At 62.4% G+C, this 115343-nt stretch carries 102 protein-coding genes (1 of these 102 running past the window's edge); 76 read left to right on the plus strand and 26 right to left on the minus strand.

Features of this window, described 5'->3' with window-relative positions; genetic code table 11:
- Positions 1-334 precede the first annotated feature (334 nt).
- Positions 335-841, plus strand: a complete 507-nt coding sequence (locus tag FFS45_RS42135) for a hypothetical protein (protein ID WP_249362862.1) — start codon at positions 335-337, stop codon at positions 839-841.
- A 161-nt stretch (positions 842-1002) separates the two neighbouring features.
- Here FFS45_RS42135 and FFS45_RS20070 read toward each other — a convergent pair whose 3' ends face one another.
- From FFS45_RS20070 to FFS45_RS20085, 4 genes are all read right to left on the minus strand, one after another.
- Complete coding sequence (locus FFS45_RS20070) at positions 1003-1926, minus strand: dihydrodipicolinate synthase family protein (protein ID WP_249362858.1); 924 nt, start codon at positions 1924-1926, stop codon at positions 1003-1005.
- 32 nt (positions 1927-1958) lie between these two features.
- Positions 1959-3686, minus strand: coding sequence for an IlvD/Edd family dehydratase (locus tag FFS45_RS20075; protein ID WP_137956377.1), 1728 nt, complete (start codon positions 3684-3686; stop codon positions 1959-1961).
- Positions 3687-4101: 415 nt separating this feature from the next.
- Entirely contained in the window at positions 4102-4857 is a 756-nt protein-coding gene (locus FFS45_RS20080; protein ID WP_137956378.1) for an SDR family oxidoreductase, read from the minus strand.
- A gap of 75 nt (positions 4858-4932) precedes the next feature.
- Positions 4933-5892 (minus strand): GlxA family transcriptional regulator, encoded by a 960-nt coding sequence (locus FFS45_RS20085; RefSeq protein WP_137956379.1) that lies wholly within the window; start codon positions 5890-5892, stop codon positions 4933-4935.
- A gap of 238 nt (positions 5893-6130) precedes the next feature.
- On the opposite strand from FFS45_RS20085, the gene FFS45_RS20090 reads away from it, so the two are divergent.
- The gene (locus FFS45_RS20090; protein WP_137956380.1) at positions 6131-6769 is read left to right on the plus strand and encodes an HD domain-containing protein; all 639 of its coding nucleotides are present in this window, start codon (positions 6131-6133) and stop codon (positions 6767-6769) included.
- Between the two features lie 392 nt (positions 6770-7161).
- On the plus strand, positions 7162-7455 hold the full coding sequence (locus FFS45_RS20095) for a hypothetical protein (RefSeq protein ID WP_137956381.1): 294 nt from the start codon (positions 7162-7164) through the stop codon (positions 7453-7455).
- A 140-nt stretch (positions 7456-7595) separates the two neighbouring features.
- On the opposite strand, the gene FFS45_RS20100 is transcribed toward FFS45_RS20095, so the two are convergent.
- Entirely contained in the window at positions 7596-9179 is a 1584-nt protein-coding gene (locus FFS45_RS20100; RefSeq protein WP_137956382.1) for a Na+/H+ antiporter, read from the minus strand.
- Positions 9180-9422: 243 nt separating this feature from the next.
- Between FFS45_RS20100 and FFS45_RS20105 the strand changes: the two genes are divergently transcribed.
- Positions 9423-9731 carry a HigA family addiction module antitoxin gene (locus FFS45_RS20105; protein WP_137956383.1) on the plus strand — a complete coding sequence of 103 codons (309 nt, stop codon included), beginning with the start codon at positions 9423-9425 and terminating at the stop codon, positions 9729-9731.
- A gap of 11 nt (positions 9732-9742) precedes the next feature.
- On the opposite strand, the gene FFS45_RS20110 is transcribed toward FFS45_RS20105, so the two are convergent.
- Positions 9743-10468, minus strand: a complete 726-nt coding sequence (locus FFS45_RS20110) for a GntR family transcriptional regulator (protein WP_137956384.1) — start codon at positions 10466-10468, stop codon at positions 9743-9745.
- Between the two features lie 160 nt (positions 10469-10628).
- On the opposite strand from FFS45_RS20110, the gene FFS45_RS20115 reads away from it, so the two are divergent.
- The 4 genes from FFS45_RS20115 (at position 10629) to FFS45_RS20130 (ending at position 17164) form a co-directional block, all read left to right on the plus strand.
- Positions 10629-11849: an aminotransferase class V-fold PLP-dependent enzyme gene (locus tag FFS45_RS20115; RefSeq protein ID WP_137956385.1), complete on the plus strand. Its 1221-nt coding sequence runs from the start codon at positions 10629-10631 to the stop codon at positions 11847-11849.
- A gap of 162 nt (positions 11850-12011) precedes the next feature.
- On the plus strand, positions 12012-13298 hold the full coding sequence (locus tag FFS45_RS20120) for an MFS transporter (RefSeq protein WP_137956386.1): 1287 nt from the start codon (positions 12012-12014) through the stop codon (positions 13296-13298).
- 50 nt (positions 13299-13348) lie between these two features.
- Complete coding sequence (locus FFS45_RS20125; RefSeq protein ID WP_171029692.1) at positions 13349-14113, plus strand: 2-keto-4-pentenoate hydratase; 765 nt, start codon at positions 13349-13351, stop codon at positions 14111-14113.
- Positions 14114-14134: 21 nt separating this feature from the next.
- Positions 14135-17164 (plus strand): FAD-binding and (Fe-S)-binding domain-containing protein, encoded by a 3030-nt coding sequence (locus FFS45_RS20130; protein WP_137956387.1) that lies wholly within the window; start codon positions 14135-14137, stop codon positions 17162-17164.
- A 6-nt stretch (positions 17165-17170) separates the two neighbouring features.
- Here FFS45_RS20130 and FFS45_RS20135 read toward each other — a convergent pair whose 3' ends face one another.
- A complete protein-coding gene (locus tag FFS45_RS20135; RefSeq protein ID WP_249362863.1) occupies positions 17171-18064 on the minus strand; it encodes an AraC family transcriptional regulator in 894 nt (297 codons plus the stop codon).
- A gap of 188 nt (positions 18065-18252) precedes the next feature.
- Here FFS45_RS20135 and FFS45_RS20140 point away from each other — a divergent pair, with 188 nt between their 5' ends.
- Positions 18253-19149, plus strand: a complete 897-nt coding sequence (locus tag FFS45_RS20140) for an EamA family transporter (protein WP_137956388.1) — start codon at positions 18253-18255, stop codon at positions 19147-19149.
- Positions 19150-19163: 14 nt separating this feature from the next.
- On the opposite strand, the gene FFS45_RS20145 is transcribed toward FFS45_RS20140, so the two are convergent.
- Positions 19164-20081 carry a LysR substrate-binding domain-containing protein gene (locus tag FFS45_RS20145; protein ID WP_137956389.1) on the minus strand — a complete coding sequence of 306 codons (918 nt, stop codon included), beginning with the start codon at positions 20079-20081 and terminating at the stop codon, positions 19164-19166.
- Between the two features lie 178 nt (positions 20082-20259).
- On the opposite strand from FFS45_RS20145, the gene FFS45_RS20150 reads away from it, so the two are divergent.
- The 5 genes from FFS45_RS20150 (at position 20260) to FFS45_RS20170 (ending at position 26662) form a co-directional block, all read left to right on the plus strand.
- Positions 20260-21588 (plus strand): MFS transporter, encoded by a 1329-nt coding sequence (locus FFS45_RS20150; protein ID WP_137956390.1) that lies wholly within the window; start codon positions 20260-20262, stop codon positions 21586-21588.
- A gap of 66 nt (positions 21589-21654) precedes the next feature.
- Positions 21655-22926, plus strand: coding sequence for a CaiB/BaiF CoA-transferase family protein (locus FFS45_RS20155; RefSeq protein WP_137956391.1), 1272 nt, complete (start codon positions 21655-21657; stop codon positions 22924-22926).
- Positions 22923-23723, plus strand: a complete 801-nt coding sequence (gene scpB, locus FFS45_RS20160; protein WP_137956392.1) for a methylmalonyl-CoA decarboxylase — start codon at positions 22923-22925, stop codon at positions 23721-23723. The genes FFS45_RS20155 and scpB overlap by 4 nt, the downstream gene beginning before the upstream one ends.
- Positions 23724-24120: 397 nt before the next feature.
- On the plus strand, positions 24121-26274 hold the full coding sequence (locus FFS45_RS20165; protein ID WP_249362864.1) for a hypothetical protein: 2154 nt from the start codon (positions 24121-24123) through the stop codon (positions 26272-26274).
- Between the two features lie 121 nt (positions 26275-26395).
- On the plus strand, positions 26396-26662 hold the full coding sequence (locus tag FFS45_RS20170) for a hypothetical protein (protein WP_137956393.1): 267 nt from the start codon (positions 26396-26398) through the stop codon (positions 26660-26662).
- A gap of 15 nt (positions 26663-26677) precedes the next feature.
- Here FFS45_RS20170 and FFS45_RS20175 read toward each other — a convergent pair whose 3' ends face one another.
- The 5 genes from FFS45_RS20175 to FFS45_RS20195 all read right to left on the minus strand — a co-directional run bounded on the left by FFS45_RS20175 (position 26678) and on the right by FFS45_RS20195 (position 33569).
- On the minus strand, positions 26678-27901 hold the full coding sequence (locus tag FFS45_RS20175; protein ID WP_137956394.1) for a crosslink repair DNA glycosylase YcaQ family protein: 1224 nt from the start codon (positions 27899-27901) through the stop codon (positions 26678-26680).
- Between the two features lie 104 nt (positions 27902-28005).
- Positions 28006-29718 (minus strand): FAD-dependent oxidoreductase, encoded by a 1713-nt coding sequence (locus tag FFS45_RS20180; protein WP_137956395.1) that lies wholly within the window; start codon positions 29716-29718, stop codon positions 28006-28008.
- Positions 29719-29814: 96 nt separating this feature from the next.
- Complete coding sequence (locus tag FFS45_RS20185; RefSeq protein ID WP_137956396.1) at positions 29815-30801, minus strand: DedA family protein/thiosulfate sulfurtransferase GlpE; 987 nt, start codon at positions 30799-30801, stop codon at positions 29815-29817.
- 256 nt (positions 30802-31057) lie between these two features.
- Complete coding sequence (locus FFS45_RS20190; RefSeq protein WP_074266701.1) at positions 31058-31309, minus strand: hypothetical protein; 252 nt, start codon at positions 31307-31309, stop codon at positions 31058-31060.
- 619 nt (positions 31310-31928) lie between these two features.
- The gene (locus FFS45_RS20195; protein ID WP_137956397.1) at positions 31929-33569 is read right to left on the minus strand and encodes a PAS domain-containing methyl-accepting chemotaxis protein; all 1641 of its coding nucleotides are present in this window, start codon (positions 33567-33569) and stop codon (positions 31929-31931) included.
- A gap of 511 nt (positions 33570-34080) precedes the next feature.
- Here FFS45_RS20195 and FFS45_RS20200 point away from each other — a divergent pair.
- The 3 genes from FFS45_RS20200 to FFS45_RS20210 all read left to right on the plus strand — a co-directional run bounded on the left by FFS45_RS20200 (position 34081) and on the right by FFS45_RS20210 (position 35938).
- Positions 34081-34734: a hypothetical protein gene (locus tag FFS45_RS20200; RefSeq protein WP_137956398.1), complete on the plus strand. Its 654-nt coding sequence runs from the start codon at positions 34081-34083 to the stop codon at positions 34732-34734.
- Positions 34735-34877: 143 nt separating this feature from the next.
- Positions 34878-35477, plus strand: coding sequence for a J domain-containing protein (locus tag FFS45_RS20205; protein ID WP_137956399.1), 600 nt, complete (start codon positions 34878-34880; stop codon positions 35475-35477).
- 122 nt (positions 35478-35599) lie between these two features.
- Complete coding sequence (locus tag FFS45_RS20210) at positions 35600-35938, plus strand: hypothetical protein (RefSeq protein WP_137956400.1); 339 nt, start codon at positions 35600-35602, stop codon at positions 35936-35938.
- A 123-nt stretch (positions 35939-36061) separates the two neighbouring features.
- On the opposite strand, the gene phaP is transcribed toward FFS45_RS20210, so the two are convergent.
- Positions 36062-36556: a TIGR01841 family phasin gene (gene phaP, locus FFS45_RS20215; protein ID WP_137956401.1), complete on the minus strand. Its 495-nt coding sequence runs from the start codon at positions 36554-36556 to the stop codon at positions 36062-36064.
- A gap of 253 nt (positions 36557-36809) precedes the next feature.
- Between phaP and FFS45_RS20220 the strand changes: the two genes are divergently transcribed.
- The 7 genes from FFS45_RS20220 to FFS45_RS20255 all read left to right on the plus strand — a co-directional run bounded on the left by FFS45_RS20220 (position 36810) and on the right by FFS45_RS20255 (position 47223).
- A complete protein-coding gene (locus tag FFS45_RS20220) occupies positions 36810-37883 on the plus strand; it encodes a DUF6765 family protein (RefSeq protein WP_137956402.1) in 1074 nt (357 codons plus the stop codon).
- A 133-nt stretch (positions 37884-38016) separates the two neighbouring features.
- Positions 38017-38499 carry a hypothetical protein gene (locus tag FFS45_RS20225; protein ID WP_137956403.1) on the plus strand — a complete coding sequence of 161 codons (483 nt, stop codon included), beginning with the start codon at positions 38017-38019 and terminating at the stop codon, positions 38497-38499.
- Between the two features lie 1051 nt (positions 38500-39550).
- Positions 39551-40342: an EAL domain-containing protein gene (locus tag FFS45_RS20235; protein WP_171029693.1), complete on the plus strand. Its 792-nt coding sequence runs from the start codon at positions 39551-39553 to the stop codon at positions 40340-40342.
- A gap of 429 nt (positions 40343-40771) precedes the next feature.
- Positions 40772-43033, plus strand: coding sequence for a YjbH domain-containing protein (locus tag FFS45_RS20240; protein WP_137956406.1), 2262 nt, complete (start codon positions 40772-40774; stop codon positions 43031-43033).
- A 137-nt stretch (positions 43034-43170) separates the two neighbouring features.
- The gene (locus FFS45_RS20245; protein ID WP_137956407.1) at positions 43171-43896 is read left to right on the plus strand and encodes a carboxypeptidase regulatory-like domain-containing protein; all 726 of its coding nucleotides are present in this window, start codon (positions 43171-43173) and stop codon (positions 43894-43896) included.
- Between the two features lie 349 nt (positions 43897-44245).
- On the plus strand, positions 44246-45811 hold the full coding sequence (locus tag FFS45_RS20250; protein WP_283204763.1) for a mannose-1-phosphate guanylyltransferase/mannose-6-phosphate isomerase: 1566 nt from the start codon (positions 44246-44248) through the stop codon (positions 45809-45811).
- Between the two features lie 332 nt (positions 45812-46143).
- Positions 46144-47223: a sugar transferase gene (locus FFS45_RS20255; protein WP_137956408.1), complete on the plus strand. Its 1080-nt coding sequence runs from the start codon at positions 46144-46146 to the stop codon at positions 47221-47223.
- A gap of 85 nt (positions 47224-47308) precedes the next feature.
- Here FFS45_RS20255 and FFS45_RS20260 read toward each other — a convergent pair whose 3' ends face one another.
- Positions 47309-47695: a hypothetical protein gene (locus FFS45_RS20260; RefSeq protein WP_137956409.1), complete on the minus strand. Its 387-nt coding sequence runs from the start codon at positions 47693-47695 to the stop codon at positions 47309-47311.
- A 132-nt stretch (positions 47696-47827) separates the two neighbouring features.
- On the opposite strand from FFS45_RS20260, the gene FFS45_RS20265 reads away from it, so the two are divergent.
- From FFS45_RS20265 to FFS45_RS20320, 12 genes are all read left to right on the plus strand, one after another.
- Positions 47828-49021, plus strand: a complete 1194-nt coding sequence (locus FFS45_RS20265) for a polysaccharide biosynthesis/export family protein (RefSeq protein ID WP_137956410.1) — start codon at positions 47828-47830, stop codon at positions 49019-49021.
- Positions 49021-49476 carry a protein-tyrosine-phosphatase gene (locus FFS45_RS20270; protein WP_137956411.1) on the plus strand — a complete coding sequence of 152 codons (456 nt, stop codon included), beginning with the start codon at positions 49021-49023 and terminating at the stop codon, positions 49474-49476. The genes FFS45_RS20265 and FFS45_RS20270 overlap by 1 nt, the downstream gene beginning before the upstream one ends.
- Positions 49473-51689, plus strand: coding sequence for a GNVR domain-containing protein (locus FFS45_RS20275; RefSeq protein WP_137956412.1), 2217 nt, complete (start codon positions 49473-49475; stop codon positions 51687-51689). Before FFS45_RS20270 ends, FFS45_RS20275 begins: the two co-directional genes overlap by 4 nt.
- Positions 51690-51695: 6 nt before the next feature.
- Entirely contained in the window at positions 51696-52793 is a 1098-nt protein-coding gene (locus tag FFS45_RS20280; RefSeq protein WP_137956413.1) for a glycosyltransferase family A protein, read from the plus strand.
- Complete coding sequence (locus tag FFS45_RS20285) at positions 52790-53905, plus strand: glycosyltransferase family 1 protein (protein WP_137956414.1); 1116 nt, start codon at positions 52790-52792, stop codon at positions 53903-53905. Before FFS45_RS20280 ends, FFS45_RS20285 begins: the two co-directional genes overlap by 4 nt.
- Positions 53887-55077, plus strand: a complete 1191-nt coding sequence (locus FFS45_RS20290; RefSeq protein ID WP_137956415.1) for a glycosyltransferase family 4 protein — start codon at positions 53887-53889, stop codon at positions 55075-55077. Before FFS45_RS20285 ends, FFS45_RS20290 begins: the two co-directional genes overlap by 19 nt.
- Entirely contained in the window at positions 55049-56056 is a 1008-nt protein-coding gene (locus FFS45_RS20295) for a glycosyltransferase family A protein (protein ID WP_137956416.1), read from the plus strand. Before FFS45_RS20290 ends, FFS45_RS20295 begins: the two co-directional genes overlap by 29 nt.
- 52 nt (positions 56057-56108) lie before the next feature.
- Positions 56109-57503: an O-antigen ligase family protein gene (locus FFS45_RS20300; RefSeq protein ID WP_137956417.1), complete on the plus strand. Its 1395-nt coding sequence runs from the start codon at positions 56109-56111 to the stop codon at positions 57501-57503.
- 84 nt (positions 57504-57587) lie between these two features.
- Positions 57588-58892, plus strand: a complete 1305-nt coding sequence (locus FFS45_RS20305; RefSeq protein ID WP_137956418.1) for an oligosaccharide flippase family protein — start codon at positions 57588-57590, stop codon at positions 58890-58892.
- Between the two features lie 13 nt (positions 58893-58905).
- The gene (locus FFS45_RS20310) at positions 58906-60087 is read left to right on the plus strand and encodes a glycosyltransferase (RefSeq protein WP_137956419.1); all 1182 of its coding nucleotides are present in this window, start codon (positions 58906-58908) and stop codon (positions 60085-60087) included.
- Entirely contained in the window at positions 60084-61163 is a 1080-nt protein-coding gene (locus FFS45_RS20315) for a hypothetical protein (RefSeq protein ID WP_137956420.1), read from the plus strand. The genes FFS45_RS20310 and FFS45_RS20315 overlap by 4 nt, the downstream gene beginning before the upstream one ends.
- A 13-nt stretch (positions 61164-61176) precedes the next feature.
- Entirely contained in the window at positions 61177-62454 is a 1278-nt protein-coding gene (locus FFS45_RS20320) for a calcium-binding protein (protein ID WP_249362859.1), read from the plus strand.
- A gap of 140 nt (positions 62455-62594) precedes the next feature.
- Here FFS45_RS20320 and FFS45_RS20325 read toward each other — a convergent pair whose 3' ends face one another.
- Complete coding sequence (locus FFS45_RS20325; protein WP_137956422.1) at positions 62595-63995, minus strand: GntP family permease; 1401 nt, start codon at positions 63993-63995, stop codon at positions 62595-62597.
- Positions 63996-64308: 313 nt separating this feature from the next.
- On the opposite strand from FFS45_RS20325, the gene FFS45_RS20330 reads away from it, so the two are divergent.
- The 11 genes from FFS45_RS20330 (at position 64309) to FFS45_RS20380 (ending at position 76444) form a co-directional block, all read left to right on the plus strand.
- Positions 64309-65820 (plus strand): sigma 54-interacting transcriptional regulator, encoded by a 1512-nt coding sequence (locus FFS45_RS20330; RefSeq protein ID WP_137956423.1) that lies wholly within the window; start codon positions 64309-64311, stop codon positions 65818-65820.
- A 78-nt stretch (positions 65821-65898) separates the two neighbouring features.
- A complete protein-coding gene (locus FFS45_RS20335; protein WP_171029694.1) occupies positions 65899-66456 on the plus strand; it encodes a BON domain-containing protein in 558 nt (185 codons plus the stop codon).
- A 161-nt stretch (positions 66457-66617) separates the two neighbouring features.
- Positions 66618-66833, plus strand: a complete 216-nt coding sequence (locus FFS45_RS20340; protein ID WP_137956474.1) for a hypothetical protein — start codon at positions 66618-66620, stop codon at positions 66831-66833.
- A 579-nt stretch (positions 66834-67412) separates the two neighbouring features.
- Positions 67413-67640, plus strand: a complete 228-nt coding sequence (locus tag FFS45_RS20345) for a hypothetical protein (protein WP_137956425.1) — start codon at positions 67413-67415, stop codon at positions 67638-67640.
- Positions 67641-67796: 156 nt separating this feature from the next.
- Positions 67797-68996: a serine hydrolase domain-containing protein gene (locus FFS45_RS20350; protein WP_137956426.1), complete on the plus strand. Its 1200-nt coding sequence runs from the start codon at positions 67797-67799 to the stop codon at positions 68994-68996.
- A 117-nt stretch (positions 68997-69113) separates the two neighbouring features.
- Positions 69114-69410: an H-NS histone family protein gene (locus FFS45_RS20355; RefSeq protein ID WP_137956427.1), complete on the plus strand. Its 297-nt coding sequence runs from the start codon at positions 69114-69116 to the stop codon at positions 69408-69410.
- A 615-nt stretch (positions 69411-70025) separates the two neighbouring features.
- Positions 70026-70550, plus strand: a complete 525-nt coding sequence (gene fae, locus FFS45_RS20360; protein ID WP_137956428.1) for a formaldehyde-activating enzyme — start codon at positions 70026-70028, stop codon at positions 70548-70550.
- Positions 70551-70567: 17 nt separating this feature from the next.
- Positions 70568-71605 (plus strand): aldo/keto reductase, encoded by a 1038-nt coding sequence (locus FFS45_RS20365; RefSeq protein WP_137956429.1) that lies wholly within the window; start codon positions 70568-70570, stop codon positions 71603-71605.
- Complete coding sequence (locus FFS45_RS20370; RefSeq protein ID WP_137956430.1) at positions 71602-73041, plus strand: NAD-dependent succinate-semialdehyde dehydrogenase; 1440 nt, start codon at positions 71602-71604, stop codon at positions 73039-73041. Before FFS45_RS20365 ends, FFS45_RS20370 begins: the two co-directional genes overlap by 4 nt.
- 126 nt (positions 73042-73167) lie before the next feature.
- Entirely contained in the window at positions 73168-74559 is a 1392-nt protein-coding gene (locus tag FFS45_RS20375; protein WP_137956431.1) for an MFS transporter, read from the plus strand.
- A gap of 283 nt (positions 74560-74842) precedes the next feature.
- The gene (locus FFS45_RS20380) at positions 74843-76444 is read left to right on the plus strand and encodes a peptide chain release factor 3 (protein ID WP_137956432.1); all 1602 of its coding nucleotides are present in this window, start codon (positions 74843-74845) and stop codon (positions 76442-76444) included.
- A 19-nt stretch (positions 76445-76463) separates the two neighbouring features.
- Here the strand turns inward: FFS45_RS20380 and FFS45_RS20385 are convergent, their stop codons facing one another.
- Together FFS45_RS20385 and FFS45_RS20390 are read right to left on the minus strand one after the other, a co-directional pair.
- On the minus strand, positions 76464-77012 hold the full coding sequence (locus FFS45_RS20385) for a hypothetical protein (protein ID WP_137956433.1): 549 nt from the start codon (positions 77010-77012) through the stop codon (positions 76464-76466).
- Between the two features lie 6 nt (positions 77013-77018).
- Positions 77019-77888 (minus strand): LysR family transcriptional regulator, encoded by an 870-nt coding sequence (locus tag FFS45_RS20390; RefSeq protein WP_137956434.1) that lies wholly within the window; start codon positions 77886-77888, stop codon positions 77019-77021.
- Between the two features lie 446 nt (positions 77889-78334).
- Between FFS45_RS20390 and FFS45_RS20395 the strand changes: the two genes are divergently transcribed.
- Positions 78335-80701 (plus strand): GNAT family N-acetyltransferase, encoded by a 2367-nt coding sequence (locus FFS45_RS20395; protein ID WP_137956435.1) that lies wholly within the window; start codon positions 78335-78337, stop codon positions 80699-80701.
- Here FFS45_RS20395 and FFS45_RS20400 read toward each other — a convergent pair.
- Entirely contained in the window at positions 80698-82272 is a 1575-nt protein-coding gene (locus FFS45_RS20400) for a tetratricopeptide repeat protein (protein ID WP_137956436.1), read from the minus strand. The genes FFS45_RS20395 and FFS45_RS20400 overlap by 4 nt on opposite strands.
- Positions 82273-82533: 261 nt before the next feature.
- Between FFS45_RS20400 and FFS45_RS20405 the strand changes: the two genes are divergently transcribed.
- The 4 genes from FFS45_RS20405 to FFS45_RS20420 all read left to right on the plus strand — a co-directional run bounded on the left by FFS45_RS20405 (position 82534) and on the right by FFS45_RS20420 (position 84645).
- A complete protein-coding gene (locus FFS45_RS20405; RefSeq protein ID WP_137956437.1) occupies positions 82534-82848 on the plus strand; it encodes a hypothetical protein in 315 nt (104 codons plus the stop codon).
- Positions 82849-82996: 148 nt separating this feature from the next.
- Positions 82997-83194 (plus strand): hypothetical protein, encoded by a 198-nt coding sequence (locus tag FFS45_RS20410; protein WP_137956438.1) that lies wholly within the window; start codon positions 82997-82999, stop codon positions 83192-83194.
- A gap of 45 nt (positions 83195-83239) precedes the next feature.
- On the plus strand, positions 83240-84010 hold the full coding sequence (locus tag FFS45_RS20415) for a peptidoglycan DD-metalloendopeptidase family protein (RefSeq protein WP_137956439.1): 771 nt from the start codon (positions 83240-83242) through the stop codon (positions 84008-84010).
- Between the two features lie 140 nt (positions 84011-84150).
- Complete coding sequence (locus FFS45_RS20420) at positions 84151-84645, plus strand: septal ring lytic transglycosylase RlpA family protein (RefSeq protein ID WP_249362860.1); 495 nt, start codon at positions 84151-84153, stop codon at positions 84643-84645.
- Between the two features lie 43 nt (positions 84646-84688).
- On the opposite strand, the gene FFS45_RS20425 is transcribed toward FFS45_RS20420, so the two are convergent.
- From FFS45_RS20425 to FFS45_RS20435, 3 genes are all read right to left on the minus strand, one after another.
- Positions 84689-85231: a hypothetical protein gene (locus FFS45_RS20425; RefSeq protein WP_137956440.1), complete on the minus strand. Its 543-nt coding sequence runs from the start codon at positions 85229-85231 to the stop codon at positions 84689-84691.
- Between the two features lie 185 nt (positions 85232-85416).
- Positions 85417-85887: a hypothetical protein gene (locus FFS45_RS20430; RefSeq protein WP_137956441.1), complete on the minus strand. Its 471-nt coding sequence runs from the start codon at positions 85885-85887 to the stop codon at positions 85417-85419.
- Positions 85888-86095: 208 nt separating this feature from the next.
- On the minus strand, positions 86096-86884 hold the full coding sequence (locus FFS45_RS20435) for an IclR family transcriptional regulator (protein WP_137956476.1): 789 nt from the start codon (positions 86882-86884) through the stop codon (positions 86096-86098).
- 311 nt (positions 86885-87195) lie between these two features.
- On the opposite strand from FFS45_RS20435, the gene FFS45_RS20440 reads away from it, so the two are divergent.
- The 9 genes from FFS45_RS20440 to FFS45_RS20480 all read left to right on the plus strand — a co-directional run bounded on the left by FFS45_RS20440 (position 87196) and on the right by FFS45_RS20480 (position 96174).
- Positions 87196-88245 (plus strand): sugar ABC transporter substrate-binding protein, encoded by a 1050-nt coding sequence (locus FFS45_RS20440; protein ID WP_137956442.1) that lies wholly within the window; start codon positions 87196-87198, stop codon positions 88243-88245.
- Positions 88242-89780: a sugar ABC transporter ATP-binding protein gene (locus FFS45_RS20445; RefSeq protein ID WP_137956443.1), complete on the plus strand. Its 1539-nt coding sequence runs from the start codon at positions 88242-88244 to the stop codon at positions 89778-89780. The genes FFS45_RS20440 and FFS45_RS20445 overlap by 4 nt, the downstream gene beginning before the upstream one ends.
- On the plus strand, positions 89770-90813 hold the full coding sequence (locus tag FFS45_RS20450) for an ABC transporter permease (RefSeq protein ID WP_137956444.1): 1044 nt from the start codon (positions 89770-89772) through the stop codon (positions 90811-90813). The genes FFS45_RS20445 and FFS45_RS20450 overlap by 11 nt, the downstream gene beginning before the upstream one ends.
- A gap of 24 nt (positions 90814-90837) precedes the next feature.
- The gene (locus FFS45_RS20455) at positions 90838-91161 is read left to right on the plus strand and encodes a UxaA family hydrolase (protein WP_137956445.1); all 324 of its coding nucleotides are present in this window, start codon (positions 90838-90840) and stop codon (positions 91159-91161) included.
- A 28-nt stretch (positions 91162-91189) separates the two neighbouring features.
- Positions 91190-92497 carry a UxaA family hydrolase gene (locus FFS45_RS20460; RefSeq protein ID WP_137956446.1) on the plus strand — a complete coding sequence of 436 codons (1308 nt, stop codon included), beginning with the start codon at positions 91190-91192 and terminating at the stop codon, positions 92495-92497.
- A gap of 74 nt (positions 92498-92571) precedes the next feature.
- A complete protein-coding gene (locus FFS45_RS20465; RefSeq protein ID WP_137956447.1) occupies positions 92572-93612 on the plus strand; it encodes an aldo/keto reductase in 1041 nt (346 codons plus the stop codon).
- Positions 93613-93618: 6 nt separating this feature from the next.
- On the plus strand, positions 93619-94449 hold the full coding sequence (locus FFS45_RS20470) for an amidohydrolase family protein (protein ID WP_137956448.1): 831 nt from the start codon (positions 93619-93621) through the stop codon (positions 94447-94449).
- A 37-nt stretch (positions 94450-94486) separates the two neighbouring features.
- Complete coding sequence (locus tag FFS45_RS20475; protein ID WP_137956449.1) at positions 94487-95230, plus strand: SDR family oxidoreductase; 744 nt, start codon at positions 94487-94489, stop codon at positions 95228-95230.
- 95 nt (positions 95231-95325) lie between these two features.
- Positions 95326-96174 carry an ureidoglycolate lyase gene (locus tag FFS45_RS20480; protein WP_137956450.1) on the plus strand — a complete coding sequence of 283 codons (849 nt, stop codon included), beginning with the start codon at positions 95326-95328 and terminating at the stop codon, positions 96172-96174.
- Positions 96175-96190: 16 nt separating this feature from the next.
- Here the strand turns inward: FFS45_RS20480 and FFS45_RS20485 are convergent, their stop codons facing one another.
- Positions 96191-96625 carry a PaaI family thioesterase gene (locus FFS45_RS20485; RefSeq protein ID WP_137956451.1) on the minus strand — a complete coding sequence of 145 codons (435 nt, stop codon included), beginning with the start codon at positions 96623-96625 and terminating at the stop codon, positions 96191-96193.
- A 438-nt stretch (positions 96626-97063) separates the two neighbouring features.
- Between FFS45_RS20485 and FFS45_RS20490 the strand changes: the two genes are divergently transcribed.
- The 3 genes from FFS45_RS20490 (at position 97064) to FFS45_RS20500 (ending at position 101645) form a co-directional block, all read left to right on the plus strand.
- Complete coding sequence (locus tag FFS45_RS20490; RefSeq protein ID WP_137956452.1) at positions 97064-97858, plus strand: alpha/beta hydrolase; 795 nt, start codon at positions 97064-97066, stop codon at positions 97856-97858.
- Positions 97859-97987: 129 nt separating this feature from the next.
- Positions 97988-98416 (plus strand): nuclear transport factor 2 family protein, encoded by a 429-nt coding sequence (locus tag FFS45_RS20495; RefSeq protein WP_137956453.1) that lies wholly within the window; start codon positions 97988-97990, stop codon positions 98414-98416.
- Between the two features lie 382 nt (positions 98417-98798).
- Positions 98799-101645, plus strand: coding sequence for a winged helix-turn-helix domain-containing protein (locus FFS45_RS20500; RefSeq protein ID WP_137956454.1), 2847 nt, complete (start codon positions 98799-98801; stop codon positions 101643-101645).
- Here the strand turns inward: FFS45_RS20500 and FFS45_RS20505 are convergent.
- Positions 101633-102358 carry a response regulator transcription factor gene (locus FFS45_RS20505; protein ID WP_137956455.1) on the minus strand — a complete coding sequence of 242 codons (726 nt, stop codon included), beginning with the start codon at positions 102356-102358 and terminating at the stop codon, positions 101633-101635. The two genes, FFS45_RS20500 and FFS45_RS20505, sit on opposite strands and share 13 nt — an antisense overlap.
- A 362-nt stretch (positions 102359-102720) precedes the next feature.
- On the opposite strand from FFS45_RS20505, the gene FFS45_RS20510 reads away from it, so the two are divergent.
- On the plus strand, positions 102721-104343 hold the full coding sequence (locus tag FFS45_RS20510; RefSeq protein ID WP_137956456.1) for a methyl-accepting chemotaxis protein: 1623 nt from the start codon (positions 102721-102723) through the stop codon (positions 104341-104343).
- Between the two features lie 99 nt (positions 104344-104442).
- Here FFS45_RS20510 and FFS45_RS20515 read toward each other — a convergent pair whose 3' ends face one another.
- Positions 104443-105540: an AGE family epimerase/isomerase gene (locus tag FFS45_RS20515; protein WP_137956457.1), complete on the minus strand. Its 1098-nt coding sequence runs from the start codon at positions 105538-105540 to the stop codon at positions 104443-104445.
- Positions 105541-105717: 177 nt separating this feature from the next.
- Between FFS45_RS20515 and FFS45_RS20520 the strand changes: the two genes are divergently transcribed.
- The 10 genes from FFS45_RS20520 (at position 105718) to FFS45_RS20560 (ending at position 113230) form a co-directional block, all read left to right on the plus strand.
- Complete coding sequence (locus FFS45_RS20520; RefSeq protein ID WP_137956458.1) at positions 105718-106404, plus strand: MgtC/SapB family protein; 687 nt, start codon at positions 105718-105720, stop codon at positions 106402-106404.
- A 120-nt stretch (positions 106405-106524) separates the two neighbouring features.
- The gene (locus FFS45_RS20525; RefSeq protein ID WP_137956459.1) at positions 106525-108207 is read left to right on the plus strand and encodes a hypothetical protein; all 1683 of its coding nucleotides are present in this window, start codon (positions 106525-106527) and stop codon (positions 108205-108207) included.
- A gap of 261 nt (positions 108208-108468) precedes the next feature.
- A complete protein-coding gene (locus FFS45_RS20530) occupies positions 108469-108780 on the plus strand; it encodes a hypothetical protein (RefSeq protein ID WP_249362861.1) in 312 nt (103 codons plus the stop codon).
- A gap of 211 nt (positions 108781-108991) precedes the next feature.
- Entirely contained in the window at positions 108992-109150 is a 159-nt protein-coding gene (locus FFS45_RS41785) for a hypothetical protein (RefSeq protein ID WP_171029696.1), read from the plus strand.
- A 458-nt stretch (positions 109151-109608) separates the two neighbouring features.
- Complete coding sequence (locus FFS45_RS20535; RefSeq protein WP_137956460.1) at positions 109609-109923, plus strand: hypothetical protein; 315 nt, start codon at positions 109609-109611, stop codon at positions 109921-109923.
- Positions 109924-110102: 179 nt separating this feature from the next.
- Positions 110103-110447: a toxin gene (locus FFS45_RS20540; RefSeq protein WP_137956461.1), complete on the plus strand. Its 345-nt coding sequence runs from the start codon at positions 110103-110105 to the stop codon at positions 110445-110447.
- Positions 110444-110755, plus strand: a complete 312-nt coding sequence (locus tag FFS45_RS20545; protein ID WP_137956462.1) for a type II toxin-antitoxin system MqsA family antitoxin — start codon at positions 110444-110446, stop codon at positions 110753-110755. The genes FFS45_RS20540 and FFS45_RS20545 overlap by 4 nt, the downstream gene beginning before the upstream one ends.
- A gap of 213 nt (positions 110756-110968) precedes the next feature.
- Entirely contained in the window at positions 110969-111883 is a 915-nt protein-coding gene (locus FFS45_RS20550) for a 3-hydroxyacyl-CoA dehydrogenase family protein (RefSeq protein WP_137956463.1), read from the plus strand.
- A 153-nt stretch (positions 111884-112036) separates the two neighbouring features.
- Positions 112037-112651 carry a flavin reductase family protein gene (locus FFS45_RS20555; protein ID WP_137956464.1) on the plus strand — a complete coding sequence of 205 codons (615 nt, stop codon included), beginning with the start codon at positions 112037-112039 and terminating at the stop codon, positions 112649-112651.
- A gap of 144 nt (positions 112652-112795) precedes the next feature.
- Positions 112796-113230 (plus strand): cupin domain-containing protein, encoded by a 435-nt coding sequence (locus FFS45_RS20560; RefSeq protein WP_137956465.1) that lies wholly within the window; start codon positions 112796-112798, stop codon positions 113228-113230.
- A 21-nt stretch (positions 113231-113251) separates the two neighbouring features.
- Here FFS45_RS20560 and phaZ read toward each other — a convergent pair whose 3' ends face one another.
- On the minus strand, positions 113252-114649 hold the full coding sequence (phaZ, locus tag FFS45_RS20565; RefSeq protein ID WP_137956466.1) for a polyhydroxyalkanoate depolymerase: 1398 nt from the start codon (positions 114647-114649) through the stop codon (positions 113252-113254).
- Between the two features lie 226 nt (positions 114650-114875).
- On the opposite strand from phaZ, the gene FFS45_RS20570 reads away from it, so the two are divergent.
- Positions 114876-115343, plus strand: partial view of a glutathione S-transferase family protein gene (locus FFS45_RS20570; RefSeq protein WP_137956467.1) — the 5' portion only. The gene runs 186 nt beyond the window's last position; the window shows 468 of its 654 coding nt (coding positions 1-468); it begins with the start codon at positions 114876-114878; its stop codon lies off the right edge, out of view.

The following is a 115343-nucleotide window of genomic DNA, read 5'->3' on the forward strand; positions in this document are numbered from 1 at the left end:
CGGGGACGGAGTCGAAGATCACCGGCCATTCTTCTACACTACTGGTCTATATACCAAGGTAAGAATAGAAGGGAACCAGCCACAATCAAGCACTACGTGTCGACTGGTATGTGGACAACTAGCTAACGTCTCCGAGTCTTTCGTCGGTGCCGGGAAATTCGGAATAAACGGTATATACTGTTTTTGCACTTTCCACACGGAGATGACCATGGCCACACCCAGCACCCGAAAATCGACCAGCAAAGCTGTTCAGCCAGCAGTCGGCGCGGATGGCAGTGCCGCGGCCGTTCACGTCCCGGCGCGAGTTCCAGCTAAGAAGACCGCGGCGGCTAAAGTGGCCAGAGCGGCGAGAGTGCCCAAAGCGGCCGGAGCCACCAAAACCGCCAAGGCCAGCAAAACCGCCAAAGCCAGCAAAACCGCCAAAGCGGCCAAAACTGCCAAAGCGGCCAAAACTGCCAAAGCGGCCAAAACTGCCAATGCGGCCAAAACGGCCAAGGCGGCCTCGGTGGGCAAGCCCCCTGTCAAGCCGCACTCCCCGGCAAAAGCAGAACCGCCTGGCACCGCAGCGGAACAAAAGACCAAGCGCGCAAAGAAGGAGAAGGTTGTCCGCGACAGCTTCACCATGCCGAAGTCGGATTACGACAAGATCGCCGCGTTGAAGCAGAAATGCCTGGATGCGGGCGTGGCCGTGAAGAAGAGTGAGTTGCTGCGTGCTGGTTTGCTGTTGCTTGAGGGAATCCCTGTTGACCGCCTCCTTGATGCAATAGCGGCGGTGGAGACCGTCAAGACGGGGAGGCCGGCGAAGCGTTCGGAGCACGACGCGGTACAGCAGACGCACTAGGCCCGTAATGAGCGCTTGCGACACGCGTCGTCGCCGCGCTCGCGCATGTCTGTCCGGAATCGAATGGTGAGATTTTTCGGGAGCGTGCTCGACGTATGCCGGTGAAGCGCCAGCTCCCCAGGACTTACCGTGGCCTTACGCTTCTTTTCAACCGCACGCGATCAGGACAACGGCCCCAGCAGTTCAGCAAACCTGCGAGCCGCTTCGAGCCCGAAGCGGCTCGGCAGCAACGTCGGCTCGCGATCGTGCAGCACCTCGAAACCCATGCGCCACGCGGCGATGCGCTTGCCGTAGCAGATCAGCGTGTCGAGCGATTGCATCACGAACACGATGGCCGGCAAGACCTCCCGGTACAACGCTTCGGCGCGTGCAAGCTCGCCGGCTGTGAAAGCCTGATAGACGCGTTGTTGCCAGTCGAAGCAGTCAGGTGCGACGATCATGCCGCTGCAACCGGCACGCAGATTGTCGATTAGCTCAAGGCCGCCACGCCCGTTCAACACCGGCATCAGATGACCAATACGCGCAACGGTCTCCGCGAGCACGATTGCCGGTCCCTCTCCCTTGAGCAGGCGGAAATTCGAACAGCGTGCCGCGAGCCGTTCGAGGCCGTCCGGCGAGAGTCCTACGCCAAGATATTCGGGGGCGTTCTGAATGCCGATCGGCACGTCGAAACCTTCCATGACGGCAGCGAAGAAATCGGCGTAGAAACTCTCTGGCCGGGGCGCGGTACCTGGCGGCAAGACCGGCGGCTGCAAGATCAGCCAGCTAGCCCCATGTTCAACCGCGTAACGGGCCAGGTCGCGTTGGGCCTCTACCGATGTGCCGCTTACGGTCACCGCAAGCGGCAACGCTCCAGCGCTGTCCTCACGCGCCCACTGAATTACCTGCTCGCGTTCCGCCAGCGAAAGCTTATTGACCTCGGTCGCGAGACCGAGCATCGCCACACCGGGCGCGCCGGCGCGGACAATCGTCTGCATCTGCCTGCGCATCGCTTCCCGGTCGAGCCGATTGTCGCGGTCGAAGAACGCGTAGAGGATCGGATAGATTCCCGCGATTTCAGGCGGGTTTGCGTTTGGCGGAGTCACGGCTGCGAATGCCAATGGTCAATGCGAGTCGATCAATGCGAGTCGCGCGGCACCGCTGCGCCGCTGGAGCCCACGAGGAATTCCAGATCCGCGCCCAGGTTGGCCTGCTGAACGCTGTCCACATACAGCTTGTACCAGCCACGCTGAGGTGTGGGCGGAGCTTGCCATGCCGCGCGACGGCGCGCCAGCTCCGCATCGTCCACGTCGAGATGAAGCCGCCGCCCCGCCACGTCGAGCTCGATCATGTCGCCATCCTGCACGAGCGCCAGCGTGCCACCGGCAGCCGCCTCCGGGGCCACGTGCAAGACTACGGCACCGTAAGCTGTGCCGCTCATGCGGCCATCGGAGATGCGCACCATATCCGTAATGCCCTGCTTCAACACCTTGGGCGGCAAGGGCATGTTGCCGACTTCGGCAAAGCCGGGGTAGCCCTTCGGTCCGGCGCCCTTGAGCACCATCACGCAATCGGCGTCGATATCCAGGCTGTCGTCGTTGATTCGCGCATGCAGGTCTTCCACGCTTTCGAACACCACCGCACGGCCACGGTGCTGCAAAAGCGCCGCGGTCGCGGCCGACGGTTTGATGACGGCGCCATCCGGCGCGAGATTGCCTTTCAGCACGGCAATGCCGGCATGGGCCTTGAACGGCGCTTCAAAGGGGAAAATCACCTTGCGGTCGAAGCACTCGGCCTCGCTGACGTTGTCCCAGATCGTGCGGCCGTTCACCGTCAACGCATCGCGATGAAGCAACTGCGCCTGGCCCAGTTCGCGCAGCACTGCGGGCAAGCCGCCGGCGTAATAGAAGTCCTCCATCAGGAATTCGCCGGACGGTTGCAGGTTCACCAGACACGGCACTTCGGAGCCGCGCTCCCAGTCTTCCAGCTTCAGGTCTACGCCGATGCGTCCGGCAATCGCCAACAGGTGCACCACGGCATTGGTCGAGCCGCCGATGGCGGCATTCGCGCGGATCGCGTTCTCGAAGGCTTGCCGCGTCAGGATCTTGTCCATTGTGAGGTCTTCGTTGACCATCTCGACAATGCGCCGCCCCGCCATGTGAGCGAGCACCTGGCGGCGCGCATCGACGGCGGGAATGGCGGCGTTGTGGGGCAGTCCCATGCCGAGCGCTTCAACCATGCTGGCCATCGTCGAGGCGGTGCCCATGGTCATGCAGTGCCCGCGTGAACGGTTCATGCAGCTTTCCGCCTCGATGAACTGCTCCATGTTCATCGTGCCGGCCCGCACCTGCTCGGACATTTGCCACACGCCGGTGCCCGAGCCGAGCGTCTGACCACGATAGCGGCCGTTCAGCATCGGGCCGCCCGAGACGGCAAGCGTCGGCAGATTGCATGACGCCGCGCCCATCAGCAGCGCTGGCGTGGTTTTGTCGCAGCCGCACAGCAGGATCACGCCGTCGATCGGGTTGCCGCGAATCGATTCCTCGACATCCATCGACGCGAGGTTGCGAAACAGCATGGCCGTGGGCCGCAAATTCGATTCACCGAGCGACATGACCGGGAATTCCACCGGAAATCCCCCCGCCTCGTACACGCCCTTCTTAACGTACTCGGCTAGTTCTCGAAAGTGCGCGTTGCACGGCGTGAGTTCCGACCACGTATTGCAGATGCCGATTACCGGACGGCCATCGAACAGGTGATGCGGCAGCCCCTGGTTCTTCATCCACGAGCGGTGAATGAAGCCATCCTTGTCGGCTTTGCCGAACCAGGCCTGACTACGCAACGGTTTCTTGGCGGGGCTGTTCACGGGCGTCTCCTTTCGTGTGCTTTATGGGCCAAATCGAGGGATGCGGGGGTGATCAATTTGAATGAAGTCCGCACGATTCGGTCAAGGTGGCGGTGCGGCCACGCTTGCTGTCTGTAATGCACTGTACGAGCGGCTTAGATGCCCGTCAACAGATGGGCGGGCGTCCCCCTATCTGAGGCATTTTGCTTTGGGATTGGGCAGCGCACGTCGCGCTAAAAGTGTAGGTCCGCGCGGGCGGGAACGGGAAAGGTGAGGTTTTCCGGGAGTGCCGGAGCCGGATGAGCAAGTTCCGGAATTTGGCGCGCGGCGCCCAACAGAACCTGATAAGAACGTCCCGCTTGGGACTCGAGCCTGCGGGCCGGCAACCGATAGGTGAGAATATTCGGGAGCCGGCCCGGGCAGCGCGTCAGGTGCGTTAGCCGCGCTGCGCCAGCTCACGGATATCGGCGACCGGCGTCTCGCCGAACGCGTCGCTCAACACGAAATCGATCAATTGGGTCGCGCACTGCTCGGGTGAAGTCAGTTGACCATTGCGCTTCAGATCTTCGAATTTTTCGCGCAGCGGGAACTGCTCTTTGCCGCTGCTGCGAATCTCCGCCTGCATGCCGGTGTCGACCACCCCGGGCGCCACGCTGCAAATCCGCAGCGCGCGGTTGGCGTCGAGCACAACCGCACGCGCGTGATGATCCAGCGCGGCCTTCGTGGCGCAATAGATGCTCCAGCCCGGATAGGCATTGCGGGCGGCGCCGCTCGAAATATGCGCGATGCGCCGGTCGGTGGCCGTCACGCTCGCTGCCGCGACGGCGCTTGCCAGCATCAGCGGCGTCGCCACGTTCAGGCCAACTGCGCCGGCAATCGCGGCGGCGTCCTGCGCTTCGATCGGGCCGACCGGCTGGACCGTGCCGGCGTTGTTGAACAGCAGCACGCTCTGCGCGCCATCGACGAAGCGGCGTAACGCGTCGCTCGCGATCCACTGCGCGACGCTCGCGGGATCGGCGAGGTTGAGCTCGGCTTCTTCAAGCGTCTGCGGATAACGCCCGGCGAGTCCGGCGTGACGCGAACGCGAGAGCCCCAGCACGGCAATGCCGCGCGACAGCAGTTGTTCCGCGAGCGCAGCGCCGAGGCCGCGGGTATGGCCGGTGACGATGGCGCGGGTGATGTGTGTGGTCATGTTGGTTGACGGGGAGGGCAGATAAGAGCGGCGATTTTCTCACGATGTCCTGCGAGCCTGCAGCGCCGCGCGCACTCACGTCGAGCGGAAGCGCTCCCGATACTGCATGGGCGTCGTGCCGATACGCCGCACGAACACAATGCGCATGCGGTCGGCGGTGCCGAACCCGCAGTCGTAGGCAACCGCCTTGAGTGCCGCGGGGCTGCTCTCGAGCAGCTTGCGCGCCGTATCGACGCGTGCCCGCTCGACAAACTCGTGCGGCGTGACGCCGGTCTCCTGAACGAAGACGCGGGCGAAATTGCGTGCGCTCATACCGGCGACGTCCGCGAGTTGCGCCACCGTGAAGCGTTCGCGGATATGTTCCATCACATGCGCCTGCACCTTGGCCACCGCGGATGTTTCGTCCGCGGGCGCCGTCAGATAAGGACTGAACTGGGACTGGCCACCCTGGCGCTGCGCAAACACGACGAGGCGCTTGGCGACCGACAGTGCAGTGCGCGGCCCGTGATCCTCGGCAACGAGCGCAAGCGAAAGATCGATGCCGGCCGTCACCCCCGCCGAGGTGACAAGCCGCTCGTCACGCAGATAGATGCGGTCGAAGTCGACCCGTGCGTGCGGAAATTGCGCGGCCAGTTGTGCCGCGTGTTGCCAATGGGTCGTCACGCTGCGCTCGTCGAGCAGGCCCGCATGACCGAGTGCGAATGCGCCGGTACAGATCGACCCGTAGCGCTTGCAACGCTCGGCGGCGCCCGTGAGCCAGCGAAGCAGCCGCGCATCGGGTTTGCTCTCCGGCAACCCGGGTCCTCCTGCCACCAGCGCCAGGTCGAAGGGTCGAGATGCCTGTTCGAACGTCTGATCGGCGACCAGGGTCATGCCATTGGAGGCACGCAACGCGCCCGGTTCGGCGCTCAGCAAGGTCACTGTGTAGTGAGCCTCGGGAGGAAGAAACTGATTGGCTTCCGAAAACACGTCCACCGGTCCTGCGACGTCGAGCGCTTGCACTCCGGGAAAGATCGCGACGGCAACGGTTGGCATTCAATGACCTCGTTAGGAACAGGCGTGGCCCGCATCTGCCGGGCGGCTTGCGCGGCGACGGCAGAAAGCGCGGTGCGTTTGGCAGGGTTGAGCGGTCCGCGTTCGTTGCTCGCGCGAGGCCGCTGACCAATACTGAGTCTCATCAGCCCGGCCCGGTGAGCCGATCTCGGAACAGCATAGCAAACCCTCGCCAGGCACGGCTGGGCTCATTCAACCGCACCCCTTTGGAGACTCTTCAATGACCACAATCGCAGGCATCAAGATCCCCGACAGTCTGATGGCGCGCGAAGCCACGCAGCTCGTCCGGGATACCGAAACCGAGCTGCTGTATCACCACTCGCGGCGCGTGTTCCTGTTCGGCTCGCTCGCGGGTCAGCGCAAGGGACTCAAATACGACCCGGAGTTGCTGTACATCGGCGCGATGTTTCATGACATGGGTCTCGTCGAGCCGTACAGCAGCGCGCATGACCGCTTCGAAGTGGACGGTGCGAACGCGGCACGCGACTTCCTGCAACGTCATGGGATTGGCGAGGACGACATCGAGCAGGTCTGGAATTCGATCGCGTTGCACACCACGCCGGGCATTCCCCAGTATATGAAGCCGGTTGTGGCGCTGGTGACGGCGGGCGTCGAGATGGACGTGCTGGGTCTCGCCTACGACGAGTTCACCGAGGAGCAACGCCATGATGTCGTGCATCACCACCCGCGCGGCGATCATTTCAAGCAAGGCATTATTGATGCCTTCGCGCACGGCACGATCCACAAGCCTGAAACGACTTTCGGCAACGTCAAGGCCGATGTGCTGGCGCTGAAGGACCCGCATTATCACCGCGAAAACTTCTGCACGATGATTTTGAATTCGTCGTGGAAGAGCTGAGCTCGCTGGCCTGAATGTATGTTCGCCCGCGCCGGGTCACCGCGCGGGCGATTTTTTTATACAGTGGGTGCCTCGAAAAGGTGAGGATTTCCAGGGAGTTGATCCTCACGCGTGCCGTGATCCCGAATAGTCTCACCTTTGATTCTTCCAGGTTTCTTGCGGGTCCACACGTGCCCTGCAAGTATTTTCAGGCCCTCTGTCATTTCCAGTGCGTGACTGCGACTAAGCCCATGAAACACCTCGCCAGCCGCTTGCGATCCGCCGGCCAGGTGTTGTGTTTGCAGACGCGGCGTGTGTGACGGCAAGACCGGCCGCGCCGCTCTGCGCGGTGGGTTGTCCTTCTTGCTGCCGTGCCTTCAGCGCGGCTCATCACGTGAAAACTGGAGATTCTCATGAAATCGATTCGAAGCATTATCGTGTGCGGCCTGCTGCCGTTGGCGCTCGTAGCGGGCTCAGTCCACGCCCAGGGCATCGGCCGCAGCGGCACCTACACCATGCCGCCGAACTGGGGGATGATGATGGACAAGCTGACCCCCGAGCAGCGCACCCAGGCTATCGGCATTCAGGAAAAGATGATGCAGATGGAGACGGACTATCAGGACACGATGGCCCAGATGGAGATGAAGCATGCGCACGAGATGATGCAGATGCAGGCGCAATTGCTCGATCTGTTCAAGGGGCACTGAGCTTCGTGCACGCTCTGCAATAGAACATGCGGCGCCAAAGGTGAGGTTTTTCGGGAGCTGAATGGCTTGCCGATCGCCTCGCCGTCCGAGGCGCCGCTGTCGGCAAACCGGCAAGCGCGGATCGAACGCGCTCGCTCGATCTAGCCGCGTCCGTGCCGCGCAGCGATCTCCTGGAGATCGAGATCGTGCTCGAGGACGGTGAGCATTTCATCGTCGATCAACTCCGAGCGATGCATGCGCAACAATTCCACCCGCCCCGCGGCGACGGCGGCTAACACCACGTCATAGTGGGCGGTGCGTTCGTCGGTGGGGAAGGCCGTCTCGAACTGATAGGTCTCGGTGATGCGGGCCCGGTAGCTGTATTGCTCGAGCAGGCGTGGATGGATGACGTTGCCTTCGGCGTCGTGCACGAGCGGCTGGATCGCGGCGAGTTGTGCGGCTTCGAGGCGAGCCCATGCTTGCGGCTCGCTCAGGAGCCGTTCGTCGCGCGCCACATGAGCCGGCTTGACCCAGCGGATGAGCGGGCCGATGGTGGTGCCCTGGCCGAGCACCGTCACCAGAATCACGGCGAACGCAGCCACCAGAATAAGATCGCGGCCAGGCATCGTGTCGGGCAACGACAAGGCGATAGCCAGCGTGACAACCCCGCGCATGCCAGCCCAGCTCGTGACGGCAGCCGAGCGCCAGTCGGGCGCGGTGTCGTCGCGTCGCAGGAGTTTGCAAAGCGGGCGCTTCAATGCTTCGGTGCCGAACACCCAGACGAATCGTGCGAGCACGACGGCGGCGAGTATCGCGGTCACTGTCGGGGTAAAGGCGGCCAGCGCGTCGCGCACGCCACCCAGGCGGACGATCACGCCGCGCAGCGACAAGCCGATCAGGATGAACACCAGCGCTTCCATCAGGAAGACGACGACTTGCCAGAAGGCCGTGCCACGCATGCGTACGGCGGCGGAGAAAACGTCGTGCTGATACCAGCCGAGCATCATCCCGCAACTGACGGTTGCGATGACGCCAGAGACATCGAGCATTTCGCCGGCGATATAGCTGATCCACGCGCACAGGCACGACGCCGTGATGATCAGGTAGTCGTCGTCGAGATAGACCAGCAGGTTCACGACGAGAAAGCCGACTGCAACGCCCACGGCAATGCCGCCGAGCGCGAGGATCGCGAAGCTGCCGAGCGCATGACTCGTGCTGAACATGCCGGTCAATGCGGCCGCGACCGCGAAGCGGAACAGCACGAGGCCAGCGGCGTCGTTTAGCAGGCTCTCGCCTTCGAGCAGCACCATCAGGCGGCGCGGCAGTGCGACGCGCTCGAGTACGGCCTTGGCGGCAACGGCATCGGGCGGCGAGACGATCGCGCCGAGTGCAAAACATGCGCCCCACGGCAGGCCGGGCACGATCTGATGCGCGACCACGCCGACCACCAGCGTCGTGAAGGCGACCGCGCCGATCGCTAACGAGAGGATGCCGCCGAGATGGCGTTTGAATTCGACCCACACGGAGAAGTAGGCGCCGTCCATCAACAGGGGCGGCAGGAAGACGATCAGCACGAGAGCCGGATCGAGCGTGACGGTGGGCAGGCCGGGGATGAAGGCCATCGCGGCGCCGCCTATAAGGAGGGCAGCGGCTGGCGGCAAGCGCAGCCGTTTTGCGAGCAACTGCAGCCCGATCATGGCGATGAGCGAAAGCAGGACCAGCTTGAAGGCCACAACGGAGGACATAGGGTGGTCTCAGTGAGTTCGCGCTTACTGGGGGAACTCACTTTCTACCATAGGCGGGTAGGTTGCAATACGGTTTCGCCGAATCGTCAAATTGTGTGGAATCGATCCAGTCGCCACAGCTGTGTGATGAAATAGTTGTTGATTGGCTGGCTACGATAAGGATGGTATGGATTCCATACTAAACTGCGTGACTTTGCGTCACTTGGCTATCCGCCCACACGCAAAGATGTGGTGAAAAAAGCTATGTCCAACATGTTCAATCCGCCACATCCGGCAGCAATCCTGCGTGAAGACGTGCTGCCTGCACTGAACCTGACGGTCACCGAGGCTGCGGAGCAACTCGGAGTATCGCGGGTGACGTTGTCTCGTCTGCTTAATGAACGAGGCGGCATCACGCCAGAAATGGCGCTGCGCATCGAGCAATGGCTCGGAGTCGAGCGTGGTGGGCGGGCCGATCTGTGGCTCGGCATGCAGCTAGATTACGATCTATGGCAGGCGCGCAAACACGCACCCAAGAAAATCAAGCGCGCGCCAACGGTGGCAGCCGTATAGTCGGCGCCCCCTCAAGCCTTCAACGTCCCCCCCGCCACATCCTCCCGCGACTGCACCTGCAGCACCGCATCGCGCTTATCCAGCAAGTGCTGCCGCAAGATCGCGCTAAGCCGCTTGCCGTCGCGCGCTTCCAGCGCCTCCAGCATCTCGCCGTGGTCATGAACCGCGCGGTCCCACTTCGGAATCTGGAAGTTCGACCTGAAGCGTAGCGCCTGCAACCGTCGGTTCACCGAAATATAAGTCTGCCGCAACGCGGAGTTGCGCGCGGCTTCATTGATCTTGTCGTGAATCGCCTGATTGCGGCTGTAGTACCCCGCCAGATCGTTCTGCGCGCGGCACGCCAGCATCGCGTAGTGCAACGCCTTGATCTCGGCCAGCTCGACCGCTGTGATCCTCTCGGCCGCCAGTTCACCCGAAAACGCCTCGAGCCCGCTCATCAGCTCGAAGGTCTCGCGCAACTCCGCCTCCGACATCTTCGACACCGACGCGCCGCGGTTCGGCCAGATCTCGATCAGCCCCTCCGCCGCCAGCACCTTCAGCGCTTCGCGCAGCGGCGTGCGGGAAATGCCAAGCGTCTCGCACAACTCGCGCTCGTTGAGTTTCTTGCCCGGCTCCAGTACGCCCTCGACGATAAAGCGCCGAATGTGCTCGACCACGGTGTCGTGCAGCCGCTGCCGCTCAACCTTCGGCATCAGCGGGGTGCTGCCGGTGTCCGCTTCAAATTCCGAATTTTGCATACAAAACCCCTAACTATCACTGGAAGCGATTTTATAGCAAGCTGACCTATTAGTTAAGATAGCGGGTAAACACCTGTGGCAACTGGCAATTTTTGCCTTGGGTCCGTCATCGAACGTCTGATATAGTTTTTTGCATGCAAAATTCAATCGGAGAAGACCCATGCTGAAACTCGACTTTCATCCCGCTGGCCGTCACTTCCTGCAGATTCCGGGGCCGAGCCCCGTGCCGGACCGCATTCTGCGGGCGATGAGCTATCCCACCATCGATCACCGCGGCCCTGAATTCGGTGCGCTCGGCTTGCAGGTGCTGGACGGCATCAAGAAGATCTTCAAGACGCAGCAACCCGTGGTGATCTACCCGGCCTCGGGCACCGGCGCATGGGAAGCGGCGCTCTCGAATACGTTGAGCCCCGGCGACCATGTGCTGATGTTCGAGACGGGTCACTTCGCCACGCTGTGGAAGAAGATGGCGGAAAGCCTTGGGCTCAAGCCGGAGTTTCTCGGTCTGCCGGGCATCGAAGGCTGGCGCCGTGGCGTGCAGCCGCAGATGATCGAGGCGCGTCTGCGCGAAGATACCCAGCATGCGATCAAGGCGGTCTGCGTGGTGCACAACGAGACCTCGACGGGTGTCACCTCGGATATTGCCGCGGTGCGCCGCGCGATCGACGCAGCCGGCCACCCGGCCCTGCTGCTGGTCGACACGATTTCGGGCCTGGCCTGCGCCGACTATCGCCACGACGAGTGGGGCGTCGACGTCACGGTGTCGGGTTCGCAGAAGGGTTTGATGTTGCCGCCGGGCATCAGCTTCAACGCGGTCTCGCCGAAGGCCATCGCCGCGAGCAAGACGGCGAAGCTGCCGCGCAGCTTCTGGGACTGGACCGAGATCATCGAGATGAACAAGTCCGGTTACTGGCCGTACACGCCGAACACGAACCTGCTGTACGGATTGTCAGAAGCGCTCGATATGATTCTTGGCGAAGGGCTCGACAACGTCTTCGCGCGTCACGAGCGTCTTGCCGAGGCCTGCCGCCGCGCGGTGCGGGCGTGGGGCCTGGAGATCCAGTGTGCGGACCCCGCGGTGTATAGCCCGGTGCTGACGGGCGTGATGATGCCCGAGGGTATCGACGCCGACGCGGTGCGCAAGACCATCTACGAACGCTTCGACATGTCGCTCGGCACGGGCCTCGGCAAGATGAAGGGCCGCATGTTCCGGATCGGCCATCTGGGCGACTGCAACGACCTCACGTTGCTGGCGACGCTGGCTGGCTGCGAGATGGGCTTGCAACTGGCGGGCGTGCCGGTCGCGGCGAGCGGTTTGCCGGCTGCAATGGAATGGTTGACGGCCCAGGCGCAAGGGGCCGGTCTGAAAGCCGCCGCCTGAGCAGCGCGCGGTCAGCAGTAAAGGGGAAGGTGGGGAGCCTTCCCCGGCGGTAACGGGCCGTGGCGGTTCACAAAACGCGAGGTCCATGCAGCGCACGTTAGGGGAACAACGACGCAGCGCGCCGTTCCAGGCACGCGGTCGATCCAGCAACGGAGACAGACGATGAAGCGGTTTCGTGTGACCAGTGCGAGCAGTATCGTTTTAGTGATGCTATGCATCATGTATTTCATTACCTATCTGGACCGCGTCAACGTCAGCACGGCCGCAGCCGGTTTTGGCAAGGAGTTCCAGCTTTCGCATACGCAGATCGGCCTCGTCTTCTCGGCCTTTGCCTATCCCTACCTGGTGTTTCAGATTATTGGCGGCTGGGTGAGCGACCGCTTCGGCGCGAGGCGCACGCTGATCTGTTGCGGCGCGGTGTGGGCGGTAGCCACTATCCTTACCGGGCTTGCGGGCGGGCTGACTTCGCTGCTTGCCGCGCGCCTGCTGCTCGGCTTTGGTGAGGGCGCAACGTTTCCTGCCGCGACCGCCGCCATGGCGCGCTGGGTTGCAAAAGAAAAGCGCGGTTTCGCGCAAGGCATTACGCATGCCGCCTCGCGCATCGGCAACGCGGTGGCGCCCGGCGCGATCGTGCTGGTGATGGCCACCTGGGGCTGGCGCGAGTCGTTCTATATCTGCGGCGTGTTCAGCTTGCTGTGGGTGATCGTGTGGGCGATGACGTTCACCGAACATCCAAAAGACCATCGGCGCATCACGCCGGAAGAACTCGAAGTGCTGCCCGTGCCCAAGCCGAAGGCCGCCAATGTGCCGTGGAAAGCGCTGTTCCGTCGCATGGCGCCAGTCACGATTGTCTACTTTTGCTACGGCTGGACGCTGTGGCTGTTCCTGAGCTGGATTCCCCAATACTTCCTGCATAGCTATCACCTCGATCTGCAGAAGTCGGCCATTTTCGCCTCGACGGTATTTTTCGCGGGTGTGCTCGGCGATACGCTTGGCGGCATCGTCACGGACAGGATCTACACGTACACCGGCAGCCTGAAACGGGCGCGTAGCTGGATGGTGTCCATCTGCATGTTGCTGACGCTGGCCGTGCTGGTGCCGTTGATGTTCGCCCACAACCTGTACATCTCGATGGCTTGCCTCTCCGCTGGCTTTTTCTTTGCGGAAATGACGATTGGCCCCATGTGGGCGATTCCAATGGACATTGCCCCGGAATACTCCGGCACGGCCAGCGGCATGATGAACACGGGTTCGGCGCTGGCCGCGATCATCTCGCCGGTTGTCGGCGGCTTTCTGATTGACCGCTTCGGTAGCTGGGAACTGCCGTTTGTCGGCAGCATGGTGTTGATGGCGATCGGCGTGGTGCTCGCTTTCCGCATGCAACCGGAAAGCAGGTTCGAACTGAATGCTGCACCGGATGGGCATGCGGCGCCGGGCCTCAACGTCTGAGCGCGCATCCGATCGCCCGAGTTCATTTTCGATCAATCACCCCACACACGATGAACCAGACCGACATCTCCTTCCTGAGCGTGCGCCTCGCCGATGCGCGAGCACGCCACCAGACACTCGACAGCGTGCCGCCCGAGCAGATACCGGCCGATGCCGACGCCGCCTACGCGATCCAGCACGAGATCCTGCGCAGTTCAGGCGCACATATCGGCGGCTGGAAAATCGGCGCGAAGTCGGACACCGGACCGATCCAGGGCGCGCCGCTGCCGGCAGCCGATGTGCATGACGACGGCGCGAGACTGCCGCGCGAAGCGTTCACGCCGCTCGCCCTCGAACTGGAAATTGCCTTTCGGTTTGGCCGCCGCTTCGAACCGGCCGAGCAACCGTATAGCGAAGCCGAAGTGCTCGCCGGTATCGGATCGATGGGCAGCACGATAGAAATCGTCGCAAGCCGTTACGCGGCCTGGCCGAATGTGGACAAGCTGGCGCAACTCGCCGACCTGCAGAACAACGGCGCGCTCGTGGTGGGCGAATTCGCACCGTATCGCGACGACTTCCCGTTTGTTGCGCCGTCGCTGCGCTTCAGTTTCGCGGGGCGCGATGTCGCGCTGGAGGCTGCGGCAAACCCGGCCGGCGATCCACGTCGGCTGCTCACCTGGCTCGTGAATCACTGTGCGGTGAAGCGCGGCCTGGCTGTGACTCCCGAGATGGTGATCACGACCGGCTCATACACCGGCATGTTTTTCCCGCAGAGCGCAGGCACGGCCAGCGGCCGCATTGAAGGGCTCGCGCCCGTCAGCGTGACGCTGTTCTAGAGATCTCTTCAGGCCGACGCCATGACGAATGCCGCCTCCCCCATCCTCGTCAAACCGATTCATCTGGTTCCCTCCAGCGCACGGATGGCGACGCCGCTCGCGAGGCGCTTGCGTGACGCCTTGCGCGGCGATGTGCTATTCGATGCCGCGAGCCGCGGCCGTTACGCCACCGACGCGTCGATCTACCAGATCACGCCGATTGGCGTCGTGGTGCCGCGCGATCAGGACGATCTGCGCATCGCGCTCGAAGTCGCGCGCAGCGAGAAGGTGCCGTTGCTTGCACGTGGGGCCGGCACGAGCCAGTGCGGCCAGACCGTCGGCGAGGCGCTGGTGGTCGACACCAGCAAGTGGCTGAACAACGTCGTCGCGTTCGATGCCGATGCGCGCACCGTGACGGTCGAACCCGGCGTCGTGCTGGATCATCTGAACGCCTGGCTCAAGCCGCACGGCCTGTGGTTTCCAGTGGATGTTTCGACGGCGGCGCAATGCACGATCGGCGGCATGGCCGGCAACAACTCGTGCGGCTCGCGCTCCATCGAATACGGCAACATGGTGCACAACGTCGAGGCCATCGAAGCGATCCTCGCCGACGGCAGCGAGGCCCGCTTCGGGTCGCTGCGTGAGGCGCCGCAGGGTGCGCGCCTGCAGGCAATCGTCGAAGGCGTGAAGCGCATCGCCGTGCGCGAGCGCGACGAGATCGTGGCGCGCGTGCCGAAGGTGCTGCGGCGCGTTGCCGGCTACAACATCGATGTGTTTGATTGCCAGAATCCGCGCGCCTATACCGATGACGGCATCGCCAACCTCGCGCATCTGCTGGTCGGCTCGGAGGGCACGCTGGCGTTTAGCCGCCAGTTGACGCTGAAGCTCGCGCCGTTGCCCGCGCACAAGACGCTCGGCGTGGTCAACTTTCCGACCTTCTGGCAGGCAATGGACCTGACGCAGCACATCGTCAAGCTCAAGCCCGTGGCGGTCGAACTGGTGGACCGCACGATGATCGAGCTGGCGATCGGCAATCCGGCGTTTCGGCCGATCATCGAGAAGGCGCTGGTGGGCCGTCCGGAAGCGATCCTGCTGGTCGAGTTCGCCGGCGAAGACCGCGACGCGCAGCTCGCGAGTCTCAAGCAACTGACCGAGCTGATGGCCGACCTCGGCCTGCCCGATTCGGTCGTGCAGATGCCGGACGCCAACGAGCAGAAAGCCTTGTGGGAGGTTCGCAAGGCGGGGCTCAACATCATGATGAGCATGAAGGGCGACGGCAAGCCGGTGTCCTTCATCGAAGACTGCGCGGTCCCGCTCGAACACCTGGCCGAATACACCAGCAAGCTGACCGAGGTGTTCCACCGGCACGGCACGGAAGGCACGTGGTACGCGCATGCGAGCGTCGGCACGCTGCACGTGCGGCCGATTCTCGACATGCGGCGCGACGGCGCGCTGAAGATGCGGGCGATTGCGGAAGAAGCCGCGGCGCTGGTACAGGAATACAAGGGCGCTTACTCGGGCGAGCACGGCGACGGACTGTGCCGCGGCGAATGGGTGGCATGGCAGTATGGGCCGCGTCTGAATCAGGCGTTCAGCGAGATCAAGGCGCTCTTCGATCCCGACAATCGCTTCAATCCGGACAAGATCGTGCGTCCGCCGAAGATGGACGACGCGCGCCATTTCCGCTTCGCGCCGGGCTATCGGGAACGTGCGCTTGAGACTGCGCTCGACTGGTCCGCATGGAACGTGGAGCGCGATCCGCTCACCGGTGCAGAGACGCTGCCGGGCACCGGCAAGGACCTCTCCGGCGGCCTCGCCAAGGCCGTCGAGATGTGCAACAACAACGGCCATTGCCGCAAGTTCGACGCGGGTACGATGTGCCCGAGCTACCGTGTGACGAAGGACGAGCAACACGTGACGCGTGGCCGGGCCAATACGCTGCGTCTCGCGATTTCGGGCCAGCTCGGTGAGGAAGGGCTGGCGAGCGACGACGTCAAGGACACACTCGACCTGTGTGTCTCATGCAAGGGCTGCAAGCGCGATTGCCCGACCGGCGTGGATATGGCGAAGTTCAAGATCGAGGCGCGGGCGGCGCGCGTCAAGCGGCACGGCTTGAGCGTGCGCGACCGGCTGGTGGCGTTCATGCCGCGCTATGCGCCATTCGCGAGCAAAGTGCCGGGCGTGATGGCGCTTGCCGAGAGCGTGCCGGTGCTGTCCGACTGGTTCAAGCGTGCAGTGGGCTTTGCGCCGCAACGCACGCTGCCGCGCTTTCGCAAGCCGTTTCTGGCGAGTGCTGTAGCGGCTGGATCGTCAGCCGCCGTTGTATCGGCGCAGATTAAGGAAGTCCTGTTGTTCGTGGATACCTTCAACAACAACATGGAACCGGAGAATGCGCGCGCCGCGCAGCAGGTGCTGGAGGCGGCCGGCTATACGGTGCACTTCAACACGCGCGAAGGCGAGCGGCCGGTGTGTTGTGGCCGTACTTTCCTTGCAGCCGGTCTGGTGGATGAAGCGAAACAGGAAGCGCGGCGCATGCTGGACACGTTCCGGCCGTTTGTCGAACGCGGTGTGCCGATTGTCGGACTCGAGCCGTCATGCCTGCTGTCGCTGCGCGACGAATTTCTGCACTACGGCTTTGGCGAAGAAGCACAGCGGCTGTCAAAGTTCGCGTTCCTGTTCGAAGAGTTTCTGGTGCGCGAGCAGAAGGCCGGGCGTCTCGCGCTGAAACTCAAGCCGTTGCCCACGGCGAACGCCCTGGTGCACGGACACTGCCATCAGAAGGCCTTCGATGCCTTCACGCCGGTGCAAGCCGTGCTGAAGTGGATTCCGGAGCTGAATGTGTCGACGGTCGAATCGTCGTGCTGCGGTATGGCGGGCAGCTTCGGCTATGAGGCCGAGCACTACGCGACCTCGCAGGCAATGGCGGAACTGTCGCTGCTGCCGGCGGTGCGCAAGATCGGCGCCGACACGGTGATGGTGGCTGACGGCACCAGCTGCCGGCATCAGATTCACGATGGCGCCGGCGTCGACGCAGTGCATGTAGCCCGCGTGCTGGCGATGGCGCTGAAGTAGCCGCTGTTACGCGGCCTGAATGGCTTGCCGGTACAGCATAGGCGCCACGCCCACTGCTTCGCGGAAGCGGTGGCTGAAGTGACTGGCGTTGGCGTAACCGCAGCGCGCCGCGACCTGCGTGAGCGGCAGCGCAGTGGTGCGCAATAGCACACGCGCCCGTTCGACCCGCTGCTGGGCAATCCACGCAGCCGGCGGCAAGCCGAACGAGGCGCGGAACATGCGCGCCAGGTGGTACTCCGATAGGTGGGCCACTTCGGCCAGATCGCCGAGCGTCAGCGGCTGGGTCAGATGTTCGTCAATGTAATCGCGCAGCCGCCGGCGCGTTGCCACCGAGAGTCCGCCCGTGAGCCTCGCGTCCGCGCGGCTCACACCCTGCGAGCGCAGCAGCAGGCTCAATATTTCGTGTGCCGTTTCGTTGGTCCGCAGCAGGCCGTCGGCATCGTCCCAGCTTTCGTCGGTCAGCGACTGGCATAGCGTGGCAATCCGCGCGTCCTCGAAATAGGTGCGGTCAGCCAGCGTGACTTCGCGCGGCTCGCGATCCAGTTCCCGCACGGCGCGCTGCGTGAAGTGCTCGGGCAGGAAGTACAGGTGCATGAAATGCATCTGGCCGCGTACCCACCAGCGCGATTCGTGGTCGCCTGGCAGGGCGCAAAGCCTTGTCGGCGCGCCGTACAGCCCCGGCATTTTCTGCCGCTCGGTGCGATAGCCGCCGTCGAGGTAGCACGACAGCGTGTGATGCCCCGGATTGTCGTAGACGGTCTCGTCTTCCTTGGTCTCGCGGGTCCATTCGGCGACCGCCAACTGGTCGCCGAGCCACGCGAAGCGCTGCAGCTTGGCGTTGGCATCGCGCAGCGTGTGACACACCGACTGGAGGCCAAAGGGCGTCTCGGCAGGGTCCATCGCGGAGTCGGGCAGACAGGTGTTCACGGCGGAAAGAATGGCGGATTGCATGGCTTGCAGTATAGAACGTACGCCGGGCTTGCCGCTGGCCACGGCAAACAAGTGCGCAATCCTGGACAAGTGCCGGGCGCCGGGCGGGAGCATAGTCGGGTAGACGAATCCCCCGAATTTCACCTGCAAGCCTTGCCATGAATCTGTTCCTTTACGCCCTGACCGTCCTGATCTGGGGCACCACCTGGATCGCCATCAAATGGCAACTCGGCGTAGTGCCACCGCCGGTGTCGATTGCCTGGCGCTTCGGGTTCGCCGCGCTGATCCTGTTCGCGTTGCTGCGCATCATGCGCCGGCCGCTCTGGCCGCCGCGCGCGGCCTGGCGGTATCTGGCGGCGCAGGGCCTGGCGCTCTTCTGCTGCAACTTTCTGTGCTTCTACTACGCCGAGCAGGTTGTGCCGAGCGGCCTGGTCGCGGTGATTTTCTCGATCGCGCCGCTGCTGAATTCGATCAATGGCCGCCTTTTCATGGGGCGGCCGCTGCAACCCACGGTGATCGTGGGCGCGCTGCTAGGGCTCACCGGCATCCTGTGCCTGTTCGTGCCGCAAATGGCCGGACACCTCGGCGACCGTGCCGCGTGGCTGGGGATGGGCGTCGCGCTGCTCGGCACTCTGTGCTTTTCGACCGGCAGCCTGCTGTCGAGCCGGATGCAATCGATGGGCCTGCATCCACTGGTCACCAATAGCTGGGCCATGCTGATTGGCGCCAGCATTCTGACGGTGGGGAGCGCGCTGGCGGGCCTGCCGTTCGCCATCGAACCGGACGCACGATACATTGGCGCGCTCGCTTATCTGGCGGTGTTCGGCTCGGTGGTCGGGTTTACGGCCTACCTGATGCTGGTCGGACGCATGGGGCCGGAGCGTGCCGCTTACTGCACCGTGCTGTTTCCGATCGTGGCGCTGGCGGTCTCGACGGTGTTCGAGGGCTATCACTGGACCGTGTTGGCGGTCGTCGGTCTGGTGCTGGTGGTGGCAGGCAACCTGGTGGCGTTCGATCTGACGCGGCGCCTGTTCGTGCGGCGCGCGGCGACCTGAGCACCCTTAAGCGTTCAATCCGCCGCCGCCCATTGCGGCCACCGTCCCAACTCGGCGAACAGTTCGAGCATGGTGGCCCGCACCTTCTGCACGGCGTTGCTGAGCAAGGCCGTGTCATGCCAGCACAGCGACAGCGTGCGCGAGAACAAGCGGTGATCGACCTTGGCGAGCTTCAGTTTGTGTTCGTCCAGTTCGACGTGCGCGGCGCTCCACGGCAGGATCGTCACGCCTAGCTTCGCCATCACGGCCGCGAACAGTAGCGAGGTGGAGCTCGCCTCGAACAGGATCTCGCATGGAAGGCCGGCTTCCCGCAGCGCCCAGTCGACCCGGCTGCGAATCGTGTTCGGTGCGCTCGGCAGGATGAGCGGCATGCGCGCCAGTTCGGCAAGCGTGACCGGTTCCGCCGGCATGGGAAATTCCGGCCATGCGATCAGATACAGCGCTTCGCTGAGAAGCCGCTGCGCGACCACACCGCGCGTCTCGACGGCATCCACGACCACCGCCAGTTCCACCCGTCCGCCGCCGATCAGTCCGCCGAGATCGGCGCTCGGCGCTTCGATCAATTCCAGCGCGATGCCCGGATAGCGGTCGCGGACGGTCCGCGCGAGCGGAATCGCCAGCACGCGCGCTGTACTCGACGGCATGCCCACCGACACCTTGCCTTGCGGCAGCTCGGCATCCTGACGCAACAGATCGCGCGTGCCGTCGGCTTGCCGCAGCAGTTCGAGCGCGTGACGGTACAGCGTCTGCCCCGCGGCGGTGGGCGCAACGCCATGCACGCTGCGCTCGAGCAGTTGCATTCCCAGATCGGTTTCGAGATTGCGCATCTGCTGGCTGATTGCCGGCTGCGCGATATGCAGCGCTTCGCTCGCCCGGGTGACGTTGCCGCATTCCACCACCTTGACGAAATACCGCAGTTGCCGCAGGTCCATCCGTGTCTCCTCGCTTCACCGATCCCATAAGTAAATCCGATCGAGTTAGAGAAATATCATATTTTTCGGCGATTGAGCGCGTTCTTATACTGGGTTCACAAAAAACCGGAGCGTGCCCAGGCTGATCCGCCTCGCGCCGCTTCAGAACGGCTGGCGTCGACCGGCCAAGGAGACACGGATGTCCAAAGCGATCGCTGCATCGGCGCAGGGGATCAAGCCCCGGCGCACACCCCTCACCCGCGAGCAGATCGGCGGCTTCTGGGCGGTCTACTCGGGTTGGGTGCTCGACGGCGTGGACTCGGTGATCTACGCGCTGGTGCTGATTCCCGCGCTCACCGAGTTGCTGCCCGCCTCGGGCATTGCCGCGACGCCGGGCAACCTCGGCATGTACGGCTCCATTCTGTTTGCGCTGTTTCTGATCGGCTGGGGGCTGTCGTTCATCTGGGGGCCACTCGCCGACCGCTTTGGCCGGGTCAAGACGCTGGCCGCGAGCATCCTGATTTATTCGGTGTTCACCGGCGCCGCCGCGTTTGCACACAACGTCTGGGAGCTGGCGGCGTTCCGCCTGATCGCGGGGATTGGCGTCGGTGGGGAATGGGCGCTGGCCGGCACCTACGTGGCCGAGAGCTGGCCCGAGGATCGCCGCAAGATGGGCGCGGGTTATCTGCAGACCGGGTACTACCTCGGCTTTTTTCTCGCTGCGCTTCTGAACTATACGGTCGGCGCGACTTATGGCTGGCGCGCGATGTTCCTGTGCGGCCTGGCGCCGGCACTGCTGGCAATCTTCACCGTGATGAAGGTGAAGGAGCCGGGCCAGTGGCGCAAGTCCTCGCACGGCCTCGACGCGGCGAACGCGCCTGCGGTTGCGCCGCGCCGCCCGCTGCTGGAGATCTTCGCGCCGGCTTATCGGCGCCGCACCCTGACGAGCGCGAGTCTGGTCGGTGTCGCGATCATCGGCTTGTGGGCCGGGTCGGTCTACGAAGCGAGTGCGGTGGTGACGTTGGCGGCGCGTGCCGGCATCGATCGCATCGGCAGCGTGCATCTGGCGTCCATCGGCGCGGCGGCGCTGTCGTTCGCCACGATTCTCGGCTGTCTCGCCGCGCCGTGGCTGGCCGAACGGCTCGGCCGTCGCGGGGCGCTTGGCGTGTACTTCGCCGGCATGGCGGTGTCGATCGTGTTCGCCTTTGGCTGGGTGTTCTATCTGCCGAACGGGCTCAACCTGTTCATGGTGTCGCTGCTGTTCCTCGGCTTCTTCGGCGGCAATTTCGCGATCTTCTCGTTGTGGCTGCCCGAGCAATATCCGACCCGGATGCGCGCCACGGCGTTTGCCTTCAACGCCTCGATCGGCCGCCTGATGGGCGCGGGCGTCAACTTCCTGCTGGCGGCTGCGATTCATTGGCAAGGCTCGCTGGGCTTGCCGGTCGCGTGGACCGCCGCGGCCTTTGTGGTGGGTTTGCTGATTTTGCCGTTTGCCGTTGAAACCCGTTATCAGACGTTGCCGGAATAGCGCGGCGGCCCGCACCTGCGCGGCCCCGCTCGGGCCCCACCCGTCATCAATCCGCTGGAGAACTGGATGCAAGCGTTACAAGGAATCACGGTTGTCGAACTGAGCCGCGCGTTATCAGGGCCGTTCTGCTCGATGGTGCTGGCCGATCTCGGTGCGGATGTGGTCAAGGTCGAACCGGGTCCGGGCGGCGATATGAGCCGCACCTGGGGGCCTTTCGACCGCGGCGTGAGCACCTACTATCTGTCCTGCAACCGCAACAAGCGCGGCATATGCATCGACTTTAGAAATCCGCAGGGGCTGGCCGCGATTCATCGGCTGGTCGACGGCGCGGACGTGGTGATCGAGAACTTCAAACCCGGCACGATGGACAGCATGGGACTCGGCTATGACGTGCTCAGCGCGCGCAATCCGCGCCTCGTGATGGGCAGCATCAACGCGTTCGGCGCCGACGGTCCGATGAGCGGCTGGCCCGGCTTCGATCAGATTGCCCAAGGTTATTCGGGGCTAATGAGCCTGACCGGTTTTGCCGAAGGTGACCCTACGCGCACCGGCACCGCAATCGGCGATCTAAGTTCGGGCATGTGGCTCGCCATGGCGATTCTCGCCGCACTGCTGGAGCGTGAGCGGACCGGACGCGGCCAGCATGTGAGCACTTCGTTGCTGGCGAGTCTGGTGGGGCTTCTGAGCGTGCACGGTCAGCGCTACCTGAGCCTGGGCGACATTCCACGCCGCACGGGCAATGCGCATTCGGTGATCGCGCCATACGGTGTGTTCGAAACCGCCGATGGCCCGCTCAATCTGGCTCCCATCACCTCCGATATGTGGCTGCGCCTGTGTCAGTTGCTCGATCTCCCCGCACTGCCCGACGATCCGCGTTTTGCCACCAACGAGGCGCGCGTGGCGCACCGCGAGGAACTGAAGGCTGCGCTCGAAGCGCGCCTGAAGACGCGCAGCAAACGCGAGTGGACCGAACTGTTTGTTGGCGCGGGATTGCCGGCCGGCCCGATCCACACGCTCGACGAGGTGTTCGACGATCCGCAGGTACAGCACTGCCAACTGGTCGAGACGCTTGCGCATCCGACGCTCGGTGCACTGCGTCAGGTGGTGACGCCGGTGTCCGGTTCCGACGCGGCGGCGGGCGGCGCTGCGCCGCACGTTAGCCGGCATGCGCCGCCGGGGCTGGGCGAACATACCGTCGAGGTATTGCGCGAGGCGGGCTTCGATGCGGCGTCTATCGAGGCCTTGCTTGCCGCAAAGGCCGTGCATCAGCAAGAGCTGCCGGGCGTCTACAATTCGCAGACAAAGGTCCTGGAACCCGCTGCGGGAGTAACGCAATGAACAGCACGCAAACATCGCCGGCCACGGTGACGGTTGATATTGTCGATGAACGGATCGCTCAGGTAACGTTTAGCAATCCTGCGCGAAGAAATGCCCTCAGCGCGGATTTGCTCCATGCACTCGATGCACGCCTCGCTGAGCTGGCGGCCCAACGCATTGCGGTCGTGATACTGGGCAGCGGTGTCGGGCAGGACGTCTGGAGCGCGGGCCACGACATCGCCGAACTGGAGCACGACCGCGACCCGATCGCATACGGCAAGCCGCTTGAACGGGCGTTGCGCCGTGTGCGGGCGTTCCCGGGCGTGGTGATCGCGATGGTGTCCGGCTCAGCCTGGGGCGGTGCGGTCGATCTGGCAATGAGCTGCGATCTCGTGGTTGCAGACGGCAGTGCGCGCTTCGCGATGACGCCGGCGAACCTCGGCTTGCCTTATACGACGAGCGGCCTGCTGCGCTTCTTCCACAACCTGCCTATCCATGTGCTGAAGGAAATGTTCTTCTGTGCGCAACCGTTGGACGCGCAGCGCGCCGAACGCTTCGGCGTGGTTAACCGTCTGGTGGAGAGCGATAAGCTCGAAGCCACCGCGCTCGAACTGGCGCGCGGGATTGCCGTTAAAGCCCCGTTGGCGATTCAGGCGGTGAAAGAGCAGTTGCGCATTCTCGAAGACCTGCAACCGGTGCCGGTTCAGGCGATGGAGCAGATTGCGGAACTGCGTCGGCAGGCGTGCGAAGGCAGCGACTTCAGCGAAGGGCTGGCCGCGTTTGCGGCACGGCGGCCGGCGGTGTTCAGCGGCAATTGAGCGAGACAGTGTGCCTTGCTGCATCGTCTCACACGTCAGCAGCGGTGAGGGTCGGCGAGGCGCCATTCGCACCCTCACGCCGTTATGGTGAGTCTTTTCGGGAGTCGATCAAGCTGGAACAGCATGGCTGATCACCAAAGGTGAGAATTTTCGGGAGCAAATTCGGGGAACGCCTTTACCAATGCAAACGGCATTAGTCAATTTAGTCATGCCGTAAAGAGAATTTTTGTCGATTAATTTTCTGCAAAAGTATGCGAGGATAAATCGCCGTGGCCGAATGGATGCGCGATATCGGATTATCCGCATGATGCCCGGCGTATGCGTGGCGCTTCATCCGTGGCGCCGCGCTTCTCGCAAGGAAATGATCGTGAAATTCTCTTCTGGCATAGGCGCAGCCATGCTCGTTGTACAGAGCATGGCGCCGTGCGTTGCGCTGGCTCAGTCGCAACTTACCTACACCACGTCCTGGATCGGCAATAGTTTCGGTTTTGGCGACGGAAAATGGGTTCAGCAGGATATTCAGGCTATTAATGTTGCCCCGAATGGAACCGTATATACCGATTCACCATGGGATGAAAGCGGCAGTGAAATCGCTGCTTATCAGAATGGCAATAAACTCGCCGTGGCCGGCAATACGCATGGATGGGGTGCGGCCGGCGGCGATGCGGTGGCCGTCAACAGCACGTACCTGTACGCGGCGATGTCCATCGGCAATCAGAGCAACACGCTGGTGGGCGCCGACTACCCTCCGCAGAACCAGACCTGGTTCGGCATCACGCGGCGCCAGTTGTCGAACATCGCATTGGGTGCACCGTTTTCGTCCGGCATCGGTAATAGCGCCAACTCGACCAAGAACAGTTTTCTGCGCGTGCAGGCGGCAACGGCCGGCGTCGATGCAGGCATTCGCGGACTCGCCGCCACCGATAGCGAAGTGTACGTGGCCGACACATACGGCAACCGCATCGTCGTGCTCGACGCACAAACCATGCGTCAGTTGCGTTCATGGAACGTGCCGGCGCCGGGACGCATTGTTATCGACACCGACACGACGCTCTGGGTCATCAGCGGCTTCGATTCGACGAGCGCGAAGGTCGTGCACTATTCGAACACCGGTGCGCCGCTGCCGGGCACTGCAACGCTGCCGGCAGGAGCGATACCCACCGCGCTCGCGTTGGCGCCCTCAGGGCAGCTGCTGGTGGCGGACAATGGACCGTCGCAGCAGATTCTCGTCTACAACAAGGTCGCTGGCGGCCAGACACAACTTGGTGACGCGCTCGGCACGCGTAACGGCATCTTCCATACGATCGCCGGGGCGCCCGGCAACTGGCGCTTCAATGGCATCACCGGCATCGGCTTCGATCAGAGCGGCAACCTATACGTCGGGCAGAACGGCGAAGGGCCGCGACCGATCGGCTCGGCGACGGTCGGCCAGGGGGCGGTGCTGGAAAGCTACGAGCTCGAGTTACGGCAACTGAACTGGCGGCTATACGGGCTCACGTTTGTCGACAGCGGCGCCTTCGACCCCGCCAATCCCGCTACCGTGTATAGCGGCTCGAAACGCTTCTCGCTCGACTACAGCCGCCCCACCGGCGAGGAGTGGTCGTATACCGGCTTTACGCTGGACCGCTTCGCTTACCCCGACGACTCCGCATTTCATCTGACACGCGGCGTGCGCGGCGAGCCGATGGTCAGACGCATCAATGGCCAGCCGTATCTCTACGCGCTCGACCAGGACTCGCACTATCTGAGCGTGTATCGCTTCGACAACGCCCACGGCGAAGTCGCGATTCCCTCCGGTCTGCTGGCGGAGAATCCGATTCCCGGTAGCTGGCCGGCCGGGCAGCCGACGTATGGCGAGTGGATGTGGCGCGACAGCAATGGCGACGGCGTGGTTCAGGCGAGCGAGATCACCAGCAACCCGTCTACCGGCAGCACGGTCGGCAACGGTTTCTGGTGGGTGGACAGTGCCAGCAACGTCTGGCTTGCGACGCCGGTGAGCGGGATTCGCGAAATGCCGCTGCAGGGTCTGGATTCCTTCGGTAACCCGATCTATCAATACACCGGCGCGAAGACGTTCGCGATGCCCAGGCAGTTCACCCGGCTCGGACGCATCGTCTATATCAAACAGACCGATACGATGTACGTGACCGGCTTTACGGCGGCCAATCCATGGAACGCAACGCTCTGGAAAGAGGCCGGCCCGCTGCTGGCACGCTACGACAACTGGAGCAGCGGCAATCCGCAGCTGGTCTATACGATCGCATTGCCGTGGAATACCCAAAGCAATCCGCAGGTGACGACAGTGGGCGTGGCGGTGGCAGGCAACTACATCTTCGTCGCCGAACTGTTTACGCAGAAGATCGATGTGTACGACACGCGTAGCGGTCAGGCGGTCGGCTATATGACGCCGGGCGCGAGCGTCGGTAATACGAGCGGCTGGGTGGATGTGTATCTCGGCATCAGCGCCGTGGAGCGCGCCAATGGCGAATACGACGTGCTGGTGGAGGACGATGCGCGCGCCAAGATCCTGTTGTACCGATGGAAGCCTTAGCACACCGCGTGGCGGGCAGGCATGCGGCATCTGGACGAATAGACGGCTGATCGCGATCGGTATATAACAACATTAGAGATTCGTTCACACACCGCTGCCACCTTGGGAGAGGCGCTCCATCATGACGCGTGATGTTTCGCAACAGCAGGAACCGGATGAAAGGGATGAACGGCCTGAGCTCGAACACCTCGACGCGGCCGTCAGCCATGTCGACCAGTTGGTGAGTTCGGGCGGCATTGCATCGGGCGCGGCCAAAGGTCTGCTGTACAGCCTGATCGAGACGCTCGGCACGCTGGTGGGCGACCCGGATTTGCCGGAGCACGCCCGTTCCGGCTATGAAGGTCTGCTGGAAACGGCGCGTGAATTGCGGGTCAAACTCGAACGCTGAGATTGGCCGGTAGGTTCACGCTTGCGCACTTTCCTGCGCGGCCAGCGCCTCGAGCAATTCCGGCGGCGCTGAGGCGATCTGTACCTCAGGCGTGCCATGCCAGTCCGCGCAACGCAGGAAGGCACGCCGCAAGTCTGCGGCAAGACGGCCGCTGACGCGCACCCCCGCTTCCAGATGAACCGCCTTCAGCTCGAAGATCCCGCTCGTGCGGTGCGCCTTCGCGTCGGCGCGGCCGATCAGCTTGCCGCGGCTCAGAATCGGCAGCACGAAATAGCCGTATTTGCGCTTGGCGGCAGGCGTATAGCACTCGATCGCGTAGTCGAAATCGAATAACGCCGCAGCGCGCTTGCGATCCCACACCACCGGATCGAACGGCGATAGCAAGGTCGTGACGGTCGAGGCGAGTTTGCCGTTTGCCGCATCGTCGATTAACGGCGCAAAGTCTCGATGGACGAACGTGTCCTGCTTCCAGCCGTCGACACGGACCGGCATCAGTTCACCTTCGTCCGCCAGTGCGTGCAGCGCCTCGACATAGGGCCGCCGCGCCAGCCGGTAGTAATCAGCGACCCAATCGGCGCGCGCAACGCCCAAGGCGCGGCAAGTGCGTCGCAACACCTCCTGTTCCACCGCTGCCGCCGGTTGCAGATCCCGCGCATCGCTCCAGTCCGGCAGCACCCGTTCGGTCAGATCGTAGACGCGATGAAAATTGCGCCGTTCAGCCACCATCAATTCGCCGATGGCGAACAGCACCTCAAGGTGGCGCTTCTCCGGCTTCCAGTCCCACCAGCCGTTGCTTTTGCCGGCTTCGCGGACGAAGTCCGCCGAACGCACCGGTCCGTTCGCGCGAATCTGCTCGAGCAGGCGCGCGATGTCCTTGCGGTATTTCTTGTGCCATTCGGCGGCGTATTTCCAGCCCATGCCGCTCGGGTCGAGCATGCGATGGCGCAGCAGGCCATAGTCCTCGATCGGCACAAAACAGGCTTCATGCGACCAGTATTCGAACAGTTTGCCTTCCGCGAGATGCTCATCGAGCCATTGCGGCGAGTAGGCGCCGAGGCGGCTGAACAGAACGAGGTAGGGGCTGCGCGCGACGACGTGGATCGTGTCGATCTGCAACTGCGCCATGCGGCGAATCGCGTCGAGGACGTCGGCTTTGCTGGCTTTGCGCCGCGGCGGCGTGAGCAGGCCTTGTGCGGCGAGGTGGAGGGTGCGGGCGGCGGATAACGGCAGTATCTTCACGCGGTCGATTGCTGGGTGCTCATCGGATTGGCGGCAACGAGGGGCGCACCGAAGCTGCGCCGCCTCGCCGGACAACCGTTACTTTAGCGCGAATCCGTCATACCTTATGCGCCTAGCGCCACTGCCTCGCCCTCGCTCACCGCGAGCATCTGATGGATCTGCGACACGACAGCGGCGCCTTCACCCACGGCAGCCGCGACCCGCTTGGTCGAGCCGGCACGCGCGTCGCCAATTGCGAACACGCCGTCGACCGAGGTGCCCAGGTCGCAGGTGGAGTTCAGGCCTTTCGAGCCGGTGAGCACGAAACCCTTCGGATCGAGCCCCACGCCGCAGGTCCGCAGCCAGTCGGTGTTCGGATCGGCGCCGGTGAAGAGGAACAGATGGCGCGACGCGAAACGATCCGTGCCGTCGGGCAGCGGCCGCTTGAGAACGACCGACGACAGACCGGTGTCGTCCGCTTCGAGGCTATCGATTTCCGAATGAGGATGTACGAACACGTTCGGCAGCGAGCGAATCCGGTCGATCAGGTAGCGCGACATGGTCGCTTCGAAACCGCTGCGGCGAATCAGGACATGCACCTTCGCCGCGTGCGTGGCCAGATAGACGATGGCCTGCCCCGCGGAATTGCCACCACCCACCAGCACGATCTCTTCGCGCTTGCATAGCTTCGCCTCGACCGGCGAGGCCCAGTAGTAAACGCCACGTCCGTCGAAACGCTCGAGTCCTTCGATGTCGGGCCGCCGGTACACCGCACCGCTCGCAATCACAATGCTGCGTGCTTTCACACTGCCGCCGCACTTGAGTTCGAGCCGGTGCGGCGACTCTTCGCAATGCAGGGCCTTAACCTTGACCGGAATCGCAACGTGGGCGCCGAACTTCTGTGCCTGTACAAAGGCGCGGCCGGCCAGCGCCTGGCCGCTGATGCCGGTCGGAAAACCCAGATAGTTTTCGATCCGCGAACTCGCGCCTGCCTGGCCGCCGGGGGCGCGGCTATCGAGCACGATCACCGAGAGGCCTTCCGAGGCCGCATACACCGCAGTCGCCAGTCCAGCCGGGCCGGCGCCGACGATTGCCACGTCATAGATAAACGAAGCGTCGAGTTCAGGCAGCATGCCCAGACAGGTCGCGAGATGGGGATCGCTCGGGTGACGCAGCACGGAACCGTCCGGACAGATCACCAGCGGCAGGTCTTCCGGTTGCGCGCCGAACTGTTCGATCAGGCTCAGCGCGTCGTCGTCGCGTTCGTCGATGACCTGATGCGGATGGCCGTTGCGCGACAAAAACCCCTGCAGCGAGACGAGCCGCGCGTCGTTGCTCTTGCCTATCAGGATCGGGCCACCCGCGCCTTTTTCGATCAGCGAAACGCGCCGCAGGATCAGCGCGCGCATGATGCGCTCGCCCAGCTCGGCCTCCGCCACGATCAGCGCGCGCAGCCGGACCGGCGGAATCAGCAGCGCTTCGACGGGTTCAAGCGCCACGCCGCTGACGAGACAGACACGCCCGGACAACTGGCCCACTTCGGCAAGAAACTGCCTTTCGCCGCGCTCGGAGACAAGGCGCTCGCGCCCGAGTCCATCGCGCTGGAAAATCTTCACGCGCCCTGCCAGCAAGACGAACATCCCCGGGCCGATATGACCGGTCTCGAACAGCAGTTCGCCGGGTTCCCAGTGAGTGATCTCGCCGAATTTGCGCAGCCGGTTGACTTCTTCCCAGGTCAGTAAGGGGAACATCTGATGCTCCCGCGTCGCCAGCGAGGAGAAGGGCGCGTCGGCAACCACAGCTTGTTGTTGTGCTTCGGGTTCTTGAGTCTCAACCATTAAACCGCTCCTTCTGTCTTCGGGTGCAGCAGGGCAGGCGTCGACGCGCAAGAGGCGCAGGAGGCATCTCGCGCGGCGCGAGCGGTGAAGGATGTGTTACACCGCCGGCGCCACGCCGGGGTGGACCTCGTCCACCGGCTCGTCCTCGAGCGGCTCGAGTTGCCGCCCCGCGTCACGCCACGCGTCGAGGCCGCCGCGCAGCGGCAGCACGTCGCTGAAACCTGCTTCGTTGAGTTGCTTGGCCATCCACGCCGCCGAAATCTCATTCGGGCATGAACAGTAGATAACCAGTTTCTGCTCCGGCGAGTACTTGGCGATGATCTCGTTGAGCTGACGCTCGTCGGCAAACTGGGTGCCGGGAATCACGAACGGATCGAGCTTGCGCTTCTCGCGCGAACGGATGTCGAACAACACCGGCGGCTGGCCGGCTACGATCAGCTTGTACAGCTCGTCCACATCCATGCGGGCGGTCGCGAGCTTCTTGATGAGCTGACGCCGGCGGATCCAGCGGTAGCTCGCATAGAGCAGCAGCAACGCGCCGATCACGACAATCGCCATCTTGCCGAGTCGCCCGGCGCCGGCCAGCACCATGTCGATCTGCGGTGCGAACAGGGCGCCGATGATGAGACCGGTTCCAGACCACAGGGCCGCGCCCACGCTGTCGTAGGTCAGGAAGGTGCGGTACGTGGTGCCCATTGCACCTGCCATCGGGATGGAGACAATCGACAGGCCCGGCACGAACTTCGCCACGGCGAGCACGCGCACGCCCCAGCGGCCAAAGAAGCGCTCGGTTTTCTTCACGCAGGTGTCGCGCGACAGCGACAGCTTGCACAGCGTCTTGAGCGTGTTGCCGCCGTAGATGCGGCCCGCGAGGTACCACACGCTGTCGCCGATCAGCGTGGCGAAGATCGCCAGGATCAACACCGAGGCGAGCTGCGAGCCGACGGTGGCCGGATGCATGGCGGCCATCGCGCCGAACAGGACAAGACACGGCATCGCGGGCACGGGCAACCCGAGCGATGCGGCAAGCACGTTGGCAAAGACAAGTGCAGGCCCGTACTGCTCCACGAGGTCATGTAGCATCGGCTTACTTCCGCGCCGTTTCCGGGCGAAAGGGAAGAGGTAACTTATCGATTATGGACGCATTTCCAAGACGTGCAAGCGTCTGGAAACGTGACGGATGGATGATGCGGGAGAAGCGTTGCTGGGTCAGGCGCCGCGGGCGGTTGCGACGGCCTGGTTGATGCGCCGGCCAATGGGGAACGCGGGGGAACGCGGTGCGCCGCTTGCCCGGTGGCCAGGGAGCGGCATTCGCGTGAGCCAATGCCGCTGCCGGTTTTTACGTACGATGATTGTGCTGTTCGCCCGGCAGTTCGGCACCGTGCGCGCGAATGGCCGCGATCAGTTCCGCCGGCGTGATTTCATAACGCACTTCGCGGTGGATGCCCGGCTTGCGTTCGTCCACTTCGATCAGAAGAATACCCTTGCCGTCTTCTGTCGACTCGAGGCGCAGTGAGCGAAGTTCGCGTGCCGTTGCGTCGTCGAATTCCGTGAGCAGGGCCATTGACCCGGAAGACCCGGTAGTGCGCATCGAAGTTGTCCTCGTTCCGTTGTTGATCGAACCACTGCATTGTACGGGCACCCGGCGCACCGCGTGTCGCGCGCGGTTGACACCGTGGCATTGAGCGCGCCGCCGAGAGCCGCGCCACGCTTTGCGATGCGCGATGTGACGGCGTCGCGTCAGCCAGTTTAACGCGACTCATTGTGCCACCGAACGCATTTTTCATGCCCCGCGCCGGTGCAACCCTTCCTGTTGATTGTCACGGCCCTGACGTGTAACCGGGTTAGTGCTCCGTGCTACCCATGCGCGCCGCGTGGCGCGGTTGCATGCGGGAGTGACGTTCCCTCGCTGTAAACGTTTTGCCCCCTGCTGACGTTGACCGGCTTTCGACGGTGATCGTTGCCCGCCGGCTTTTCGGGGGTGGAGACGTGCGCAGGTATTTATTACTGCCTCATCTGCCTGGTGTGGGCACCGGAGTTCGTTTTTACGCACCTCGTTGCACCCACAAAAAAATAGCCCGTCCTGTGAAGGACGGGCTGCTAAAACGCCGTTTTTACTCGGGTCAGCCGACCCCGCACAACCGGGGCGCTGACGCAGTCATGCTGAGCCGCGGACGACCCTTTGTCGAGGTGGGAGTAACGCCGATCTATCAGACCAAAGCTGGTTCGCGGGGCTCGGCGTGACGGGCCGGCGCTGCGCCTTTCGCGGAGCGGATTGCCGGGCCTGGCGCCGCTTCGGCGACCGTGAACAGCCGCACGGCCTCATCCAGCACGTCGGCCTGCTCGGCAAGACGTTGCGCCGTCGCGGCGGCCTGTTCGACGAGCGTGGCATTCTGCTGGGTCGCGCCATCGAGATGTGTGACCGCCTGGTTCACCTGGCGGATGCCCTCCGCCTGCTCGCTGCTCGCGTTCGCCACCTCGACGATGATCGACGAGACGCGGCTGACGGCTTCATCGATCGCGCGCATCTGCGAGGTGGTGCGCGCCACCAGTTCCGTGCCTTGCGCGATTTCGGTGACGCTCGCCTCCACGACCGACTTGATTTCCTTCGACGAAGCCGCGCAGCGCTGCGCGAGCGTGCGCACCTCGCCGGCGACCACCGCGAACGAGCGGCCCGCTTCGCCCGCGCGGGCGGCTTCGACGGCTGCGTTGAGCGCAAGAATGTTGGTCTGAAACGCAATGCCGTCGATCACGCCGGTGATGTCGGCAATGCGCCTGGAAGCCGCCGTGATGCCCGCCATGGTCTGTTCCACCTGGCCGGCGATCTTGCCGCCCACGGCGGCTGCCGCCTGCGCATCCTTGGCCAGATCGAGCGCACGTACGCTGGCGTCGGCATTTGCCTGCACGGTGGTGGTGAGCTGGTCCATGGTGGCGGCGGTTTCTTCGAGCGAGGCCGCCTGCAACTCGGTGCGGCGCGCCAGATCGACATTGCCGCTCGAGATTTCGCGGGCCGCGTCGAGCATGCCGGTGATCTGCGAACGCACGTCGGAGACGATGGCGGCGAGATTGGCCTTTAACTGGTTGAGCGCCTGCAGCACCTCACCGAGGTCGTCATGACGACCGATCACGAGATCCGTGGTCAGATCGCCGGCGGCGAGGCGGGTCGCGAATCCCGACATGTCGCGCATCGGCTCGGCCAGATGGCGGGCCAGCAACTGCCATGAGACCACGCTGATCAGCGTGGTCGCGCCGAAGGCGATCCAGAATGCCAGCGGCGGTGTTGCTCTCCACGCAGCGAGACCGGTCAGCAGCAGCGCGAGCGGCGCCAGTGCATAGCCGATGGCCGCACGGGTTGCCACCGGCAGGCGCATCATCGCTTGCAGGCGGCCGGCGAATCCGGTTCGCACGACAATGCCGCGATGCAGCTTGTGCGAGCGCGACTTGCCCTCGCGAATCCTTGCATAGAGCGCGTCGGCGGCTCGCACCGCCTCGCGCGACGGCTTGACCCGCACGCTCAGATAGCCGACCACAGTGCCTTTTTCCACCACCGGTGTGACGCTCGCCTGTACCCAATAGTGGTCGCCGTTCTTGCGCCGGTTCTTGACGAGGGCGGTCCACGGGCGGCCGCTGCGAATGGTTGCCCACATGTCGGCAAAGGCCTCGCGCGGCATGTCCGGATGGCGGATCAGATTGTGCGGCTGGCCGATCAACTCGTCTTTCGCATAGCCGGATACGGCAATGAAGGCGGGGTTGCAGTACTCGATGCGGCCGGTCAGGTCGGTCGCGGACACAAGCATCTGGGACGAGGGGAATTCGTACTCTTGTTGGGTCACAGGCTGGTTATTACGCATGGCTTTCCTTGCAGGGTGGGCGCGCGCACGGCGCAGTCCTTTCGTCGCTGCAAGCTTTAACGGCATTAACCTCGTTAGCTTTAGGGTTTTCCTGGTGTTCCACTCAAGTTTTGAGGGCATCTGGTCGTTATTATTTGCCCTCGCCAATGCCGTATGCATGGTATTTGTATAGCAATGCTAAGTAATTGACCTGAGGCCAATCTGATCAGATGCACGGCTGTCGCCAGGCGCCGCGACCGCGTTTTCATGGATTCACTAACACGCTTGCGCGTCATCTGCAATCGCACCCTGCATCTGGCGCGACGACCGCCGGGTGCCCGCCTGCCGCCGCTTAGCGCTCTTTAACGTCGCCCACACCAGTTTCGTTGAAACCGTTCTCAAGATTCCCGTGCATGGGTCGTAAACGAGCTTGTCCGGGGTGTATGCGTCATACATACAGCCCTGTCCATTGGGTAGCCATACCCGCCTCAGCCACCTCGTCACACCTATAAACGCCACAGGAATTTATCCGATGAAACGCTTGGTTGTCGCTTTGTTTGCAGGCCTGACCGCTCTATATGGACCGCTCGCGATGGCGGACGAAGTGTACGGGCAGGTCGGCACTGAAGGTGTCGGTATTGGCTACGGGCATCCGTTCGGCTCGCTTGCCAATGTGCGCGCCGAATTCAACGGCTTCAGTTTCTCGCATAGCTTCAACTCGGGCGGCCTGCACTATGACGGGACGGCGACACTCGTGCACGCCGGTCTTTACGGCGACTTCTTCCCCGCGCCGAGCGTGGTGCCGTTTCGCTTCACCGCCGGCCTGCTGATTGGCGGCGACAATGTCGATGCGGACGCAACCAGCATGTCCGGCACCTACACCATCAACGGCGTGCAGTACTCGACGCTGGGCGAAAGCATCCACGCAAAGGCCACGTTCCCGGCCGTGCGTCCGTACCTTGGGATCGGCTTTGGCCACTCGCCCCTCGCGACCAAGGGCTTTTCGATGTTCTTCGATGCGGGCGTGGCTTACGGCAAACCGCATGTGGACTTCGACGTGCCGGCCGACATCGTCGCGGAAGCGGGTCAGGCGAACGTCGATGCCGAGAAGCAGTCTTTGCAGAACACCGCCGACCGCTTGCGTTTTTATCCGATTGTGAAGATTGGCGTCACTTATCGGTTTTAAACCCACGGTTTTAACGGCACAGTTTTAACCGCGCGGTTCTGACTGCGCGGTTTTAAGGGGGCGGCCGTCCTGCGCAATGTCACGCGGACGGCATTTTTCGCATGCTACGATGGCTCGCGATGTGACCGATGGTCGAGCGAGCGATGGCAACCCTTTACGACAAGCTTGGCGTTCAGCCGAACGCCACCGGCGAAGAGATCAAGCGGGCGTACCGAAAGGCCGCGATGCGCTGGCATCCCGACCGCAATGCGGGTGCCGAAGAGGCGGCGCGCACCGCGTTTCAGGACATCAAGGACGCGTACAACATTCTGTCCGATGCGGCGCAGCGCAAGGTTTACGACGCGGTGTACGCCGAGCAGATGCGCTCATGGGAAGCCCGCCGCCAGCGCATGGAGCGGGAACGGGCCGAGCGCGAAGAAGCGGCGCGCGCGGCCGAGCAGGCCGCTTACGCCAAGATGGTGGCACTCGCGATGCGCTTTGCGGACGAAGGCTATAACCGCGACGTGGTGTTCGGTGCGCTGCTCGGGCAGCAATGCGAAGCCAGCCTCGCGGGACGCATCGCGGACAGCGCGCTGGCGCTGCACGCCTCCCGCCAGCAGCAAAGCGTGCCTGCGGAACCGGTCGTCGACGAACCCGTGCCGCCCAGTGAACCTGCTGCGGCGCGCAAGGATCATGAGCCGGCCACGCACGGCAGCACGCTTGGCGGGCTGTGGTATCAATTCCTGAACGGTCTGCGATTCTGAGCCCTTCAGGCGATGCTGGCCGTTGCAAAAAGAGCGTCGCCAATGCGCTTTGATTGCTTATAGTAGAAGTGTGCCGAAGCAGCGCGACTCTGAACGGGCACATTTGACGGGGGAACGGTGCGATGACAACGGCAACCGGTTCAGCCTACGCGATGCAAACGAGCACGCCCGCATCGCTGCGGGAGCTTGCCAACTATCTCGAACAGGCGCTCGATGCCGGTCAAGCCGTGGTTGTGATGCGATACGGCGAGAAGCATCGTTCGGTCTACATTGGCGACCCCGCTGACTCGCTGGACACCTTGTCGAGCAGCGAGGCGCTCGCGGCCCACCTCGCCGACGAGATGCTGGCTTTGACCGCGGTCGGCATGAACCGGATCACCGCTGACGGCCAGATATACCGGTTCACGCGAACGCATCGATATATCGAGGACCAGCAGGCTGTGATTTTTGCGCCGGCGTGAACGGTGCGACGCGACGGTTGCGCCAACCGGCTCCCACAAAATCAAAAAGCGAACCGGAGTTCGCTTTTTGCCATGCTGCACCGCCTGTTCGCCGCTTGCGGCAGCGAACCGGAGCGCTACCTGTTACGCGCTCGCCGTGATGGTTGCCACGAATTGCTTGGCAGCCTTGCTAGCCGATTCGTACGTGGCGTTGGCTGCCGAAAACGCCGAGTTCCATGCTGCTACCGCGCCTTCGCTGCCGGCCGGTGCATTCTTTGCCAGGCTTTCGATAAAGCCTTGTGCGTCTTTCTGGGCTTTCTGGAACTGCGTGGTGGCCGCGCTCGAAAATTCGGCTTGGGCAGCCGAGAGGATTTCATGCACGTGACGGCCGTATGCCGCGGCCTTTTCCGATGCCGGCTGCGACAGGCTAGCCGAGAGGGCCAGCAGTTCGCTCGGATCTTTCACCGTGATTGCCTTGCTCAGGACTTCCTGCGTTTCGGCCAGCGTGGTCTTGCCGACCTGCAGATTCAGGGCAACCAGCTTTTCTACGCTTGCGAACGCCTGGTTCGCAAAGCCGAACAGGGTTTCCAGGCTGGCTTGCTGTGCGGCGATCAATTGTTGGGGGGTAGGCGTGCTCATCACTGCTCCAAAGGTAAGGCGGCGAGTGCGAGAGGGCTCTAGGTGACACAAGATCCGCGCGCCGCAACGGCTGAAAGTGGTTTGTTGCACTGCAACAAAAACGGATTGTACGGCGTAATTTCGAAAAGTCAACGGATTTCGCAAGGGGCGCGGGCAGCGCGCTCCGGCTCGCCCGCGGCCCGGTCTTTGAAGACTGGGCCTGCTCGGTCGTTTCACTCACAGAGATTTTCTCGTGCTTGTGGAGAGCTATTAAATGAATATCGACTTTCACTACGGCGTGGTCTACGCCGTCGCCCGTGTCGGCGGGTTGTCGCGGGACGAAGCCCAGACGGTGGCGCACGCGTGCCAGTACGTGGATGACGCCACCACGCCCGGAATCCTGCGCTTCGCCGGTGGCGAGACGTTCGAGCGCTTTGCGACCGCGCACAAGATGATCGACTATTCCAACACGGAGAACGACAAAAACAGCCTGGTCTGGACGCCCTTCCATTTTCTCCCTGCCGGCCAGGGGGAAACGTTGCAGGAGAAGGCGGTATGCCGCCCGGACAGCGAGGTTGCGCGAGAGGTGATGCGGCGGGCGATCCGTCAAAGGAGCACGGACAACGCCCTGCACCGGCTGGGCGTGACGCTACATACCTACGTGGATACCTGGGCGCATCAAGGATTTGCCGGGATTGAATGCAAGTTCAACCGGGTGTCCCGGCTCGAGGCCGCGGATTGCACGGCGGAGAGCTGGCTGGCGCGTCTCGCGCATGCGACCGGGCATCTGATCGAGCAGATGGAGTCGGCACTGCTCTCGGAGAGTCTGCCCGTCGGGCACGGTGCCGCCCTGCATTATCCCGACCTGCCCTGGATGCAGTGGCGCTATATCGATGGCGCCGGCATGCCTGTCCACCGGCAGAATCTCGGCGAGTTCGTCTGCGCGGCCGAGATGGCTTGCCGGGCCGTGCAGGCGTTTGTCGCGGGGAGCGAGGCATTTGAGTCGCAGCCCGGGCTGCCGGTCAATGTGAAGCAGGCGTTGAGGGACCTCCTGAGTACAAACACAAGTTCCGACGATCAGCAGCGACTGGCGGGAATTTGCGCTGCGGTGAGCGCGGGACGCATCCCCGGTCTCGCGGAGACGATACCTGGCTATGTCGCGAAGGGACTGGGCTCGTGGAAATACAACGCGACCGGTTTGTTATCGGACGACGACAGCGGCGAGCGCCCACAGTGGAGCGCGGCCTTCGAGCGAAGCGACTACCGCCGCTTTCATGACGCGGTGAAGGAGCATCGCTTTGTGGTCACGCAGGAAATTCTGCCGGCGCATGGGTTGCGGATCGCCTGAAACAGGCGTGAAATGCGCAGGCGGCAGGGCCGCGGCCACGCGTGAGCGGGACACGACCGTAGCCGTCACCGGTCGCCCGTGGCATAGTGCGGCCCATTCATGAGCGATTGCGTAGAGGAGTAAAGCGAAGCAGATGACCAGCCCCCTCGATTCTTACCAGCAGGACCAGGTCGTCCTGTTGGACGACGTGCCCAGCCCGGCCGCCGATGCTCCCGAACCGTTCGTGGTGGCGAATGAACGGCGCGTGGTGATTGTCTATCGGATCGCCGAGGCCGATTTTGAACGCTTCGGCCCGTTCGACGAAGACGATGATCCGTTTTGCGCGGTCGAGTTTTCAGCGGCGGCGTTTCATCAGTTCGGGCCACCCGGCGATGAGGGCCTGCACGCGCATCCGCTAGCGCCGCAGGGTTTGCGGAGCTATTCAGCGCATGAGATCGTGAACTCGTCCCTGGTGACGGATTCATGGGGAGCGGATTCGGCGCACGACGGCCGGCGTCACTACGTCCTGACGTTTCAGGACAGCACGTATGAATGCGTGGCGGCCGATTGCACCGTTGTTGGCATCTACGGGAACGGCGATATTGCCAGCCGCGAGGCGTTCTCGCTGTGTAAGTAAGTCAGGGCAGGTCCACGGGCAGGCGGCCACAGCGTGCCCGTGTTTCCACGCGACGGTCTATCTGTTCAGATCAAAAACGCATTTTGCCTTGCAGCCACGCCAATTGAATAGATATGGAGTGCGAAGGATTTGATCGAATCAGATCGCAGACCATGCCGGCGCATATTTTTGAAAATTTCTTGAATTGCGAATCTCAGGATGGTATGCGTCGCGCGGATGATCCGCTTTTCACGCGACGGCGTGCAGGACAAATCCGCTGCGGCGACTGGCTGCATTCGGTGCGAAGAATGCCGTAAGCAAAGAAAGCCTTTTGATCCAGCGGTGCATTTGAATGTTTGAATTTTGCTGGCTTTAGAAATCGGGCTGCGATATTTATAGGGGAGCAGTGAGTCTGTCTCACCTCATCAATTCGTAGAATCCCGTGATTGAAATACCTTTGTCCGATGACGACTGGATGCACGTCGAGCATCTATTTCACGAGTCCCCATCGCCGCGAGGAAGGCCACGTCGCGCGGCGCGTGAGATCCTGAACGCGATTCTCTGGATTCATCAAACGGGAGAAAAGTGGCACCGGCTCCCAGCAAATTTTCCGCCGCAACAGACTTGCTACGCAAAATATATTGTGTGGCGCCGCTCGGGCGAATTGCAGCGCGCCATCGAGCTTCTCGCTGCGCGCCAGTGCGGCGACGTTGGAGTGTGAAGAGGCATTCGCCACACGCGACCTGACAAGCCCTGGAGGCTTGGCGTCTCGCATGTATTCGCTCCGCTTGGGCGTAACGCCGTAACGTGGGCGCCGTTACACCATGGCTAAAACAGCGTTTGAATGCTCACTCCGGGCACTCGAAGCTTAGTCGCGCTTTCTGACTAAGATATTGTTTCGAAACGCTTTTGCTAGGAATTTTCCGTCCTTTGAGGCGCCTTGGCCTGGCGTTGGCACGCAATGTGCAATCAGTCGTCCGGTTAGCGTTCTGAGAGAAACGGCGATATGCACCTTGTTCAAACTAATGACCAGTCGGCGCGTCAGCGCCCTACCGTCTATGCAGCCAATGTCATGGATAAGCAGAAGAGTCGAATGTCCGATGAGCGCATAGGGGAGGGTCTGGCCAATCGGATCTCGCAAGGGTTGCGCGCCGGCGAGTTTCACTTGATGTTTCAAGGCGCCTATCAGGTTCGCACCGGACGGTTGTCGCGGGCTGAAGCGCAAGTGCGCTGGATGCATCCGCAGTATGGGCTGTTACTACCAGGTGTTTTCATGTCGCAGCTCGAGCAGTCGGACGTTGCGTATCAAATGAGCTGCTTCATGGTTGAGCGTGCTTGCCACGAACTGAGTGTTTGCCTTGGGCAGGCACGGGAGCCGTGTCCGGTTTCGATCAGCGTCCTTCCTTCTGTGGCGATGTCTGAGGGTTTCGTGCAGCACATCCGGGAGACCGCGCGGTCTTACGGCGTTGCACCGAATCTGCTTGAGATCGAGCTGCCCGAAAGCGAAGATGCGGCACGTGTTCTTTCGGTTCGGGTGCTCACTCAGGATCTCAGGGATTTGGGCGTGGGAATCTCGTATGGCGAGTTTGGCGCGGGATGGGCTCCGTTTGCGAGCCTGGGCGCACTCGATATCGATACGGTGAAACTGGCGCGGGACTTGATGGCGACCGTGCCAGGCGACTCGCGTTCGTGCAAGGTCGTCGAGAGTCTGCTTGCGTTGTTTGAGACGCTGGATGTGAGAGTGGTGGTAAGCGGGGTTGAGACGAAGGAGCAGGCGGCGTGGCTGGGCCAGTGGGACGGGGTGCTGGCGCAGGGAGGATTCTATTCGCGGGCGGTGCGGCAACTGGCGGGAATGCCTGGATGACACGTGCCCCTGGAAATGCATCGGCAAGCGGGCCACGTGCTACGTAGAGTGTCGTCGAAGTATTTGTCTGTTACGCACGGCGTTACGTAACGGGACAGCCCAATGTTTGCTTGAGCGGGCCTGGATCGACCAGCCGGGTGGCCGTACGCGCCGTTTTCATGGGGCTTTTAAAGCGCTGAGCGTGCTTTGAGCGGAGGTGTGTTGGTTGGCACACTTACTGCTTTGAAAAATGGCGCACCGCACAATCTGTTTAAAAAGGACAACTAACGAAGAAACTCTCCAATCGACCAGGCCGCTCCGGGGAAGAATGGCGGCGTGGTGGGTCATTGCGCTTCGCGTGCTCAAGCGGGGATGTTTGCGGCTTCGCGAAGGTCAATAAAAGAAGCTTGTTTTACGGCAACGCGCCACAGCGCGCTCAAGATTAAACAAATGCTCAGAAGACTGCCTGTACAACAACCACAAATAACACCGAAGGCGGCTGCACTTGGCGCGGCCCTGGTGTTCTCCGTCTCGGCGCATGCAGTTGACCCGGCGCTCAACGCGCTCGGTCAGGCGGGCGGTCTGGTCATTCCGTACGGCTTCACGTTGCCATCAGGGGTCGGGGAGGCGCAGTACAACGACTATCTCGATCCCCGTTATGGCAAGGAGGCGACAGGCTCGCAGATCTATTGGGGCGCGTTTGGCCTGTTTCCCTACGTGGAAGTGTCGGGTGGGCTCGCGAACTACCCAGGCAATGTGCCAGCGCCATTTTCCGGCGCCGATCACTTCATCTTTCGCCACCTGATGGCCGACGTCAAAGTCGAGGTGCCGCAGTTTTTCAGGTACCAGCCGGATATTGCGTTCGGCGTGACGGACGTGGGCGGGCAATCGCATTTCTTTCGTTCGAAGTATGGCGTGGTGTCGCAGGCGGTGGGGCCGGCCACCCTGACGGTGGGTTACGGGCAAGGTGACCGGCTCGATGGGGTGTTTGGCGGCGTGCAATTGTCCCTCTGGAAGACGGGGTTGTCGCTGCTGGCCGAAGACGATGCGAAGACACCTTATGCCGGCGTTCGCTACCAGTCTCCGGCCATCAGCTGGCTCGCCGACGCGAGCTTTGTGGGCACCTTGATGGGATCGGTTCGGAAGACCGACGGCGTTGCACCGCGCGCAGCGGTTTCGATTGGCGTGCAAATCCCGTTGGGCAAACGGTTTACCTCGCAGCGCTGTGCGGAACCTCTGTGTAAGGACAATCCGGGCGCCACCGCGGCTACCGCAGACAATGAGACAGACGTTCACGCCATCGCGCTACGCAATCTGCCGCCGCTTGACGCGACGAGCGCCACGGCCAATGGCGACGGCCTGGCGGGCGAAGCGATCTCCTATGTCCCGCCGCTGCAATCGTATGCCTCTGTGGTTGTCAGCGAGACGCCGTCTGTTGTGCCGGGTGCGTTCGCGACGGCTGTTCCCCAGGCGTTGGACACCTCTGCGCTGGAGACCATTGCGCACCAACTTGTTGCAGCCGGGCTCGAGCGCGTTCGTGTCGGCATCAGTGGGCGCGATCTGATCGTCGAATACGAAAACCACCGCTATAACCAGAACGAAGCCGACGCCCTTGGCATTGTGTTGGGCGTGGCAGCCGCTCATGCGCCGCATGGCATCGAGCGGATTCGTGCGGTCATCAAGAAGGCGAATGAGCCGATCGCCGAAGTCAGCGTCGATCGTGATGCTTACGCGCAGTTCGTCGCGGGTGGCGCACCCGGACCCGCAAGTGCATCGTTGACGATGAGCGTGCGTCCAAGGTACGACGCCGATTCGATCACCTGGGTTGGTGACGGGCGCAGCCATGGGCTCACGCGTATTCAGGTCAGGCCGGTAACGAGCTACCTGTACGGCACTGAGTACGGCAACTTCGATTTCTCTCTAGGGGCCGCTGTGGAAGCATTCGTGCCGCTTTGGCGGGGCGCGGAATTGTACGGCAGTTATATAGCACCGGTTTACAACACCAAAAATATGGACGACGGCCGCGTCTTTAGCGAATACCGTCTGCGCGGCGGCCTCTCGAACGCAGCACTGGCCCAGAGCTTCTGGCTCATGCCGCAGGTCTTCAACGTGGCAGCAGTCGGGAAGTTCGATTATGACTACCTCGGTGCTGAGAACGAAACCACCGTCTTTGTGCCGGGACGGCCTGACCTCGTGCTGTTGAAGCTCGCCTATCTGCATCAGGAGCCGGGTCACGACACGTTGCCCAATGAGAAGAACGCGGTGCTCACATACCGATGGGTTCAGCCTGCCTGGAACATGTGGATTGAGGCGGGCGTCGCCAGGTATGTCGGCGGAGACAAGGGGCCGCTCATCACGTTGACGCGCTGGTTCGACGATGTGTCGGTCAGCGTGTCGGCCGAGCACAGCGGGCAAGGCAGCTTCGTCGGCGCGGCAATCAGCTTCCCGCTTACACCGCGGCAAGGCATGAAGCCAGGTATCAGCCAGCTGGACGGCACGGCACAGTTCGCGCTCGATTTCCGCACACGAGTCAACTCACGGAACTATCTGAATACCGTGGCGGCGGAGAACCTCGACTTCCCGTATAGCACACAACAGTATCTGCTGAACCAGGGGCGCTTTAGCGCGGAGTACTTCGCCACGCAGCTGTACAGGATGCGGGACGCCTATGTGCGTTATGCGCGGCCCGATGATGATGCGGCGACACCATAACCGAGTGCGCCGATGCTCGAACCCCCAGCATTGATGCCGCGCGTGCTGGGTACGCGCGGCAACAGGTCATAAGAAGTAAGCGAGGGACAGGCGTTTCTGCCTGTCAATTGTCAGTGACGTCCTCCAGGAGAAAATCGATGAACCTTCTTAACGCTGTTACGTTGCGCAGCTTGCAGTTCGGATCAGCCGCTTTCGCAGTCAGCGCGCTTGTCGCGTGTGGCGGAGGCGGCGCGTCGCCGACAGGCACCGTAAGCGGCACCGCTGCGGTGGGCGCCGCGCTGGCCAACGCGGCCATTCAGTTGAGCTGCAAGAATGGCTCGGGCAGCACGACTGCAAATGCAAACGGTGCTTATTCGGCCGCCTTCCAGTTTGACGGGCCCTGTTCGATTACCGCGACGAGCGGTGCGATCACGATCCATTCATTCGCCTCGGGTTCGGGGACCTTCAATGTGACGCCGCTGACGCAGTTGCTGTTGAGCTATCTGGCTGGCGAACTGGGTACCACGGTGGACGGCCTGCTCGCTGGAATCGCCACCAACTCGACATATCAGAACGCGTTGACGAACAGCACGTTAATCGCCAACGCTGAGAACGGCGTAGCCAAGCTGCTGCAGAGCATGTATGGCGTGACACTTTCGAGCAACGCATTCCTGACGGTTTCGTTTACGCCTGGGCAGCCTGGCGCCGACGCGGATCTGGACGCGCTGCAGACGGCTGGGGCAATCGGCAGCGACGGTCAACCGGCCGCTGCACTGACCAGCGCGGCCAACGCGGCGGGTGCTGTGGTGGGCGGTCAATCCAGCGGCGGCTCGAGCCAGACAGGTACGGCAACCGGTGGTACCGGCGGCACGGGCGGCACCTGATCGGGTTTGCGCAGCCAATGGCGGTTCCTTTTGGGGAAGTGGCGAGCGTCGCGCCACGGCCCGGTATGCACTCGTCCATGCGCGGCATACGCTGGCTGCGGCAAGCGCGCTTTCGGCGTTCCCATGCTGCGTAACAACATGCGTCACGCTACGTAACATGCCGGCTTCTCAAGGCGCAATCCAAGGCTATCTGCGTCTGTCACAAGACTCGTGGAATAGCGGAGACCCTTGTTTGAAAAGGCTTTTCTGTTGCGCCGCGAAAAGGTGCTGTTTCGACGATCCGATTGGCACGGGATGTGCAAATACGTTGCACATACAACGAGCGGCATAAGAACGGGGAAGCGTGAACATGGATATCAAAGACCAAAGCGGGAATGACGGCGACGTCGTAGACGCGCCGTGGGGTCGTGACGCACAGATGGCGTACTTAGCGGCCGTGGTTGACGGAACGCCGTCCGTTGAGCTTGAAACAGACGTTTGTGCCGTGATCCTCGCCGGTGGCTCGGGTACCCGTTTGTGGTCGCTGTCTCGCGAACAGTATCCGAAGCAGCTGATCGGATTGTTAAAGACAGAGTCTCTTCTTCAGCAAACGGTCAGCCACATCAAGGGCCTCGAGACAGGTTTCCCGCCTGCAAAGCGCATGCTGGTCGTATGTGGGGAAGCGCAACGTTTCATCACCGCAGACCAGTTGCGCGAGGTGGGCGCAGCCGCGCAAATCGTTCTTGAGCCGGCCCGCCGCGATACCGCTGCGGCGTTGACGGCAGCGGCGCTCATGCTAAAGCGCGAAGGCCACGATTCGATCATGGTTGTGATGCCCGCCGATCACGCAGTGGGCGACTCCGCCGCATTCCGTGGCGCGCTGGGCGCCGCGACCCATTACGCGGCGCAAGGCAACATCGTGACGCTGGGGGTGGTGCCGACGCATGCCGAAACCGCTTACGGGTACCTCAAGATCGGCGAGCCGGTGGGTGGCGCATTCAGTGGCTTCAGACTCGACGGTTTTGTTGAGAAGCCCGGTATCGAGCTGGCGCAACGCTATGTCTCCAGCGGCACGCATTGGTGGAACAGCGGGATCTATGTCGTCCGGGCAACGACCTGGCTGGCCGCGATCAGCGAGCTTCAGCCGGCAATCTTCGCCGCGTGCAAGCACGCCGTAGAAGGCCTCGAGATGGATGGGGAATTCTGCAGGCTCGATGCGGACGCATTTGCCGCCTCGCCTGCCGATTCGATCGACTACGCCGTAATGGAGAAGATCGGCAATCTGAAGAAGGATGTTTCCACCATTGTGATCCCCCTTGATGCAGGCTGGTCCGATGTCGGTTCATGGGATTCCGTCGCGAATGCGCTTCCCAAAGACGAAGCAGGCAATGGCGGCCGTGGGCAGGTAGTGCTGGAGCGCACGTCATCCACCTTCGTTCACGCCGAAGGGCGGCTCGTTGCCTGCGTGGGGACGAGCGACCTCGTTGTGGTCGAGACCTCGGACGCCGTGCTGGTAGTGGCGAAGGATGCTGTGCAGCACGTCAAGGGGCTTGTTTCGCAACTGAAGGCAAAGCAATGTCCGGAGGTTGACGCGCATCGCAAGGTGCACCGGCCGTGGGGCACGTACGAGTCGGTGGACAACGGCGAACGCTACCAGGTGAAACGCATCGTCGTCCGTCCGGGCGCTTCACTGTCCTTGCAGATGCATCATCACCGCGCAGAACACTGGATCGTCGTGCGCGGCACCGCGCTCGTCACGCGGGGTGAAGAAACATTCCTGTTGAGCGAAAACGAATCGACTTACATTCCGCTTGGCGTCAAGCATCGACTTGAAAACCCGGGAAAGCTTTCTCTTGAGCTAATCGAAATTCAGTCAGGTTCGTATCTCGGCGAAGACGACATTCTGCGTTTCGAAGATCACTACGGCCGTTCATGAGGTGTTGCTGGCCCGTTCATTGCTTACCAGTTAGAAAGTTAAGCGGCAGGCAGTTAGATAGAAACACAAGATAGCGCTGAAGTCCTTGCCAGGCGGTGCTTCTGAGGATTCCGCCAGGAACCGGCAATGAGAAAGTGAAACGTGACGCCTTATGCGCGTTACGTAACACCAGGCCGGACAGAACCTGGGAACGTAGCGCGACGGCGACACTCGATCGCCCGGTGTAAAGCAGCATAACTGCAAAGCAGAACGATTCGTCAAAAAATGCATTTGCAGATAAGTACTACTAAGTTAGCGATCAATTGGTTTGCAATTGAGGACGGGGGTTAAAAATGTCGGGGATCATCACGCGCATGCTGGACGGCGCCCTCATTGTGCTGGGCGCGCTGGGTGCGCTTCATCTCAGCGTCGCGAGCACCGGAATGCTGTTGGGCTTCGACGGCTCGCTCGTGGCGTTCGCCGTTGCGCTCGCCTTGTCGGTCTTTCCTGCCTGCGGGACCTACCGGCCGCCGCGTACGCAGTCGCTTCTCAACATGATGAGCCGGACGATTCTTGCCTGGCTGCTGGTTCAGGCCTGCGGTTTTGTGCTGCTGTATGTCCTGCACCGCGCACATCTCGTTTCGCGCTTGTGGTTCCTCTATTGGACCATTACCAGTGGACTCGGTTTGCTGATTGCCCGCACGCTTGCCTTGGGTGTGCTCACGTTGTTCTGGCGTATAGGCAAGCGTGCGCACCGTGCGGCGTTGCAGGGTATCGGAGCGCATACCGCCTCGCTCACTGACGATTCAACAGCCGCGGGCTCCGCGCGGCGCGCCGTGAAGCGCGGCTTCGACGTGACTTGCGCCGTGCTGCTGCTGCTTGCTCTGGCGCCGCTGTTTGCATTCGTTGCCTTACTGGTGCGGCGCGACGGCGGTCCGATTACATTCGGGCACGTCCGTATCGGCCAGCACGGACGGAAATTCCGCTGCCTGAAATTCAGAACGATGGTGGTGAATGCGGACGTTGTACTGAAGGAGTTGCTGGCCAGCGACCCGCAGGCTCGCGCGGAGTGGGCGCAAGACTTCAAACTGAAAAACGACGTGCGTGTGACCGCGATCGGCCGCTTTCTCCGGCGCACGAGTCTCGACGAATTGCCGCAACTCTGGAACGTGTTGCGCGGCGACATGAGCCTCGTCGGCCCGCGTCCGGTTGTCGAACAGGAACTCGAACGATACGGCACCGACGTTCGCTACTACCTGATGGCGAAGCCAGGCATAACCGGTCTATGGCAGGTCAGTGGACGCAACGATATCGACTACGCAAAGCGTGTGTCGCTTGACGTGTCGTATGTGCAGCGATGGTCGCTCTCGCAGGACGTGGCGATTCTGGTGAAGACGATTGGCGTAGTGATGCGGCGCGAAGGAGCCTACTAGATCGCCGCAACGGTTGCTGCGCGGCGCGCGCATCGGGCCGGGCAGGCACTAACCGTTAGCCCGGCGTCGAGGGGCGCCAGCGGTCCTAATGAGCAGCGTTCGAATCGGGTGACTCCGGGCTTGTATAGAGCTGCTTGTTGCTCCACCCGTCGTATTGGTAGGGGTCGGTAGTGTTTCCTGCTGCTGTGCTGTCGCTGTGCTTTGTGCGGAATCGGGCGAGCTTCTGGCGGTTGGTGAGTTGCTTGCCTGAACTCACCGCGTACGGATCGCGTGGTTTGGCGGCGCCCCCGGAAGCCGCATCGGCGTGATCCGCCATCTGTGCGGGATGAGGCGTCATGGCTTCGATCTGGGAGCGCGCCTCGGTACTGCTGGCAGCGGCCGGATAAGCGGCGGTGGATTGCGGCGGTTGTGCAGTGGCAGAGAAAGCGGTGAAGGAAGTCAGAAGGGCGGTCAAGCGAACAAGTGTTCTCATGTCGAGGCAATGAAGTTAGGGCTACGCAAGAGCCGGCAAGCCATCGAAATAGTGGTGACCGGAAGAGAGTTAAAAGGCGGGATCAGCAGCTTTTGTTGAAGTCCTGCCCCTGATACTAATGGGCCAGATGCGATGTTACGTAAACAATGCGAATTGCGAAAGATAGGTCTTGTCCTGCTGGCGATCGTGCTTTCCGGCTGTACGTTCGCGCCCGGTATGACCTTCAAGGCGGCGGGCGGCGATGGACGGACCGCCGCGGCGCTGGCCCGGACCACCTCCGGCAGGGCGGCGAGCAACGGTACGAGCCCTGATGCGGCTGGCGCGAACGACGCACCGCCCGCAGGCGCGATGGTCGAAATTAACAATGACCTGATTGCAGAAGAGCGGGCAGCCGTGGTGCCGGGCATCCCGAAGGACGTGCAGGACCTGTTTGCCAAAGCCGGCCCCTATGCGCTTGGCCCTGGCGATGTGGTGAGCATCATCGTATGGGATCACCCCGAGCTCAATATGCCCGCCGTCAGCACCCCCACCGGGGCTGACGCATCGGGCTCGAGCGCGGTGGTGTCAGGGTACACGATCGATTCGAACGGCTTTGTGCAATTCGCGTATGTGGGCGCGCTCAAGCTCGGCGGCTTGACGGAAATGGAGGCGCGCGATCTGCTGGCAAAGCAGCTTGGACGATACATCCGCAATCCTCAAGTGACGCTGCGTATTCAGGCTTACCGCAGCAAGCGCATCTACCTCGACGGCGAGGTTCACTTGCCGGGATTGCAGGTGATGAACGACCTCCCCATGACCCTGCCTGAAGCGATCAATCGCGCCGGTGGCTTCACACCGCAGGGCGACCGCTCCACCGTGGCCGTTACGCGCGGTGACAAGACGGTCGTGGTCAACCTTGCGAGCATGATTGACCAGGGCATCAATCCCGACAACATCGTCTTGCGCGACGGCGATCTGGTGCGGGTCTTCTCCGAGAACGACAGCAAGGTATTCGTGCTCGGCGAAGTGGGCCATACCGCGACCCTCGCGTTGAACAACGGGCGTCTGACGCTCAACGAAGCGCTGGGCGACGCCGGCGGGATCAGCCCGTACTCGGGCGATGCGGGCCAGGTGTATGTGGTACGCAGCCCGAAGTCGGGCAAGCCAACGGTGTTCCATCTGGACGCGACCTCGCCGGCGGCGATGGCGCTCGCCAATAACTTCGAACTGCAGGCGAACGATGTGGTGTTCGTCGATGCGTCATCTCTTGTGCGCTGGAGCCGCGTGGTCGGCATGTTCTTGCCGAGCGCTCAGACCCTGGCTACCGGCCGGAGCATAGCTTACTGATGAATACCATCCTGGTGATTTGTACTGCGAACGTGTGCCGCAGCCCGATGGCCGAGGCTCTTTTCAGGAAGGCGCTGCCCCATAGCCGGGTTCTGTCTGCGGGGATAGATGCGATACCCGGCATGCGAGCGGATCCTCGTGTGGTCGCATTGCTGGAGTCGGAAGGGCTCCATATGGGTGAGCACCGGTCCCAGCAGCTTTTCTCATGGATGCTCGAAGCGTCCTATCCGGTGCTTGTCATGAGCGAGCGCCAAAAGCGGGTTATCGAGCACCGGCATCCAGCAGCACGTGGCCGGGTGTTCCGCCTGCTGGAAGAGTGCGATATCAGCGATCCGTACAAGAAGGGCGCTGAGGCCTATCGGGTCACGCTCAGCAACATGTGCGAAGGAGTCGAGCGTTGGTCATGGCACCTGTCGCGGCTTGAGGCCGAATCGAAGTTAGGAGTATGCGCATGAACCAGCTCAATGGGCCGATCGACTACGTGGACGCGGATGAGCGACCGCCGGAGCACATCGGCAAGTACCTCGATGCACTATACGACAGCCGGAAACTGGTCGCTGCGGTGACAGGATGTGTCCTGCTGATCGGCATCGCGTACGCCGTGCTTGCCGAGCCGGTGTATCGGGCCGACATCCTGATCCAGGTCGAGGAGAATCCGAGCTCGACGAAGAATTTGTTCGGCGATGCATCGTCGATGTTCGATGTCAAGACTGCGGCTTCAGCCGAGATCGAAGTGCTTCGCTCGCGCACGGTGGTCAGCCGGGCGGTGGATAACCTCGCCCTGTTCATTCATGCATCGCCACGCTACGTTCCGGTGATCGGGCGCTGGATCAGCGACCATTCCGACGGTTTGTCGAAGCCCTGGCCCGGTGGGTATGTATGGGGTAGGGAGCGTATCGACGTGCCGGTGTTCGAGGTGCCGTCGAATCTCTATGAGCGTAAGTTCACCGTGACCAGAGGGACGGGGCGCAACTACGAGCTGGTCTACGGCGATATCAGGCTACGTGGCGAGATCGGGAAAACATTGAAAGCCACGACGTCATCCGGGCCGCTCGAGATACTGGTTCAATCCCTCGAGGGGAATCCAGGCGCCACCTTTGAGCTGCGCAGATCGTCGCGCCTCTCGACGATCGAGAAGCTGCAGAAGGATCTGACGATTGCGGAAAAGGGCAAGCAATCGGACGTGATCGGCGCGACGCTTGACGGCACTGATCCAAAGCGGACAAGCGACATCCTGAACGCGATCGGTGCCGAGTATGTGCGGCAGAACGTGCAGCGCAAATCGGAGGAGGCGGAACACTCCATCCATTTCCTCGAAACGCAATTGCCGGAACTGAAAACGCAACTGGAGACCTCGGAGAACCGTTTCAATACGTATCGTGCGAGCCACGGCACGATCGATCTCAGTGAAGAGGCAACCTCCTTGCTGCAGCGCTCGGTGGAGGCGCAATCCCGGCGCGCGGATCTCGAGCAGAAGCGCGAGGATCTGCTTGCACGCTATACAGCAGAGCATCCCGCGGTACTCTCGATTGATGCGCAGTTGCAGACCGCCCAGGCGGAGATAGATCGTATCGCGAACCAGACGCGCGGCTTGCCGCCTCTGGAACAGGACGTGTTGCGCCTGCAACGCGATGTGCAGGTCGACACCGATCTGTACACGAGCCTGCTGAATACAGAGGAGCAACTGCGGCTCGTCAAGGCGGGCAAGGTCGGCAATGTACGGCTGGTCGACACCGCGGCGGTGCCTGAGGACCCCATTAGACCGAAGCGACCGCTCGTCATTGCGGGGGCGCTGCTGGTGGGGCTGTTTATCGGCGTAGGTGTGGCGCTGACGCGGCGCAGACTATTCGACGCAATTGACGATCCGCACGAGATCGAGCGGCTGACGGGTCTGCCTGTCTACGCGAGTGTGCCGCATAGCCGCCACGAAGAACTGCTGACGCGTTCGCGTCGCGCTTCGCCTTCCAAAGGCTTGATTCTTGCCGGATCGGCCGACGCCGATCCGGCCATTGAAAGCCTGCGCAGTTTCCGCACGGCGCTCGAATTCACGATGCACGAAGCTCGCAACCGCTTCGTGCTGATCACTGGGCCGACGCCCGGCATTGGCAAGTCTTTCATCTCGCTCAATCTCGCGGCCGTGGTCGGCGCATCCGGCAAGCGGGTGTTGCTGGTCGATGCCGATCTGCGCAAGGGGTTCCTGCACCGGCACGTCGGTGTCGAACGCGGGCCGGGCTTGTCGGAGCTTGTCCATGGCACGCACCGCGCAGATGAGGTGGTACGGATGAATGTCCTGCCGGGGGTCGACTTCATCCCGCGTGGCAGCTATGTGCCGAATCCGAGCGAGGTGCTCTCGCATGCCAACCTCCACGTGTTGTTTACGCGCCTGGCGGCAGGCTACGACGTGGTGCTGTGCGATGCGCCGCCGATCCTGCCGGTTGCCGAGACTATCGAACTCGCGCGTCTGGCCGGGACGATGTTTCTCGTTGCTCGGCAAGGTGTGACCGGTGTCGGCGAGATACGCGAGTCGATGCGCAGGCTCTCGCAGATCGGTGTGGAGATTCGCGGCGTCATCTTCAACGGTCTGCGACTGCGGCCGGGACGGTACGGTTACGGCTATGGGCGCTATCGGTACTCGAGCTACAGCTACGAACCCAACGCTCAGGACTGACACGTCATGAAAACGTTGACGATCGTAATCTGCAATTTCAACCACGAGCGCTATCTGGGGGAAGCGGTTGCTTCCGCACTGGCGCAGGACTATCCCGCAACCAGCGTGCTCGTGATCGATGACGGATCCACGGATCGATCCGTGGACATCATTGCGAGTTTCGGTTCGCGTGTCCAGGCGGTGTTCAAGGCCAACGGCGGTCAGGTGTCGGCGTACAACCTTGCGATCGAACTCGTTAGCAGCGACTACGCAATTTTTCTCGACGCGGACGACGTGCTGTACCCGAACGCGGTATCGGAGGTGGTGCGGGCGTTCGAGGCGGGCGAGTACGCGAAGGTGCAATTCCGGCTTGATGTGATTGCGGCCCAGGGTGAGCGTACCGGAAGCCACGTCCCTCACTCGGACCCGCCAGCCGATTGTGCCCGCTTGTTGCGGCGCGGCTGGCTCTATCCGTCGCCGCCTGCGTCGGGCAATGCATATTGTCTGCGGGCGCTTCGGCGCGTCTTCCCCGTTCCGGAGTCGAAGGATACGCGTTATGGCGCTGACTTCTACGCCATATATGGGGTAGCGCTGGTCGGCAACGTGTTGCCCATTGCGAGCGCGCTTGGCGGTTATCGGATTCACCATGAGGCCGTGCCGCAAGACGGTAAGCCGGCAACGGGTACGCCGCGCCTGTGGTTTGCGAACTCGGAAGATGTGCACAAGGCGCCAAAAGCGTTTTCCCAGCGCTGGAGCATCCTGCAAGCGCTTGCGCGTGCCCGTCTCGGGGAGGAATTGCCGCCGGCATTTCATGACTTCTCGTTTGAGAAGGCCTATTTCTGCCTGCGAGTGCATCGGGCGTCTCTGGCCAGCCGCTGGCGCTGGCTGGCGCTGGAATCGCGCAGCTACCTTCACTCGATCGTCGCCAACCCTTTCTGGGGTGTCGGTCAGAAACTCGGCGCGCTTGCATTGACGAGTCTGTGCCTGCTGCCATCCGCCACGCTCTCCGACTTCGCGATTACCTATATCGCGAACCCTCTCGCGCGACGGCCTGGCGGTGGACGGCAGCGGCACGCAGGCGCCCGTGAGCGCGCGGCCCCTGGCCGCAATCAGGAGGGCCGATGAACCCGACCAGCATGGCGCGCCGCATTGCGATCAACGGACGCTTTCTGTTTCGCTCGCCAACCGGCGTCGATCGCTTCGCATTCGAAGTGGTGCGCAGCATCGACGAATTGCTCGCCGAGCAGCACCCGGTTGTCGATGGACTGAATGTCGAGGTTCTTGTGCCCGGCGGCGAACGGCCGATCGTCAACCCGTTTTCGCGCATTGCGATGCGTACTGTCCAGGGCGGGCGTGGTCAACGCTGGGAACAGATCGGTCTGCCGCGCGGGACGCGCGGTGCATTGCTGCTCAACATGTGCAATTCAGGTCCGCTCTTTTTCCGTAACCAGGTGACGGTCTTGCACGATGCCGCTCCAGTGCGCGTTCCCGATAGCTACAGTCGTGCATTTCGCGCCTGGTACCGCCTGATGGCGCCGTGCGTGGGCCGTTCCGCGCGACGCATCCTCACGGTTTCGCGGTTTTCCAGTGGCGAGATACGCGAGGCTTACCGGATTCCTGCAGAGAAGATTGGGATCGTCTCCGAAAGCGGCGAACACATGCTGCGTCCGGCAGAGGCTTCGGACGTGCTCGGCAAATTCGGACTGGGGAAGCGGCCATTCGTGCTCGCTGTGAGCAGTCTGAATCGCCACAAGAACTTCCGCCTCATAGCCGATGCATTGAAGTTGATGGGCGATGCGTCGTTCGACGTCGCGGTAGCCGGCGGCACAGATTCAGCCGTTTATGGCACTGGCGCCGGCGCGCTGCCTGCGATGGTGAAGCAGGTGGGCTTCGTCTCCGACGCCGAGCTCAAGGCGCTCTTTCGTCATGCTGCGTGTTTTGTTCATCCGTCCCGCTATGAGGGATTTGGCTTGCCGCCCGTTGAGGCGATGACGCTCGGATGTCCCGTGATCGCTGCGAACCTTCCGGCGGTACGTGAAGCGTGTGGCGACGCCGCGTTGTACGTTTCTCCAGACGATCCGGCGGCGCTAGCGGCGATGCTTGGCTGCGTCACCGGAGACGCCGGACTGCGCGCCTGGCTACGCGAGCGCGCACTTGCGCGTGCGCGTGAGCTCACGTGGCGGGCGAGTGCCATGCAACTGCTCAAAGAGATATCGCCATGGACCGTGCACCAGTAGCCGCTCGTCTCGACGAGATCTCGTCCCGTCCGTCTACCGCGAATCAGTCACGCGGATTCAGGAGGGTCGCGGTCGTGCATGACTGGCTGACGTCCTTCGCGGGCGCGGAAAAGGTTCTTGAGCAGATCATTGGAATCTGGCCAGACGCGGACCTGTTCAGCGTGGTCGACTTTTTGCCGGACGAAAACCGCGGCGCGCTGCTAGGAAAGCGCGCGACAACGTCGTTCATTCAACGCTTGCCGCGGGCGCGGTCGGCGTATCGCGCCTATCTGCCGTTGATGCCGCTCGCCATCGAGCAACTGGACGTATCGGCCTATGACCTCGTGATCTCTTCAAGTCACGCGGTGGCCAAGGGGATCATCACCGGACCGAACCAGTTGCACGTCAGCTACGTGCATTCGCCGATTCGTTATGCCTGGGACCTGCAACATCAGTACCTCGCCGAAGCAGGACTCAGGACCGGCCTGAAGAGCTGGCTCGCGCGCGCCGCGCTGCATTACATGCGTATCTGGGATCAACGCACGGCGCATGGAGTCGATGCATTTGTCGCAAATTCGGATTTCGTCGCGCGCCGCATCAGGAAGGCGTATGGATATGACTCGACGGTGGTGTACCCGCCTGTCGATATCGACAGATTCCAGCTTGGCACGAGTAAGGAAGACTTCTATCTGACCGCGTCGCGCATGGTGCCTTATAAGCGCGTGCCCCTGATTGTCGAAGCTTTTGCGCAAATGCCGGACAGGCGCCTTGTCGTAATCGGTGACGGTCCCGATTTCGAACGTGTGCGATCGATAGCAACGCCGAATGTGACGCTGCTCGGCTATCAATCGAATGAAGTGCTGGTGGATCACATGCAGCGCGCCAAGGCATTTGTGTTTGCCGCAGAGGAGGACTTCGGCATTGCACCGGTCGAAGCGCAGGCATGCGGTTCTCCGGTGATCGCATACGGAAGGGGGGGCGTGCTCGAGACAGTGCTCGAATCCCACGATCCGCAAGTCCGCACGGGCGTGTTCTTCCAGCAGCAGACGGTGGTGGATATCGTCGAAGCGGTAGAGCGCTTTGAAGCGGCAGGCCGGTTCGCCCCCGAGGTGTGCCGTAACAACGCATTGCGTTTTACCGCTGAGCGATTCCGGGCTGAGCTGTTTGCTGTCATCGAACGGAATCGGTGCTGATGTCATACCTGGGCCGCAATCGGTTTGTGAACCCTCTTGTTTCGAAACGACAATGAAAAAGTATGTGATTGTTGCTACCAAGGGACGGGCGCCCGAAGTCCGCTATCTGCTCGATGCGATGCTCGAGCAGGAGAGCGTCGCGGACGGCATCTATGTGATCGGATCTGAACCGGCTGATCTGGCTGGTCTCGATGCACATCCGATACTTCTGAAAACTCGCTTGCGTTTGCTCATATCGCCGACGCCCGGGTCCACATTCCAGCGCAACTGCGGCATCGACGCGTTACTGGCAGACCGGGACGGCGAGCCGTTTGATGAGTCATGGTTTGCCGCATTCTTTGACGACGACTTCCGCCCGGCCCGCAGTTGGCTTGCAGCGTGCGCCGAAGTGTTCCAGAGCGATCCGAGCGTGGTCGCGATGACGGGGCGCGTGCTTGCGGACGGGGTCAAGGGGCCCGGTCTATCCGAGGACCAGGCAAATGCGTACCTGAGCGGTTCGATCCCTCCACAGGCCCACTGGGCATCAGGCGACACGCGAAGAGCGGTGGCGTGTGTGTATGGCTGCAACATGGCTTTCGTGGACCGGGCCATCGTGATGTACCGCTTCGATGAAGCACTGCCGCTCTACGGATGGCAGGAGGACCAGGACTTTACGGGGCAGGCCGCGCGTCTCGGAAGGGTTGTCTACGAGCCCAGCTGTGTCGGCGTGCATCTGGGTTCAAAGCTTGGCCGGACCTCCGGCCGACGGCTCGGCTATTCGCAGATTGCAAATCCCGTGTTTCTGATGAAGAAACGCACGATGCGCACCCGCAAGGCGCTCACGCTTATTGCCCGCAGTTTGCTTTCGAATGCGCTTCACAGCGTCGTGGTTCATCCGTTTGTGGACTATCGAGGACGCTTCAAGGGAAACCTGCTGGCGTGTGCGGATCTGCTGCGTGGTGTCGGTCACCCTCAGCGGGTGCTGCAGATCGACCGGTGAGTTGTATTGAGCGTTCGTATTTGCCTGCACCCAATTCAATTTTCTGATTGCTATGGATATCAGCGTATTCGGTGTGATTGTGATCGTCCTGGGAGCGCTCTGCCTCGTTTTGCCGTTCCAGTGGGCGATCTACGGCATGGCGACCTGTGCGCTGTTTGGTGCGACAGAAACGGTTTCGCTGGGTAATTTCGGTATTCTTCCCGCCAATCTCTTTCTGCTGTTCTTTGTCTGCCGTGCGCTATGCAGTGCCAGTCCAGGCGTCTGGATGAAATGCTTCGAGAGAGGCAATCCCGGTCTTTGGCTCCTCTGCCTGGTGTTGTACGCGTCGGTGAGCGCGGTTGCGCTTCCACGCGTCTTGCACGATTCGACGCTTGTATTTGCCATCGACCGTACCGATTCAAGTACCGGGCAAGCGTGGCTGCAACCGCTTGCACCCGTTTCCGGAAACCTGAGTCAGTCGCTGTATCTGTTCGGAGAGTTCGCCCTTTATGTGAGCATGTCGATTTTCATGCGCAAGCGCAACGCCAGTCGCTATTTTGCAAACGCAATCCTCTTTCTGGCGACGCTCAACATCGCAGCGGCGATTCTCGATCTGGCCTCATCGGCGACCGGCATGGACTTGCTCTCTGAGATCAAGACTGCTCAGTACGCGATCATTGACGGCGCGGAAGTTGGCGGCATGGCGAGAATTACCGGGACGTTCTCCGAGGCTTCGGCATTCTCTTCCTTTGCTTTGCCGTTGTTTGCGTTTTCCGCAAACCTTTGGTTGTTGGGATACAGAAGGCGCATAAGCGGCGTGGTCGCGTTGTTGACGATCGCATTTCTGGCAGCATCGACGTCGTCGACCGCATACCTCGGGTTGCTTGTGTACATAGGCACCTTTTTGCTGGGCCGATCGGGATCGGTAACGCCGTCGAGCCGCCGCCGGAAGATCAGAATTGCGGCGCTCTGTCTTCTGCTAGTCATCTTTACGATTGGATTATTGATCGCGATCGATTCGCCGGTTATCCAAACGGCTTCAAACCTGATTGATGAAACACTCCTGCAGAAACTCGATAGTGATTCCGGGGTGGAGCGCAGCGCCTGGAATATGCAGGCACTAACAAATTTCGTGGAAACGGACGGTCTGGGTGTTGGCTTGGGAAGCTCTCGTGCGTCGAGCTTCCTGGCGCTCGCGCTCTCCAATGTCGGTGTGGTAGGCGCTACGCTATTTGCCCTGTTCTGCTACCGGTCGCTACGTATTCCAGCACAGAAGCTCAGGCTAATCGATGACAAGGTCGTCAGCTATTGCGCCGGTCAAGCGATGCTGGCGGTGTTGATCTGTGCGGCGATTTCGGGGACGGTGTTCGATCTCGGTCCATGCTTTTACCTGTTTGCCGCTGCCGCGTTCAACACCTCAGGTATGGCGCAGTTGCGGTTTCGTAGCGACACGAGCGTGCTCGCCTGACGCCTTGGACATTGCTCGATATGTGACGAAGAACCGATTGTGCGAGTTTGCCGGATTTTTCGCGAAGGACCACTGGGTGCGCCCGTGAATCAGATAAAGTCATCCTCCTCCAGGGTAGAGTTATTTGCGGTGTACGTTGCGTACGCCTTTCGATATCTGTATCCGCTTTTGCTGTTGCCATATTACGGCCGCGTTCTTGGGGCCGACGGCTATGGTGTTGTCCTGGCAGGAATGTCCCTGTCGAATTCAATATGGCTGTTTGTCAACTATGGGTTTTCGACGGTAGGTGCGCGCGACACGGTACACGCAAGCGATCGCGACGGCCGGGCTGCCATCTTGCGTAGCCACTTCAGCGCCCGCTTGCTGCTGTGCTTGCCCGCGCTGATTCTTGGCTGCGTGGCGATTGCCGCTTCGCACATTTTTAGTAGCCGGTTACCCGTCGGGATTGCGGTGATCATGCTCGGTTTGGGCGCCGCGTTTAATCTCGGCTGGTATTTCACCGGCTCGGGACGAGCCCGCATCAGCGTGATCATCGAGGTGATCGGATTTGGCGTGTCGTTGGTCCTTATTTTTGGCTTTATCCATCGGCCATCGGACCTCAATCGCGTGTTCCTGATGTTGCTGATTTCATGCCTGATTCAATTGTCTCTGGCTTACTGGACGGTGCGCGGAGAATTCTCCGGACTCCTCTCTGGACTATCGCAGGCGCTTGACCTGATCAAGAAATCGACGGTCATATTCGTTTATGGCGGCACGTCGACATTGCTGATTGGAGCCTCGACATACCTGCTTTCCATACTGGCCTCCGCCTCCGAGGTCAGTGCATTCGGCGTTGCGGAACGACTCATTGCTGCGGCTTTGAGCCTGATGGCGCCGGCCGCCCAGATATTGGTCCCGAGAGTGACACGCCTGGTGGTCCAGGATCGCATGAGCGCCAATTCGATGATGCGGCGGATTTTCATGCTTTTCTTCGGCTGCGCGACGATGGCAATGCTGGTGACGATAGCGCTGTCAGGTTGGCTGGTCCCACTCGTTTTTGGACAAGGCTTTCAGCGCACCGTGCCGGTGTTGCGTTTGCTGGCGGTCATATTGCCAATCAGTGTCTGCACTCAGGTACTGGCCATGTATTTTCTGATCCCGCGTAAGCGCGAGGCTTTGCTTGCTCGCGCGGGTGTGATCAGCGCGTTGGTCAATATAGCGCTTGCGGTCCCGCTTGCCAGCCACTGGGGGGCATTGGGTATGGCCAGCGCAAGGTTGGTGGGAGAACTGACGCTCCTGCTGGTTCTGCTGGCCGGTATGCGTCGCGCCAATCTGCTCCACGAGCTCTTCGACATGGAGCGCATGCAGATGGCGACCAACGAATTTGGTGAAAACTGGCGAACCGATTGACGGGAAGCGCGTGATGCAACGGATACTCAAGTTCGCAAAGGCTGCATATCTTTCGGTATTCACGACCGTTGCGTATCGAGCCATGCGACGCAAACAGGATGACCCGCTGGGTGCTCGATCACCCAGCTCCATCAAGATCGTCTGCCGGTACGGTTTGAAGAATGGCCTTGCGAATGGGGCCGTATACAACGGCCTCGCACTTCAGACGCTTGGGTACGAGGTCGAGCAGCCCGATGTCACCTCTGTGATGCGCAGTCCGCTCAAAAGGATCTTCTGCAAGAGGGGCGGCCTGTTCGTGTTTCATTGCGCGGCGCCACAACTCCTGCTTCTGGCGTGGCCGCTGCGACGCCTGATCCGCAGCGGAAAGCTAATTGGGTATTTCGCGTGGGAGCTTGCTGAACCGCCCGGAGACTGGCCGAAGTACGAGGACCTTTGGGACGAGATCTGGACACCTAGCCGATTTTCGGCGCAAAGCCTGTCGAAGCTTTATGCCTGTCCGATTCGTGTTGTGCCTCATGTGCTGTTGAAGCGGGGTAGCCCGCGTGGATGGCGAAAGGGCGAAGAGCCCTTGACTTTCCTGACCATGGCCGATGCGCGATCGAGTCTTGCGCGGAAGAACCCTCGTGCGGTTGTCGCGGCGTTTCGCAGCGCTTTCCCGAGTGAAAGAGATGTTTCCCTTGTGGTCAAGCTTCAGGCCAACCAGTCTTCGAAAGAAGTGCACACGCTTCTCGCGGAGATTGGAGGTGACGCACGAATCCGGGTCATCCAGGAAACGATGACGCGAACCGAGGTGGACAGGTTGTTTTCGAGCGCGCATGCGTATGTTTCGCTGCACCGTGCCGAGGGATTCGGGCTGCCGCTTCTGGAAGCGCGCCTCTTCGGACTTGCGACGCTTGCCACCGCATGGTCAGGTAACCTCGATTTCATGAGCGACGAGGACAGTGTTCTCATTCCCTGTGAGCTCACCACCATGCGTGATGAAGGGGGTGTCTACGGAGAGGTGACCTGGGCTGAACCTGATGTTGGCGCTGCAGCGGTCGCCATGCGCCGGTTTTATGACGACCCGGTATACCTCGCCAAGGTTGCAAAGGCCGGGTGGGAAGCCAGCAGTCCCGAGAGACAATTGGCTCGTCTGGAAGCGGCGCTCAGGACGCCTGACGTCACCTCTCTCATGCTCAACCGGTGCGATATATGATGAGGCTCTTCGGGAGATTGGGTTCAGGTGCGCGCACACGCGAGACGGAGTTCAAGAAGATCAAAGTGCTCCTTTCCCCGTTTTCTAACGACACGAATGCGTACATAGAAATACAAAAGCAGTTGTTTCGTGAGCTGGGCTGCATGGTTGAGCCTCTTTCGGTTGCCAGCTTGCTAAGAGGCGGAGTGTTTGATGTTTTCAGCCGGAGGTCGATTGTTGTGCTCAACTGGCTGGAATCGCGTCCTTTCAGATGGAAGGATGGCAGCCAGAGGTTGTCGCTGAAAGGAAGTGTGGTCTTCGCGTTTTATTGCGCCATTTTGTTTTTTGGTCGCGCCAAGGTGGTCTACTTTATCCATAACCATGCTGTGCACGACACGACGTCGACTGCAAGGAAAGCTTCGGTGTTTCTCATTCACCTCCTTTGCAGATTGGCACAGGCGCGTGTTGTTCACGCGCCCAACGCGGCTTCTCGCTACGGTGCGACCTACCTGCCGCATCCGCTCTACTGGGATGTACCCGGAAAAAGAGCGCAGCGGCAGATGCAGTCAAATGCGATCCCGCGGTTTGGCATGCTCGGTGCAATCCGGCCTTATAAAGCGGTTCATGATGTGCTCGAGGTCTGGCCGCATGGTGTCGCGCTGACCATAGCGGGGAAGGGGGCACGTGAGTATGTCGAGCGGTTACGGAAAATTGTTGCCGACCGTTCCCTCGCATCATTCATATCGATCGAAGATGCCTTTCTTGGCGAGAGCGATTTCGAGCGCAAAATGTCTTCGCTCGACGTTCTGGTGTTGCCTCACGTTGCCGACTCGATGTTGGTGAGCGGTGCTTTCTTTGAGGCAATAGGAAGGTTGCCGGTCATTGTTGCGCGTGCAACGCCCTTTATGAAATGGGCGGCGCACAGATATGGCTGCGTGATCTTATTTGAGGAGATCACCGAGCTACCGGCCATCGTCGAGCGTCTGGTGACTGAATGGACGCCACAGGCGATGGACGCCGTGGCTAAGGCAGCGATAGACGAATTCGGCTGGAAAGCATGTCGAAGCCGATACGCCAAACTGATCGAGTCGCTTTGACTCAGGGTGCGGAATGAGGGATCTTGCGCGTCTTCTGTGCGTCATTTCGAGCGTCGCCGGGATTCTTCTGGGGGCGCCCGCGGCCGCATATCAAGCCATGAGTGCCGATCGCTTTGTGGACGGAATTGCGGTCAACACGCACATCAATTACACAGATGGCGCTTACGCCAATGTGAAGAACGTGAGGGATGATCTGGTTTGGCTCGGCGTGCGTCATGTTCGGGATGCTTCGCCCGGAGCATCTGCGCCAATGTCCTCATATGCTTACCTGGCAGTCTCCGATATCAAGTTTGATTTTCTCGTTCGAAGCGAGATCGCCCATTCGCTCGCGCAGATCAAGGCGGTCGAGACAGCCTCACGAGGTAGCGTCGACGCTGTGGAGGGATTTAACGAAATCAACAACTGGCCGGTCACCTATGATGGTCTTAAGGGCGACGCGGCGGGATTGGCGGCACAGAGGGCCATCTACGCCTTTGTGCGCGGCGATCCCTCGCTCGCGGGTATTCCCGTCTACGATCTGACTGGGTACAACGTCTCGTCAGTCACAACCCGTTTTGGCTCTGCTGACTACGCCAACCAGCATGTATACCCGCAGAACGGGGAACAGCCCGGCTACAACGCAAATGGCGATGCGTGGATAAAGATGGGAATCAGGGGAGTGGAGAGATTTGATCTTCCACTGGTCATCACCGAGTTTGGCTATTTCAGCTTGCCACAGAGCGGCTGGTATCAGATCGGCGTTGATGAGGAAAGCCAGGCAAAAGGCATCTTGAATGGCTTGTTCGATGCAGCCGCCTCGGGCGTATCCAGAATGTACCTCTACGAACTTCTGGATGAAAAGGCGGACCCTCGCGGGGTCGATGCCGGTATGCACTACGGTTTGTTCACCTTCGAGAACCGGGCGAAACCGGCCGCATTCGCGCTGCACAATCTCACTTCGATGTTGAAAGCAAACGGCGGCACCGCTTTAAACCGGTTGGAAGGAGAGGCTTGGCGTTATACGTTGACGGACCTGCCCCCCTCTGGCAGAAGTTTGCTTTTGCGTAAGAGCGACGGAGCACTCGAACTCGTCCTATGGAACGAGGTGCCGTTCTGGGACCACACGAGCGGAAAGCCGCTGAATTCGCCTTCTGCAACGGTCTTCGTCGATTTGGGCAGCATGGCTGCGCGCGTGAATCTCTATGACCCGATGCGCGGCATCGCTCCTCTCCAGACGCAACGCAACGTGCAACAGGTAAGGGTCGACGTTCCCGATCACCCCATTTTGCTAGATGTGGTGTTCCCGAATTAGCTTGCGGGCCGCTCGAACCGGGGCCGCATTTTCCGTGAAGCCGTTCTGAAAATGAAAACGGCCCGACTAGCGTAAGCCAGTCGGGCCGTTGCGCTCAGGCTGAGGATCAGGGGCTCACGAGTGTCAGCCCCACCCTCCACTCAAACCAACCCGGTCGTGTAATACACCGCGATCACAAAGAACACCGCCAGCGTCTTGATGATCGTCACCGCGAAGATGTCGCGATACGACTCGCGGTGCGTCAAGCCCGTCACCGCCAGCAGCGTGATCACTGCGCCGTTGTGCGGCAGCGTATCCATACCGCCGCTGGCCATTGCCACGACCCGGTGCAGCACTTCCATCGGGATATGCGCGGCGGTGGCCAGCTTGATAAACGTATCCGACATGGCGGCGAGCGCGATACTCATACCGCCCGATGCCGAACCGGTAATCCCCGCGAGCGAGCTCACCGATACGGCTGCGTTGACAAGCGGGTTCGGAATGCTCTTGAGCGCATCGCTTACCACCAGGAAGCCCGGCAGCGCGGCGATCACACCGCCAAAGCCATATTCCGACGCGGTATTGAGCGAGGCCAGCAAGGCACCGGCAACGGCCGCCTTGGTGCCCGTTGCGAAGCGCTCGTGCATGCGGCGAAACGCGGTCAGCATGACCAGCAGGATGCCGAGCAGCAACGCACCTTCAACGGCCCAGATCCCAACCACGGCCTTGATCGACGTCGTGACCGGTGCATGAATGCCGGGCAGCACTTCCGGTGCGACCGTGTACGATGCGCCGTACCAGTCGGGGATCAGCTTGGTCAGCGCGAAGTTCGCTACGCCCACCAGCACGAGCGGCGCTATCGCCAGCAACGGATGCGGCAGTTGCTTCGATTCGATGCGCTCCGGTTCGTTGACGAGCGACGTGCCGTAACCTTCGCCCTTGGCCATGGCGGCGCGGCGGCGCCATTCCAGATAGGTCAGTCCGACGACGATGATGAACACCGAGCCGATCGTGCCGAGCGCGGGCGCGGCCCACGAGGTCGTCTTGAAGAAGGTGGTCGGGATGATGTTCTGGATCTGCGGCGTGCCCGGCAGCGAATCCATCGTGAAGGAGAACGCACCCAGTGCGATCGCACCCGGCATCAGGCGTTTCGGGATATTGCTCTGGCGGTACAGCTCGGCCGCGAACGGATACACCGCGAACACAACGACGAACAGCGAAACGCCGCCGTAGGTGAGCAGCGCACAGACCGCGACGATGACCGCATTGGCCCGCGACCGGCCGATATACCGGATCGCCGCGGCGACGATCGACTCGGAGAAGCCCGACAGTTCAATGACTTTGCCAAACACTGCGCCGAGCATGAAGACCGGGAAGTAGAGCTTCACGAAGCCGACCATCTTCTCCATGAAGATGCCGGAGAACACGGGCGCAACCGCCGACGGGTCGGTCAGCAGGACGGCGCCGAGGGCGGCGATGGGCGCGACAAGAATCACGCTGTAGCCGCGATACGCGGCAAACATCAGAAACGCCAGAGCGGCGAGGACGATGATAAAGGACATTGAGTCTCCGGAACTTGGTTGTTCTACGTGTTCGCGCGCCCGACGGCGCTGCGACCCGGGCCCGCGAACGCAGGTTTCGTGCCACATGTGCTTCGCCAGCCTCCTGCCTTGCCTGTTGGGCATGACGCCGGCGCGCGCTGCGGACGATTGTACAGAAACGTCTCCATTTCGGGACGCGAGCTGACAGGCGGAGCGCTGAATTTACTCGTCAGCCTTTATTGACAAGGCTTGCGGGCGATCTCCGCATTGAGATAAGCTTGTCTCCAAATAGAGACAAACCATACGACAAAAAATATCTGGAGACAGCAACAGGATGATGAACGACTGGGCAGGCTTGCCTGCCAACTACAGCGATGTGCTGCGCCGGGCGATGGAATCGCTGTTTCGAACCTTCGAGAATTTCAGCGAGGGGACGTTCATTGTCGACGCCGATGCGCGCGTGGTGTGGATCAACAAACGCTACGCGGCCCGCTTCGGCTTTGCCGACCCGCAGCAGGCCATCGGCCGGGACTGCGAGGCGGTGATTCCCAACAGTCTGATGCGCGAGGTCGTCAAGACCGGCAAGCCGATTCTGCTCGATATCCTCGAGACGGACCGGGAGCCGCTCGTGGTCACGCGTCTGCCGCTGAAGGACGAGAGCGGCGCGACCGTGGGCGCGGTGGGCTTCGCGCTGTTCGACGAACTGAAAGCGCTGACGCCGCTTTTTTCACACTACTCGCGCTTGCAGCAGGAGCTGATTGCCACTCGCCAGTCGCTCGCGCAGGCGCGGCGGGCGAAGTACACCTTCGCAAGCTTTGTGGGCACCAGCGCGGCGAGCCTCGAGGTCAAGCGCCAGGGCAGGCGGGCGGCGCAGGTCGATTCGCCGGTGCTGCTGCTCGGCGAAACCGGCACCGGCAAGGAACTGCTCGCGCATGCGATCCACGGTGCGTCGGGACGGGCCAACCAGCCGCTCGTCACCGTCAACGTGGCGGCGATTCCCGAGACGTTGCTCGAAGTCGAGTTCTTCGGCGCGGTGGCAGGCGCCTACACCGGTGCGGAGCGCAAGGGGCGGGTCGGGAAGTTCGAACTGGCCGATCACGGCACGCTGTTTCTCGACGAAGTCGGCGATATGCCGCTGCCATTGCAAGGCAAGCTGTTGCGCGTGCTGCAGGACAACGAGTTCGAGCCGCTTGGCTCGAACCGCATCGTGCGCGCCGACGTGCGCATTATCGCGGCGACCTCGGCCGATCTGCCGGCGCTGGTCGCGGCGGGGCGCTTCCGTGCGGATCTGTTCTATCGTCTGAACGTGCTGACGATCCACGCGCCGCCGCTGCGCGAGCGGCTCGCGGATATCGAATCGCTCGCCTATGCGATGCTCGAAGACCTGTCCACGCGCGCTCATGGTGGCGCTCACTTCGAATTGCAGGAAGACGCGTTGCGTCTGCTGTGCTCACACGCGTGGCCCGGCAATGTGCGGGAGTTGCGCAACACGCTGGAGCGGGCGGTGATGTTGTCCGATAGCGAGCGCATTGATGCCGATGCGCTTGCGCCGTTCATCAGTCCGTTGCAGGGGAGCCGCAGCAGTGCAATGCCGTTTGCCGCGGGTTTGGCGCTCGCGTCCGATCCAGTCAATGTGCCGCTTGCAGCGAACGCGCACTTTGCGGCGGGGCAGCGGGACACCGAAGCGTCGCTATCGTGGGCCGAGGCGATGGCCGGTTTCGAGAAGCGCTTTCTGAGCGAGGCGCTGCGCGCCAACGGCGGGCACGTGATCGAGACGGCGGCGCAGATCGGTATGGGGCGCGCCACGCTTTATAAGAAAATCGCGGCATACGGTATCGCTGTTTGAGCGAAGGGAAGCAGAGTCTGCGAGCGCACTCGTAGCGATCTTTGGATGGTAGTCCGATCAATACAGTCGGGAGGTGCGATGAAGTCCTGGTCTGTCGTTGCGCTGCCGGTGTGCCTGTTGCTGCTGAGCGCTTCAGGGTACGCGCAGGAGCCTGAGTTCAAGAACTGGTACAACGACCCGTTCTTCACGCTCTCTCAAGGCTTCGCCGATTGTCCGACCCCGCTCGGCCCCCTGACGACGCGTGCGCAAATGGAAGACGACGCGCACTACCGGGTCGAGCGCGGCACGACTTGCTGGCTCGCGCACAAGTGCTCGAAGCCAAACTCGTACCTCTACGACGCGCCGATCGCCGACGCGATCCGCGCGCACTTCGCGGATGCCCGTGGGTTCGACGGCGCCAGCGTGTGGATCACCGTGCAGCGCCGCTTCGTCTATGCCGAAGGATGTGCGCCGCGTTCGTTCGATCGCCGCGCGCTGCAACAGCAACTCGAAGCGATTCCCGACGTCGAGCAGGTCTTCATGCGGATCGGCACGGATGCACACGGACCGCTTCCCTACAAAACGCTTGCCGCACCGGATGCCCCTGTGAGCGACCCGGCAAGCAGTCCCGGCGACACGCCCGCTGCTCACGAGTGACGCAGTGCAACGCGCGCATGGCACAATCGCTGGGTCGAAGAATTAGATACGGATCGGGGCTCTCAATGAAACGCAGCTACTCATTCTCTGCACGAACGGAACATGCAGGCCGTACAGCCCGCACCCTGCGTGCGGCGCTCGGCACGCTTGGCGGCTTTGCCATGCTCGCGGCTCTCGCCGGTTGCAGCAGCAGCCCGCCGCTGTTCCTGCCTGACGGCCGGCCTACCACGCTGGTTCAGTGTCCGCAGGGCTCGGACTCGTGCGCGCAGCAGGCGCGCGCCAATTGCGGCGGCCAGTTCGAGACGGTCCGCCAGTCAAGGGATGACGGCACCCTCAGCCTGATCTACGCCTGCCCTGTGAAGTCGAACGCGCAGTAGCCGCAGTAGTTCTTTCGCGCCCCGCTGCCCGCTGCCCGTGCCGCGAGGCGCGAGGCGCGGCAGCGGCGGGCGTATCCCCCGGGCCGGCGTGGCCCGTCTGAACCGGCCGTGGCCCGGCCAGGCGTTCAGAATCCGCAAAGACCTGTCCCCTGCGGTGAAATCGTTCACCGTGTCATAAATGCATTGCACCATACGGTCATATTGGGTGGGGATTTAACTCGCCCGCAACGCCCGTTTGGGAATGACATGCGGCGTATTTTCATGAGCCGCTGACTACTCATTCCCAGAATGAGGAACATGCAAGCCGCTTTGGCGCCGTTATTGCATTTTCTTCACGCGTTATTACAGGCGGTGGTTTATTGACGAACCCGCATTTGTCGGTGCGGCGGGTAACGGACGCCTCGTGCGCTTGCCTTTATCGTTGTTGCCAGAGCGCTACCGCACTCATGTTCCCGTCAAATGCGCGGCACATATCTAACAAAGTTAGCCGGGAAGATTTTCCAGGTGCGGTGAGAGAAGCGCCAAGCGGCACGTTTCATGCTTTTGCTTTCGGTCAGATAAATATTTCCGGGGAAAGTAATGAATCACCATCAACTCGAAAAAGACATCCTGCATCTTGAACAGGTGATTGCACGGATTTCCGCCACGGACCGCATTCCGTTGTCATATTGGCGCAACCGGCTCAAATCGGTGTCAGACGCGGCTCTGATGCCGTCCCATGCGAGCCGCGTCAGGCGGCTCAACGAAGCACTGAGCGCACTCGAGGCGCGCGAAGAATTGACCCTCAGTTCGACCAATGTACGGTAACGTTTAGCTGACAGTCCGATAACGTTACGTATCATTTTTACCTGATGCGGTAACGCCGTAACCGGAACGTCCAAATTTTGCCGATTTTGTGCCGCTTGCTTGGGGTGACGGTCACCCCGGCATCGGTACGCAGACATTGCTCATTCAGGACGACGGATGCAAAAAGCAGGATTTTCCGCGGCGAGACTCGCACACGTGACGACCGCCATGCAGGGCTATGTGGAGCGTGGTGAAGTAGCGGGCGTAGTCACGCTGGCGTGGCGGCACGGCGAGATAGCGCACTTCGAGCCGTCAGGCTGGCGCGACGAGGCCGAGCAGCTTCCCATGCAGCGCGACACGCTGTTTCGTATCGCCTCCATGACCAAGCCGGTCACGAGCGCGGCCATCATGATGCTGATCGAACAGGATCAGCTCGCGTTGGATGCTCCCGTGGCGCACTGGCTTCCCGAACTGGCGTCGCCACGCGTGCTGCGCGATGTCTCGGGTCCGCTCGACCAGACCGAGCCGGTGCGGGCGCCAATCACGGTGCTGGACCTGCTCACTCATCGCGCCGGCTTTGCTTACCACTTCACCGCCACCGGACCGATCGCCGAGGCGTATGAGGCCGTCTTCAACGGCATTGAATCGCAGGCGGGCCCGGACGCGTGGCTCGCGCGGGTGGCGACGCTGCCGTTGATGTTCCAGCCGGGCACGCGCTGGCACTACGGCATCGCGACAGACATCCTGGGTGTGCTGATTGAACGCGTCAGCGGTCTGACGCTCGGCGAGTTTTTTCGCACCCGCATCTTCGAACCGTTGGGGATGCGCGACACTGCGTTCTCGGTGCCCGAGACACAACTCGCCCGGCTCGCGACGGCCTACGGCATCCATCCGGGTACGCGCGAGCGTGTCGTCGAGGATCGGCCGGCAACGAGCCGTTGGGCGAACCCGAAGCGTTTTCAAGGCGGCGGTGGCGGGCTCGTTTCCACGGCCGAAGACTATCTGCAGTTCGCCCGCTTGCTGTTGGCGCGCGGCCGGGTCGGCGAGACCCGTCTGCTTTCGCATCGCTCGGTCGACCTGATGCGATCTAACTTCCTGAGCCGCGATCAACGCCGGGTGCCTGCATTCGGGCAAATCGTCTGGGCAGGCCAGGGCTTTGGACTGGGCCTGTCCATCGTCGACGATCCGGCGCAGCAGTTGCCGCTCGGCTATCGCTCGACTGGCTCGTTCGGCTGGCCAGGGGCGTACGGCACTAGCTGGTTCGCCGATCCGGTGGAAAACCTGATTGGGCTGATGCTGATCCAGCGCCGCGCGGTCGAGCCGTTTCCGATGTCGGTCGAGTTCGAGCGCCGTCTGTACGATGCCATTGACGATTGATCGAAGCGCCTGCTTCGGGCGCTGTTAAACCGGAAATGCATCGGCGGTGCTATCCGGCACCTTTTCGATCTGATAGGGTCACACTGCAGTTATCCAACCGACTGGAGACGACCGTATATGGCCACTTACAAGCAATTGACTGCGCAGCTCGAAAAGCTTCACAAGGAAGTCGCGCTCGCTCGGGAAAAAGAAATTGAGCAGGCGATTGCCGATATCAAGCAGAAGATTGTGGAGTACGGCATTACCGCAGAGGAACTTGGCTTCTCAAGCAAACGTTCGGCGGCAAAGAAGACCCCGTTGCCGGCGAAATATCGCAACCCGAAGACCGGCGAAACATGGAGCGGCCGCGGCCGTTCGCCGGGCTGGCTCGCAGGTAAGAATCGCGAGCGCTTCCTGATCACCGGCGAGGCGTAGCGAATGGACGGTACGCCCCAGGCGGCGTGCCGTCCGCCACAAGTGAAGCGGCGCTGACAACTTTACGCACCGCCGCGTTAGTCCCGAAAACACTCACCTTTCCCGTTTGCCGCAGCCGCTGAATCCCTGAGCGGCTGCGCATTGTGTTGCGGCACTGTTCCGTTTTCTGAAATGCTGTCATCCAGTGTGCACGGTTTTAATGCGTGAGTCCCGCTTGCCGTGTCAAGTACTGAGTTGTGCCTGGCGAAAAGTCTGAATGCCTTATCTGGCAAGGGATTACTTGACCTATAGGTGATCCGTCAGGCGCTGTTTTCGTGTGCCCTGAGCGCGTTGCTTTCGCCGTTTGTCGCGCTTCGGACCAGCCCGCACGCCAGGATGTCCGGTGCGTGCGCAGGGCCGATAACCCTCACCGCAAGCGAGTTTTTTGCCGTTTGCGCCCAAGCTCCCGAAAACCCTCACCTTAACGGCGAAACCGTTGCCACTGCGTCAGTTCGCCTAGGAGAAACCCGGAGTTGAGTCCGCCTCATACCCAGGATCAAAAAACATCAATTCATGGTCGCTCATCTCGAATAGCACAATCCGCTCATCAACCCCCAACCCTTGACGGGATCAGACATGAGCGTATCGACGGAAAAGCAACTCTATATTGGCGAAGGTTTCGAAGGCCCGGGCGTGAACCTCGCGCACATCAACGTATTGGTCGGTCCGCGTAATGGCCCGGCCGGCCAGGCATTCGCCACCGCGCTGTCGACGCCGTCTGCCGGTCACGCGCCGTTCGTGGTGATCGCCCGCCCGGGTATTCCCACCAAGCCGCTGACGCTGTATGTGAACAAGGCGCAGATCGAAGGCGACTTCCACGGCAATGCCACGTGGGGTGCATCGCAAGCGGGCATCGCCAAGGCAGTCGCCGAGTCGCTCGAGAATGGCACGTTGCCGCCGGAAGCGGAAAACGACTGGGTTGTCGTGTCGGCAAACTGGGTCAATCCGAAGACCGACAATCTCGACGCAGTGTTCGAGAACAACTACCGCGCCTGCAAGAACGCGATTCTCGCCGCGATGAAAGGCTTGCCGCATCGTGACGAAGTGTTCGCCGCCGCGCGCGACGTATCGAACCCGTTCTACACGCCGAAGCAGCGTTAAGACAGGAGACAAACACAATGGAATACGTTCGCCTCGGCCAGTCGGGCCTGAAAGTGTCGCGTTTGTGCCTCGGCACAATGAACATGGGCACGCCGCAATGGAAGCCGTGGATTTTCGACGAAGCGCAAAGCGAGCCGATCGTGCGTCATGCGCTCGAAGCCGGCGTCAACTTTATCGACCTGGCAGATTTTTATTCGACCGGTGTCGGCGAAGAGGTGGTGGGCCGCATTCTGAAGCGCATCGCGCGCCGTGAAGAGATCGTCGTGACGACCAAGGTCGGCTACGACATGGGCACGTATCAGAACGCCGGCGGTCATTCGCGCAAGCACATCATGGATGGCATCGACGCGTCGCTCGCACGCCTGGGCATGGACTACGTCGATATCTACATGCTGCACTTCTTCGACGTGAACACGCCGGTCGAAGAAACGATGGGCGCGTTGAACGATATCGTGCGTGCGGGCAAGGCGCGCTATATCGGCGTATCCACCATGTATACGTGGCAGTTCGCCAAGATCATGCAGGTCTGCGAGCGCAATGGCTGGCACAAGCCGATCAACATGCAGTTGCAATTGAACCTGGCCTATCGCGAGGAAGAGCGCGAGATGATCCCGTACTGCGAGGATCAGGGCGTGGGCGTCTCGGTGTTCAGCCCCCTCGCACGCGGCTTGCTGACGAGCGACCCGAACTCCACGCGTAACCAGACCGACTTCTTCACCGCACAAATGTACGGCGATTCGGCTTCGCGTGAAATCGCGGCTTCGGTGGCGCGTGTGGCAGCGGCGCGCGGTGTCCCGGCAGCGCAGATCGCGCAGGCCTGGGTGCTGAATCATGGCGGCGTCGCCAGTATGCTGGTCGGCGCGGATACGCCCGCGCAATTCGACAGCGCGCTCGCCGCACTGGATACGAAGCTCTCCATCGACGAACTCCACGAACTCGAGCGCAACTACACGCCGTGCGATCTGATCAACGATTACACGGCAGGCAAGCGCATCGCCCGCGAGCCGCGGCCGGCGCAAGGCGCGTTCGCCCAAACCCTGGATAAAGCAGCATGAGCGATTTTCTCCGCACTGGGCACTACATCAACGGCGAGTGGCATCGAGGCGCCGAGACGTATGCCGTTTTGAATCCGGCCAATGGTGAGCTGATCGCCAACGTGGCCAAGGGCGGCGCGGCGGAAACACGGCAAGCAATTGCCGCTGCCGAACGCGCGTTTCCGGCGTGGCGTGCGTTGACCGCGAAGGAACGCGGCGCGCGTGTGAAGCGCTGGGGCGAGCTCATGCTCGAGAACCGCGACGCGCTCGCCGAGCTGATGTCGCGCGAGCAGGGCAAGCCGCTTGCCGAAGCGCGCGGGGAAGTGGGCTATGCCGCAAGCTTCCTGGAATGGTTTGCCGAGGAAGCGAAGCGCGCCTACGGCGATGTGATTCCGAGCCCGAATCCGAAAGCGAAGATCATCGTGACGCGTGAGCCGATTGGGGTTGTCGCGGCTATCACGCCGTGGAATTTCCCGCTGGCGATGATTACGCGCAAGGCTGGTCCGGCATTGGCCGCGGGCTGCACGATGGTGCTCAAGCCTTCGGAAGAAACGCCCCTGTCCGCGTTCGCGCTGGCCGTGCTGGCCGAACAGGCGGGCATTCCGGCCGGCGTGTTCAATATCGTGTCCGGCGATGCAGTGGCGACTGGCGGTGAACTGACCGCTTCGCCCGTGGTGCGCAAGCTCTCGTTCACCGGTTCGACACGCGTCGGCAAGCTGCTCGCGAAGCAATCTGCGGACACGCTCAAGAAGCTCTCGCTGGAACTCGGCGGCAACGCACCGTTCATCGTGTTCGACGATGCGGATATCGAAGCCGCGGTGCAAGGCGCGATGGCTTCAAAGTTTCGCAACACTGGGCAGACCTGTGTGTGCGTTAATCGCTTCTACGTGCAGGACGGCATCTATGATGCTTTCACTCAGGCGTTGACGAAGGCCGTGCAGAAGATGCGCGTCGGCAATGCGCTTGAAGGGGAGGTCGAACAGGGGCCGCTGATCAACGCTGCGGCGTTGAAGAAAGTGGAAACCCATGTGGCCGACGCGTTGGAGAAGGGCGCCAAAACGCTGACCGGCGGCAAACGTCACGCGCTCGGCGGCACGTTTTACGAACCGACGGTGCTGGTCGAGGCGTCGAAGTCGATGCTGGTTGCCGGCGAAGAGACCTTCGGTCCGGTGGCGGCATGCTTCCGCTTCAAGACCGAAGAAGAGGCGGTCGCTGCAGCTAACGACACGCCGTTCGGGTTGTCCGCATACTTCTACACGCGCGATCTCGGCCGGGCATGGCGCGTGGCCGAGGCCCTGGAAAGCGGCATGGTGGCGGTCAACGAAGGCATCCTCTCAACCGAAGTGGCGCCGTTCGGCGGTGTCAAGGAGTCGGGGCTGGGCCGCGAAGGCTCGAAGTACGGGCTCGATGAGTATATGGAACTGAAGTACATGATGATGGGCGGTCTCGGCCGCTAGTCGTCGCACTACCCGTAACAGTCCGCTTCGCGCCGCGCACGCGCGAAGCGGACGATGTAGTCTCGTGCGCGATTCTCCGGCAATACGCTGGCTGCGCACGGCTGCTCTAACAAGACAGGAGACAGCGTGAGCAATCAGGATATTCAGGCAGCGACACTTGGCCTCGCCCCTACGCCGCAGCGTGCAAGTAACGCCGCGTCCGTCCATGGTCCCATTCCCCTCGACGACGTTCCGCTGAACGCGTTTCACGTCAAGATTGCCGGCCTGACCTTTGGTGCGCATTTCACCGAAGGCTACGCGCTGGGCACGATTGGTTATGCCCTCTCTTCGCTGAATCGTCAGATGCCGCTCGACGCCTTCTGGATGGGCATGATCGGCAGCTCCGCCTTGATGGGCATCTTTCTGGGCAGCCTGGTGTTCGGCTGGCTATCGGATCGTATGGGGCGGCAAAAGATTTTCTTGCTGAGCTTTCTGATTATCACGGCCGCGGCGTTCGCACAGTTCTACGTCAGCTCGCCGCTTGAGTTGTGTCTGCTGCGGGTGTTGATCGGCTTCGGCATGGGCGGCGATTTCGCGGTTGGCCATGCGATTCTGGCCGAGTTCTCGCCTCGCAAGCATCGTGGAACCTTGCTAGGTTCGTTCAGCGTGGTGTGGACCGTGGGCTATGTGGTGGCCAACGTGCTCGGCATGCAGTACGCACACGCTGCGCCCGATGCGTGGCGCTGGTTGCTGGCCTCGGCCGGTGTACCGGCGTTGATCGTGCTGCTGCTGCGCATGGGCACGCCGGAGTCGCCGCGCTGGCTGAACGGCAAAGGGCGCGTCGCGGAAGCGAAAGCCGTCGTGCTCAGGTACTTCGGACCGAACGTGACGCTCGACGGTGCGGGTGCCGATGAACACCGTCATGTCCAGGGCGGATTCGCGCGCCTGTTCAGGAAGGACCTGATTCGCCGCACGCTCTTTAACTGTGCGTTTTTCGTGTGCCTGGTGATTCCGTATTTCGCGATTTATACGTTCTTGCCCACCATCCTCAAGGCGATTCATCTGAACGAAGGCTCGGGGGCGGACTTTCTGCTGAATGGATTTCTGGTGCTCGGCGCGCTGGTCGGTATCTGGCTCACCATCCAGTTGCCGCGCCGGGTGTTTCTGATTGGTTCGTTCGCGCTCACCTGTCTCTCGCTGGTGGCGCTGAGCCTGTTGCCGGAGTCGGCGACGATCGCGATGATCGTGGCATTCGCCCTCTTCACGCTAACCATGTCGGCGTTCTCGAATCTGGTCGGCGTATTTCCGCCTGAGTGCTTTCCCACGGAAGTGCGTGCCTGCGGGGTGGGCCTCGCTATCGCCTGTAGCCGGCTCGGCTCGGCGGTGGGGACGTTTCTGTTGCCGCTCGGCATTGCGCAGTTGGGCTTTCACGCAACCATGATGATGCTGGCCGTCGTGCTGCTGATTGGCATGGTGGTGTCGATTGCGTGGGCGCCGGAGACGAAGCATTTGACGCTGAACGAAGCAAGCGGCGCGTAATCCTGAATGCGCCTGCGTGGGGCGGCATCCGCCCCCAATCCCCATTTCCCATACGTCCGTCCCCATGACGTGTATCATTCGTTCCCTGCGCTGTTCTGTGCCGGCAACCCCCGAATTTTGAAACGCCCGTTCACAACCTGGTTGTGACGCGGCCGGGTTGCCCTGTGATGCGGGTTTCCGGACCCGGCTCCCGCAGTTCGGCGCCGCCGCGCCAGACGTGGCAGACCAGAGGCCACAAGCTTCTGGGGACCGCCCGAACCCCTATCCGTGACCGCCAGACCCGATGTCAGTCTCCGAACTCAAACGCCGCCGCACGTTCGCGGTCATTTCCCACCCCGACGCGGGCAAGACCACGCTCACGGAAAAGCTGCTGCTATTCTCGGGCGCGATCCAGATTGCCGGCACGGTGAAGGGGCGCAAGAGCAATCGCTACGCGACCTCGGACTGGATGGAGATCGAAAAGCAGCGCGGCATTTCGGTGGCCAGCTCGGTGATGCAGTTCGAGTACGGCGATGCGGTCATCAACCTGCTCGACACCCCGGGCCACGAGGACTTTTCGGAAGATACCTACCGCGTGCTGACCGCGGTTGACGCGGCCGTGATGGTGATCGACGGTGCGAACGGTGTTGAAGCGCAGACGCTGAAGCTGCTCGAAGTCTGCCGCAGCCGCAAGACGCCGATTGTCACGTTCATCAACAAGCTCGACCGCGAAGTGCGCGAGCCGCTCGAGCTGCTCGACGAAATCGAGCAGCATCTGGGCGTCGCTGCCGTGCCGTTCACCTGGCCGATTGGCATGGGCAAAGATTTCCAGGGTGTCTACGACATCCAGCGCGACCAGGTGCGCCTGTTCCGCGCCGGGCAGGACAAGGCGGGCGGCGAGGTCGAAACGCTGCACGCGCTCAGCGACGAAGAAGGCGAACGCCGCTTCGGGCATGCGTGGGTCAAGGCGAAGGAAGAAATTGATCTGATCACTGGCGCGTCGCCGGATTTCGACCGCGAGCAGTTCCTCGCCGGTCAGCAATCACCGGTGCTGTTCGGCTCGGCCATCAACAACTTCGGCGTGAAGGAAATTCTGGACGCGCTGGTCGATCTGGCGCCGCCGCCCTCTGCACGCATGGCGGTGCAACGTTCCGTGGAGCCGGATGAACCGAAGTTCACCGGTGTGGTGTTCAAGGTGCAGGCGAACATGGATCTGGCGCACCGCGACCGCGTCGCGTTCATCCGGGTCTGCTCGGGGCATTTCGAGCGCGGCATGGCGTTGAAGGTGACCCGCTCGAACAAGACGTTCCGCGCCAACAACGTGGTGACGTTCCTGTCGCAGCGCCGCGAGACGGTGGCCGAGGCGTATCCGGGAGATATTATCGGCATCCCGAACCACGGCACCCTGAGTCTCGGCGATACGCTGACCGAAGGCGAGACGCTGCAGTTCGTCGGCCTGCCGTTCTTTGCGCCGGAAATTTTCCAGACAGTTGAAGTCGTGGACCCGATGCGTGCCAAGCAGCTCGGCGAAGCGCTCAAGCAACTCGGCGAAGAGGGCGCGATCCAGGTGTTCCGTCCGGTGGGCGGTGGCCTGATGATTCTGGGGGCGGTGGGGCAACTGCAGTTCGAAGTGGTGTCGCACCGTCTGTCGACGGAGTACAAGGTCGATGTGCGGATGGCGCCGGCGCGTTACCGGATGTCGCGCTGGGTGACGTGCGACGACGCGGCCGAACTGCGCCGCTTCAACGACGCTTACGCGGCGCGGATCGCACTCGATGCATCCAACGCGCCGACGTATCTCGCATCGCATATCTCCGAGATCGAAGTCGCGCAGAAAGCGTGGCCGAAGATCGTCTTCAATGAGTTGCGCGAGCATTCGGGCGCGCCGTTCAAAAAGGCGATGTAAGCGGCGCGTTTGCTGCGGGTCAATGTTTCGTCAAGGTAGACGGCGCGAGAATTGTCATCTCCGAGCTCGGTTCCGCGTCTTCGTGGTGCGCGCGGCGTAGTTCGTGCTTCAATATCAGCCCGTTGCGCAAGCTCTGGAAGAATTCGACGTCGAGCTTTGCATTGGCCTCCGCGCTCGCGGCGATCTCTTCGAACGCCGCGAGCAGCGTTGCGCAGCTCGCGGGCGACGAATTGCACGCTTCAATGTCCCGAGCCAGCGAGGCGAGTCTGGCGAACTGCTCGACAGTTTGCTGGGCGGCCGTTGTCGCCTTTTCGAGAATGCTATCGAGCAGTTGATCGCTGGCGGGAGCTTCCAGCGATCTGGGCATAGGAGATTTGTCTTCGGTCATGATCCGGCTGTCGTGGATGAGGGTTTTGCGCGCCGCTGCACGCGTTACGCCGCCAAACCCCAATACCGTTATGCAAACGGCAACGAAAGTATAGAACATCGCCAACGTGCGGCTTTTTTGATATAAGCCTGCCATAGCGCAGGGGCCGTCTTGAAAATGATGGGCGGCGCAAACCCCCATTCAACCTCATCCCATCTTCAAAACCTCTTCGCGCAGCCATCCTGCAAACGCCTGCACGTGCTCGAGCGCGGCATGTCGTGGCGCGATGTCGAGCCAGTAGCCAAACGGCCCGCTCACCTCGATCTCGGAAATGCGCGCAAGACTGCCGTCGGCCAGTTCCTCGATAATCATGTTGCGGTCGACGACCGCCAGCCCCGCGCCTTTACGCGCCGCATGAATCGCTTGTTCCAGATTCGAAAACTCGATTCCGTTCTCGGCGTGATGCGCCGGCATGCCTGCTGTGGCGAGCCAGTTCGGCCACAAATCGAGCCGCGTCTCGTTATGCAGCACATGCAGCGCGGGCAAGCGTCCGAGTAGCGTTTCGAGCGGGCGCCCCAGCAGATGTGGCGCCCCCACGAGCGTGTGGCGCTCTATCATCAGCAGCTCGGAATGCGCGTCGGGCAGCGCGTCGCGGCCAAAGCGGATGTTGCAGTGGCAATCCTCGCTCGGCTCGGTGCGGATGGAGAGTTCGACATCGGGCAGTTCCACCGCCAGCGAGCCGAGCCGCGGCGAGAACCATTGAGTCGCGAAAGTAGGCGGCACCGATAGCACGAGGCGCCGCCGTCCCTGGGCGGTAGTGATCTGGCGCGCGCCGCGCTCGATCGTATCGAACGCCTCGGATACGCACGGCAGCAACTGCAGACCCGCGGCGGTCAGCCGGATGCCTTTATGGTCGCGCTCGAACAGCTTCGCTCCGAGCGACTCTTCCAGTATCTTGATCTGGCGGCTGACGGCACCCTGCGTGACACACAGGGCGCTCGCTGCGCGGTTAAAACTCAAATGACGTGCTGTCTCTTCGAAGAAGCGCAACGCAATCAGCGATGGCAAGCGCCGCATACCTTCACCTTCTGTCTTTTCTGGTCGTCCGGTGGTGCGCCGGGTGGCGCCTCCTGCCGTCCGCAATGGTTGTCACTGTCTTGCGATTGCCGCGGGCGCCTCGTCTCCAGTGCGCCGCCCGGCAATCGTGCTGCAATCGGCGTGTCCGCCGGCCCCGCTCCCGGACCGCCAGCCGCCTCGCCGCATCTTACTGCCTTTGGGGCTCGACCGATGCCGCGTGACCGCGCGCCGTCTCCAACACGTGTCATGGCGCGGATTGTCGCATTTCGGCGCATGGGTTGAGCGGGCGCAAGCAATAAAAGACGCCCGCCCCGGATCAGCTCAAACGGACCCGCAGTATCAACCGGTTTTCCCCATCCGGCTGCCGCGCAACGGGCCGAGATCGCCTATCCTGAGGGGAACGTGCGTTCCTCCTGAACGTCCCCTTCCGACTCGCGGAGTGCCCCGTGACTGTTCGCAATCTCGATGCCCTGTTTCGGCCCAGATCGGTCGCTGTGATCGGTGCTTCGCGTCGGCCGCGCAGCACCGGCGCCATGGTGTGGGCGAGCGTCGTGAGCGGCGGCTTCGACGGCCCGCTCTGGCCCGTGAATCCAAAGTACGACGTGCTCGACGGCCATCTGGTCGTGGCCGACCCCGGCGACCTGCCCGAGGCTCCCACGGTGGCGCTGATCTGCACGCCCCCTGCGACATGGCCCGGCATTATCCACAAACTGGGCGGACTGGGTACGCGGGCGGCGATTATCGTAGGGGAAGTGCATGGCGACGAAGACCGCACGGCGCTGCGGCACGCCCTCTCGGCGGCGCGGCCGCATCTGCTGCGCATTGTTGGACCGGGCAGCCTCGGTGTCGTGTCGCCGGCGCTGCGGGCGCATCTGGGCGCGCCCTCGTGTCTGGTGAAGGCGGGCGGCGTGGCGTGGGTGTCGCAATCGAATGCGCTGACGAATGCGGTGCTGGGCTGGGCGCACGCGCGCGGCCTGGGCTTTTCGCACGCGGTGGCGCTCGGCGGCGAGGCGGATGTGGATGCCGGCGATGTGCTCGACTACCTGGCGAGCGACCCCGGCACGCGCGCAATCCTGCTCGAACTCGATACGGTGCGAGCGGCCCGCAAGTTCATGTCGGCGGCGCGGGCGGCGGCGCGCAACAAGCCTGTTCTGGCACTGCGTTCGGGCCGTGCCGATCCCGCCGACGGTTTATACACGGCGGCGTTTCGCCGCGCGGGGATGGTGCGTGTCGATTCGCTCGACGACCTGCTCGATGAAATCGAGACCCTTGGCGTGGGCCGCGTCGCCGCTGGGGCGACGGCGACGCTGATCACCAGCGACCGCGGCGTGGCGACGCTCGCCTGCGACGCCTTCGCGGCAGCGGGCGATACGCTTGCGCAGTGGCCCCCGGAAACCTCGGAAGCGGTCGCCCATGCCCTGCCGCGTGCGGTGACAGGCAACCCGCTGCTGCTCGGCGACGACGCGCGCGCCGAGCATTTCGGCACGGCCTTGCAGGTTCTCGCGCAGCATCGTGCAACCGGCACGGCGTTTGTGGTCCACGCGTCGACCCACAACGCGCCGGTCGGCGAGGTCGCGCAGGCGCTGATCGCCAATCAGAGGTTTGCGTATCGCGGGCTGTTGGCGTGCTTCTTCGGTGGCGTGGACGCAGCGACGCGCGATGCGCTGCACGCGCAGGGCATTCCGGTTCATACGACGCCGCAGCGCCTCGCACGAGCCTTCGCCCGGCTGGTCGATTACCGGTTGGGGCGCGAGCTGTTGATGCAAACGCCGGAGGGGCTGCCGGCGCAGATCCCCGCAGAGATCGACGCCGCCCAGGCGCAGGCGCGCTCGGCATTGGCCGCGGGCGAAGACACGCTTACGGAGGAACACGCCGCGCAGTTGCTCGAGCATTTCGGACTGCGCGTGGAGCCGCGCGAGGCCATCCAGGACAAGATCGTCGACATCGATGTCGAGCTGCACGACGACGACAACTTCGGTCCGGTGTTCCGTTTCACGACGCCGTCTGCGGATGGCGTGTCGGCGCCGCTGCGGGTCTTCGGCTTGCCGCCGCTCAATCCGATCCTGGCGCGCGATATGGTGACCCGCTCGCCGTACGCGCGGGTCGCCGCGCCCGAGCCGGTGCTGGCCGCGTTTACCGCGCTGTCGCAAACGGTGTGCGATGTGCGCGAGATCGTCGGATTGAAGCTCGCGCTACGCGTGTTCCGCGAGCACGCTTCGGTGGTGGCGCCGTCTATCCGGCTGGGAGCGAAGCGCAGCCGGCTGGCGATCATGCCGTATCCGCGCCGCTATGAGGAAACGCTCGACTGGCATGGGCTACGCATCACGGTGCGGCCGATCCGCCCCGAAGACGAGGCCGCTCACCATGACTTCGTCGAGGCGATGACGCCCGACGATCTGCGTTTGCGGTTTTTCGGCGCGGTCGGCAGCTTCGATCACTCACAGCTCGCCCGCATGACGCAGATCGACTACGACCGCGAGATGGCGCTGATCGCAACGGTCCCGTGCGATGAAGGCTTTACGCGAACGCTGGGGGTGGTGCGCGCCGTCGCCGACCCCGATAACGAAACCGCCGAATTTGCGGTGGCGATCCGCTCCGATCAGAAGGGCCGGCGCCTCGGCAAGCTGTTGATGGAGAAAATCATTGTGTATGCGCGCTCGCGCGGCACACATTGGCTGGTGGGCGAAGCGCTGCGTGAGAACGCTCCGATGATCGCGTTGGCGAAGGCATGCGGCTTTGCCGTGACGCCTACCGAGGATCCCGCTGTGGTGGGGTTCAGAATGCCGCTGGACGAGGCAGAAGCGCCGGTTTAACCGGTCCGCTCGTCCCGCGGCGCGAATTGCTGCTGCAAGGCCGCCGCGACCCGCGTCAACACCTCGTCCCAGTCGCCCTGCCGTAGTTGGGTGAAGAGACGCACGGTGGGGTACCACGGACTGTCATCCCGGTCGCGCAACCAGCGCCAGCAACCCGCAAAACGGTTCAGCAGCCAGACCGGCTTGCCCATTGCGGCGGCCAGATGCGCCACCGAGGTATCGACGGAAATGACCAGGTCGAGATTCTCGATGAGCGCCGCGGTATCCGCGAAGTCATCCATTTGCTCCATCCAGTCCGTCAGGCTCGCCTGGCAGGTTGCGTCAGGGAGCTTCGCCGGGTCATCGGTCTTTTGCAAACTGATCCAGCGGATATGCGGCAAGGCGAGCAGTGGCGCAATTTGTGCGGAGCGCAGGCTGCGCACTTTGTCTTCCGACATGCCCGAATGGCCGCCCGCCCAGACCACGCCGATACGTGGCAGATCGGGGTTGGGCAGCGCCGCGAGCCTGGCGCGCCAGGCGGCGGCGCGTGCGGGATCGGCATAGAGATAAGGCATGGTGGCCGGGATGGTGTCGAGGCGGGTGTCGAATGCCATGGGTAGCGACATCATCGGACAGTACCAGTCCCATTCGTTAGCGGCGATCAGTTCCGTGTCGAGCAGGATACGGCCTGGCCAGCGTGAGCAAAGCGAGTCTTCGTAGAGGCGGCGCAAGGAGGGCGGACAGACGTAGCCTATCTGTGAGAAGCGCTCGAGCGCGAGAGGCAGGTAGCGGACGAACTGGAGGCTGTCGCCGTGGCCTTGTTCGGGAATGACCAGCAGGCGTGGCCCACGTGCGCTCGCGCGTTCTGCACGAGTGAGCAGGTCGGGACGCTCGCCCTTCCATTGCGGTAGCGGGATTTGCGGACGTGAATTTGGCGCCGGACGCCCGTCGGCGGTCATGAAATTGACCCAGCGGTCTTCGCACCAGGGCCACGCTTCTTCATAACGCCCCGTAGCCAGCAGGACCGAGCCAAGATGGGCGCGCGCGCTGAGAAATTCAGGTGCAAGCGCGATGGCGCGACGCAGGTGCCGCTCGGCTTCTTCCAGTGAGCCCAGATTCTTGGCTAGGACACCTGCATTGGCATGCGCCCGCGCGTGATCGGGCTCGAGTTCGAGGAGCTTGTTATAGCTGACGGCCGCTTCGTCGATCAGTCCCTGTGCGGATAGCGTCACTGCTTCGTAATAGCGCAACGTGCTTGAGTCGGGGCGCAGCGCGAGACCTAGCCGGGCAGTGTGCATTGCGCCGGGGAGTGCATTGAGCCTGATTTGAACGAGGCACAGCGTAGTGTAGAAATCGGCGTGAGCCAAAACCGCGATCGCTCGCTCAAGCCAGCTTTGTGCAAGCTCCAACTGCTCCGAGTCGAGCGCCAGCAGGCCACGCAGGTAAAGGGCTCCGGGACGATCTGGATCTTGCGCCAGGATTCGCTCAACCAGCGCTTGCGCTGTCTCGATACTGCCGGCATTACGCGCCTTTTCGGCCTCGACGTAGCAGGCTTGAATTTCACCAGCGGACAAGTGGGAGGAAATGGGCATGGTTGGCGAGCGAGGGCGCGTGCATTTGATCGATCATCAATTGTCCGTGCTGCGAAACGGTTGGTGTGTAGGCACGTTCCGAACGGTCCATTGAGAAAAGACGGATTGCTGTCTCGGAAACGATCGCCCTAAGTAGCGGCATCTGACGCCATGTCTTTGAGAATCCTCTGAATGTGGGCGCGGGTCATTGCCGATATATTTCGGGCCTCGTTCAGCAACCCGAGGCGTGACCCGCCTAAAAGCGCTTCGACCGATCTTCAAATGGATAACCTCGACGTCTCCGACCGCTTCATCAAGTCACTGCTGTTCGCGTTTTTTCTCAGCGCTGTGGCGATCTTCACTCTTCAAATGACCGGTCTTATCGACCCGGATCATCTGGTGGGCCGCGAGGGGGCTGCATGGTTAGTCGCGACGGTGGGCTGCGTGCTCGAGCCGCTGATGCGTCACCACGGCGTGTTGAAGGGAGCCATCGAATCGCGCATCGCTGAATTCACCAAGGCGAGTGTGCTCGGGCGGCTGATTGGTGCGCCGGCAGGTTGTGTGTTCGCATGGGCCATGACGATTGTCGGGTCGTAAGCCTGAGTTTTGTGCAGTTTTGAAAGAAATCATCAAGGATTCCATATTAAAAAATGGACGGGTCAACGGCTTGCGCGGGAAGCCGTTAAACACACGACCGCTAGCAGGTCACCCACTTAACCACGGCTCATTTCAGGAAGTACAGACGATGAACAAGCAGATCGCTATTGCCGCCCTCGCGGGCCTGTTTTCACTGGGTGCGTTCGCACAGACACACGTACCCTTGCAAGAGCAAAGCGCCGCTCGGGTCGACGCAGACTCGAGCATGACGCATCACCACAAGCATCACAAACATCATAAGCACCCTACATCGGCCGCGGTCGACGCTCCGGCCATGAAGCCTTAAGCCTTGCTCCGTTTCGCCTCTGTGTTTTGCCAATCGGGGAGCACCATGTGCCTGCATGCTCAATCTCGCTGGCGGCTTGTGCTGTTTTGCGCCGGACTGGCAACGCTCTCCGCTTGTGTGAGCACACCCAGGCCGGTTGCTCTGGCCGGGGCCGCCGCGCCGGGCGCCGCTGCCAGTTCGGCGGCGGCGGACGCGCCGCCGCTTGTCGAAGCGGGCTTTTACCGCGTCAATGCGGGCGACACATTGGAGCGTATTGCGAAGTTGTTCGGGCGCTCTCCGGCATCGGTTGCCGGTTGGAACAAGATGCCGGTGACCGGCGCGGTCTCCGTGGGGCAGGTACTGCGCGTCGCGCCACCGGTAAGCGACGAGTCCAGACTTGCTGCAGGCACGTCTTCTAAACCCGCGGCATCAGCCAAATCTGGTCCGGCTCTTGCGTCATCCGAAACATCCCGTTTTAAATGGCCAGTCCCGGGTCCGGTCAACGTGAAATTCGCGGCGGGCCGTTCCAAGGGCCTCGAACTGGGCGGCCGCGCAGGCGAGCCGGTCAAGGCTGCCGAAGGCGGACGGGTGGTCTATGCAGGAGCGCACGTCAAGGCCTATGGCCGCCTGATTGTCATCAGACACGATGGTCATTTGATCAGCGCATACGGCAATAATCGAAAACTGCTGGTTGCGGAAGGCGCCCTTGTTACACAAGGGCAGACCATTGCCGAGATGGGGACGGACGCAAGCGGGAACGCCACGCTCAAGTTCGAAGTCCGCAAAGACGGCAAACCGGTCGATCCATTTCCCTATCTCCCGAAACGCTCCGGCTAACCGGTTGCGTTGGTTTGGCGTCTGTCTGGCGTCGCTGCCGCGCTTGCCGACGTCATTTCATCAGGGACATTTTGGTGAATCAATATCGCTTTTATCGAAATCTAATAATTTCGTTATCCTTAATTTTTATGGCGGGATGCATGCAACCGTTTGGCATGACCGGGCAGGCCCGCTACGAAACGCCACATCAGGAAGAGTCCGGCGCAGTAAAGACTTCGACGCTGCGTGGCACAGAGCGCTCGCCGCCGTTGCCCGGCCTGCCGGATCAGTCGCCTTCACAGATCGAGAGCCCGTTATTGCAGATTGGCGGCGGCGCGGCATCGCCGTTATGGCAAACCGGCCTGGCGTCCTACTATGCAAAGAGGTTTCAAGGCCACCGCACCGCGAGCGGGGAGCGCTATGACCTGCACGCACTGACCGCAGCACACCGGACCCTGCCGCTGGGTTCCTATGTGCGTGTGACGGCAGTATCGAGTGCGCGCTCGGTGATCGTCCGGATCAACGACCGTGGACCTTATACGCGCGGTCGTATGATCGATCTGTCCTATGCCGCGGCGGCGGTGCTTGGTCTGCCGCGCACCGGCGTCCTGCTGGTCCGCATCGAGAGCGTGACAAAGCAGGGAGCCGGTGCGTAGTACGGAATGGCGGGATTGATCGACGCCGTGGAGTGCGGCGTGTTTAGGCCGGCAGCTTGGCCGCCGCTTCATCCACCTGCCCGCGCGTCACGGACAACTCTTCGAGCCACGTTTCGGCATAGACCGCGCCGGTTTCACGTTCGAGGCGTGCGATGGTGGCCGCGCAGCGAATCGCGTCCTTCGGCGTTGCGATGAAATCTTTCACCGATTGGCCCGCCTTGAACGCGTCGAACAGCGGCACGCGGATGTCGTCCGGCAATGCGCGCGTCCACTGATACGGCTTGCCGTTGTACGTGAACGACGGCGGCAGGACACGTTCCTTCTTGGCGGCCGGAATCAGACCATAAGTGCGCGCGGCTTCGCCGATCTGCTCGGGCGAAAACAACTCGTCCGGGCTGATATCGAATTGCTGGATATAGGTTTCCATCGCCTGCATGGCCGCAGCACGGTCGTCACGCTTTTGCTGCGCACGGGCCACGATGTCGCGCAGTTCGTCGGCTTCTTCGCTGGTGATCGTGAAGCTTGCCTGCTTCTGCTGGAGTTCGGAAAAACGCTGGAATTCGGAATCGGTCAGAAGTTTCGCCATGAGGTATCGATAGCGCTCGCGGGTCGTTGCCCACGCGGCGACGTTTTTGAGAGGGTCGCCATTCTAAACCATGCGGAGGGGGTGGGAGGGGACGAGAACGGCTAAACGCGCGGTGCGCGTTCAGCACGCCTCGTCCTGCGTCCGGCGCTACAAGGCGCCAACGCAGGACGAGCGACGCTGATGCGTTACTGGCAGGCCTTGCCGGCGTCGGCGCGGTAGCCCTTGGCCTTCGCGTCCGCTTCGCTCATATACGTGCCCTGCTTGGTTTTGCCGTAGTACCTGTCGCCCGGGCAATGGTAGACCTTGGTGCTGGTGTTGACCCACACCTGGCCGGGGCCGCCGCCGGCTGCGGCCGCCTTGGCGCTGCTGGCTGCCGTAGCGGGTGCTGCTGCCGGGGCCTTGGCGGGCGTGGCTGCCGGTGCCGATGCGGCGGCTGCCGGAGCAGACGCGGCACCTGCGGCCGACGATGCGCCGTACCACGTCTGGATACCCTTATGACCCTTGCAGGCCCCCTTCTTCGTCGCGCCTGAATAGAACGAGCCGTCCTTGCAGAGGCCTGTCGTGCCGGCCGGTGCGCTGGCGGGAACCTGCGCGTAGCTCGCGGTTGCTGCGAGCAGGCCGGCCACTGCGGCCATGGAGAGAATGAGCTTTTTCATCGTATTTGATCCTATGGACCTGGCGCGGCGAAGCCGCGTTTATCGGTGGACGCAAACCGGGCGGCAGTCTGACGGGCCGTGCGGCTCGCGATTCTGTTGCGCGCAAAGTGCACGCACCAGATAAAACGCGCCAGACCGGGGTTCGGCTGACGCGTCGTCCTTTGTCAATTGTCAAATATTGCAAGTGCGGAGCAGCCTGCGACGGCGGTTAGCCCGCACCCTCATGAAACATCGACAAGGCTTCCACGGTTTCGCGCAGCAGCGCGGTTGCTGCTTCGAGCGTCGGCGCGACGTATTCGTCGATCCGCTTGAGATACGGGCAGGTCATCACAGCAATCGCTTGTCCTGAAGGCCCGAGCAACGGAAAGGTCAGATCGGTGACCCCGAAGGTCTGCTGGCTGTCTTTCTGCGAATACCCCTTCTTGCGAATCTGCTCGCAGGTCTGCTCCAGCGCCTCGCGATCGATGGTCACTTCGCCTTTCACCTTGGTGTGTTCGGCGAGCATATACGCGCGCTGCTCCGCGCTCTGGAACGCCAGCATCACGCGGCCCGAACCGGTATCGATCAGGCCCACCCGCGAGCCGAGCCGCACCGACATGCCCCATGTGCCCGGTCCGTCGACCTGCGCAATCACCAGCAGGTTGCCGCGGTCGTAGACCACGAGGTGACACGACTGCTCGGCGGCATCCGCGAAACGCTGCATCAACGGCAGCGCTTCGGAAATCAGGCGGTTCATCGGCGGGTGGCGGTGCGCCAGCGCGTACAGCTTCAGGCTCAGCGAATAGCGATCGCCCGCCGCGGAGCGCACCACGTATTGGCGTGCGACCAGCCGCTCGAGCATCCGGTACATCTCGCTCGCGTTGCGCCCGAGCAGCTTGGTGATCTCGGCGCGCGTCAGCCCCTCTTTCTGCTCGGAGAGCAATTCGAGGATATCCAGACCTTTGTCCAGCGCGGGCGCGCGGTAACGGTCGGCGTCGTCTTTTTCTTCGGTATCCATCATGAGTGTTCCCCGTGTCGACCTGAGTCAGCGCTTTCGCGCTGACTCAGGTCCCATGCAAGGCGGTCGGCCAGCGTTAGTGCTCATTGTTATCCGGCGCGTGAGTGTAGAGCGTGCCGGGTTGAGTACGGCCAGGGAAAACACGGACGCCTGATGCAGTGCACATTGCTTGACTTGGAAAAGTCCGTATATGAATAATACGTTCATTGGTGAATGAACGCACACCAATATTCATAAGAAAGCGCAGGACGACGTTCCGGTTCCTCGGGGGCACGGTTCAGGCAGTTCAATAACGCAGACAGGAGACAAGCATGACGTTCGTAACAGGGTCGCGTGCGACCCGCCGCTTCATTCAAGGTGCGCTATCGGTAGGGGTTGCCGCCGCATGCGTGGCCGGCCTCGTGACAAGCGGCGCCGCGCGCGCCGCCGATACCGGCAAGGTCGGCCTCGATCTGCCGCTTCTCACCTCGCCGTTCTGGCAGTCGTACAACAACTACCTGCCGGTGTATGCCAAGCAGTTGGGCCTCGACATCCTCGCGCCCGTCAACTCGAATGGCGACCCTGCGCAGCAGATCACCGACATGAACAACATCCTCAACCTCGGTGCGAAAGGCATCGTGGTGGGGCCGCTGGATTCGGCCGCAATCAGCCGCGCGCTCGACGCCGCGTCCACCAAGGACGTGCCGGTGGTGGCCGTGGACGTCGCACCGACGCAAGGCAAGGTCGCGATGGTGGTGCGCGCCGACAACCACGCGTATGGCGAGATGGCCTGCAAGTACATCGGCGAGCACGTGAAGTCGGGCAAGGTCGTGCAGGTCATGGGCGACCTGGCGTCGGTGAACGGGCGTGACCGTTCGGAAGCGTTTCGCGCCTGTCTGAAGCACTATCCGTCGCTTTCGCTGCTGGAGATTCCCGCGGCATGGAAGGGCGATGTCGCGGCGACCGCGCTGGACAGCCTGCTGACGGCGAACCCCGATGTGAAGGCGATCTACATGCAAGCGGGCGGGGTGTACCTGTCGCCGACGCTGCAGACGTTGCGCCGCAAACAGATGCTGTACCCGGTGGGCGATCCGAAACATGTGGTGATTGTCAGCAACGATGGCATCCCGCAGGAGTTCGAGGCGATTCGCAAGGGCGAGATCGACGCCACCGTGTCGCAACCGGCTGACCTGTACGCGAAGTACGGCCTGTACTACATCAAGGCCGCGCTCGCCGGGCAGACCTTCAAGCCGGGCCCGACCGATCACGGCAGCACGATCATCCAGATCGCACCGGGCATGCTGGAGGATCAGTTGCCTGCGCCGCTCGTGACCAAGGCGAATGTCGACGACAAGAACCTGTGGGGTAACACCGTCAAATGAGCGAGCCCATGCACACGCCTGGCGTTGCGGCAGCCCCAGCGGTTGTTGAAGCGCAGGAAGTCACCAAGCGCTTTGGCTCCTACGCCGCACTGAAAGACGTGAGCATCCGCGTGATGCCCGGCGAGTCGCACGCACTCGTCGGGCGCAACGGGGCCGGCAAGTCGACGCTGGTGTCGATTCTCACCGGCTTACGCAAGCCCGACACCGGCGAAGTGCGCTTCGGCGGCGCGGCGGCGCCGCCGCTCGCAGACCGGGACGCATGGCGCGAGCGTGTGGCCTGCGTGTACCAGCATTCCACCATCATCCGCGATCTCACGGTTGCGGAGAATCTGTTCATCAACCGGCAGCCCGAGCGGCGCGGCATGATCGACTGGCAGGCCATGCGCCGCGATGCGCGCGAGCTGCTCGATCACTGGAAGATCGACGTACGCGAAGATGCGCGTGCCGGCGACCTGAGCGTCGAGGCGCGGCAACTGGTGGAGATCGCACGGGCGCTGTCGTATGGCGCGCGCTTCATCATTCTCGACGAGCCGACCGCGCAGCTCGACGGCGATGAAATCAAACGGCTGTTTCGCCGCATCACGGAGTTGCAGCGTGAGGGCGTGACGTTTCTGTTTATCTCGCACCATCTGCAGGAGGTGTACGAGATTTGCCAGGCAGTGACGGTGCTGCGCGACGCGCGGCATATCGTCAGCGCGCCGGTATCGAAGTTGCCGCGCGAGCAGTTGATCGAAGCGATGACCGGCGAGCGCGGCGGCCTGGCGGTTGCGGATGCGGCTGCACGTGCGCCGCTGCCTGCCGATACGCCAGTGGCGCTGGAAGTTGCCGCTCTGGGCGGCGCGGACTATCAGGACGTGTCGTTCACCGTCAAACGCGGCGAGGTGATTGGCCTGACCGGTGCGACGAGCAGCGGCCGCACCAGTGTGGCCGAAGCAATCGCGGGGCTGCGCTCGCCGACGCGCGGCGATATTCGCGTAGCGGGTCGATCCTTGCCGCGTGGCGATGTGCCGGCAGCGCTGGCGGCAGGGATTGGCTGCGTGCCGAAAGACCGCCATCACGAAGGCCTGGTGCTGACGCAATCGGTGGCGGAAAACGCGTCCATGACGATTGCGCGTCTACTCGGCAAGTTCGGCCTCACATCGCCCGCCAGGAAGAACGCGTTCGGCCAGAAGATGATCGACGCGCTCGGCATCGTGGCGCCCGGCCCCGAACACGCCGTATCGGGACTGTCGGGCGGCAATCAGCAGAAGGTCGTGATGGCGCGTGCGCTGGCGACCGATCCGAACGTGCTCGTGCTGATCGACCCCACGGCCGGCGTCGACGTCAAATCCAAAGAGGCATTGCTGTCCGTCGTGGACCGCGTGCGTGAAGAAGGCAAGGCGGTGCTCGTGGTCTCCGGCGAGCTCGACGACCTGCGCACCTGTGACCGCGTGCTGGTCATGTTCCGTGGCCGTGTTGCGGCCGAATTTCCCGCGGGTTGGCAGGACCACGACCTGATCGCATCCGTTGAAGGAGTCAGTCTCCATGAAGAATAGTGTGCCAAGCCCTGCCTTCGGCGCGGCTCAAGGACCGGCCGGCGCGCCCGCTCCGCGCGGCCGTAAGGCACGGATCGAATTTGCGCGGCTGCGCGATCTCGCGTTGGTGCCCGCGCTGGCGCTGCTGATTGTGATTGGCGCGTTCGTGAGTCCGAGTTTTCTGACCAGGGCGAATCTGATCAGCGTGCTTGGCGCTTCGGCGGCGCTCGCGCTGGTTGTGCTCGCGGAATCGCTGATCGTGCTGACCGGCAAGTTCGACCTGTCGCTCGAATCGACCGTAGGGATCGCGCCCGCGGTCGGCGCCATGCTCGTGATGCCGGCGGCGTCCGCGGGATTCGGCTGGCAATGGCCGGCTGCGGCGGGCTTGCTGGCGATTCTCGTGGTCGGCGCGGTGATCGGCTTTATCAACGGCTTTCTGGTGGTGCGTCTGCGGCTAAACGCGTTCATCGTCACGCTCGCCATGCTGATTGTGCTGCGCGGCATGCTGGTGGGCGCAACGAAGGGCGGCACGCTGTTCGACATGCCGCCGTCGTTCTTCACGCTTGCCACCACCATCGTGCTCGGCCTGCCGCTTTCCGTGTGGCTTGCGGCGGTGGCGTTCGCTGTGGCCGCCTTTATGCTGCGTTACCATCGGATTGGACGGGCGCTCTACGCGATCGGCGGCAATCCGGAAGCGGCGCGCGCCGCCGGGATTCGCGTCGAGCGCATCACGTGGGGCGTATTCGTGCTCGGCAGCGTGCTGGCGTCGCTTGGCGGCCTGATCGTGACGGGCTATGTCGGCGCGATCAACGCGAATCAGGGCAACGGCATGATCTTTACGGTGTTCGCGGCGGCGGTGATCGGCGGCATCTCGCTCGATGGCGGCAAGGGCACGATGCTCGGCGCGCTCTCCGGCGTGTTGCTGCTCGGCGTGGTGCAAAACCTGCTGACCCTCGCGCAAGTGCCTTCGTTCTGGATTCAGGCCATCTACGGCGCGATCATTCTTGGCTCGCTGATGGTGGCGCGCCTCGCAAGCGGCGAAGGCCAGAACTGACCCCGCGTTTCACGGAGACCCATCTTGAGCAGCCCACTCCATACCGACGCCCGCCTGATCCTGCTGAGTCCGCAGGACAACTGCCTGATTGCGGCGGCGCGGCTCGAAGCCGGCACGGCGGTCGAGATCGAAGGCGAGCGCATCACGCTCGCCAAGACCATCGACCTCGGCCACAAGGTCGCGCGCAGCGCGCTGGCGAAGGACGACAAAGTGCTGCGCTACGGCGCGGTCATCGGCCATGTGACGCAGGCCGTTGCGCGCGGCGAGCATCTGCACACCCACAACCTCGAAAGCGATTACCTGCCGACGTACACCCACGACGCAGGCCACGAATTCGTGCATCATTGACGCGGTGCCATACCGCGCTGGAACGATCATGACTGACACTTCCGCAGCAACGGTTTCCTCGCTGGCCGGGTCGCAGCCCATGCTGCAAGGCTATCTGCGCAGCGACGGCCGCAAGGGCATCCGCAACGTGGTTGCGGTCGCGTATCTCGTCGAATGCGCGCATCACGTGGCGCGCGAAATCGTCACCCAGTTTCGCGAGCCGCTTGACGCGTTTGACGATCCAGGCGCCGAGCGCGAGCCCGCCGTGCATCTGATTGGTTTTCCCGGCTGCTATCCGAACAGCTACGCGGAAAAGATGCTCAAGCAGCTCACCACGCACCCGAACGTGGGCGCCGTGCTGTTCGTCTCGCTCGGTTGCGAGAGCATGAACAAGCATTACCTCGTGGACGTGGTGCGCGCGACCGGCCGGCCGGTCGAAGTGCTGACGATCCAGGAAAAGGGCGGCACGCGCAGCACGATTCAATACGGCGTCGACTGGGTGCGCGGTGCGCGCCAGCAACTGGCGGCGCAAGCGCGCGTGCCGATGGCGCTCGACGAACTGGTGATCGGTACGATCTGCGGCGGCTCGGACGGCACCAGCGGCATCACCGCGAATCCGGCTGTGGGCCGCGCGTTCGATCATCTGATCGATGCGGGTGCGACCTGCATTTTCGAAGAGACGGGCGAACTGGTCGGCTGCGAGTTTCACATGAAGACCCGCGCGGCGCGAGCGGAACTGGGCGACGAGATCGTGGCATGCGTAGCTAAAGCTGCGCGCTATTACTCGATCCTCGGTCACGGCAGTTTTGCGGTTGGGAATGCCGACGGCGGCCTGACGACGCAGGAGGAGAAGTCGCTTGGGGCGTACGCGAAGAGCGGGGCATCGCCGATTGTCGGCATCATCAAACCGGGCGATGTCCCACCGACCGGCGGCCTCTATCTGCTCGACGTCGTACCGGATGGCGAGCCGCGCTTCGGTTTTCCTAACATCAGCGATAACGCGGAGATTGGCGAGCTGATCGCCTGCGGCGCGCATGTGATTCTGTTCACGACCGGGCGCGGCTCGGTGGTGGGCTCGGCGATCTCGCCCGTGATCAAGGTGTGCGCGAATCCCGCCACTTATCGCAATCTGGCCGGCGACATGGATGTCGATGCGGGCCGGATTCTGGAGGGCCGTGGCACGCTGGAAGAAGTGGGCCGCGAAGTGTTTGAACAGACGGTGGCCGTGGCGCAAGGCGCGGCATCGAAGTCCGAGACGCTTGGGCACCAGGAGTTTATTCTCACGTACAAGAGCTTCGAACCGGTTGGCCCGGCGTGCTTGCCGTCGAGCGTGGGGCTGGCGCGCGTCATCGCATAAACAATGCAACCATGTTGTATGGCACCGGGGTAAGCGCTGAAGCGCCGGCTCCGGTCGACACAGGAGACTTTGGCATGACAGGCGCGGTTGATTCAAAAGTCGCAAGGCGCCGCCCGCTCGGCCGGCGTGGACTGCAGGTGACGGGGCTGGGTCTTGGTACAGCGCCGCTCGGTGGGCTTTATCACGATCTGTCGGACGAAGAGGCGTTCAATACGGTGGCCGCCGCCTGGGATGCGGGTGTGCGCTTCTTCGATACCGCGCCGCACTACGGCCACACCAAGGCCGAGCACCGGCTGGGTGATGCGCTGCGCCGCTACCCACGCGACCAATACGTGCTGTCCACCAAAGCGGGCCGCCGCTTTGTGCCGCGCACCACACCTTACGACGGCAGTGAGGGCTGGCAAAACCCGTTGCCCTTCCAGGCGATCTACGATTACACCCACGACGGCATTCTGCGTTCGTTCGAGGACAGCCAGCAACGCATGGGCATTGCCGAGATCGACATCCTGTTGATCCATGACATCGGCCGCGTGACGCTCGGCGAGAAAAACCCGTTCTACCTGGAGCAACTGACCGCAGGCGGCGGCTTTCGGGCGCTCGACGACTTGCGCTCGGCGGGCCTCCTGAAGGCCGTGGGTCTGGGGGTCAACGAAGGGGCGGCGATTCTCGAGGTCATGGCCGAATTCGACATTGACTGCGCATTGCTGGCCGGCCGCTATACACTGCTGGAGCAGGCCACGCTCGACGACCTGCTGCCCACCTGCGAAGCACGTGGCGTGGGTATCATGCTAGGCGGAGCGTTTAACTCGGGCATCCTCGCGCGCGGTGTGCGCGGGGATCTCAAGTTCAACTATGGCGCCGCGCCGCAAGAAGTGATTGAACGTGTGGCCAAGCTGGAGGCCGTCTGCCGCGTGCACGATGTGCCGCTGGCCGCGGCGGCGTTGCAGTTTCCGTATGCCCATCCGGCCGTGGCAACGGTGCTGACCGGTGCGCGCAGTGTTGAAGAACTGCGCGAGAACGTCGCGTCGTTCGAACGTCCGATACCTGCTGAACTATGGACGGCATTGCGCGATAGAGGCCTGCTGGATCTGCGAGCGCCTATGCCGGAGGATTGACCGACCATGCACATCGATGCCCACCAGCACTTCTGGGACCCGGCTCGCGGCGATTACGGCTGGCTGACCCCCGAACTGAAAACGCTGTACCGGACCTTTGGCCCCGCGGACCTGGCTCCGTTGCGCGAACGGGCCGGCGTGCAGCGTACGGTGGTGGTGCAGGCGGCGCCGACGGTCGAGGAAACCCGCTATTTGCTGGATCTGGCGCTCGACGATGCGTCGATTGCGGGGGTGGTGGGTTGGGTGCCGATGCTGCTGCGCGACGCCCCCGCCTTGATTGCCGAACTCGCACGCGACCCGAAATTCAAGGGCCTGCGGCCGATGCTGCAAGACATGCCCGACGACACCTGGATTGCCAATCCCGATTTGACGCCCGCCGTCGAAGCGCTGATTGCGCACGACCTGGCCTTCGATGCGCTGATCTACACACGTCACGTCGGCGCCTTCGAAACGTTCGCGACGCGTTTTCCGACGCTGCGCATCGTCGTCGATCACGGCGCGAAACCGCCCATCCGTTATGGCAAGGGCGGCTGGCAGAGCTGGGCGGACGGCATCACGCGTCTCGCGCGCCTGCCGCACGTGCATTGCAAGCTCTCGGGACTTGCCACCGAAGCCTCGCTCGACTGGACCGAAGCGACCCTGCAGCCCTATGTCGATCATCTGCTGCAGTCCTTTGGCCCGTCGCGTCTGATGTGGGGCAGCGACTGGCCGGTGCTCAACCTGAACGGCGACTACCTGCTGTGGCATTCGGTGGCCAATACCTTGCTCGGCGGACTGTCCGATACGGAACGCGAGGCGGTGTTCGGCGCCAACGCCGCCGCGTTCTACCGTTTGTGAACACATGACTCACATCCCATTTCAACTGGAGACATAGATGACCCAAAGACTGGCCGGGAAGACGGCCCTGATTACCGCGGCCGGGCAAGGTATCGGTCTCGCCACCGCTGAGCTGTTCGCACGCGAAGGGGCGCGGGTGATTGCGACCGATATCAAGCTCGATTCGCTCGCCGGCAAGGCGCTCGAAGCACGCAAGCTCGATGTGCGCGACAGCGCCGCGATCAACGCGCTCGCCGCCGAACTGGGCCCGATCGACGTGCTGTTCAACTGCGCCGGCTACGTCCACGCCGGTTCGATCCTGGAAGCGACGGAAGAAGACTGGGATTTCGCCTTCGACCTCAACGCGAAAGCCATGTACCGCACGATTCGCGCGTTTTTGCCGGGCATGCTCGAAAAGGGCAATGGTTCGATCATCAATATGTCGTCGGCCGCTTCGAGCGTGAAGGGCGTGCCGAACCGCTTCGTGTACGGCGCCTCGAAAGCGGCGGTGATCGGCTTGACGAAGGCCGTCGCTGCAGACTTCATCACGCGTGGTGTACGCTGTAACGCGATCTGCCCGGGCACGGTGGCCTCACCGTCGCTCGAACAACGGATTGCGACGCAGGCCCAGGCGCAGGGCGCGACCATCGAGGCGGTGCAGGCGGCGTTCGTCGCCCGTCAGCCGATGGGCCGCATCGGCAAGCCGGAAGAGATCGCGGCGCTGGCGCTGTATCTTGCTTCCGACGAGTCGGCTTTCACGACGGGCCATGCGCACGTGATCGACGGCGGCTGGTCGAACTAGCCGGCAGGAAGCGACTGGCTGGCAGGGCGCGTGCCTCGTACGGGAGCGCGCCTGTTTTCTTACTGAACACTCTGGATAGATAGGGACGTGCAACGATGAAACTGCTTCGTTATGGACCGAAAGGTCAGGAAAAACCCGGCCTGGTCGACGCGCAAGGCAAGATTCGCGATCTGTCGAAGGTGGTAGCCGATATCGACGGCGACACGCTCACAGATGCCGGGCTCGCCAAACTGCGTGCGCTCGATCCGGCTTCGCTGCCGCTGGTTGAAGGCAATCCGCGCCTGGGGCCGGCCGTCGGCAAGATCGGCAAGTTCATCTGCATCGGCCTGAACTACGCCGACCACGCAGCGGAGTCGAATCTGCCGGTGCCCACCGAGCCGGTGGTGTTCAACAAATGGAATAGCGCAGTCAGCGGGCCGAACGACGACATCGAGATTCCGCGCGGCTCGAAGAAGACCGACTGGGAAGTCGAGCTCGGCGTGGTGATCGGCAAGCCGGCCAAGTACATCGACGAAGCCAACGCGCTCGATTACGTGGCCGGTTACTGCGTGATCAACGACGTGTCCGAGCGCGAATGGCAGATCGAGCGCGGCGGCACATGGGACAAGGGCAAGGGTTTCGATACCTTCGGCCCGATTGGCCCGTGGGTGGTGACGCGCGACGAAGTAGCCGACCCGCAGAACCTGAACCTGTGGCTCGAAGTGGACGGCCACCGCTATCAGAACGGCTCCACCAAAACAATGGTGTTCGGTGTCGCGAAGCTCGTGTCGTATCTGTCGCAGTGCATGAGCCTGCAACCGGGCGACGTGATTTCGACCGGCACGCCGCCGGGCGTCGGCATGGGCGTGAAGCCCAATCCGGTGTATCTGAAGCCGGGTCAGACGGTTCGCCTGGGCATTGAAGGCCTCGGCGAGCAGCAGCAGAAGACTTACGCTGCCGAGTAATACATCTCATCAGGCCTCAACTGGACGGCACGGTGTCCCCGCCGTCGCCGATCCGGTTGATGGTTCCTTGCGCGACGGCGACAAGCCGCTCGCGATCGCCGTCTATCACGAAGATATTGCACTGGCAGGTCGCCTGATGCCGCCCGGCATAGACGACCTTCGCGCGCGCCACCAGCATGCCGTTCACCGCCGGCCGCAGATAGTTGATCTTGTATTCGCCCGTGACGACCCGCGGCCCGAGCGCGAGCGCCCCGGCGAAGGTGAGCGCGTTGTCGGCCAGATAGCTGATGACGCCCCCGTGGACGAAACCGTGTTGCTGCCGCAGTTCATCGCGGATCGGCAGGCAGAGCGTCAGCTCGTTGTCGCTCGTGTGCATCAGTTCGGCGCCAAGCAGCACGCTGAATGGCTGGGCATGGAGTGCGCCGCGCGCCCGGTCCAGTAAATCCGTCATCGTCGAATCCTTCGGGCGATGCCCGTGGTGGCGTCCCTACCCACTCTAGGAAGCCCTGACGCGCCACGTCAAGGTGAATCGCAAAAATGATGCCCGGATTATTGTGCAAAACAATGTCAATGGGGGAATTACACGACGAAAGGGCGCGTAAGAGGGTTTTTCGCCACCTTTTTCTCAAGATAGGACTCGCGCAACGGTCGCACCGCCCGGCTCGAGCCAGCAGCGGTGGGATCTCACTCTCCAGCTCCGTGACGCGGTAGCGCCATTTTTCAGGCAACTGCTGATGTGACCGCGGTCGATCTATCCCAAAAGAGATAGTCCCTGTGGGTGATGGCGGTGGCGCGGTGTTCGACCACACTACCGATGTGCGATGGCCCCTAGTCGGCAGTAGCGCTTCGGAGGTCTGCACTTCCATCACCTTGACAAAAGAGGAATCAAATGCGACCCAATCATTTTCCCTCGTTGCGCACGCTGTTTGGTGTGCTAACGGTTAGCTCCCTCGCGTTCAGTGTCGGTGTTATCGAGTCAAGCCCTGCCGCGGCGGCCGAACCCATAAGGAATGTCGTGCTGGTGCACGGCGGCTTCGTCGACGGGGGCGGCTGGGAGCAGGTATACAAGCTGCTCAAGGCCAAGGGGTACAACGTCAGTATCGTCCAGAACCCGACGACGACCCTTGCCGCAGATGTGGCCGCGACAAAGGCGGTCGTGGATGCGCAGAACGGCCCGGTGGTGCTGGTGGGCCACTCGTACGGTGGTGTCGTCATCACGGAGGCTGGCAATGACCCGAAGGTCTCGCGTCTCGTTTATATCGCGGCGTTTGCGCCGGATAAAGGCGAGTCCGTTCAAAAGCTCATCGCGAACCCGCCTCCCGGTGCACCCGTGCCGCCGATCCTGCCTCCGGTCAATGGCTTCCTGATGCTCGACAAAGCGAAATTCGCCGAGGCGTTTGCAGCCGACGTCAAGCCTGAGCGCGCCTCCTTCCTCGCGAATGCGCAGGTGCCGTGGGGGGTGGAGGCGCTGGCCGGCGAAGTCACCGAGCCCGCCTGGCGCGAGAAGCCGAGCTGGTATCTGGTCACCACCCATGACCACATGATTCCGCCGGATGCCCAGCGCGCGATGGCGAAGCGCGCAGATGCGACGGTGGTCGAAGCACCAGGCAGCCACGCCGTGTACGAGTCGAGGCCGGCGGACGTCGCGGCGCTCATCGAGAAGGCGGCTTCCGCGAAGGAGTAAGCACGACGCTAACGCTGCATAGCGCCCTTCGTGCCACGCCGCGAAGGGCGCTAACAAGGTATAACAACGCGCCACGCCGGATTTGATAGCTTTGAGGCTTGCTGGAACCGCAAAGCAGTGGAGTGAATCATGGTCCTCAAGGTCCAATCGGACAACCCTTCAAAGGCCTGGCGAGAAGTAGCCGGCGACATCGGCATTGCGTTTGTGGATGCAGTCAACGGGTTTGACGCTGACCGCCTGATCGGCCTGTTCGCCGACGATGCGCATGTGAATGATCAATTGCGGGACTTCTGGGGAAAGGAGGCGATTGGCGACTGGATACGCCGCGAGATTGTGGGAGAGCACTTCCGCATGGAGGTGGTCACGGCACGCTTGCATTTTGGCGATCTGATACTTGCGGCCGAAGTGGACGGTGAATTCGAAAAGACTGGATTGCCGTCGCCATTGCTATTGAATTTTATTTTTTCGTTTTTCGAGGCGAAAATTGTCCGCCTCCTTGTTCTGGTGACACGCCCGGGCGAGACAGAACCGGATGTGCGAATTGCCGGGGGCCTGTGAACCGGCGCGCCTGAGCCACCGATTGTGAGTTTTCGACCGCTGCGATCTCCTCGACCTCCATCCTCTTCTGCGCATCCGGTGCCTCACGCGCATGCCCGCGCGTTCGCATTGGCGTCGATGCAACCATGTTCCCCCTGGCGCTTTACGCGCGGCCATTCAATTCCGGGTAGTTATCCCGGCGCAACAACCAGATTGCTGCAATGCAGCCTATCTTCCAGCCGCTCGGGAATACCGCGGGTCTAATACTCGTATTTGCTTTGAAAGTATGGGGTCCGTCGCTAAACTGCTCACACTTGCGGCGTAAGTAAAGTATTGGTTGCCATTGTCGCTGAACGCTCTTGACGTTTCGGGAATCGGGCCCGGGGATAGAGGATTTGCTGAAATGCACCAGAAAATAAAACAGGGTTCCGCGTGGCGAGCTTCCTTTGGCCCATTCACCTTGTCACCCGCGGAGCGCCTGCTGGAGCGGGATGGCTTGCCGGTCCGGCTGGGTGGGCGGGCTCTTGACCTGTTGATCGCACTCGTCGAATCCGCCGGAGAAATAGTCAGCAAGAAGGACCTGATTGCGCGCGTCTGGCCCAACATCGTCGTCGAAGAGGGAAGCCTGCGCTTTCACATGGTCGCCATTCGCAAGGCGCTTGGGGAAGGGGAAGGTGGCAGCCGCTATATCGTCAATACGGCCAACAAGGGCTACACGTTCGTCGCCATCGTCGAGCGGCATGAACCGGATGCACCTGATACACGTGATACGCACGCTCGTCCGCTCCCGCTGGTCAGCGGCCGGACCCTGCCAGCGCTGACGACCGCGATCGTTGGGCGAGACGAAGCAATTGAAACGGTCGTCGCGAGCCTGATGCAGCGGCGGCTGGTCTCGATCGTCGGTCCCGGCGGCATCGGTAAAACTACGGTCGCCATAGGCGCCACGCATTCGGCCGCGAGGCAGTTCGACGGTGACGTGCATTTCGTCGACCTCTCGGCGATTCTGGAGCCGGGGCTCGTGCGTTCGTCCATCGCAATCGCCGTGGGGCTCCAGAACCGTCTGGACGATCTGTCGGCGCTCGCCGCCCATCTGGCCGATCGAAATGCGCTCGTCGTTCTGGACTGCTGCGAGCATGTGGTCGCGGCTGCCGCCGAGCTTGCCGAGATGCTGGTGCGTAGCTGCCCGAAAGTCCATCTGCTCGCTACCACCCGCGAACCGCTACGCGCCGAAGGCGAGTTCGTCTATCGCTTGCAGCCATTGGCTTTTCCACCCGAAGGCGAAGGCACGACGGCCGCGGCCGCGCTCGCTTACCCGGCAGTGAAGCTGTTCGTGGAGCGCGCCGCCGCGTGTGGCTCGGGCTTCGAACTCAAGGACAGCGATGCGCCGCTGGCCTCGCAGCTTTGCCGCGAACTGGACGGTATCGCGCTCGCTATCGAGCTGGCGGCGGGCCGAATCGAGGCCTTGGGTCTCAAGGCCATCACCTCTCACTTCGACGCGAGCGTGCGGTTGATGTGGCACGGCAGACGCACGGTCGTGCCGCGTCATCAGACCCTGCGCGCCACACTCGACTGGAGCTTCAATCTGCTTTCGGATGACGAGAAGCGGCTCCTGAGCCGGCTCTCCGTGTTCGCGGGACGATTCTCTCTCGATGCGGCTATCGAGGTTTGCTGTTTCGACTACGAACCGTCTCTCGCTATCGAGCTGATCGCCTGCCTCGTATCGAAGTCGCTGGTCACGGTGGACGCGGGGGAAGCCACGCTGCGATACGGCATACTGGATACGACCCGCTCGTACTGCTGGAAAAAGCTGGGCAGTCTTGGCGAAGACGCCGCGATCTTGCAGCGTTTTGCGGGCTATTTCAGAGACTGGGTGCAACAGTACGCTGCCGGAAATGTAGACCAGGAGGCGCTCGACATCGTGGCGCTGGAAATGCCGAACCTGCGCTCAGCACTGGACTGGCATTTCCAGAATGGCGAGCGCGCGGCCGACGCGGTGAGGTTCCCGGCGTCGCTGTGTCCGTTGCTGCTGCAATTGTCCAATATGGCCGAGTGTTCGCGCTGGGCCCAGGCGGCGCTTGCGCAGCTACCGCCTGCGTTTGCCGGCTCGTCATTCGAAATGCGGCTACAGGGCGCACTCGGTCAGTCGCTGATGTTCTCCCGAGGCGGAGGCGAGGCCGAAACGGCGTATTGCCGAAGCATTGAGGTGGCCGAGCAGTTGGGCGACTTCCGTAGCACGCTGCATCTGCTCAATGGCTACACGGTGCTGCTGCACCGGGACGGCCGGTACACCGAAGCGCTCGAAACCGCCCGCAAGACTCAAGCACTTTTGTCCGAGCTGAACGATCCGGAGTCACGGGCCATCGTCGATTCCCTCATGGGGGTGGCGCTCCATCTCGTCGGCAACGTGAAGGAGGCGATGCGCCATTGGGAGCAGTGCTTCGCGCATAGCTCCGGGGCGTCGTTCGGCACCGCATCAAGGCTTGGCTTCGACTTTCACATCCGCGCGTTGTGCGGCCTGGCGCGTAGTCTGTGGCTGACTGGGCACTATTCGAGAGCGGTCGCAGTGGCCGACGAGACCATAGCAAGTGCGCGTGAATCCGGCCATGCAGTGACGCATTGCATTGCGCTGATCTGGGCCGGTTCCGTGTATGTGTGGGCGAGAGATGTCGAACGCCTGCAGCAGATTGCCGATGCCCTGGAGCGCGTTGCGACGCAACATTCGCTGACGCCGTATCTGTCCGTCGCGAACATCACGCGTGGTCAGTTGCTGATTGCGAGAGGTCATCCGGCGCAAGGGGTTCAGCTCATTCAAAGCGCCATGGAAGTGCTGCACCAGTGCCGATACGAAATGGTGAGCAGCGTCGCGTTATCCATGCTGGCCAAGGGACTTGCCGACCTGTCGCGGCACGCTGCTGCGCTCGCGATGTGCGACGAGGTGGAGGCGTTGATCCGGGCCGGCGGCGATCTTCTCCGTATGCCGGAGCTATTGTGTGCTCGCGGGTACTGTCTGGCGGCTGCGGGACGCCTCGACGAGTCGGCGCAAAGCTACCTGGCGGCCATCGAGCTTTCCCGGTCGCAGGGGGCGAAGGCAGAGCAGGTGCGCGCAGCGGTTGCGCTGGCGAAACAGTGGATCGATAGCGGCCGCGATGCAGATGCCCACGGCCTGCTGCGTCCGCTCGTGGAGGAGGCAGGCGTGGAGAGGAGCGTGGATATCGCGCTTGCGCGCAGCCTCCTGAATCAGGTTCCCTGATGCACGCAGGGCAGTGACAGGCCGTGGCCCGATATGGACGGCAGCCAGTGCTTGTGGCTGGAGGACGTTTCGGCCGGTTTCGATGAGGGCTCCGGCATATCGATGAGCCCGCGCTCCGTGGCGATGCGCGCGGCCTCGGTGCGGCAGTTGGCGTCCAGCTTGGACATGATGGATTTGACGTGCGTTTTCACGGTCCCGACGGCAATCTCCAGGTCGCGCGCGATGGATTTATTGCATAGACCCAGGGTCAGCAGTCGAAGCACCTCGTCTTCGCGGCTCGTCAGCATGTCGCGCTGGGCCGTCTGGGTCATCTGCCGTGCCACTTGCGGGCACAGGTAGTTGCCGCCGCGGGCAAGCGCGCGCACGCCGGCCAGCAGATCGGCCACCGGGGAACGGGTCAGCACGAAGCCATGAACGCCCTGCTCCAGCGCGCATCGAACCGCGTGCTCACGGGCCTGGGTGGAGATCGCCAGGATGCGCGCGTGTTGCAGGCCGGGATGAAGATCGAGTTGCCGAGCGTCGTGCGCGAGGCGGGTCGCAGTTGTTGCGTCCGCGACGATGACATCGATACGTTGATCGAGAGACAAGCGCTCAGGGTCGGCGATCTCCACGTCCGTCTCGGCCTCCAGGGCCACGCGAACGCCAACTTGCAGCAACGGTTCCGCAATGCACAGGAGAACCGTAATGCGCTGCCGGGATTCGTGCTGGCTCATTTCAGTCTCCTTCCTTGGCTTTGGCAAGCGACTTTGCGGTACCTACATCTTTGCCGGGGAGCACGGGGGAGTCGAGTTAAGCGTTGTTGGCCTTTGTGAGGCTCGGGGGTAGGTGTTGTTAGCGCTGATCTTATGTTGCGGATTCGTCGGCCATGCTGCCGGGTTACGTCCCTTGTACGTGAACACATCGTCAATCGAAAAAATGATGCGCGGATTGTTGCGTAAAGTCGTGCCAATGGGCAAGTTACACGACGAAAGAGCACGTAAGAGGCCTTTTCGCCGCCTTTTGCTCAAGAGAACGTTTGCCGGGCCGTAAACATCGTCGTAGCTCTCCGTCATTCATTGCAATTCAGGTGTTCACGATGTTTAGCAAGATCAAGGTCGCATCCGGCCTGTTATGTGTTCTGGCCGCTTTCTGCTTGCTGCAACTGGTGACGGAAGGGTTGGGCTTCTGGTCACTGACGCGGACCCACGATGACGTCGGCGATCTGTCGAATGTCGCGTTGAAACAGGTCGACGCGGTGAACCGCACCACCCAGGCGCTGATGGACGCGCGCATCAACCTGTCGCGCGCCGGCACGCGGATGGTCAAGGGCGGCGCCGAGCCGACCGATATCGTTCAGCATGCGCGCGACCAGTTGGCGGCAGCGGATCAGACGTTCAGCGCCTTCACCAGCGCCACCAAGATCAGCGACGAAAACAGCGCGCGTGCTGCGGCGCTGGGCGAGCGCTATCAGAAGCTGCATTCGGCCTTGGGCGAACTGGCGCAGGACCTCGACGCCGGCAACATCCAGGCCTTCCTCGACCAGCCGACCCAATCGTTCCAGGATGCTTATCTGACCGAGTTGCGCAATTTCGTGCAGTTCGGCGATGCCGCGAGCCGGGCTTCGCTCGATTCGATCGACAGCCGCCTCGCGTTGTTCCGCAGTGTCGGCGTGGTGATTCTGCTGTTGCTGCTGGCGGGCACGGTGGGCGTGTACGTGGCGCTCAAGCGGGGCGTGGTGGCGCCGCTTGAAGAGGCAGGCCGCCATTTCGACCGGATCGCACAAGGCCGGCTGGATCAGCCGATCGCCTCGCGCGGCACCAACGAAATCGGCCATCTGTTTTCCGGGCTGGCGCGGATGCAGGCAAGCGTGGCGCGTACCGTGAAGACGGTGCGCGAATCGGCCGATTCGATCCACCTCGGCGCCGACGAGATTGCCACCGGCAACGCGGACCTCTCGGCGCGCACTGAGAACCAGGCGGCCTCGCTGGAAGAAACCGCTTCGAGCATGGAAGAGCTGACCGCCACCGTGCGGCAGAACGCGGATCACGCGCGCGAAGCCAACGCGCTGGCGCAGACCGCCCTGGACGCCACCTCACGCGGCACCGAGGTGGTCAACCAGGTGGTCGACAAGATGCACGGGATCGCGCAAAGCTCGGACAAGATCGCGGAGATCATCTCGGTGATCGACGGCATCGCGTTTCAGACCAACATCCTTGCGCTGAACGCCGCGGTTGAAGCGGCGCGGGCCGGCGAGCAGGGGCGCGGTTTCGCGGTGGTGGCGGGCGAAGTGCGCGGGCTGGCCCAGCGTAGCGCGCAGTCGGCCAAGGAGATCAAGACGCTGATCAGCGAATCGGTTACGGAGATCAAGGGCGGCTCGACGCTCGTCGAGCACGCAGGCGACGCCATGCGCAACGTCTCGGCGTCCATCTCGCGCGTCACGCAGATGATGGCGGAGATCAGCGCGTCGTCGCTTGAACAGAGTACCGGCATCGAGCAGGTCAATCAGGCGGTGGTGCAGATGGACGAGATGACCCAGCAGAATGCGGCGCTCGTCGAAGAAGCGGCCGCGGCTGCGTCCTCATTGCATCAGCAGACGCAGCAGTTGAAGCAGGCGGTGTCGGTGTTCGAGATTTCCGATGTCGTGCTGCGCACGCAGCAGTTCGGCGCGGTGCAGGCTCACGACCAGGAGTTTTCGTTCGGGGCGGGGTCGTCGGCTTAGGCGCGCCGAGGCAGGCCCGGACGCTTCTGCTTGCCAGGATATAGCAAGGCCCGCCAACCGAACGGTTTCGCGGGCCTTGCCGTTTGTGGCGTGTCTCGCTCAGGCCGGCAGCGCGGCGTAGGCCGTGGCGAGATGGTACGGCGTCGTCGACGGCATGTCGGCGCGCGACACATCGCCCGCCGCCGTCTTGCATTCGTACCACCCCTTCGCGTGGAGGAAGCGTTGCTGGAAGCGCTCGATCTGCCCGGGCAATACAGCGCGAGCGGCAGCGTCGTCGCGTGTGGCGAGCGCGCGCAGATATTCGCTCTGTGCCCAGATTCTCTGCGTGGCGTCTTTGATGGCGCCGGCTTCGTCAAGCGAAGCGCAGACTCCACCCGTCACCGGATCGACACCATGCTGCTGCGCGAAGTCGAACGCACGCGACAGCGCGTCGTCGAGCCCCGATCCGTCCAGTAACGCCCCTGCCTGCTTGACCAGCCAGAACCATTCGAACTGATGGCCTGGCTCCAGGCGATTGTCGTCCGCTCCGAGCGGCAACTCCGCAATGCAGCCCGTGGGCGCGTGTACGAAGGTGCGCTCGATGGCTTCGGCCAGCTTGCGCAGCGCGGTATCGAAGGCGCTGTCGCCGGTTGCGGCGCGTGCCGCAAGCCAGGCTTCGGTGAGGTGCATCAATGGGTTCTGGATCGGCGTACCGGTGACGCTCGAGAAACCCGCATCGAGCGCCGCGTTCAGCAGGCCATGTTGCGCTGCAAAGCGGTCTTCGATCAGCGCCGAGGTGCTGTGAACGAGGTTCAGCGCGTCGCGATTGCCCGAGCGCGCACCATACTCGGCGCACGCGAATACCAGAAACGCATGCGTGTAGAGATCCTTGGTGGTGTCCAGCGGTGCACCTTGTGCGTCGACGCTATAGAACCATCCGCCGCGCTGCTTGTCCTGAAAATAGTGCACGAGGGCATTGAACAGCACTTCGGCGTGCGCTGTCTCACCGGCCTGGGAGAACACGAACAACTGCCGCGCGCAGGCCATGGCCCGGTAACGCTCGGCCGGCAGGGGGCGGTGGTCGTCGGCGCTGACTGCTTCGTAGGGCAACTTCAAGGCCGCGTTGAAGCCCGGTCCGCGCCAGATCGGCAGAACGACGCGTGCGAAATGCTCGCGGAGCGTGGCGGCAAGGGTGAGCGCGGAGGCGGGTGTGTTCATGCTGTGAATCTGCTTGGCTGAGGTTGCAATTGCGGTTGTAACTGCGGTCGTAAAAGTGGCACACGCCTGGTCCGGCGACGGCGGCGCGCGACCAAGCATAAAGCAAACCGCCGGCGATAGCACGCCGCTGCGCCCTCAAAAGCGCTTCCATTTGAGTCTGAACAAGGAGGAACAACCATGCTGGGGAATTTTGAACTCGTTGCGCGTCTGGTATTGGCTGCGGCGCTCGGCAGTGTCATCGGCATCGAGCGCGAACGGCTTTCATGGGCCGCCGGGCTGCGCACGCATATGCTGGTGTGCGTCGGCTCGGCGCTCATCATGATCGTCTCGGCGTTCGGCTTTGCCGACGTGCTGGGCGCCAAAAATGTCGTGCTGGACCCCTCGCGGATGGCTGCCCAGGTGGTTTCCGGCATCGGCTTTCTGGGGGCGGGCTCGATCCTCATGCGCGGCGAGATCGTGCGCGGGCTGACGACCGCGGCGAGCCTCTGGTCGGTGGCGGCGATCGGGCTGGCAGTGGGCGGTGGCATGTACACGGCGTCGATTGCCGCAACCATCATCATCCTGATTATCCTGGCCGGGATCAAACCGCTCGAGCGACGCTTCATCACGGTCAAGCAGCGCCGTCAGGTGACAATGCTGGTCGAGCGTGGCGCGCTGACTTTCCATTCGCTGCATGAGGCGCTTGGCGCGGCGAGCCCGCGCGTCAAGCAGTTCGTGATGCAGCAAAGCGACGATTCCCCCGAATACGACGTCGTGATGCTCACCCTGCACCGCGTCTCCACGAACGAATACACGGCGATTCGCGACCGCTTGCGTGAATTACCTTGCGTCAAGGAATTGCGAGAGGACGATCCGTCCGTGTAAAACGGCGATTGGCCTTAGCGGGCGGGCCTGGCCGTGAGACAATGCGGTCTCGAAAAATACAGATGGCATTTTGTAGCGGCATACGGCGCCCGGTGGCCGGCGACGACCGCTTCTTTCTCTATGGCAGATTCCGCAGCATCCTCGCAGTCCCGCAACACCCGCGCCCGCTCGACCAGGCGGCGCGCCAGCACCGTCTCCACCGAGACCGAAAACAAACTGGCACGCGCCGCCCGCTCGGCGCAGCGCCTCGCCCAACTGAGCGATGCGTCGCGCGACGACAGCACGCTCGACATGTTTCCCGACGATCCCACCCGCGCGACGCTGGAGGCGATGAATATCGATATCCGGCAAGGGACGCTGCACGGCTTTGAATTGCCCGACGTGGTACGGGCTGCTGTTGGCGTGCCGGCGGACCTGGACGGTGTCGCGAGTGGTTCATCGGAGGCGAGGGCGGCGCGCCGTGCGCCGCGCGAGAAGGCTGAAGCGGCCTACGCGTCGGTGCCGCTGGCCGGGTTTGAACGGATCGAGCCCACGCACAACGCGAGCAAGCCGGTTGACGAGCCTTCCAATGCTGCGGGCCTGAGCGGTTCGGCGCCCGGCGAGGTTGGCGGCGGCGCGTTGCCGGCAGGGGAGCCGCAAGTTTCGCAGGTCGGTGCGCCGACGCTGGTTTCGCCGTCGATGGCGGCGGCGAGTCTCGTGCGCAGCGTGACCGCGCGCCGTCAGGAGGCTGACGCATCTGTCGATCCGGCTGCTGGCGGCAAACCGGGCGGCGAGCCGCCGCAGCGGTTTGCGGCGACCTTCGCCAAGGCGGCGACGGCCTCGCGCGAGGTGGCTTTGGCGAGTGGCGAGGCTTCGGAACATGCGGTGACGGCGCCTGAGGCTGCGGGACAGGCCAAGCCGCAGCTTGGCGACGCGGCAGGTGTGGTCGAGACGCCGGCAATGGCGGGTCAGGATCGGGCCGCGGAGGCTGCCGCTGCCATAGCTGCAGCCACGAGCGCTTCTGGGATCGCGGTTGCACCGGCAATGCTTGGCGCGGCTAGAGCGGCAACAGCGGCGGCGGCGACGAAGGCCGTGGCGGGAGCCACGCCGGCGTTGGCGGCCAAAGGTGCGAACGCTGCAACGGCCCAGGCTGTAGCCACCGGCGCTGCGGCAACCGGAGCAACTGCAGCGAAGTCGATGACGGAGGCAAACACGGCAACCGGGGCAACTGCATCGAAGGTGGCACCGGGGGCAACTACAGCAACCGCAGCAACCGCAGCGAACATGGCAAAGGCCGCAATCGAGACGCCCGCAGCGACCGGCTCCGCACGTGCCACGGCGGCCCCGCGCGCGAACGCGCCGTTTGCCGCGCCGCTGCATGAAACCGCCCCCACAGTGCCCGAGCTGGACCGGGCCCGCGCGACAGCATTCGCCGATACCGTCGACGCACTGTACGGCGTGATCTCCGACCAGCGCCGTGCGGCGACCGATCACTCGCGCCGGATGAAATGGATGTTGTCGATCGTGGTCGGCGCGTTGCTGATGACGGTGGCGATCGGCATTACCCAGACCGTGCTGTTGATGCGCCTGACGCGCGAAACCACCGCGCAGCAACACCGCATCGAACAGATGATGCAAAACCAGCAGGCCGCGATGACAAGCCTGCTCGACGCCCATCTTGCGATGGCCAATGCGGCTGCAGCTACGCCGGCTGCTGCCTCGGCGCCGGCCGAGACGCCTCACCAGGCTGCTGCCGCAGCGCCGGCGAGCAAGCGCAAAGCGCACACGCACGCTCATAAGCCTAAAGTGGCGCCTGGCCACTGATCACGCTGAGCCCGCCGGCCGCGCATTTGCAGCGCCGGCCGTCGGCTCAGCCAGCCATTCCCTCCCTGTCTTTCGGACTCTCGACGCGCGGCGCCGTGCCAATCAGGCGCACCGCGCCGGTGTTCGACCGTCCTCCGTGATAGTTGCCGTAAGGCGAAGCGACGCCGCTCGTGCGTCCTCAGGCGAATCGCGGCATTTAAACTTTCCTTGCCAAAGCACAAGCGATGGGCCGGACTCCCGGCCAGCTTTCTGACGAGGGCAATGATGGCGACTAGCGAGCACAAGTTTTCGATCGACGAACTGATTCACGCGCTGCTGCGCGCCCAAGGTATCCATGAGGGGCACTGGGCACTGAACGTCGAGTTTCTGGCAACCGGCACGGCTGCGAATTCACCGGCTGGTCCCGGCAAGACGCTGCCGGCGTTACTCGTATCGGTGGCGAGTGCGACGCTGGTGCGCACCGAGAACCCGGTGCACGGCACGGTCGACGCGGCCGTCGCCAACCCGCGTCGGCGCGTCGCGGACGCCAAACCCGCGCGGGCGAGGAAGCCGCATACCAGTACATTGCAGTGATCCGTGTGAGTGATAGGGCCGCATCCGCGATGGACGGAGTGCCCTCCCGGCTTGGCTTTCTTGTTGTAATGACGCAACGCAACATCCCGCCAAAGCGGTGCGACAACAGACCACATTCAAAAAATGTTGCATTGCACTAGCTTTTTCCTAGGGAAAACCCTATACTGCTTCTTAAGGGAAAACCCTAGCATTCAATCAACCGGGAGTCGCCATGAGCGTTATCTTTGCACTGTTCCAAAAGGTCAGCGACCTCTTTGCGTCGCCCCATCTGCCGATGGATTCGGATTACTCGTACGAAGCGCGCAGCCGCGAAGCTGAACGTCAGCGCCGCGCGCAAGCTACGCTGTTCGGCATCAAGCTGAGCGACTAAGTCGACTGGCCTCGGCGCGCAGAACCGCGCCGGCTGCACGCCCTCATGGTCTTGGGCGTGCGATTGCTGTATTCAAGCCACGGTCCTGCCGTGGCTTTTGTTCGTTTACGGCCCGGCTCTTTAGTCGTTTTGGTATGCGGTTCGGGACAATGGTCATACGAAAGCGCAGCCGGCTCGATCTGTTTTCCGGATATTTCCACGCCGAAATGAATGTAACGGTGGCTGACAGGTATTGCGCATCGACTCCGTTGCGCGGAGTTTCGCCAAGTCACCGAGAAATCGGCTTTTTCCCTTACATGCAGGGCTGCTCATCGCGCCCCGTATTTGAAACGTCCTCTTACAAGCGCTCACGTCTTTAAGCGATTCGCCCCGTTACAGTGGTTTTCAGGCGGACGGCACCAGACGTCCTGGCGATCAGCCAGTCCGGTCCGGCCCACAACCTTGAATGGGAGGTCACCATGAAAACACTGAAGAAGACATCGCGCACGATTCTCGCCACCTTGTTGGCAGGCGGTGCGCTGCTTACCGCGGGCAGCGCATTTGCCCAGGCGGACCGCATCGTTATTTCGGCGCCCGGTCCGGTCGTCACCTACGAACAGCCGCACATGATGCCGGTTGACGTGCAGATCAACATTGGCTGGCACGGCGACCGTTACTGGGACGGCCACCGCTATTGGGAACACGACGAGTGGATGCATCACCATCCGCACGATTGGGACCCGCATCACCCGGGCGACCATCGTCCGCCGCCCCCGCCTCCGCATGATTATTAATGCGGCGGTAGCGGCGCTGTCGTGAGGTAGGGCAAGGCCGGTCTTTCCTAAAGGGAGACCGGCCTTGTTGCGTGAGGCGTTGCCGACGCCCTGTTTCTGAGCCCTTGATTGGCGTGTGTCCTAACTACCGCGCGGAAGATGAAATTGCTAAACTATGCGCAAATAGCGTATATTTTGAGATGAGAGCAATCTTTGTCGAGTTGGCGCCGCTCCGAAAGTATCGTAGCCACTACCTGTCAGATGACGAATACCGGTTTCTCCAGGAACAGATGCTTGCCAAGCCTGATGGCGGGGATCTGATCAAAGGAACTGGCGGTCTGCGCAAGCTTCGTTTTGCGGACAAGCGGCGAAACAAGGGCAAGCGCAGCGGGCTCCGGGTGATCTACTACTACTGGGTCGGTGGTCCCCAGTTCTGGATGTTCACGCTCTACGATAAAGACGAGATGAGCGATCTAACGAGCGACGAGCGTAAAGAGCTAGCACGCATGCTCGAAGTCGAAATTGCGCAAAGGAGTGCACGATGAAACGAAACCTGTTTGCCGAACTAAAAGAAGGTATGGCTGAACTCGCTGCCGAGCGCGAAGGCAAGCTCACGTTACGCACGGTAGACGTTGAAGTTCCTGACGCACTCGAAGTCTCACCCGACGAAATCAGGACCGTTCGGGAGGCGCTGCATGCATCTCAGGCGGTGATGGCTCGGCGATTGCGCGTCAATCAACGCACTTATCAGAATTGGGAGCAAGGGAAGGCAAAGCCAAATGCACAGGCGGCCGTTCTCATCAAGCTGGTCGAAAAGCATCCCGAGACACTGAGAATGCTCGAAGCGCTGTGATAGACCTCGGCGATTAAACCGCTTGCGGGTCGTTTTTATCTCCACCTGCCGGGAGTTGCGCTTCTCCCTCCGCACCTTCTCCTGAAGCCACACACTATATCGGGGCACATTCGTCTGCATGGCAGAGACGCCCCGCTGCCGGCCGGCCCGTCGCAAATCCTCGCTCTGCGCTATCCTTAACCGCTTTGATCGACGATCGAGCGGGAGAACAGCTTGGACAAGGCCGTAGTAGGGGTAGTAGGCACGGGTTTGATGGGCGTCGGCATTGCCACGCAGAGTGCACTGCATGGGCATCGGACCATCGTCCACGACGTCGATGCGGCGCGTCTGGCCAGCGTGGCGCCGAAGGCGGAGGCGGTGCTCGACGAACTGATCGACGCCGGCCGGATCGACGCCGCAGCCAAGCGCGCCGCCCTCGAACGCATCGAAACGCACGCTGCGCTCGAAACGATGGCGGCCGCGCAATTTGTTATCGAAGCGATTCCCGAGGTGCTCGAGCTAAAGCACCGCCTATACGCCTCGCTCTCGCAACTGCTTGCCGACGATGCCATTCTCGCCAGCAACACCAGCGGTTTTCCGCCCGATTTACTCGCTGCCTCGTTGCGTGCGAAAGAGCGCTTCCTGATCGCCCATTTCTGGAATCCGCCGCACATGATTCCGCTCGTCGAAGTGGTGCCCGGCACGGCTACCGATCCGCATGTCACCGAGCAGACGGTGGCCTTGATGAGCGCCATTGGAATGGAGCCGGTGGTGCTGGCCAAAGCCATCCCGGGGTTTGTCGGTAACCGCCTGCAGTTCGCGGTGCTTCGCGAAGCGCTCAACATCGTGCGCTCAGGTGCGGCGACACCGGAGGTGGTCGACCGCGTGATGAAGGCTTCTCTCGGACGCCGCTGGGGCATTGTCGGACCGCTCGAAGGCGCGGACCTGGGCGGGCTTGATACCTTCCTCGATATCTCCACGCACTTGATGCCTGAACTGGCAAAAGATGAAGGTGTGCTCGATCTGTTGCGCGAACACGTGGAAGCAGGACGCGTCGGTGTGCGCAGCGGCGCCGGCTTTCATGAATGGGATGAAGCGCACCTGGCGCAGGTAAAGGAAGGGCGCAAACGCTTGATCAGCCGCGGCTAGCACTCAGGCCCCTGACTGCCCGTTGCATGAATCCTCGGCGCGCCCTGGTTCACCGGGCCAGGGCGATGCGACGCCGCGCCGTTTCAGGCACACAACCCGCCCGGCACAAACAGATTGCCCCGACCACTCTCTCAGGTTCCAAGGCCCGCTACCATGAACGATACCTACTTCTACGACCCCGCCCAGGGCCACGGTCTCAAACACGACCCGTTCAAGGCGATCGTCGCGCCGCGTCTGATCGGCTGGATCTCGACCCGCAGCGCCGCAGGCCATCTCAACCTCGCGCCGTACAGTTTCTTCGGTGCCTTTGCGACCTTCCCGTCCATCATCGGCTTCTGCAGTGAAGGCCATAAGGACAGCATCAGCAACATCGAGGAAACCGGCGAATTTGTCTGGAATCTCGCGACGAAGCCGCTCGCCGAGCAGATGAATCGCAGCTCCGCGCCGGTCGGGCCGGAAGTCGACGAATTCGAACTCGCTGGTCTCACGCCGACACCGGGCCGCAGTGTGTCGGTGCCGCATGTCGATGAATCGCCCGCCGCGCTCGAATGCAAGCTGCTGCAGATCGTGCGCCTGAAGAACCTCGACGGCACGCTCACGGATAACTATTTGGCGCTCGGCCAGGTGGTGGGCGTTCACATCCAGAACGCCTATCTCAAGGACGGCTTGTTCGACACGCACGCGGCGCAGCCCATCATGCGTGCGGGCTATCGTGGCGACTACGCGCAGATCGGCGAGATGTTCGAGATGATCCGTCCAACGGCGTGAGCCGTCGCGTCGTCTCCAAGCTGAACGTATGAACCGGTCTGAGCCGATTTGACAATCGTCCATGAAAGGTGGAACGCTTGATGCTTGAAAACGGCGCTCACCGTGCCGTTTTCCTTGCCTCGTTCATCCTTATGGAGCGCGATCATGTCTACCGAATTCGCCACGCAGTTCTCGCACGTCCGTCCGCAAGACACTTCGTATCAGGACCAGGGGCTACGCGACTTCTTCCTTTACCGCGATCTCGGCATCGCGCAGGCGACGGGCGGCAAGGTGCTCGCGCAGCTCGTGAAGGCGAACCATGCACCAGAGCAAGGCACGGGCTGGCACCGCCATGAGGCCGACTTCCACATCGTGATCATGCTGAAGGGCTGGGCGCGTTTCATGTACGGCGAGAAGGAGACGCTGGTTGCCGCCGGCGATTGCGTGCATCAGGCGCCTGGCATCGTTCACTATCTGTTCGATTACTCTGAAGATATGGAGTACATCGAAATAGTTTCCCCGGCGGATTTCAAATCGATTGATGTGGAAGGCCCGTGCGACGTTCCGGCCGTTACGCCGTGGAAAAGCGTACCGGCTTGAAGACGCCTCGGCCGCTTCGTCTTAAGCGGCGTTACTGTGCGGCGGCGTGAGCGCTTCGCCCTTACTGTCAGATGAGGCGTTGACCGTCGCATTTGCCGTCACGGCAGATGCGGCCGGCGCCGCAATCGGCGCGGCCGCTACAGGCACCGGACGGATAGCTCGCGCACGTGAGCCGACCAATACTGCACGTGGTTCATTGTCGTAAATAACAGCCCGCACGCGCGGATAGATGTGCCGCTCCCAACGGTGGCCGTTGAACACGCCGTAGTGCCCGACACCCGTCTGCACGTGATGGGTTTTGAGATAAGGCCGTAGCTTGTCGCACATGTCTTGCGCGGCCAACGTCTGCCCCACCGCGCAGATGTCGTCTTTCTCGCCCTCGACGGTCAGCAGGGCCGTGCGGCGAATCTTCGACGGTTCGATCAGGCGTCCTCCCACTTCCAGTTCGTGCAGCGGTAGCGCGTGCTGCTGGAACACGGTTTCGACCGTTTCCAGATAGAAGTCCGCCGTCAGATCCATGGTGGCGAAATACTCCTCGTAGAAGACCCGGATCGTCTCCGCCTTGGCCGGATCGCCTTTGGCGCGTTCGTTGTGCATGGTTTCGAACGAGTCGAGATGGCGGCCGAGGTTCATCGCCATGAACGCACTCAGTTGCACGAAGCCCGGATAGACGCGGCGATGCGCGCCTGCAAAACCAACCGGTACGGCGCTGATCAGATTGCGCTCGAACCACTCGATTGGCTTGCTCTTGGCGAGCGCGTTGACCTTGGTCGGGTTGATGCGTGTGTCGAGCGGCCCCGCCATGAGCGTCATGCTCGCAGGTTGTGCCGGGTGGTCGTCGGCGGCCATGAGCGAGACCGCCGCGAGGGCGGCGACGGTCGGCTGGCAGACCGCCAGTAAATGGGTGCCGGGGCCGATGGCTTCGGTGAAGTCGATGATGTGCTGGACGAACTCGCTAAAGCCGAAACGTCCCTGCGACAGCGGTATGTCGCGCGGGTTGTGCCAATCCGTGATGTACACGTCATGCTCGGCGAGCATTGTCTTGACGGTGCCGCGCAGCAGCGTTGCGAAGTGGCCGGACATCGGCGCGATCACCAGCACGCGCGGCTGGGCGGGCGAGATCGCTTTATCCTTGCGAAAATGCAGCAGTGAGCAGAACGGCGTGTGCGCGGCCACTTCCTCGACGATCCTGACCGGCTTACCGTCCACCTCAACGGAATCGAGTCCGAACGGCGGCCGTTGATGCGTCAGTCCTGCCAGCGCAATCAGTTCGCAGGATGCGCGCAGCGAACGTCCGTGTGGCGTTTCGCTGAACGCAGGCCATGCGTTGAGCGAATGATTGATGAGTGCGGCGCCGTGCCGGGCCGGTAGCATCAGGTCGGCAATCGCCTGGTATGCGGGATATGCGAACAGGTTCATAGCCTTCGCACGAGTGCCCAAAAGAAGGAGCCCGAATAGAGGCAATACATGTGCCAACGCTGTACAGAGCGTTCAATCCGCGCCCACGCTGGCATAGCATTTGCGCTGAACCACTCGGAGTGCCGGTTTTGCCGTGATTTGGTGCGCTCACGCACCAGCGCGTGCATGTGGCTGTTACGTTACGCCGTGCGGCACGAACGTGCGTCCGTTTCAGGAGGAGATTCGTATGGCGAATACCACGCTGACCATCAGCAGCAAGAACTATTCGTCATGGTCACTGCGAGGCTGGCTGCTGACGAAGTTCAGCGGCTTGCCTTTCGAAGAGATCGTGATGCCGGTGGACGATCCGGGTGCACGCGCGGAATTGCTGTTGTTGTCGCCCTCGATTCTGGTGCCGTGTCTGTTCCACGACGGCATCAAGGTCTGGGACACGCTGGCGATTGCGGAATATCTCAACGAGGTGCAGCCCGACGCCAGGCTATTGCCGGATGACCGGCGCGCCCGGGCGCATTGCCGGGCCATTAGCGGCGAGATGCATTCGGGTTTTAGCTCGCTGCGCTCGGCGTTGCCGATGAACCTGAAGGCGCATTTTCCAGGCTTTAAGGTGTGGGCGCGTGCGCAATCCGACATCGACCGGATTGTGACGATCTGGCGCGAGTGTCTCGAGCAGTATGGCGGACCCTATCTGTTCGGC

The sequence above is a fragment of the Burkholderia sp. 4M9327F10 genome (assembly GCF_005503145.1).
Taxonomy (GTDB): Bacteria; Pseudomonadota; Gammaproteobacteria; order Burkholderiales; family Burkholderiaceae; genus Paraburkholderia.

Excerpts from the sequence above, each read along its gene's own strand:
- FFS45_RS20405 (WP_137956437.1), top strand. The coding sequence starts at position 82,534 with ATGGATAACCTCGACGTCTCCGACCGCTTCATCAAGTCACTGCTGTTC.
- FFS45_RS20365 (WP_137956429.1), top strand. The coding sequence starts at position 70,568 with ATGGAATACGTTCGCCTCGGCCAGTCGGGCCTGAAAGTGTCGCGTTTG.
- FFS45_RS20540 (WP_137956461.1), top strand. The coding sequence starts at position 110,103 with ATGAGAGCAATCTTTGTCGAGTTGGCGCCGCTCCGAAAGTATCGTAGC.
- FFS45_RS20385 (WP_137956433.1), bottom strand. The coding sequence starts at position 77,012 with ATGGGGGTTTGCGCCGCCCATCATTTTCAAGACGGCCCCTGCGCTATG.
- scpB (WP_137956392.1), top strand. The coding sequence starts at position 22,923 with ATGAACAGCACGCAAACATCGCCGGCCACGGTGACGGTTGATATTGTC.
- FFS45_RS20450 (WP_137956444.1), top strand. The coding sequence starts at position 89,770 with ATGAAGAATAGTGTGCCAAGCCCTGCCTTCGGCGCGGCTCAAGGACCG.
- FFS45_RS20085 (WP_137956379.1), bottom strand. The coding sequence starts at position 5,892 with ATGCCAACCGTTGCCGTCGCGATCTTTCCCGGAGTGCAAGCGCTCGAC.
- FFS45_RS20560 (WP_137956465.1), top strand. The coding sequence starts at position 112,796 with ATGTCTACCGAATTCGCCACGCAGTTCTCGCACGTCCGTCCGCAAGAC.
- FFS45_RS20210 (WP_137956400.1), top strand. The coding sequence starts at position 35,600 with ATGACAACGGCAACCGGTTCAGCCTACGCGATGCAAACGAGCACGCCC.
- FFS45_RS20400 (WP_137956436.1), bottom strand. The coding sequence starts at position 82,272 with ATGCCCATTTCCTCCCACTTGTCCGCTGGTGAAATTCAAGCCTGCTAC.
- FFS45_RS20290 (WP_137956415.1), top strand. The coding sequence starts at position 53,887 with ATGGACCGTGCACCAGTAGCCGCTCGTCTCGACGAGATCTCGTCCCGT.
- FFS45_RS20370 (WP_137956430.1), top strand. The coding sequence starts at position 71,602 with ATGAGCGATTTTCTCCGCACTGGGCACTACATCAACGGCGAGTGGCAT.
- FFS45_RS20425 (WP_137956440.1), bottom strand. The coding sequence starts at position 85,231 with ATGGCGAAACTTCTGACCGATTCCGAATTCCAGCGTTTTTCCGAACTC.
- FFS45_RS20325 (WP_137956422.1), bottom strand. The coding sequence starts at position 63,995 with ATGTCCTTTATCATCGTCCTCGCCGCTCTGGCGTTTCTGATGTTTGCC.
- FFS45_RS20280 (WP_137956413.1), top strand. The coding sequence starts at position 51,696 with ATGAAAACGTTGACGATCGTAATCTGCAATTTCAACCACGAGCGCTAT.
- FFS45_RS20225 (WP_137956403.1), top strand. The coding sequence starts at position 38,017 with ATGACCAGCCCCCTCGATTCTTACCAGCAGGACCAGGTCGTCCTGTTG.
- FFS45_RS20110 (WP_137956384.1), bottom strand. The coding sequence starts at position 10,468 with ATGCAAAATTCGGAATTTGAAGCGGACACCGGCAGCACCCCGCTGATG.
- FFS45_RS20465 (WP_137956447.1), top strand. The coding sequence starts at position 92,572 with ATGACAGGCGCGGTTGATTCAAAAGTCGCAAGGCGCCGCCCGCTCGGC.
- FFS45_RS20350 (WP_137956426.1), top strand. The coding sequence starts at position 67,797 with ATGCAAAAAGCAGGATTTTCCGCGGCGAGACTCGCACACGTGACGACC.
- FFS45_RS20470 (WP_137956448.1), top strand. The coding sequence starts at position 93,619 with ATGCACATCGATGCCCACCAGCACTTCTGGGACCCGGCTCGCGGCGAT.
- FFS45_RS20410 (WP_137956438.1), top strand. The coding sequence starts at position 82,997 with ATGAACAAGCAGATCGCTATTGCCGCCCTCGCGGGCCTGTTTTCACTG.
- FFS45_RS20150 (WP_137956390.1), top strand. The coding sequence starts at position 20,260 with ATGTCCAAAGCGATCGCTGCATCGGCGCAGGGGATCAAGCCCCGGCGC.
- FFS45_RS20190 (WP_074266701.1), bottom strand. The coding sequence starts at position 31,309 with ATGCGCACTACCGGGTCTTCCGGGTCAATGGCCCTGCTCACGGAATTC.
- FFS45_RS20340 (WP_137956474.1), top strand. The coding sequence starts at position 66,618 with ATGCTCGCGGCTCTCGCCGGTTGCAGCAGCAGCCCGCCGCTGTTCCTG.
- FFS45_RS20245 (WP_137956407.1), top strand. The coding sequence starts at position 43,171 with ATGAACCTTCTTAACGCTGTTACGTTGCGCAGCTTGCAGTTCGGATCA.
- FFS45_RS20265 (WP_137956410.1), top strand. The coding sequence starts at position 47,828 with ATGTTACGTAAACAATGCGAATTGCGAAAGATAGGTCTTGTCCTGCTG.
- FFS45_RS20125 (WP_171029692.1), top strand. The coding sequence starts at position 13,349 with ATGAACCAGACCGACATCTCCTTCCTGAGCGTGCGCCTCGCCGATGCG.
- FFS45_RS20485 (WP_137956451.1), bottom strand. The coding sequence starts at position 96,625 with ATGACGGATTTACTGGACCGGGCGCGCGGCGCACTCCATGCCCAGCCA.
- FFS45_RS20135 (WP_249362863.1), bottom strand. The coding sequence starts at position 18,064 with ATGGACCCTGCCGAGACGCCCTTTGGCCTCCAGTCGGTGTGTCACACG.
- FFS45_RS20495 (WP_137956453.1), top strand. The coding sequence starts at position 97,988 with ATGGTCCTCAAGGTCCAATCGGACAACCCTTCAAAGGCCTGGCGAGAA.
- FFS45_RS20255 (WP_137956408.1), top strand. The coding sequence starts at position 46,144 with ATGTCGGGGATCATCACGCGCATGCTGGACGGCGCCCTCATTGTGCTG.
- FFS45_RS20250 (WP_283204763.1), top strand. The coding sequence starts at position 44,246 with ATGGATATCAAAGACCAAAGCGGGAATGACGGCGACGTCGTAGACGCG.
- FFS45_RS20525 (WP_137956459.1), top strand. The coding sequence starts at position 106,525 with ATGGCAGATTCCGCAGCATCCTCGCAGTCCCGCAACACCCGCGCCCGC.
- FFS45_RS20335 (WP_171029694.1), top strand. The coding sequence starts at position 65,899 with ATGAAGTCCTGGTCTGTCGTTGCGCTGCCGGTGTGCCTGTTGCTGCTG.
- FFS45_RS20505 (WP_137956455.1), bottom strand. The coding sequence starts at position 102,358 with ATGAGCCAGCACGAATCCCGGCAGCGCATTACGGTTCTCCTGTGCATT.
- FFS45_RS20120 (WP_137956386.1), top strand. The coding sequence starts at position 12,012 with ATGAAGCGGTTTCGTGTGACCAGTGCGAGCAGTATCGTTTTAGTGATG.
- FFS45_RS20235 (WP_171029693.1), top strand. The coding sequence starts at position 39,551 with ATGGATAAGCAGAAGAGTCGAATGTCCGATGAGCGCATAGGGGAGGGT.
- FFS45_RS20380 (WP_137956432.1), top strand. The coding sequence starts at position 74,843 with ATGTCAGTCTCCGAACTCAAACGCCGCCGCACGTTCGCGGTCATTTCC.
- FFS45_RS20200 (WP_137956398.1), top strand. The coding sequence starts at position 34,081 with ATGAAACGCTTGGTTGTCGCTTTGTTTGCAGGCCTGACCGCTCTATAT.
- FFS45_RS20355 (WP_137956427.1), top strand. The coding sequence starts at position 69,114 with ATGGCCACTTACAAGCAATTGACTGCGCAGCTCGAAAAGCTTCACAAG.
- FFS45_RS20445 (WP_137956443.1), top strand. The coding sequence starts at position 88,242 with ATGAGCGAGCCCATGCACACGCCTGGCGTTGCGGCAGCCCCAGCGGTT.
- fae (WP_137956428.1), top strand. The coding sequence starts at position 70,026 with ATGAGCGTATCGACGGAAAAGCAACTCTATATTGGCGAAGGTTTCGAA.
- FFS45_RS20090 (WP_137956380.1), top strand. The coding sequence starts at position 6,131 with ATGACCACAATCGCAGGCATCAAGATCCCCGACAGTCTGATGGCGCGC.
- FFS45_RS20240 (WP_137956406.1), top strand. The coding sequence starts at position 40,772 with ATGCTCAGAAGACTGCCTGTACAACAACCACAAATAACACCGAAGGCG.
- FFS45_RS20185 (WP_137956396.1), bottom strand. The coding sequence starts at position 30,801 with ATGCTACATGACCTCGTGGAGCAGTACGGGCCTGCACTTGTCTTTGCC.
- FFS45_RS20480 (WP_137956450.1), top strand. The coding sequence starts at position 95,326 with ATGAAACTGCTTCGTTATGGACCGAAAGGTCAGGAAAAACCCGGCCTG.
- FFS45_RS20435 (WP_137956476.1), bottom strand. The coding sequence starts at position 86,884 with ATGGATACCGAAGAAAAAGACGACGCCGACCGTTACCGCGCGCCCGCG.
- phaP (WP_137956401.1), bottom strand. The coding sequence starts at position 36,556 with ATGAGCACGCCTACCCCCCAACAATTGATCGCCGCACAGCAAGCCAGC.
- FFS45_RS20345 (WP_137956425.1), top strand. The coding sequence starts at position 67,413 with ATGAATCACCATCAACTCGAAAAAGACATCCTGCATCTTGAACAGGTG.
- FFS45_RS20205 (WP_137956399.1), top strand. The coding sequence starts at position 34,878 with ATGGCAACCCTTTACGACAAGCTTGGCGTTCAGCCGAACGCCACCGGC.
- FFS45_RS20285 (WP_137956414.1), top strand. The coding sequence starts at position 52,790 with ATGAACCCGACCAGCATGGCGCGCCGCATTGCGATCAACGGACGCTTT.
- FFS45_RS20415 (WP_137956439.1), top strand. The coding sequence starts at position 83,240 with ATGTGCCTGCATGCTCAATCTCGCTGGCGGCTTGTGCTGTTTTGCGCC.
- FFS45_RS20130 (WP_137956387.1), top strand. The coding sequence starts at position 14,135 with ATGACGAATGCCGCCTCCCCCATCCTCGTCAAACCGATTCATCTGGTT.
- FFS45_RS20095 (WP_137956381.1), top strand. The coding sequence starts at position 7,162 with ATGAAATCGATTCGAAGCATTATCGTGTGCGGCCTGCTGCCGTTGGCG.
- FFS45_RS20510 (WP_137956456.1), top strand. The coding sequence starts at position 102,721 with ATGTTTAGCAAGATCAAGGTCGCATCCGGCCTGTTATGTGTTCTGGCC.
- FFS45_RS20500 (WP_137956454.1), top strand. The coding sequence starts at position 98,799 with ATGCACCAGAAAATAAAACAGGGTTCCGCGTGGCGAGCTTCCTTTGGC.
- FFS45_RS20155 (WP_137956391.1), top strand. The coding sequence starts at position 21,655 with ATGCAAGCGTTACAAGGAATCACGGTTGTCGAACTGAGCCGCGCGTTA.
- FFS45_RS20420 (WP_249362860.1), top strand. The coding sequence starts at position 84,151 with ATGCAACCGTTTGGCATGACCGGGCAGGCCCGCTACGAAACGCCACAT.
- FFS45_RS20180 (WP_137956395.1), bottom strand. The coding sequence starts at position 29,718 with ATGGTTGAGACTCAAGAACCCGAAGCACAACAACAAGCTGTGGTTGCC.
- FFS45_RS20430 (WP_137956441.1), bottom strand. The coding sequence starts at position 85,887 with ATGAAAAAGCTCATTCTCTCCATGGCCGCAGTGGCCGGCCTGCTCGCA.
- FFS45_RS20460 (WP_137956446.1), top strand. The coding sequence starts at position 91,190 with ATGACTGACACTTCCGCAGCAACGGTTTCCTCGCTGGCCGGGTCGCAG.
- FFS45_RS20310 (WP_137956419.1), top strand. The coding sequence starts at position 58,906 with ATGCAACGGATACTCAAGTTCGCAAAGGCTGCATATCTTTCGGTATTC.
- FFS45_RS20105 (WP_137956383.1), top strand. The coding sequence starts at position 9,423 with ATGTCCAACATGTTCAATCCGCCACATCCGGCAGCAATCCTGCGTGAA.
- FFS45_RS20330 (WP_137956423.1), top strand. The coding sequence starts at position 64,309 with ATGATGAACGACTGGGCAGGCTTGCCTGCCAACTACAGCGATGTGCTG.
- FFS45_RS20220 (WP_137956402.1), top strand. The coding sequence starts at position 36,810 with ATGAATATCGACTTTCACTACGGCGTGGTCTACGCCGTCGCCCGTGTC.
- FFS45_RS20165 (WP_249362864.1), top strand. The coding sequence starts at position 24,121 with ATGCTCGTTGTACAGAGCATGGCGCCGTGCGTTGCGCTGGCTCAGTCG.
- FFS45_RS20440 (WP_137956442.1), top strand. The coding sequence starts at position 87,196 with ATGACGTTCGTAACAGGGTCGCGTGCGACCCGCCGCTTCATTCAAGGT.
- FFS45_RS20555 (WP_137956464.1), top strand. The coding sequence starts at position 112,037 with ATGAACGATACCTACTTCTACGACCCCGCCCAGGGCCACGGTCTCAAA.
- FFS45_RS20115 (WP_137956385.1), top strand. The coding sequence starts at position 10,629 with ATGCTGAAACTCGACTTTCATCCCGCTGGCCGTCACTTCCTGCAGATT.
- FFS45_RS41785 (WP_171029696.1), top strand. The coding sequence starts at position 108,992 with ATGAGCGTTATCTTTGCACTGTTCCAAAAGGTCAGCGACCTCTTTGCG.
- FFS45_RS20545 (WP_137956462.1), top strand. The coding sequence starts at position 110,444 with ATGAAACGAAACCTGTTTGCCGAACTAAAAGAAGGTATGGCTGAACTC.
- FFS45_RS20195 (WP_137956397.1), bottom strand. The coding sequence starts at position 33,569 with ATGCGTAATAACCAGCCTGTGACCCAACAAGAGTACGAATTCCCCTCG.
- FFS45_RS20490 (WP_137956452.1), top strand. The coding sequence starts at position 97,064 with ATGCGACCCAATCATTTTCCCTCGTTGCGCACGCTGTTTGGTGTGCTA.
- FFS45_RS20390 (WP_137956434.1), bottom strand. The coding sequence starts at position 77,888 with ATGCGGCGCTTGCCATCGCTGATTGCGTTGCGCTTCTTCGAAGAGACA.
- FFS45_RS20520 (WP_137956458.1), top strand. The coding sequence starts at position 105,718 with ATGCTGGGGAATTTTGAACTCGTTGCGCGTCTGGTATTGGCTGCGGCG.
- FFS45_RS20320 (WP_249362859.1), top strand. The coding sequence starts at position 61,177 with ATGAGGGATCTTGCGCGTCTTCTGTGCGTCATTTCGAGCGTCGCCGGG.
- FFS45_RS20475 (WP_137956449.1), top strand. The coding sequence starts at position 94,487 with ATGACCCAAAGACTGGCCGGGAAGACGGCCCTGATTACCGCGGCCGGG.
- phaZ (WP_137956466.1), bottom strand. The coding sequence starts at position 114,649 with ATGAACCTGTTCGCATATCCCGCATACCAGGCGATTGCCGACCTGATG.
- FFS45_RS20300 (WP_137956417.1), top strand. The coding sequence starts at position 56,109 with ATGGATATCAGCGTATTCGGTGTGATTGTGATCGTCCTGGGAGCGCTC.
- FFS45_RS20170 (WP_137956393.1), top strand. The coding sequence starts at position 26,396 with ATGACGCGTGATGTTTCGCAACAGCAGGAACCGGATGAAAGGGATGAA.
- FFS45_RS20535 (WP_137956460.1), top strand. The coding sequence starts at position 109,609 with ATGAAAACACTGAAGAAGACATCGCGCACGATTCTCGCCACCTTGTTG.
- FFS45_RS20100 (WP_137956382.1), bottom strand. The coding sequence starts at position 9,179 with ATGTCCTCCGTTGTGGCCTTCAAGCTGGTCCTGCTTTCGCTCATCGCC.
- FFS45_RS20315 (WP_137956420.1), top strand. The coding sequence starts at position 60,084 with ATGATGAGGCTCTTCGGGAGATTGGGTTCAGGTGCGCGCACACGCGAG.
- FFS45_RS20515 (WP_137956457.1), bottom strand. The coding sequence starts at position 105,540 with ATGAACACACCCGCCTCCGCGCTCACCCTTGCCGCCACGCTCCGCGAG.
- FFS45_RS20140 (WP_137956388.1), top strand. The coding sequence starts at position 18,253 with ATGAATCTGTTCCTTTACGCCCTGACCGTCCTGATCTGGGGCACCACC.
- FFS45_RS20080 (WP_137956378.1), bottom strand. The coding sequence starts at position 4,857 with ATGACCACACACATCACCCGCGCCATCGTCACCGGCCATACCCGCGGC.
- FFS45_RS20260 (WP_137956409.1), bottom strand. The coding sequence starts at position 47,695 with ATGAGAACACTTGTTCGCTTGACCGCCCTTCTGACTTCCTTCACCGCT.
- FFS45_RS20145 (WP_137956389.1), bottom strand. The coding sequence starts at position 20,081 with ATGGACCTGCGGCAACTGCGGTATTTCGTCAAGGTGGTGGAATGCGGC.
- FFS45_RS20530 (WP_249362861.1), top strand. The coding sequence starts at position 108,469 with ATGATGGCGACTAGCGAGCACAAGTTTTCGATCGACGAACTGATTCAC.
- FFS45_RS20275 (WP_137956412.1), top strand. The coding sequence starts at position 49,473 with ATGAACCAGCTCAATGGGCCGATCGACTACGTGGACGCGGATGAGCGA.
- FFS45_RS20270 (WP_137956411.1), top strand. The coding sequence starts at position 49,021 with ATGAATACCATCCTGGTGATTTGTACTGCGAACGTGTGCCGCAGCCCG.